Genomic DNA, 91,355 nt, shown 5'->3' on the forward strand with positions numbered 1-91,355 from the left:
TAGTCATGTGTACAATAGTTTCTTGAATCGTCAATATGCAATAACTCGTTAACCAGCTCTTTGAACTTGATCTTATGAAAAAATTCAAAGAGTAAAAGGAGACCGGAATCATTGGATAATTGACCGCCATCGTTTGACATAACCAAATGGGGATTGAATTGTAGTTGCTTTTCTTGTAAAGTTGACATTGAGCACACCTCTTGTTTTTGTTGTTTTCGTCGACTTTACAATAACATAGAGCGTGCTCTTTTTGTATGTTTTTTTCTTCACCCAACGGGTGAAGAAGGAATAGAGTGATAAACCTTATCAAAGCGGGATAAATGCCTGTTCTGACAAGGTACTATGAATTATTCAGGATATAGGCTGTCGGTGGAGAAAAGTCGAGTCGTTCGGTCTGAAGCATCAGACATTCTTTCAATGAACGTGCCCCTATACCAGCAGGATCGAGCTGCTGAAGCAAGGTAAGAGCATCGACCAGTTCCACAGAAGTGGCTCCAGTTTCTTCTACAGCTTCTTCGACAGAAGCTGTCACATATCCTCGATGGTCAAGCTGATTGATCCACCAGAAAATCAGCTCTCTCAAATAAGTGGGACGATAAAGCATTTCAACCTGTTCTTTTAAGTGATCGTAAAGAGACTGCTTGTGAGCAGCTGTTTCTTCTATAACGGATGAGCTGGTTTTCAGCGCACGTTGGACAAGCTGCTGTTCGGATTCAGGGACATCTATTAGCGGATTGCCTATGACCAGTTCATTCAAAAAGGTCGACAGTTCCAGCCGGTTAAGCTGAAGCAGCTGAACATTCTGGACCAGGTTAGGGATATAGGTCTGCTTCTGTTTCTGTGATAAATCGGGACGCTGCTGATATGCCATAAGGGTCACATCCTTTCACCTATTATTTTATCACAAATGAGGTTTAGTATATAATTTGAGTCCTCTTATGCTATACTAAAGAAAAATTAATAATTGACACAGGAGGCAACCAATGAAATTTCAAGATTATACTTATGAACGTCCGGATTTTGACTTGTACAAAAAAGATTTTCTTCATCTAGTTGACAACCTGAAAGAAGCGGAATCAGCTGACCAGGTCAAGCAGGCCATCGATGAAGTATCTGAGCTGACTGCATCACTCGATACCATGGGTACGCTTGCTTCGATCCGTAATTCAATCGATACAAAAGATGACTTTTATGATCAGGAAGACAAGTACTGGAATGAATATTCTCCGTACTATCAGGAACTGAGCACGACATATTATAAAGCCATCATGGCTTCTCCCTATCTTGATGAGCTGAAGGACACTTATCCGCGTACGTTCTTTCAGAATATGCAGTTTGAACTGGATGCCTTTGATTCCAGTGTCATCGATTTACTCCAAAAAGAAAATCAGTTGAGCAGTGACTATCAGAAACTGATCGCTTCTGCAGAAATAGAATTTGATGGGAAGAAACTGACTTTATCACAGTTCGGTCCTTATCTGGAGTCGACGGATCGTGACATACGAAAAGCAGCGTCCGATGCGCAGTGGAGTTTCTTTGAGGAGAACGAAAGTAAGCTGGATGACTTATATGACGAGCTGGTCAAAGTGAGAGATACCATCGCGAAGAAGCTTGGATATAAAGATTTTGTTGAACTAGGCTACGTCAGAATGAAACGCTTCGATTACGATCGTAGCATGGTGGACGTCTATCGTAAACAGGTTCTTGATTACGTGGTCCCAGTGACTCAGAAACTGTCTAAACGTCAGGCTGAAAGAATTGGAATAGAAGACATGAAACATTATGATGCTTCTCTTCAGTTCCTTGACGGGAATCCGACACCTCAAGGGGATCCGGATTATATCATCGACAACGGACGTAAGATGTACCATGAGCTGAGTGACGAAACAGCTGAATTCATCGATTTTCTTTTCGATAAAGAGCTGGTCGATCTCCTGTCTAAGGAAGGAAAAGCAGGTGGCGGATACTGTACGTATATTCCTGACTATCAGTCGCCGTTCATCTTTGCCAACTTTAATGGCACATCAGGGGATATCGATGTACTGACTCACGAAGCAGGACACGCATTTCAGGTTTATCAGTCAAGATGGATCAAGCAACCTGAAATCGTGTTCCCGACTTTTGAAACCTGCGAAATCCATTCGATGAGCATGGAATTCTTTACTTATCCATGGATGGAGCTGTTCTTTAAAGAACAGACAGATAAGTATAAATTCAATCACTTGAGTGGAGCGGTCAGATTCCTTCCTTATGGTGTTCTGGTCGATCACTTCCAGCACGAAGTCTATGAAAATCCAGAGTGGTCACCTGAGAAACGTAAACAAGTCTGGAGAGAACTGGAAAAACAGTACCTTCCTGAACGAGATTTTTCTGAAAATGACTTCCTTGATAAAGGAACGTTCTGGTTCAGACAAGGACACATTTTCGGCATGCCTTTCTACTACATTGATTACACTCTGGCTCAGATCTGTGCTTTGCAGTTCTGGAAACGGGCTATTGTTGATAAAGATGAAAATGCCTGGAGTGATTACCTGGCTATCTGTAAAGCAGGTGGAACACAGAGTTTCCTTGAAACCGTTGAGACAGCCAATCTGCGTTCACCTTTTGAAGAAGGATCTTTAGAAGGCGTCATACAGACGATCGATCAGGCTTTAGAAGAAGTCGACGACAAAGCTTTATAATTTAAATAACCCACTGATTCAACAGGCTAACAGACAGTTCGGAAATGAACTGCGTCCCTGAGAATCAGTGGGTTTTTTATATGAATGATAAATAAACTAAAGCGTCGAATCCAGGTCGTCAGTCTGTTCACTTAAGGTGTTGATCCTGTCCTGGTTCTTATCAAGCAGATTATTCAAGTCGCTGAGTTCTTTTTCCAGTTCATCCATCAGCTGATTCGCCTCTTTGATAGAATCAGCTTCTTTTTTGAACATCCCGTGAAGCATCCATGGAGAGGGTAAGTCAAAAGGGTGATCCGCAGGCAGAGTGTCAGCTTCTTCCTGAGTCAGATCCATCCAGACAAGGGCTTCAGAATTATCAGCCTTGAGTTCCTGGAAAGACTGATCGACTGTTTCGAACAGGCCAGGCTGCTCGTTGAAGTCGGACCAAGGATACACGACATGCAGGTATTCCGTGCCTTTTACTTCTCGCCACATAAAGAGGACTCTAATGCCGTCATGATTTTTATAGCAGTCCATCTCGTCCAGTTTCTCATCACTGAAAAGTGAAGGTCGTGCAGGAAATGGATAATAGGCTTCATAAGGGAATATAGACTTTTCAAAAGCAGGGTCAAGATAGGTCTGTTCAATCCATTGTCTCTTCTCATTTCTGTCTTCGACTTTTGTCCATTCCTTGTTTCCTGTCGTAAGGGGCTCTAGAGTGGAAGCCTGGGCAGCATAGAAAGTGATGACATGAGGCATACCGATTTTTTCCAGTACTTTCTGAGCTGGTTTATTGTGCTGTTCTGTATTAGCACCTATCCATTTCACTGATGGGGTCTTTCGGGCAGCAGTTAAGATATATTCGGTGATTTTTGTCCCATACCCGTTCTGACGGTGCCTTCTGTCACTTCTCAGACGCCCCAGCATGGCAAACTCACCAGCAAAAAGAGTATAACCGGCCACAGCGACAAGTGTCTCATCTTCAAATAAGCCGAAGAGAGCATTCCTCTTAGTCGTCAGGCGGTCAAACACCTTAAGCATATAGTCGTCTTCTAATCCTGTTTCCATGTTTTTATATAAATCAAAGTCATCGGCAGTTAACTGCCTGAATGATACACTCACTCGTTTTCCTCCTCCAATGTACGTATGGCACCGATTTGAAATCCTTCACAGGTGTAGCCCTGTTTTATATACATATCTTTTACGCTGTCTTCCGCATCAGCAGCCAGAATGACCCTTTTATTCCTCTTGACCCCTTCAGCCATGACTCTAGCCTGAAGCGTACTGGCTACGTTTTGACCTCTATGTTCCGGCAAGGTGAACACATCATCTATTTCAATCGTTTCACTTTGGTCTATAGTGATACAGGACCCAACTGCCTGGTCATCTTTTAGAGCAAGCCACATGGTAACAAGCGGATCAGAGAATATCAGGTCATAAAAACCCTGTTTCTCGTCAGCAAAATATCGGGACGTTTTCATATCCTCAATGTAGTTGAGGGTTTTAAATGTGTCTAGTCGCTCATGAGTAACTTTAGTCACCTGAATATTATCAGCTGTCACTCCTTTAAAGAATGCCGGGTCGATCGAGTAGAGCTCAAGTTTTTCAAGACCATATCCCTGTTCACTCAGGTAGTCGAGCGTTTCTGGAAGAAGGCCCTGGTCTTTTGGCCAAGTAAATTTGACGTGCCCCAAGCCATTATCTTCTGAAAAAAACCAGTGCATGTCTTCTGTCAGCTGAAATTCTTCTTTTGACGGCGAATAAAGCAAATGAAAATAGTTGGAATCGTACCTGAAGAGAGCTGACGGATTGAAATACTGTATAAAGAACTCATTTCTATCCATCTCTGCACTGTAAGGGTAGAGCATTTGAAAATCGATCATGGACACCTTTCCTTTCTCATACCTATTAGAATAGCAAATTGCTATAAGATTGAAAAGAATGAGTTCTTTTAACGGAATAATAAAGAACAGGATGCAGTTAAACAAGCTAGTGTTAAAGTATTCATTGTGGACAGACATTGAAAAAAGGGAAAAGTACAATGTTAGCGAAGGGAGCAGAAGAATAAAAGGCAAATCAGACAAGAATGAACAGAATATAAAGTTAAGGGGTTGTCAATATTTGTCACTTATTGTTCACTGGTTTTTCTTTGAGAAACGCCGAATATTACAGTTCATATAATCCTAAAGCCCATCATACCAATGAGTGAGAGTCTTCCTAATAGTCAAACTTTCGTCAAATAATACAGACGTGTAACAAAATACAGCTTTTTTTGTCATAGGATTTAAAAATTCAGACTTCAAATCCCGTGTTATGATTTCATTAGTGCTTCAGAGAGCGGTGAAACGAAGACGTTCCTCCTTCATTAAGAAAGGGAAGCAATGACTAATATAGAACTTTTTATTTTGAAACTGATTGAATATAAATAGAAATGGGAGTTATCACATTGAATAAAAAACGCATTTTGACAGTAATGGCTGCAGCAATGATGGCTGCACCGACATTCAGCACATTGAACGTAGAAGCTTCATCTCAAAGAATGAGAGATCTTGAACAGCAGCAGCAGGAATTGAATCAGAAGTCCAATGAATTGGATGGCCAGATTTCTGATCGTGAACAGCGCATGCAGTCACTTGAAGAAGAGAAGAAACAGCTTGAAGCTGAAGTAATTGAACTTCAAGGAAACATCGACGAACTAGTTAACAGACTCGATGAGCAAACAAAAGAAATTGAGAAAATTGAAAAAGAAATCGAACGTTTAAATGAAGAAATCGAACAGCTGAAAGATCAGATTGCTCGTAGAAACGAGCAGCTTGAAACTCAGGCTCGTTCAGTTCAGACTCACGCTAACCCAGCTGATATTGTTGACATCATGATGTCAGCAGAAAGCTTATCCGATCTGATCGGTCGAATCGGTGTTGTCAGTCAGCTGGTTTCTGCAAACCAGAACATTGTACAGGCACAATTTGAAGATCAGAAAGCACTAGAAGAAACTGAAGCTCAAGTGGTGGCTGAACAGGAAGAAATGGAAAAAGTTAAGGCTCAGATGGAAATTGACCGTAACAACCTGGTCAATCAGCGTATGGCACTTGAAGATACAATTATGCAGGTCGCTGAGCGTTACGATATGACTGAAGATGAAAGAAATTCTTTCATTAATGAACAGTCAGTTGTCGCTGAGCGTGCAAGTAACTTGAATAAAGAAATGAGAGCAGAGCAGCAGCGTATTATTGAAGCGGAACGTAAGCGTCAGGAAGAAATCCGTCGTGCGGAAGAGAAAGCAAGAAAAGAAGCTGAAGCAAAAGCGAGAGCTGAGGCAGAAGCACAAGCTAAGGCGGAAGCACAGGCAAGAGCAGAAGCAGAAGCTCAGGCTAGAGCTGAAGCAGAGCGTCGTTCACAGGCATCAACGTCATCAAGCAGCTCTTCTTCTAACAACTCGTCAAGCAGTTCTTCTTCATCAAGTTCGTCTAACAGCTCGTCAAACAGCGGATCAAATAATTCTGCTCCAGCTTCAAACAGCGGGTGGGCTAGACCGGCAAGTGGACGTATCACTTCTCCATTCGGATACCGTACACATCCTGTGACAGGTCAGCAAGGATCATTCCACGCAGGTGTGGACATTGCCGGAAGCGGACCGATCAGAGCTTCTCGTGCTGGAACTGTAACTCAGGCTTCTTACTCAGGATCTTACGGATATACAGTTATCATCGATCACGGTAATGGCTACTCAACGTTGTACGCTCACATGCAGCCTAACCTGAGCGTAGCACCTGGACAAAGCGTGTCTCAAGGGCAGCAGCTGGGAATCATGGGAACAACTGGACGTTCAACTGGGGTCCACCTTCACTTTGAAGTACGTAAAAACGGATCTGTAGTTAACCCGATGAACTACATCAACTAATTAATTAATATATATGGCTGAAGAGAGAAGGCATTGGTGCTTTCTCTCTTTTTCTGTGTCATGTATACTGATACAAGAGTATAACTGAAGGAGACATACAGCATGGGAAGAATCGAATCAGTTCAGAACAAGCAAGTCAAGGAATGGAAGAAACTACTTACAAAAAAAGGAAGAAAAAAACAGAACAAATACCTGATAGAAGGATTGCATCTAGTTGAAGAGGCGGTCAGAGCTGGTATAGAGATCGAACACATTCTGATCCGTGAAGATAAGCTTGATCAATACACTATCAAAGTCGATCAGGAACCGGAAAATCTGATTATTATATCAGAGTCTGTTTCTGAATCTTTAAGTGATTCTGTAACTGAACAGGGCATTTTTGCAGTAATCGCTCAGAAGGAAGAAGAGAATGCCATTCATGGGAATAAACCTGTATTAATGCTTGATCAAGTTCAGGATCCCGGCAATCTCGGCACTCTGATTCGAACAGCTGATGCTGCTGGCTTTGAGGCTGTGATCATAGGAGAAGGGTCAGTCGATTTATATAATCCTAAGGCACTGAGATCTGCTCAGGGCAGCCACTTTCACCTGCCAGTCATTCATTCAGATTTAAAAAAATGGATCAGCCAATTTAAAGAGAAGAGTATTCCAGTATATGGAACGGCGCTGGATGAGCGGGCTGTATCGTACCACTCAGTTGAACCTGAACAGCAGTTCGCACTTATAGTAGGGAATGAAGGTAATGGGGTGTCCGATGAACTCTTAAAGGAGACAACGGCCAATCTTTACATCCCGATCAAAGGTCAGGCTGAATCTTTAAATGTAGCTATCGCTGCCAGTATCCTCATGTTTTCTTTACATCAGTGAGTGAAAGTTTGACAAAAATAACACATTTGACATGAAAACGTTTTACGGAAGGCTTTCATCCTTTAAAATCAGGCGTATTAGGAGTAATATAAGTACTGGACAGACAATTAGATCTGTTATTTAAACAAACTCTATTACAATAAACAGCCTGACTAAGATCTGATAAAGGAGAGCTTCCATGGAATTTGTTCGTTCAATTTGGGAAAATGACAAAGACTATATGACTTTAGTCGAAGACCTGCTTGAAAGTGAAGATTTACTTAAACTAGATGATATTACGCACCACCATTATACGACTCGTCTCATTCACTCATTGTTCGTTTCTTATGTGAGCTACAAAATAGCTAAGCGACTGAAACTGAACGTTAGAGCCGTTGCAAGAGCAGGACTGCTTCATGACTTTTTCCATGAATGCAGAGAAGAAATTGCTCTGATGAATGAAGGATCGCATAATTGTGTTCACCCAAAGATAGCCGTCAAAAATGCACAGCGTCTGACGGAATTAAGTGAACTTGAAAAAGATATTATCCTTAAGCACATGTTCCTGACTACTACAGGGGTCGGTATTCCTAAATACAAGGAAAGCATGATCGTTACATGTGTAGACAAATATTGCGCAATCAATGAAGTATCTACACCTATTAGAATGAAAGCTAAAGCCAAACTGGCTGAGTGGAGCCTAAAATTAAGAGTCGTCCACGCCTGATTCTAACTGGCAATCAAATATAACAGTCAAGCCGCTTCCAATTAAGTTCTTACTAGAACTTAGATGGAAACGGCTTTTTTAGTGTATGATGGCGCGATCTGGTTGTTTAACAGGTGAAGGATCCTTAGCCACATTCTGAATCCACGTGAGAAAGGAGCATGTAATGTCTTGAACTGGCATGAGTGCAGAAAAAAACGATGCCGGATAAACTATGCGGCATCGTTTCGAAATAGTTATTCAGTTGGCTGGTCGGAGGTTAGTGAGACTTTCTGAGGCTTTAATTTGTCACGCAGAAGGCCGGCACTGACAGCAGTCAGTGGAATAGAGAGAATCAGACCAACACTACCAGCTAAAGCTCTAATGACTTCCGTCGCAATGACATTCATATTGATAATGCTGATGAACGGTTCCTGATATGCTGTAAACAACAGCAATAGTGGAATCATGGATCCAATGTAAGCCAGGATCAATGTGTTAGCCATCGTTCCCATAATATCTTTTCCGACATTCATACCCGATAGAATCAGGCGTTTCGTAGAAATAGTCGGGTCAGCCATCCGTATTTCTTCCATAGCAGAAGCAATGGACATGCCGACATCCATCACGGCACCTAGCGCACCCATGATGATTCCGGCGAAAAGCAAGCCGCCAAAATTAAAGTCCACATTTTGTGGAATATACATAAGCATCATTGCTTCCTGCCCGGACAGTCCAGTCAAGTTGATCTGGTTCCCGACGATATAGGCAATGAGTCCGGAAATCAGGACGCCGCCCAGCACACCTATGATAGCAGCGATGGATTTGATGTTCCGGCCACCGACTGTCAGAATAGTAACCACCGTAATGATAAGAGAAATCAGGATAGTCATGAGTATCGGGCTGTATCCTGCAAGCAGGCCGGGAATGAGTACTCTTAATAGAAGGAACAAGGTCAAAGCGAGAGTCAGGATCGTCTTCAGTCCTTTAAGCCCGCCAAGCAGGATAAGCAGGACAACGAACAGAGCCAGTACGATATATATTGTTCGATCTCTCTCGTACTCAACGATATGAACCTGAGACTCCCCGCCAATTTCGATGACGCTGACGAGGATTCTGTCTCCAGGCTCCACTTCAAAGTCGGAACCGGGATTTCCAGTAAGGGTATGGATAGCCTCTACTTCCTCGCCTTCCTGGTCACCTGAAAGGATTTCAACGCGAACTGTCTGTATTTCTTCATAGAACCCTTCATCCAGACCAGGACCGTCACCTGGAAGGACATCAATGACTCTGGCTCGTTCTATTTCGTCCGCTGGAACATCCTCAAAATCATTATCGAATTCATCGATCGTTTCAAATTCTTCAAATTCCTCGAAGTCGTCAAACTCTTCGAATTCTTCAAACTCCTCGAAATCTTCACCATCATCGTCCAGTTCCGAAGCAAGCAGCTTGCTTTGTGAGTCGAATGGACTGGGTGCCTCTTCGGCGTGAGCTGAGTAAATAAAGTAGGGGATGATCAGATTCAGCAGCAGTATGATCATCACTAAGCGTTTCTTCATGTGTTCATTCTCCTCATTTTAAATTTTTGTGTCTGCCTGGAGACGGGCTTTATGAACCGGATGGTCTCTCACAGCAAACAAAAAGAGTATCTAATGCTGACTACTTAATGAATCAGCAGGTGCTCTAATGTAATACAAGTATAGCATGAACATACAGGAAGGAAGAGGTCTATTAAGTGACAGTTTATTTAAAACTTTGTGGCAGGAGAGGAGATAAATTGAGTAGTATTTCAAGGTGTACAGAAGTAAGACGGACGACATGTCACGTCAAAAGTGGTAAATTTAGGATCTTTACTAGATGAATGTTCCATATATCGATTTATAGACTATTCACCCAGGGAAAACATTCCTTAATGTGCCATATATTCCTTTATAGGACATTAAGCCCTTTAAGCAAGCGTTCAATAGACTATATATCCATTTATGGTCTGTTCACTGACCTCCTATAATGAAAAACGGTCAGCCTGACCGTTTCATATCTAAAAAAAACAGTAAAGAAAGAGCCATCCTCAGTAGCATGAGGATGGCTCTACCTATTCAATAAACGTTTTTGATGCTGGATAAAAACTATTTTTTCAACTACCATAGTGTTCTGCTGGTTCAGTTCGATTCAGCTAGTCACTTTATCCGTTGACAACCGTTCCGCCATTTACATGTATGGTTTGACCAGTGACATAACTGGAATCACTAGTAGCAAGATAAACGTATGCCGGAGCAAGTTCGTAAGGTTCTCCGGGACGATCGAGTGGGACGCCGCCATGTTCTTCATAGCTGCTTCCGATTGTTGCAGGAATAAGCGGAGTCCAGATCGGTCCGGGGGCAACCGCGTTTACGCGCACTTTTTTCTCTATAACTTCAGTGTTCTGTGCCAGTGAGCGGGTGAAGGAAATGATTGCTCCTTTAGTGGAAGCATAATCCAATAGTCCTGGAGATCCCTTATAAGCAGTGACAGAAGAAGAGTTGACGATCGTTCCACCTTCTGCAAGATAAGGAAATGCTTCTCTGGACCAGTAAATAGTGGAGAAAATATTGGAACGGAAAGTCCTGTCAAGCTGGGCAGCATCAATATCAGAAATGCTTTCCTGAGGATGCTGTTCCGACGCATTGTTCACCAGAGTGTGGAGGTCGCCCCACTCATTATGAACGGCTCCAATAGTCTCTTTTGCAAAGGCCTCTTCACCGACATCTCCTGAGAACGCCAGACATTTCACGCCAAGTTCTTCAATACGCTTCTTGACTGATTTGAGATCGTCATTGTCTTCCAGATCGACGACAGCCACATTTGCCCCTTCTTTTGCAAAAGCAATAGCGACGGCCCGACCGATCCCACTGTCGGCACCTGTCACGATTGTATTGAAGCCCTTCATTTTACCCGCAGGTTTATAGGAATCACTTTCCACTTGAGGAATAGGATCCAGGTTCTCGCGGTCATCATTGATCAGGTAGTCTTTCTTTGGTGCCTGTGTATCGATTTTGTCTTTTTCACTCATCGGTCTCTTCCTTTCAAACTGTTATTTTAAATGCCATTGCACTGATTAAATTGGAGCATTCAGAATGACTTCTGAATTGGGAAGATCAATAATCCTCAGGTTATTATCTTCTTCTATATAAATAGATTTATAGATCTGTTCATCTTCTTCCATAAATACGATTTCTCTTCGGCCGCCTTCATCATGTACTAAATAGGCATCGAACTGATCAGGATCGAATGCATCCTGTCCTTCGAATTCTTCGTATTGAGACAGATCGTCGATAGGTTCAGCTGCATCTAGTTGATCTTCATCATAAGGTTCGAGTTCTTCATCGGATACAACAAATTCTGCAGGGTCATCATCCAGCTCGGCTTCTTCTTCCTGAGTATCGATTTCTTCATCAGTATCTTCCATTTCAGGCTCAGGTACATCTGTATCGTCTGTCTGACAGGCAGCTAATGTTGATCCGACTGCCAGAAGTGCTACAAGTTTTTTTATGTTCATAACGTCTCCTCCTTGAATGATTAACACAGTTTCCTTGTAATTAAGTATAGCTAAACCATTCATTTAGCACAAAAATAACGATTGAGACAAGACTCAACTTATTTATATGAAGGGATAATAACTATTGCTTGAACAAATCATTCACATTCGTTATGATTATGTAGGAAAACGAATGACCTTGTTAGGTGAGGCTCCCATATGGAGACACGCTACTGCCCAGAAATGTCCAAAGACGCCAATGGGTCAGCAGGAATCTTCGGATGAAGGGGATTTTTAATGTAGCTGAGACTGAAACAGACTCTATGCCATATGAAGCTGAAGCTCAACGACAGAGGTGTATGAAGATGAATTCTGTATTCATGTTCTTTACACGCTCTCATTGGCGTGTTTTTTTATTTATAAAGATAGATGACACACAGAGAGGTTATTGACCAGCTAATTTACGGAGGTGAAGCGAAGATGGACCCTGTTCCCTTGTGTATCGGGTATATGTTCAGAAAAATAAAAAAATCAGGTTATTCGCTTAGCCCGATTAAAATAGAAAGGACGATCACCTATGAAGTTGATGAAAAGCAATAAGCAGAAAACATATGACCAGATTTTTCTGGCCGCGAAAAAGGATGACCGCGAGACATTCAGAAAACTGTTCCTGAGACTGCATGACCGGGACCAGCACGAAGTCTTTCATTTGTTATATCCAGAAAAGAAGCGTAAAATTTCGGAATTTTTAAGTCCTGAAGAGTTTGCAGAAATTTTCGAATGGATGGAAACAGAAGACCAGGAAGATGCGGTTCACTATTTACCGGATGAATACATGGCTCAAGTATTCAACTTTATGGCAGCAGATGATGTGGCTCACTTCCTGACTGAAAGTGACGAAACAGATAATCAGACCCTGCTAGCTATGATGGATGACGAAGAAAGCCAGCGCGTTCAGGAACTCCTGTCATATGCGCCGGAAACTGCCGGATCCATTATGACCAAAGAGTTTATTGCTATCCATTACAAGCAAACATTGACAGAAGTCATTGAGCAGCTGAGAGAAATCGGACGGGAAGCCGAAACAATTTACTACTTATATGTTGTGGATGAAAAGGAAAGACTGGTCGGCGTGCTCTCGCTTAGAGACTTGCTGCTGTCTCCTGAGACAGAAACGGTTGAGAATATTATGTTCAATCAAGTCGTTTCAGTCCGCATCGATGAAGACCAGGAACAGGTTGCCCGCATCATTCAGGACTACGACCTGCTGGCTATTCCAGTACTGGACCATGAAGGCATGATGCAGGGGATCGTTACCGTCGATGATGTCATGGATGTCCTGGAAGAAGAGGTAACGGAAGACTTCAACGAATTCGCAGCGATCAAGCGAAGTGATGATGACCGTAAAGCGAAAGTCACGCCCTTCAGTACAGCTAAGTCACGTACACCTTGGATTGTTATTCTGCTTTTCCTTGGAATGATCACGGGTGGACTGATCGGTGCATTTGAAGAGACACTTGAATCCGTCGTTCTTCTAGCAGCATTTATTCCAATGATCATGGATACTGCAGGAAACGTAGGAACTCAGTCACTGGCTGTTGCCGTACGTAATCTGACGATTGATGACGACAGAGATAAAGACAGCTTTTTCCAGACTGTTAAAAATGAGTTAGGTGCAGGCATGCTGATGGGAATCGTGGCTGCTGTCGTACTAGTCGGTATCGTATTTGTCTTCTACGGCAATGCTGTACTGGCCTTCATCATCAGTGTATCCATGTTCATCACGGTTAGTGTATCAACAGTAATTGGTACAGTTATCCCTGTTATCATCAATAAGTTCAAGATCGATCCGGCAGTTGCTTCAGGACCATTTATTACGACAATTAATGATTCACTGGGACTTCTGATCTATTTCTCAATTGCAACGATCCTGCTTGAGCAGCTGTAAACTGTTATAGTACAATTGTGAACAAAATCCTAAACTTCCTAAAAATAAGTATTAGCTTCTACACATTTCTTTGGTATAATGGTATACTGAAAGACGTGAAAGAAGAGGTGACAATATATGATCGAAATGACGCAGACAAAAGAATCTGAAAAGGTGATATGCCCCAGATTCGAGCAGACTTTTTCAATACTTGGGAAAAAATGGACTGGATTAATCATTGATGTATTGTTGGATGGACCTCGTCGGTTTAAAGATCTCTCTCAGGCTATACCAGGAGTCAGTGATCGGGTACTAGTTGAACGGTTGAAAGAACTGGAAAAGGAAGAAATCGTGACGAGAGACTTGGATGACACGTGCGATATCCGTTCAGGCTACCGCCTGACAGCTAAAGGTAAAGCTTTAAGAAATGTCATGAATGAAGTGCAGGAGTGGGCAAATCAGTGGATTTGTGATACTGAATTAAATAACTTAAACGATAGATGAAAAAGAGTAGAGATGACCGATCAGTATCAGAGAACAGTGCCCAGGCTGAAAGCACTGACTGAAGAGTCTCTTGAAGTTCACTTTCATCGTGTGCTCTGCAGAAAGTTGCAGAGTCTGATATGGATCTTTTAGAACAGATCCCGGTATGCGCCGTTATGCAGGAGTGCGGAAGCAATGGCTTCTGAACAAGGGTGGTACCGCGTGTTGACCTCGTCCCTCAATTGGGACGGGGTCTTTTTGTATGCAAATAATTAAATGAAGGAGTATGAATATGGGAATTGAAGAACAGTTAACAGGTGTACTGGCTAAAGCAGTCACCGACATCGATTCAGCTGATTCTGTAAAGGATATAGAAGCGATCCGTGTCAGCTATCTAGGAAAAAAAGGGGAAATTACAAGTATTCTGAAAGGGATGAAAGATGTATCTCCCGATCAGCGTCCAGTTATCGGTAAGAAAGCGAATGAAGTCAGAGATGAACTGACGGCTGTACTTACTCATAAAAAGGAACGTCTTGAAAAAGAAGCATTACAGAATCAGCTTGAATCAGAAACAATCGATGTGACGCTACCAGGTAGACAGGTGAAAAAGGGCCAGACACACGTGCTGACTCAGATCATGGAAGATATAGAGGACCTGTTTCTAGGAATGGGGTACCAGATCATTGAAGGTAATGAAGTGGAGTCTGATTACTATAACTTCGAACGGGTCAACCTGCCACAGAATCACCCGGCTCGAGACATGCAGGATACATTCTATATCACACCTGATGTGCTGATGCGTACACATACTTCACCAATTCAGGCGCGGACACTTGAGAATCACGACTTTTCAAAGGGGCCTCTGAAAATGATCAGCCCTGGTAAAGTGTACCGAAGAGATACAGACGATGCGACACACTCTCATCAGTTCCACCAGATTGAAGGGATGGTCATCGATGAGAATATCACTATGGCTGACCTTAAAGGGACGCTGGAGCTGCTGGCTAAGAAAATGTTCGGCGAAGAACGTGAAATCAGACTGCGTCCGAGCTACTTCCCGTTCACAGAGCCTTCTGTGGAAGTGGATGTAAGCTGCTTTAAATGTGGCGGCGAAGGATGTAATGTCTGCAAGAAAACCGGCTGGATAGAAATCCTGGGAGCCGGTATGACTCACCCGAATGTGCTGGAAATGTCTGGTGTGGATTCATCTAAATACGGTGGCTTTGCCTTTGGGTTAGGACCAGACCGTATAGCGATGCTTAAATATGGGGTGGATGATATTCGTCACTTCTATTTGAACGATCAGCGTTTCTTAACACAATTCAAGAGGAAAGGGTAGAATAACATGAAAGTATCTTATAACTGGTTGAATGAATCACTGGATCTGTCTGGGGTCTCCCCTCGTGATCTGGCTGAACAGATCACTCTAACAGGGATTGAAGTTGACGGTGTAAGTGAACCGGCCAAAGAACTGAAAAATATCGTAGTCGGCCATGTGCTGACTGCTGAACGTATGGCAGATTCCGATCACTTGAATGTGACAGTAGTAGAAGTCGGACAGGAAGAACCGGTACAGATTGTCTGCGGTGCACCAAATGTCAAGGCCGGACAAAAAGTCGTCGTCGCTTTACCGGGTGCACGTCTGGTGAATGGACTTAAAATTAAGAAAAGCAAACTGAGAGGGGTCGTCTCCAATGGGATGATCTGCTCACTTGAAGAACTAGGGTTTTCTGATTCAGTTGTTCCCAAAAATTCTGAGGATGGCATTTATGTGCTTCCGGAAGATGCTCATATTGGTGAAGATGCTCTCACTTACATCGGTCTGAATGATGCATTTATCGAACTGGATATCACACCGAATAGAGCAGATGCCTTGAGTATGAGAGGCGTGGCTTATGAAGCTGGAGCGATTCTTGAACAGACACCCAAGTTTACAGGAGTCAACCTGAGCGAAGATCCGACTGATTCTGTTGATGATTACGTCAATGTATCAGTTGAGAACAGTGAAGACAATCCGATCTATAAAATGCGAGTCATCAAGGACCTCGTTGTGACTGAAAGTCCCTTGTGGCTGCAGCGCAAACTGATGCATGCAGGTATCCGTCCGATTGATGCAGTAGTCGATGTGACAAACTACATCATGCTTGAATATGGACAGCCACTTCATGCTTTCGATTATGATGCACTGAACTCAAAAGACATCCTGGTCAGACGTGCCAAAGATTCTGAAACTCTAATCACATTGGATGGAGTAGAGAGAAAGTTAACAGCAGACAACCTCGTCATTACTAATGGAGCTGATCCGGTTGCTCTTGCAGGTGTCATGGGTGGAGAAAATACACATGTCACTGGAGAAACAAAAACTGTAGCACTTGAATCAGCCGTATTCGAATCCAGCCTGATCCGTAAGACTGCTCAGTCACTGAATTTAAGAAGTGAATCGAGTTCACGGTTTGAAAAAGGCCTGAACAAAGAAACAGTGCAGGATGCACTGGATCATGCAGCAGCTCTGATTGCCTCATTAGGTAATGGTCAGGTAGTGTCAGGCACGGCAGAAGTTGTCTCGGAAGAACCTGTCTATCAGACTGTAACGACTACTCTAAATAAAATAAACGGATCTCTTGGGACTGATTTGACAATTGATGAAGTTGAAAAAATCTTTAGCCGACTGGGCTTCGAAAACAGTGTGACCGTGGATGAAATCAGTGTAACGGTTCCTCCAAGACGCTGGGATATCAGCATTGAAGCAGATCTTCTTGAAGAAGTGGCCCGTATTTACGGCTACAATCAGATCCCTTCTACCTTGCCTCATAGTGAATCTGTACCGGGAGAACTGACTCATGCCCAGAAGCTGACTCGTTTCACCCGACACTTCATGGAAAGCTGCGGACTGGGGCAGGCAATCAGCTATGCACTGACAACTTCAGAAAAAGCTGCAGCCTTCTCACTAGATGAGAGCGAGCTTGTGCATCTGGACTGGCCGATGAGTGAAGAGCACAAAGCCTTGAGACAAAGTCTGTTGAGTGGCCTGCTCGACAATGTTCAGTATAATGTCGCCCGTCAGACAAAGAATGTGGCCTTGTTCGAAATTGGGCGTATTTTTACCCGACAGGAAAATGACTTGCCTAAAGAAACGACTCATGTGGCAGGCGTCATGACAGGAACATTAGTGGATAACAGCTGGCAGGAAACTGAAACACGTGTCGATTACTTTGCGGTCAAAGGCATCGTGGAAGAGTGGCTCGATACTCTCGGCGTTCTTGAAGGCATTTCCTTCGTCCCTTCTAAAGAATTACCTGAACTGCACCCAGGGCGTACGGCTAAAGTATTATGGAACGGTCAGTACATCGGAGTTATTGGACAGCTGCATCCTCAGCTTGCTCAGGACCGTGATTTGAATGATACTGTTGTTTTTGAATTGAACATGGAACCATTCCTTGCGAATGAACAAGACACATTATCTTTTGAATCCATTCCTAAATATCCTGGGACATCCAGAGATATTGCTTTCGTCGTGGATGAATCCGTTCTTCACGAAGAAGTCATGGATGTGATGACAGAGGTAGGCGGCAAATGGCTGCGTTCAATCCGCCTGTTCGATCTATATCAGGGAGACAATATTGAAGCAGGGAAGAAATCTCTAGCGTATACCTTGTCTTACCTGAATCCGGATGCGACCTTGAAAGAAGAAGAAGTCAACTCAGACTTTGAAAAAGTGAAACAGGCGCTTGTCGAGCGAGTCCAGGCTGACATTCGTTAACTCAATATTGATAACTGATCACTAAACAGGCATATGCTGCCGACCTCCATTCATACTAAAGATGCAATATCTTTAAAAGAGACGGGAGCGGCAGCATTTGTGTGTCATGAGAAGAAGATGGCCTCGAAATTTCAGAAATGCCGGTCGATATAATGCATAAATGATGGATTCATGTTATTATAAGTAAGAATTTGCGAAGCGAGGAGGCTTTTTCATGCCGGAGGGAAAGCGACGTTATAAAGCAACCATTGACGGAGAGAGCTACACTATCGTTGGACCTAAATCACAGGAACACATGAAAACAGTAGCTGAAACAGTGGATGAACAGATGAAGCAATTAAAAGAACTCACTAAGGGTTTGAGTAATGAAAAGCGTGCGATCCTGCTTGCTATCAATGCTGTTTCTGATCAGCTGACTATGCGCAAAGAACTGGAAGACATCAAGAAGAAACTGGAACACTTAGAGTAAAAGCAGAATCGGCTTCTGTTGTTTCAGACAAGGAGACAATTATGATATTAACGGTAATTATTTTATTTATACTACTGCTGTCCTTGTACAGTGGGGCCAGAAGAGGACTTGTCCTTCAGCTGGTACTGACTATCGGATATGCTTTATCATTCTGGTTTGCATTGACCTACTATCAGCAGCTGAGTGACTTTGCTGAAATGATGATTCCCTATCCGACACCTACGTCAACATCAGCCAATCCATTCGTTCTCTACAGTATGGATTTCCTGTTCAATCTTGACGGGGCTTTCTATAAGGGGATTTCATTTATCCTCATCCTGTTTGCAGGCTGGCTGGTAACGAGACTGATCGGCGGATTATTCAATTTCCTGGCGGACATCCCAGTAGTCAGAACCCTCAACGCTATTGGAGGAGCACTGATCAGTTTTGTGGTCCACTACATCGGACTGTTTCTAGTACTGTTCGTTCTATCGACTGTACCACTACCGATCATTCAGGATCAGTTTGAAGCAAGCAATGTGGCACGAAATATTGTGACGACGACACCTGAATTATCCGGACAGTTTTACGAATGGTGGGTCATAGAAGGACTTGAAGAATAGATTAGTATAAAGGGAGGATGGATCGAAGGAGACAGTATGAGGCTCTGGAGGCCATCCTTTTTTGTTAGAATACCCAAAAGACAATTAGTAAGGCTCCCGCTACAAGTGGGAACAATAAGGAGAGTAATTTGAATGAAGACATTTCAGGCATCCTTTAAAAAACTGGAATTTGAAAAAGTCATACAGCAGTTATCAGAACATACCGTTTCTTCATTAGGAAGAGAACGGTCGCGTCAGCTGCATCCAATAACAGACAGTAAGGAAATCGCTGAAAAGCTTGAAGAAACGGAAGACGCCGTCCTGCTTCTGAGACTAAAAGGAGGCATGCCGCTTGCAGCCTACGAAGATATCCGTCCTCACCTCAACCGGGTACGGATACAGGGAACACTCAATGGAGTAGAACTGGCTCAAATCGGCCGAATCCTTAAAACGATCCGAGAAATAAAAACGTTCTTTTCTAAAGCACAGGAAGAAGCTGTCCCGCTGAAACAGCTGTATGAGAAAGTCAACGGGCTGGATACCTTTGCTAAACTTGAGCGGACTATATTTTCTGTGGTCGATGAAGGGGGATATGTTCTGGATGATGCCAGTTCCAAGCTTAAAGGACTCAGACAAGGCATCAAGCAGACTGAAAGCCGTACACGACAGAAGCTGGAAAGCATAGTCAGAGGGCCTCAAGCCCGTTTTCTGACTGACGCTATAATTACGATGAGAAACGACCGATATGTAATTCCGGTCAAACAGGAAAACAGAAATACATTTGGAGGAGTTGTCCACGACCAGAGTTCAACTGGACAGACACTCTTTATCGAACCTCAGAGCGTAGTCGATCTGAACAATCAGTTAAGGCAGTATCAGGTGGCTGAAAAGAATGAAATCGACCGCATTCTTAAAGAAGTGACAGAAGAAATCGAACCATATCGTGAAGCTATTTCTGCCCAATTGAACAGTCTGGTCGAACTTGACGTCATTCAGGCTAAAGGACGCTATGCTCAGGCTATCAAAGCAGTTAAACCTGATGTGTCAGAAGAGAATCAGGTTGCATTGTTAAAGGCTCGTCATCCTCTACTGAATGAAGGGGAAGTTGTAGCGAATGATATTATAATCGGTGAAGACTACAAAACGATGATCGTAACTGGACCGAATACCGGCGGGAAAACGGTGGTTCTTAAAACACTCGGTCTCCTGCAGCTTATGGGACAATCTGGCTTGTTTCTCCCAGTCGAAGAAGACAGTACAATGGGGATTTTCTCCAGTGTGCTTGCAGATATCGGAGATGAACAGTCGATTGAACAAAGTTTGTCAACTTTCTCATCACATCTAACTAATATCGTATCGATTCTTGAACAAATCGATGAGAAAAGTCTGGTCCTTCTGGATGAACTTGGGGCGGGGACCGATCCTCAGGAAGGGGCGGCACTCGCTATTGCCCTTCTTGATGCCATTGCTCAGAGAGGCAGTTATGTTATGATCACCTCCCATTATCCTGAGCTGAAAGCATATGGATACAATCGCCCGGAAACAATTAATGCCAGCATGGAGTTTGATGTAGACACACTCAGCCCGACCTATCGTCTGCTTATAGGAATACCTGGGCGTAGTAATGCCTTTGAAATTGCCAAACGTCTGGGACTGGATGACATGGTCATTGCTTCTGCCAGACAGCTGATGAGTGGAGAAAGCCAGAGTGTCGACCAGATGATTCAGGATCTGGAGACAAGGAGAAATGAAGCTGAACAGCAGGCTGACAAAGCAAAAGACGATTTGAAACAGGCACAGGCTCTGCATCGGGAGCTGAAAAAAGCTTTCGAAGACTACCAGAACGAAAAAGAGAGATTAAAGAAAAAGGCAGAAAAAGAAGCGAATGCAATAGTAGATAAAGCGAGAGAAGAGTCTGAACGAATTATCAAGGAGCTTAGACAACGTCAGCTTGACAGTGGTCAGCAGGGAAACTTGAAAGAACACGAACTGATCGATGCCAAGTCAAGGTTGTCTGGACTAAGAAAAGAAGAAGAAACGCTTAAGAAAAATAAAGTTCTTCAGAAGCAGAAGCAGAAAAAGACACTTAAAGTAGGCGATGCAGTCTCCGTCCAGTCTTTCGGACAGAAAGGGACTATCGTAGAAAAAGCTGACGGTAAGCAATGGGTCGTGCAGATGGGGATGCTTAAAATGAAATTACCTGAAGCCGATCTTATTCAGATCGAAGAAGAGAAGGAAGCGGACCGTCGGGTGTCAGTCAAACGGACCTCATCATCCGGTGTGTCGACTGAAATCGATGTACGCGGCGAACGTGTGGAAGAAGCAGTCAATCGCGTGGATCAGTACATTGACCAGGCTCTGCTTGCCAACTATCCTAAAGTGACAGTTATTCATGGTATGGGAACAGGAGCAGTCAGAAAAGGTGTGCATCAGTACCTTAAAAAGCACTCTCAAGTTAAAACTTACGAGGATGCTCCGGCAAATCAGGGTGGAATCGGGGCCACGATCGTGACCTTTAAATAATCAGATTCAAAAGCTAGACATGGGTACTAAATTTTGCTATACTGACAATGGATCAAGTGACTTACTTTTAATAAGTAAGTTCAGTAAACTTATAGGAGGTTCAATAATGGTTAGAGAATTAACAGATCAGAACTTTGAACAGGAAACAAATTCAGGATTGGCTTTAGTCGACTTCTGGGCAACATGGTGTGGCCCTTGCCGTATGCAGTCACCGGTCATCGACGAGCTGAACGAAGAGTCCGACGGTAGTGTGGACTACTTCAAAATGGACGTTGATGCCAACCAGGCGACACCAAGCAAGTTTGGTATCATGAGTATTCCAACACTTCTTGTAACCAAAGACGGAGAAGTCGTAGATAAGCTGATCGGTTACCACAGCAAAGAACAGATCGAAGAAACGCTGGCTAAACACAAATAATCATCACTTTGACAGATATTCCGCTTCCTTATCATAAGGTGGCGGAATTTTTCTGTTCAGACCCTGAAAAGTGGAATAGAATAGTTACAATACCATTCAATTATGCACTACACTGGTAATTTATGAATAAAATACAATCTTGTCATACAATCTTAATGTAATTATGTTTAAATAGTTAAAAGTGTTCTCTTGAAAGATATCAAAAGATAGTCCAGAATAGTAGACAGAATCTGTAATGATTTAAGTGTATAAATGTGAATGCTTTATGACATTTCAATGGATATAATCGGTAATAGACCGAAAGAGCCTATCATTCTAATGAAGACTATTATAGAATGGTGGTGTAACAGGATTAAATAACAATCCTAACCTGAACATTCAATCTTTTTACAATCCTTGTGGGTCGTTTATACATATTTTTCAGTTTGGAGAGTGGTCACATGTCACAGAATGAACAATGTCAGACTTTGCTGACAACAACGATTCAGTACAAGTATATAATTGAATGTAAAGATAAATCAGTAGAACTAGAGGTCGAGACTCGGGATGTATTTTATAATGCAGACGATGAACTTGACTGTCCATTGGATGTTGTTCTTCGAAAAAACGATTACTCTTTCAATGACCTGATGAGCTGGGATGCCCGTGAGATACGATTTATTAAAATGGTTGATAATGAAACGATGGTTATCAACAGTGTGCCTTTAAATGTCAATTTATAACAGTAAAGTGTTTATCTTTTCTTTTAAGTAAGAATAGGTGGCACTTTTTTTATGCCTAGAAACTAGATTATCTGTTAAAATGAAGGGAGTACGATTAGGTTTTAGGAGGACAAGAATGAAAGTAGCTATCGTAGGAATGGGCGTAGCAGGTATCAGCATTATAAGAGAAATGAATAGGCAGTTTTCGTCAGAAGAACGAGCTGGTCTGGAACTTCTTCTCTATACCCGGCCTGATCAGTTCGGAACAGGCTTTCCTTACCGGTCAGATGATGAAAGTCTGCTGATCAATCAGTACACAGAAACGATGACGATTGATCCGAATAATCCGGACGATTTTTTGGACTGGATTAAAGAAAATAAATCAGCCGATTCGGTTTACCATTCTTATCTTCCGCGGAGCTGGTTCGGAGAGTATTTAAAAGAGAAGATGAACATCTGGCTTGAGACTTTGAATTACACGGTCATTTATGAAGACGTACAGAATATTGAACAGCTGCATGAAAATACTTACTTAATCATGACAGATAAAACCAGTCAGCAGGTTGATATGGTACATCTGACAACGGGGCATTTAGCTTATAAGGACCCGTATCAGCTGATTGGAACACCAGGGTACATCTATGATCCTTATCCCGCCCGTAAGCAATTAGAGTTGTCGGAAGAACAAGAGAAGATCGCACTGATCGGGACAGGGCTGACTGCGCTGGATGCCTTACTGTTTTTGAAAAAAGAATACCCCTTTTCAGACATTACGTTTTACTCACGAGATGGTCTTTTTTCATCTGTTAGGGGAAATGAATCGTCAGTAACGATGCATTACTTCTGTCAGGACAAAGTGAGCGAGTTGATTGCCAGTGGACAGCAGATCACACTTTCTCTTGTAAAAGACTGGTTTTTAAAGGAAATGGATGAGCATGGCATCAATACAGAATGGATATGGAAGAATTTAGGCGAAGGAACGATGCGGGGAATGGCCATGGACCTGACGTATACAGATGCATTGGGTGAATTCCAGTCGCTGATCCGACACATGAGAAAATGTTACCCTATCATCTGGATCAATCTGCCGGACAAAGATAAAGATGAATTTATACAGACTTACGGAAAGCAGTGGCAGCGATTCAAAGCGCCATTGCCTCAGAAAACGGCTACTTATCTGATCAAGCAACTTTACAAAAAGGATATTAAGGTAGTTAAAGACTTGAAGACAATCACGAAGAAGAATGCGGGATTTGAACTGGAAACGACTCAAGGGGAGGTCAGTCAGGCTGACTTTGTAGTCAACTGTACGGGACAAGATACTGACTTGAAACGGTCATTAAGTTTGCAGCAGCCGCTGATCAGGAATCTTGTATCCAGCGGAATAGTTGACCCGTATCAATATGGCGGTATCAAAATTGATTATCCGAGCATGAGTGTAATAGACGACTCTGGAGTGTGCCATGAAAGGTTCAAAGCCTATGGTCAGATCGTTTCGGGAGTGCAGTTTGGCAATAATAATGTTGAGCTGATCAGTATGAGCGCCGTAAATGGGGTAAGTACAATGAAAAAAAGTTTGCAGAAAAAGGCAGATACATAAGCAATCGTGAGCAACAGTTCGCTAAACTGTCGGTCAAATACGATTGCTAGACTATCTGCCTTCTTACACTTTTAGTCCACAGATTCTTTTCTGTCAGCTTGAAGAATAATTTCTACAACCTTCTTCTTTCTTACGACATTAAAGGATCCTTCAGTATAGGTTTCTGTATACGCCTGTATGGCTTGAGCCAGAAAACCTGTTTCCAGGGCAAAATCAGCATCAGGATGCTCACTCAGTCTTGAATGAACGACCTCACCGTGAAGCTGGAAAAGATAGGATGATTTCTTCTGTTCCAGAAGAGTCAAAGTTCCAAAAGAAGCCGTCTTTAAAATGGAGATGATGTCATCCAGACTGGAAAAGGTAAAACTTCTGGCCAGTTCTTTTCCTGCCCAGTATAATATGTCAGACTGGTCTTCTTTCAGAAGATCAGGAAGCAACGAATCTCTAAGAAGTATAATGCCTTGAAACGGGGGATGCTGGTTTGTGTTACTAGTCATTCTTTCACCTCGATCGGATTGTAGATGGATTTGGAGAATAAATCGATTTGTGTCTATCCATTCTCTTGACTTCTGTCATAAAAGCGACAAGTCTTTATATTTATAGCCGGATTCTTTATAATTAAATAGAGACCGGGCACATCTGTTACTATTTTACAGTGTTTGTGTCCTGGATTCTAGTCAGATCGATAAAGTCTGTCAATTATTAACTAAATTTATGGCATCAGTGTTTGTGATGTCTGAAAGCAAAGGTTGTTATGTATGTCAAATAGACCCATAGGTTTACTGGATTCTGGAATTGGAGGTCTGACCGTTTTAAAAGCTGTCAAGCATCTGCTTCCTGATGAATCATTTATCTACATTGGAGACAGTGCCAGAAATCCTTACGGTAACCGCACAGAAAAAGAAATCATTCAGTATACTGAAGAATTGGTAAATTTTTTACTGCTTCATGATGTGAAAATGATCGTTATCGCCTGCAACACAGCTACAGCATTAACATTGACTCTCCTGAAAGAAAAGCTCAGCATTCCGGTCATTGGTGTCATCAGCGCCGGAAGTAGAGAAGCAGCGAGACTGTCTGAAACAGGGAAAATAGGCGTACTTGCAACACAAAGTACAGTAGACTCACAATTTTATACAGAATCGATTGCACAAGAGAGATCAGATGTCGATGTTACCAGTCTGGCCTGTCCTGAATTTGTAGATTTAGTTGAAGCAAATCGGCATACTGGACCAGATGCTGAACAGGTCGTAGCTGAAAAGTTAGCGCCTCTGAAGAAACAGGCTATCGACACTCTAATATTAGGCTGTACGCATTTCCCCCTTCTGGCAGATTATATTCAGAAAGAGATGGGCGAAGAGGTCCTGCTGATTGATTCTGGCGCACTTACCGCTGAATCGATCAAATATGTACTTGGAGAAGAAAACCTCGCAGCGGAAGCAGGACAAGACTCTCCGACCATGAGAATTTTTACAACTGGAAATGAAGAACTGTTCAGAGAAATCGCAGCTGAATGGATGGAGAACGATTCACTGGAAATAGCTCATATATCATTAAAAGGATTGATTTAAGTGACTGAACTGAGGAAGACAATAGTGATTGCGACAAGAAACAAGGGTAAAGCTAAAGAGTTTGAAGCCTTGTTCAACAAGAAAGGCTATGCGATACAAACACTTCTGGACTACCCTGAGGTGCCGGATGTGGAAGAAACTGGAGTGACCTTTCAGGAAAATGCCTTGCTGAAGGCAGAAACAATTGCTGAACAGTTTGAAACACTAGTGCTGGCGGACGATTCCGGCTTGAAAGTGAAAGCTCTCTATGGCCAGCCCGGTGTCTATTCAGCACGTTACGCTGGAGAAGAGAAGAACGATGCAAAAAACAATGCTAAACTGCTGAACGAGCTGGCAGATGTCAAAGGCGAAGACAGAGCAGCCGTCTTCCACTGTTCACTTGCCCTAGCGATGCCAGGCAAACCCTCTCTTGTAGTCGATGGAGAAGTAGCTGGTCAAATAATGGGTGTCCCGCGAGGAGAAAACGGATTCGGTTATGATCCGTTGTTTTATCTGGAAGACAAAGAAAAGACGATGGCGGAACTAACTGAGGAAGAAAAGAATGATATCAGTCACCGGGCAGTAGCACTGAAAAATCTGGAAGATGTACTCGACGACTGGCTTCAAGACTAAAGAGGAGGAGAAACAGCGATGAAGATAATTTGTGTCAGTGATAATCATGGCAATACCTATTATATGGAAGAACTGCTCTCAATCTACGAAGAAGCATCAGATGAATGGATTCACTGTGGGGATTCAGAACTCCTGGAAACACATCCGTTATGGCAGAATTTCAAAACAGTTGAAGGGAATATGGATATAGCAGATGGATTTAAAAACGAGCGAGTGGTAGAACTGGAAGGGGAGCGTTTTCTGATCGTCCACGGACATCGGCATGGGGTAAAGCGGTCCTATAAAGAACTAATGTCACGTGCGAAAGAAGAAAACTGTCAGTTTGCCTTTTATGGGCATACACATATTCCAAAAGTTGAAGAAGAAGACGGCATCTTTTTCATTAATCCCGGTAGCATTGCCCAGCCAAGAGACCGTCAGATCGGCACCTATCTGGTCATGGATCTAAACAGAAACAATCATCAAGTGTCCTTTACATTTTTTGACCGGGACCATAATGAAGTAAAAGAACTGACTCAGTCTTTTAATCTCACCGATTGATCAGCCTTCTCATCATATTGCCATTATTATAATGACTTAATCCCTATGAATGTAGCTCAAGGTAAACACGTGCAAATATTTTCTAAGAAAATTCACCTTAAACTACTTTTTATTTGGGATAATACGTCCAAAAGGGTAAAATAGAAGTGAAGACTGGATACGAGGAGTGAATAAATTGATAGGTGAGAAAATCAAGTCATTACTTATCTCGAGTGAAAGGTCCCTAGTCAAACCTGCTGAAGAAGTAGCAGTCGTAGGCTTGAAGAACAGACTGAATCACGCCTTACTTATATTAACATCTGATAAATATGCAGTTGTCCCTGTTCTTGATGACGAGTCGAAAATGCATGGGTTGATATCCATGCCGACAATATTTCAGGCTATCATGAATATTGAAGACGTCGAATTTGAGAAACTGGGAGAAATTGAAGTAAGAGAAGTAATGGACACAGACTACCCTGTGGTAAAAGAAGATTTCGAACTGGAAGAAGTACTTCATGCATTAGTGAATCATGCGTTTATTACTGTAGTTGACGATGAGAACTATTTCAAAGGCATTATCACCCGTAGTGAAATCCTTAAAGGAACTAACCGCATCGCTCACGAGTTTGAAAAAATTTATGATGTCAGTGAAAAAACTCAGGACAAGCTAAGTCGTGATGAAGAAGTGAAGAAAGAGTCAGTTCTAAAATGATTTATGGGAAAGCAGCCGTCCAATCGGCTGCTTTATTCTTATGGAAAAGAACAATAATTGAAGGAGTAATGTAGTCTAATGATAAGTCCTGATTCGAATGGGGTTCTGAACTATAGTTTGGAGAGAGACGAGTGGAGTTTACCATCCTTTTCTGAGCTAAAATGTAACTATGTGGTGTTTAAGAGGATTATCGAAGGAGAATGTGTGACTGAGCTGTAACTAGAGGCCATCTAACGGCATTTAAGACAGCCGTCATTTCACGAACTATAACTAGAAGCCATCTAACGGCATTTAAGACAGCCATAATTTTACGAACTGTAACTAGAGGCCATCTAACGGCATTTAAGACTGCCATCATTTCACGAGCTTTAACTAGAAGCCATCTAACGGCATTTAAGACAGCCATAATTTCACGAACTATAACTAGAAGCCATATAACGGCACTAATAAGCCAAAGAAACTTATGAACTTTAACTATAAGGCGTTTAGCGAAGACTTCTATTCGATCACTCTGCCTGAACTGAAATTAGAATGGTTCTAACGGTAAGTTTCCCCCTTCGCTTCAGCAGAAACTGCACTAATGAGAGCTCAAGTAGGCTGAGAGAAAGCAGAACGTGACAGAACGTGACCCAGAGGAGGGTGATCTGAAAACGTAACTCTTTAGCCAGCTGACTGCCGATTTACTCAATCAACATCTATCGGGATACCGAAGAAGAGAGTAAAGAATTTCTTTTTAATAAGGAAACGAATCGCAGAGCGCTTCGTGTAAATAAAGGTAATTGAAACTAATTGACAAAATAAAAACCAGTCAGACGGGATTGGACCTGTCTGACCGGCAAGAGTGTTTACCTATTATATTTCTGATTACGGTGCCTGAATATCCAAATTGACTTTAGGCAGTTCAATACCTGCTTCTCTTAAAGCATCGACATATTTCTCATAGAAAAGATTACGCATAGCGAATTCAGTACCGGACTTGGTGTACATTATGACCTGAGCGGCAATCTGACCGGCACCTATTGGAACAAAAGAAATTTCTGATGGCTCTATAGTGATCTCCTCACGTCGTGGAATCCATTCACGATTGACCTGTTCCAGAACTGCTCTGACCTTATTGAGATCCGTTTCAGGAAACAGTCTGACGTGAAGCATGACACGCATATCAGCCCGCGACCGGTTACTGATGACTGTGATCGATCGGTTAGGGATAAAATGCGTAGTCCCGTCGAAATCTCTGACTTTGGTTGTTTTAAGATTGACATCTTCAACGGTCCCCAAGATTCCGCTCAGTTCGACGACATCGCCAACATCCAGCTGTTTTTCCAGTAAAATCATAAAGCCGTTGACTATATCTGATACAAATCCCTGAGCACCGAGAGAAAGTGCCAGCCCTACGACACCGGCACTGGCGACTAATGTGCCAACCGGTACGCCCATGAGTTCAAGAATTGCATAGACGAGGAAGAAATAAATGATGGCATGGAAGCTGTTTTTACTTAGCTTATACAAAGTATTGAGACGATTGGGTACTGTCTGTTTTTCTTTCATATAACGTTTAAAAACCAGTTCGATAGCGTAATTGCCCAGCTTTTTTAGTATGAAAAAGATAATCAGTGTCAGGATAAGCTGCATGAGAAATAAAATGATTGAAGAGAAGATGCCTTCCCAGTCAATATCATTCCAGTATTCGATGAAAAAGTTTATTCCTTCTTCTGGAGTTGTAGGTCCTTCCTGATTTTCAGTTCCGTTAGTCCCTGCAAAATACATAATTGATTCGATCCTTTCAGAGAGTCATAGTGTACCTATATTCTACCAGTTTTTGTAAATACTTCAATCTTGTCAATTCAAGGGCTTCAAGACCTTCTTGTTTGCAATATTCAGTCCTATAATGGTAATCTAAGTTTATACAGAATAGAAGAAAGAGGGATTAATATGACAGGTGGAGAAATAGCTGCATTAATTGCAGCAGGTGCTTTTGCAGTTCTAGTTCTGGGTTTATGTTTTGTACTATTTAAAGTGGCAGGCATTGTGTCGGAACTGAATACAACTATAGAAGAAGCGAACAAGAGCTTGAGCACGATCACTAAGGATGCGGATCATTTACTTATCGAAGTCGAAGGACTTCTTAATAAATCCAATACGACTTTAGATGACGTGAACGGCAAACTGGGTATGACTGATCCATTGTTCCAGGCTGTAGGAGACTTGGGTGAATCAGTATCAAGCCTGAACGAATCAACAAGAAATCTGACTTCTCATCTAGCCAGCGCATCCAAGAAAGGTGCAACGGTTGGAATCGCCAAAAAAGTAGGCAGTAAAGTCAGAGGGTAAGTAAGATAATAAAATATAAGGAGAGAATAATCAGCATGAAAAAACATTCTAATACTGAGAGTTTTGTACTGGGAACATTCGTCGGGGCAGCTGTAGCGGGACTGACTGCGCTTCTGCTTGCACCAAAATCAGGTAAAGAAATGCGTGGAAACATTGCTGATCAAGCTGACAAAACGAAGCAGCAGGCAAAAGAGTATATGTCACTTGCTAAAGAAAAAGGAACTGATCTGAAAGATACAGTAGAAGAAGCGGGTTCAGAATATCTGAAAAATGCTTCTGTGACATATGACCAGCTGTCTAATCAAGTTGGTTCAAATATGGACGAAACTGAGAAAAATCTTGATAAAATTAAAGAAGAAGCAAAAGAAACAGCTGAAGGTGTTAAAGAAGCCCTTAAAGAAGGGACAGAACGCGACGTAGAAATTACTAAAGATGCTGCTGAAGATGCTCAGGGAACAGTTGAGGAAGGTATTGAAGAAGGAAAAGATCTGTCAGATACCGATGCATCCAAGCCTTAATCTTGCAACATCTGTCAAAGCTATCTTAAAATTATAATCAATAAAAGGATGCGTGGTGTTCGCATCCTTTTTATACATATTACCGAGTATTTAAAGATGGAAAGGAGAAAATTATGGGCTTAAAACATGCATTGCTTGTTCTTGCTGCACCAGCTCTCCTGCTGACTGCGTGTGGTGAAGATACCGGTGTGGAGAACGGGACCACTGAAGTTGGTGTCACACATGGCACATTCGAAGACGGCAACTACGAACTGGTCGAAACTAACTATGATGATAACGGTTGGCGGGCTGAATTCACTATCGATGTTGAAGATGGAGAAATTGTCTCGTCAAATTACAATGAATACAATGAACAGGGGACAGCCAAAACTGAAGATGAGAGTTATCAGGAAGCGATGGCTGAACAGACAGGTATTGGTCCTCAGGAGTATATGGATGATTTGAATGGACAGCTTGTTGAAACACAGGATGCCGGTCAAATCGATACTGTGTCAGGAGCTACTTCCTCATCAGAAAAGTTCCAAGAATATGCAGCCATGCTTCTGAATGCAGCTGAAAATGGAGAAACTGATACTATTGAAGTAGATAATGAAGTTGATTAAGCGAAAAAAAGCATAGCAATATGCTTTTTTTTAGGAGGATACCCATGAACACTGGACAATTTGGACGAATAACCGTCGTCTCCTTTTTCTGCTACCTCGTGATTTTATTTGTTCTGAGGCTGTCAGGAAAACGAACACTGCTGAAGATGAATGCTTTTGATTTTATTATTACGGTCTCTTTAGGAACGGTTTTCGGGAATATCCTTATCAATCAGGATGAAGTATTATGGGAAGGCCTGTATATCTTCTGTCTGCTACTTATTTTTCAATTTCTTTCAAGTTATTTGTCTTCGAGATCTGCACTCTTCAGTCGTATTCTAAAGGCTCATCCATCTCTTCTTTTCTATGACGGAACTTATTACGAGGATAAAATGAAAAAAGAACGGATTCCAAAATCTGAAGTGCTTCAGGCAATAAGAGAACAGGGAATAGGAAAGGTTGAAGAAGTCGCTGCAGTCATCTTAGAGACAGACGGGACAATATCTGTTTTACCTAAGAAGAATAACGAACTCAGGGACTTGAATACATTAGTCGATCTGGATGAGAATCAGGAAAACCAGAAAAATGATATAGAATGATATTAATTGTATCGAGGAATATAAATACTGGAAATCAAAAATAGAAAGAAGACGAAATTATGACTCTAGAAAATTTTATTAGAATGATTATTGTAGCATTTGGAAGTTATGCCGTGATCGTTTTAGTACTCAGAATATCAGGTAAGCGGACCTTGTCCAAAATGAATGCTTTTGATTTTATTGTCACTGTTGCTTTAGGTTCGGTCCTAGCCAATATACTGGTCAATCACGAAACGCTCTTATGGGAAGGGCTTTTTGCATTCTGCCTGCTCGTCCTGTTGCAATATATCTCTACCTGGCTTTCCGTACGGTCTTCTGCAGTACGGTCACTATTGAAATCAGAGCCATCGCTCATTTATTATGACGATCACTATGATAACAAGAAAATGAAAAAAGAAAGAATAACCGAAAGAGAAGTTATTCAGGCGATCCGCAAAGATGGTTATATCTCACTGGATGAAATAGCCGCAGTGATTCTTGAATCTGACGGAACGCTGACCGTTATGGAAAAATCAAAACAGAAGCACTTGGAGCAAGATGATTTCTTCCTATAGAAAACGTCCCTTATAGTTGATACGACTCACAGTCAGGTTATGCTCTGAAGTCGATACCTACTATAAGGGAGTTTTTTTTAATCTTTAACTGGAAGAATAATTAGTTCTTTAGTAGTTTGGGTAAAAGGGTCAGCGCCCTCTTCAGTTACAACCAGACAGTCTTCGATTCGAATGCCTGCCTTCCCTTCTATATATATACCCGGTTCGATAGAAAAGCACATGCCGGTCTGAATTGGAACAGTGACTCCCGGGGCGATATTAGGGTATTCATGCACAGATCGTCCTAGTCCGTGACCTAATCGGTGAGTGAAATAGTCACCGTAGCCTGATTCTGTAATGAGCTGTCTTGCAGCACTATCTAATTCACCGGCTGTAATGCCCGGTTTGACAGCTGCTTGAGCCTTTTTCTGAGCACTAAGCACAATCGAATAAAGTTCTTTTTGCTCAGGTGACGGATCGCCATAACTGACCGTACGTGTCACGTCACTAGTATACCCGTTATAGACGACACCTAGATCAAAGAGCACAAATTCACCGGATTGGAGCAGTCGTTCTCCGGGAGTACCATGGGGGCTGGCAGCGTGATCGCCAAACAACACCATCGTATCGAAGCTCATCTCTTTTACACCCAGTTTTTTCATCTCAAATTCTATGACAGCCACGACTTCCTGCTCAGATATGCCTGTAGACAAGGCGTCCATACCAACACGCAGGGCTTCATCTGCCAGACGGCCCGCCTCTTTCATTTTAATAATCTCTTCACTAGTTTTAATTACTTTCATGTCCTGAAGGTATGATGTGAGGGACGTGAATGAAGCATCAGGGAAGAGTGACGTCAGCTGATGATAGCGATCGACTACAAGGTAATCCGATTCGATACCGATTGAGCTAAATAAGCCATCATATTTTACAATCTCTTTCAGAATAGTCCAAGGGTTTTCCTCATCCTTATAGCCAGTCACTTTATCGATGGCGTCATAGGAACTGGCTTCAGTTTCTTCGAGTTTTGGAACGAGTAACTGAGTAAAGTCAGATGTAATCAGTAGAGCCAGCACACGCTCATGGGGAGTGCTGTGGAAACCAGTCAGATAGGCAATGGTATCGGGATTGTCAATATATACAAAAGACAGCGCCTCATCCGTCATATATTTTTTTAATGTGTCAAGCGGGGTCATAATTATCCATCCTTTAAAATTAATCGTGGTAATAGTGTACCAAAAACTTCTCTTTTAGAATAGAAAATGATAGAATGATTATGAAGAAAGCCCTTTCTGAAAAAGTTTTAGAAAATTTCATGAAAATTTATCGATTTAATTGAAAAAGGTTACATTTCCTGTTATCCTGTTAAAGGAAGTATGCGCTCACAAGACTTTTATTCTATATATGTTAAAGGAGATTAGATAATGGATAAGCAAACAATTACGATTTATGATGTGGCACGTGAAGCCGGAGTATCCATGGCTACTGTGTCACGCGTAGTCAACGGTAACCCGAATGTAAAACCCACAACTCGAAAGAAAGTTCTGGATGTCATTGACAGACTTGATTACCGTCCTAATGCTGTAGCAAGAGGGCTGGCAAGCAAGAAGACGACAACTGTCGGAGTCATCATTCCAGATGTGACCAACTTGTACTTCTCCTCACTTGCACGAGGAATCGATGATATTGCAACAATGTACAAGTACAACATCATTCTTGCAAACTCAGATGAAAATGAGCAGAAAGAAGTTCAGGTGCTCAACACGCTGCTGGCTAAACAAGTAGACGGTGTGATCTTCATGGGGAACAAAATTACAGAAGAACTGAGAGCTGAGTTTTCACGTTCCCGCACACCAGTCGTACTGGCAGGGACTGTCGACCCGGATGAACAAGTAGGTAGTGTCAATATCGATTACGAAACTGCTACTGAAGATAGCGTAGATATCCTGGTAGGAAACGGACACAGGAAGATTGCATTTGTTTCCGAAAGCCACGATGAACCAATAAACGGCCAATATCGTCTGAATGGATATAAAAAAGCTCTTGAAAAAGCGGCCATCTCATATGACGACGACTTAGTTCTTCAATCTGAATATACCTATAAAGTAGGCGAAGCAGTATTTGAACAACTTAAAAAAGCGGGTGCTACCGCAGCAGTAGTCGCTGATGACGAACTGGCAGTCGGAATTCTGAATGCTGCCCTTGATAGAGGCGTATCAATTCCTGAAGATTTTGAGCTTATCACATCTAACAACTCAAAACTGACAGCGATGACTCGTCCGCAGATGAGTACCGTCGTTCAGCCATTGTATGACATTGGAGCCGTAGCGATGCGTCTATTGACTAAATTGATGAATAAAGAAGAGATTGACGAAAAAACGGTCAAACTTCCATATACTATAGATGCAAAAGGAACAACTAAATAATAGATCTGAAAAAGGACAGCTATGACGGCTGTCCTTTTTTATATGAGCAAAATGATTACTGAAGTAAGGGCCACATTAATCATGTGTCACGAGTAAATAAAAAAACAGCTGCTGACCAATTAAGGTGAGCAGCTGTTTCGTTTAGTATATTAGTCTTCTTCATCATCTGTATCATTATCATCATCATCATTTTCGTCAGATGGCGGGGTGGCTTCAGAATTACCGTTGCCATTTCCGTTACCGTTAGATGATCCATTACCATTACCGTTGCCATTGCCATTGCCGTTACCATTACCATTGGATGAGCCATTGCCATTTGATTCGTCAGTGTCATCCGAGGAGCCATTTCCATTGTCAGATCCATTATTTCCGTTAGATGATCCGTTGCCGTTTCCATTGGAAGACTCATCTTCCTCGTCATCATCATCTTCAGGTTCCGGCTCAGGTTCTGGTTCAGGTGCTTCAGATGCCTCGTCGTCATTGGACTGGTCATCATCATCAGCATCGTCTTCAGTTTCTTCTTCCTCGTCATCGTCCTCGTCATCTTCTTCATCATCGTCGTCGGAAGATGATGCACGACCCCAGAATTCTTCCAGTTCTTCATCAGTAGCTCCGATAGCAAAGTCATAAACTGTTGTTCCAGGAACGTTATCTGATTTGAACAGCTCAGTATGTGTATTACCAGAGTAGTTGAATGTAGATCCGTCAGGGGCTTCAACTTCACCAGCTTTCATACCAGTATCTACAATGACAGAATCTTCAGTTACACCATCAGGTCGAGCATGGTTTTCACCCACACCAAGGATATCCGGATTAACTGCATGTACAGCGTTCATAATACGCGCCCACATGTCCCGGTTCCTTCTACTTGGATGCAGACCGAAGTCATCCCGCAATGAGAGTTCATTTGTCCCATATCCCATCCATGTACCGAAAGAAACACGGGGGGTGCTTCCAATATACCACACATCGTTACGGTCTTGAGTAGTTCCAGTTTTTGATACCCAGTCAGATGAAAAATTCAACTGATCAATGGTTCCTTCAGCAGTTCCGTCTGTATGAACACCTCGTAGCATATCAGCTAATACGTAATTGGATGCAGGACTCCAGACTTCAGTTTGCTCAACTTCGTGCTCATAAATGACCTCACCTGCACTATTTTCTATGCGTTCAATTAGGTAAGCATCAGCGTGCTGACCATTGTTTCCGATTGTTGAGAAAGCACTGGTCAATCCAACTGGGGAAGGTCCATCTGTTCCTCCAATAGAAAAAGATGGCAGGTTAACTGTTTCAGTAGGAACATCCTCTTCAGTAATTCCCATGCGACGTATATATCCGGCAAGATCGACTTCTTCCTCCAGCAGTTCAGCATGTACTTTAAAAGCAGCAATATTTTTAGAATCTTCGAGAGATTCCCGGGCTGTAATCCATTCATTTGTAGTAGCCCCCACATTAGTCGGAGTATAGTAATTCCATTCTCCTGTGGCAGGGTTCCAATCATTTCTTATTTCAACTTCTGTATCCGGTATGATCGTAGCGGGAGTAAGAAGGTTAGCATCAATAGCCGGTCCGTATACTGCAAGTGGCTTGATAGCCGAACCTGGAGTCCTTCTCATTTGGAAAGCATTGTTAAACTGGCTCAGTTCATAATCTCTTCCGCCAATAAAGCCAATAATTCGTCCGGTTTCATTGTCGATTAGAGATCCGCCATATTGAACGGGAAGGGTAGTAGATTGAGTATTGCCATCATTATCTTCCCAAGTGTAAGTCTGTTCCGCTCCAAGCTGATCCTGATATTCTCTCACTGTTTCTTCCATTGCGTGGTGGACATCACGATCTATCGTGGTATGGATCTGATATCCTCCGTTACGAATTTCAGAACGAATCTGTTCTTCATATTCTCCTAAAAGGTCCGGATTTTCCTCCAGATCTTCATTAGTAATGCCGTCACGTTCAAGTGCCTGAATAACTAAAATACGACGAGCTTCAAATTCTCCTCGGTCATAGACATAAGACAAATCTTCGTAGTCTATTTCTTCACTATTCAGGAAGTCCTGTGTCAGATCATATTCAACAGCTTCCTGGTATTCATCGTAAGTGATAAGGCCTTCACGGTGCATCCTGAACAATACTTCACGTTGTCTGCGCAGACCCAGCTCCTGATCTTCCTTAATGGCACCCGTATTAGTATAAGGGCTGAAAATGTTCGGACGCTGAGGCAGACCAGCGATAAATGCAGCCTGAGGAAGCGTCACTTCTGAAGCGGGAACACCAAATATCCCTTGAGCGGCTTCTTCAACTCCAGCAATGTTCTGGCCTTTGTTGTTTCTACCGAATGGTGACACATTAAGATAAGCTTCCAGAATTTCTTCTTTATCCATGTAATTCTCGATACGCATAGCAAGTAAGATTTCGTTAGCTTTACGTTCATGCGACACTTCGCCGCCAATGATCTGCTGTTTGATCAGCTGCTGAGTAAGAGTGGATCCACCGGTAGAAGCACCAGATTCAGTCAAATCCTGAACAAGGGCACGGGCGACAGCTTTAGGCACGATTCCTTCGTGATCGAAGAAATATTCATCTTCTGTGGCTATTATCGCATCTACCAGAAGAGGAGACATCTGTTCCAGTTCAACTGGCGTCCTCATTAGGTCCGCTCTCAGGTCGCTGATGACTTCTCCACCTGCATAATACATTGTAGAGGTTTCATTATAATCATAAATCTGCTGGACCATCACTTCATGGTCGGGAATATCATTTCCATTGACCAGTGAAACGAAGTAACCGACAGCTGCTCCTGCTCCTAGAGACCCCCCTACAAGAAGGATGACAACTAACATAATAACGAGGGCCTTGACGACCCGATAAAAAATATCAAAATAATAGACAACATTCTCGAAACGTGAGGGTTCATTCGTTTCTTCTGTCTGTCTTTGCTTCTTTTCTTCAGAACGCTTCATTATGAACTCCTTTAAGTTTGATTTAATAGTCATGTAGCTTGTTATATTATAGCAAAATAAGGGGAGAAATAAAATAATTGCGGAGCTAAAGCAAATTAAAAAAGCCGGACTGTGACAGAATTGTTAAGTGCTTGCATGAAAAAATCCTTTACGAAAATAGGAATTAGTTTTCGTAAAGGATTGATGGTCAGACTGTCTCAGGCAGTGTTTCTCCGATTTTTTCTAATCGCTCGGCTACTTCTTCTCTGCTGAGGTGATGCTCTTTAACATAACGGTTTTCTGATGAGACACGGCAGTCATGAGAACAGCCTCTTAAATACTTGTGCTCATTCTCCTCTGAAGTGATGAACTGACGGTTGCAGAATGGATTTCCGCAGTTGACGTAACGTTCACATGGTGTGCCGTCAAACCAGTCTTTGGCTATGACTGTATGTTCCTTGCGGTTGATGTCCACACTGATTCGTCCATCGAAGACATACATTTTGCCATCCCATAGCTCACCTTGAGTTTCAGGATGAGTACCGTAATTATGAATCCCTCCATGAAGCTGAGCTACGTCTTCGAACCCCTCTTTAAGAAGCCAGCCACTCAGTTTTTCACAACGGACCCCACCAGTACAATAGGTAACGACGCGTTTGTCCATGAACTTCTCTTTGTTCTCCCTGATCCATTCCGGAAGTTCTCTGAAGGATCGAATATCAGGACGTACAGCACCTCGGAAATGACCCAGATCGTACTCATAATCATTTCTTGCATCAAGAACAATTGTGTTTTCATCTTCGAGAGCTTCCCGGAATTCAGTCGGTTCAAGATACTGTCCAGTGATCTCGTTTGGATCAAGGTCATCTTCACCTAAACTTAGAGAAACGATTTCCGGACGGTAACGAACATGCATTTTCTTGAATGCATGGCCCTCCGCAGGATCCATTTTAAAGAACAGGTCACTGAAGCGCTCGTCAGATTTTACAGCTTCCATATAAGCATCAGTCTGCTCGATCGTACCGGAGACAGTTCCGTTAATTCCTTCTTCCGAAACAAGAATACGCCCTTTTAGCCCGATATCTTTACATAAAGCAAGGTGCTCAGTTCTGAATTGTTCAGGGTTGTCTATTTTTACATATTTATAATATAGCAATACACGATAATCACTCATCTAATTTCCTCCTGTTGCTGGATATGATCTAGTCCATTCTCATGGAATCACTAAAAAGTATAGTCGTTTCGCTTACAAAATGCAAGTAATCTCAAGCAGTAAAGCCATTTCGAGATGTAAAAGTGACATCTAAGTGTAATATAGTTGCAATTTAATTATCTCGATATAATGGTATACTTTATCCAATAAATCAAACGCTGACATTTTAATAATGTGGAATTACACCAATGGAGGGGCTTTTGTTGATCAAGAAACTTATACTGTCAACTTTATCAAGTGCACTATTACTTAGTACATTTTCTGCTGTACCACTAGCATCAGCAGACGATTTCGACAATGCAATTGATGAACATAGATCGATCATAGAAGAGACCGACAATCAAGTACATAACCTTGAAGAAACTATCAGCTCTCTTCAGGAACAGGTACGCAGCGCAGAAGAAGAGTTAAAGGCTCTCGATCGTGATATCACTGCAAATGAAGACAAAATCAATGAAGTAGTTGAACGTCTGGAGGCAGCTCATGCCGAAATGAAACAGCTTCAGGACGAAATTGCTGAGCTAGAAGGAATCATTGCAAAGCGAACTGAACAGCTTGAAAATCAGGCCAGAAAAATCCAGGTCGACGGACAGACGACCAGCTATATCGAATTTATCATAGAGGCTGAGTCATTAACGGATATTATCGGTCGGGTAGATATTGTAACTAATCTTGTGTCATCAAACCGTAAACTGGTCAGAGCTCAGGTCAGAGACATGGAAGCAGTTGCCGAAAAGCAGGAACGAACTGAACAGACGATCGTTCAGCAGAATGCACTGGGCGCTGAACTTGAAGTTATCTCTCAGGACCTAGAACAACAGAGACTTGAAAAAGAAGTGCTCGTTGCACAGATTGCAGCAGAACGGGCAACAGCACAGTCAGATAGAGATCGGTATCTTTCACAAAGAGCTGAAGCAGAACAAGCTGTTTCACAACTGATTGTAGCACGCGAAGAAGCTGCACAGGCCGCTCGTGAAGCTGAAGAACAGAGACGAGCAGAAGCAGAACAGCGTGAACAGGAAGAAAGGGAAGCAGCAGCACGTGCTGAAGAGCAGGCAGCTGAAGAAGAGGCTCAAGTCTCATTATCATCTTCTCAAACTTCTGAGCCTGAATCATCCAGCTCAGAAACTCCTGCACCATCTAATTCAGATAGAAACCAAGCATCTTCTGGAAATAACGGTGGATCTGCATCAAATACTGAATCATCCAGTAACAATAATTCTGGAAACCAAGGCGATAGCAGTACTCCAAATAATTCCGGAAATACAGTTGGATCAAACAACAGCACTCCTGCAGAATCAGGAAACAATTCTGGGGGTAATTCCGGAAATGGAAACAACTCTGGAAATAATTCTGGTAACAACTCTGGTAATAACTCAGGCAGTAATTCAGGTAACAATGGTGGAGGAAATGGATCAGGTGGAAGTTCGAACGAATCATCCAACAAGCCTGCACCAGCACCACAACCTGCACCGGCTCCGGCTCCAAGCGGAGGAACAAGCTGGGCAACCCTTCAGCCACATGCAACGAAACTGTTAGGTACGCCTTATCTGTATGGTGGAAGTACGGCAAGTGCACTTGACTGCTCCGGCTTTACTTCTCTTGTCTTCAGACAAGTAGGGATCTCACTGCCACGTTCTGCAGCTGGACAGTATGCCTCTTCAAGAAAGATATCCAGAAGTGACGCGCAGCCTGGCGATCTGATTTTCTTCTCTGAAAATGGATCAACAGTTTCCCATGTAGGGATATATGTTGGCGGTGGACGCTTTATCGGTTCTCAGACCAGCACGGGTGTCGCGTATACCAGCGCTCATACTGGCTACTGGGGTGCACGATTTGTAGGATACGGAAGATACTAAAATCAAATTAGGAAAGGACATGCCTGATCGGGCATGTCCTTTTTTAAGTTTAGAGCCAGATTTTTTTCTCAAGTAGTGAACAAGCAGCTGATATCGATCCAAGTTTCAGCTCTCAATATACTCTATATTCTTTTATGGACGGGCATTCTTTAGTTATTTGGTTAGGACAGACTGGAGTGGTGATGCTGACCCGAGTGTGTTCTAAGACGCGTCTTGCGACCAGGTGGGGTGGAGATTGTGCAATGAGTATGTTCCAAGACGCGTCTTGCGACCAGGTGGGGTGGAGATTGTGCAATGAGTGGGTTCCAAAATGGATCTTGCAACCAAGTGGGGTGGAGATTGTGCAATGAGTGTGTTCCAAGACGCATCTTGCGACCAAGTGGAGTGGAGATTGTGCAATGAGTGGGTTACAAGATGGATCTTGCAACCAAGTGGGGTGGAGATTGTGCAATGAGTGGGTTCCAAGACGCGCCTTGCAACCAAGTGGGGTGGAGATTGTGCAATGAGTGGGTTCCAAGACGCACCCTACGACCAAGTGAGGTGGCGATAAAATGCGAGTTGGGTCCAAAACGCCTCTCATAACAAACTGAAGCGGACCCAGGACTCTGTGTTTGTCTCAAGAGTCGAATCACACGTCACTCCTCAGCCTGCAAGCCTCCAACTCTCCAATTCATCATTTTACATAAAAAAAGCAATGAGCGACCGCCGAAATACTAACGGTGACTCATTGCTTTTACTACTCCCAGATTTTCAAATCCCAGAAGTCTTTCCTGATTTATACGCTAGACTACAGCCATTCTGACTTCAATAGAAATTGACCATTAACTTAAATATAAGCATCTGTCAGTGTCATGTACTCATCGATATCTGACAACACTTCATCGATTGCTGCCTGCCAGAAATCAGGTTGTGTCAGGTCGACGTTCAAGTGTTTTTCAGCCAGATCTTCAGTTGTCATGCTGGCAGTGTCTCTAAGCAGCTCACGGTAGTCATCTTCAAAGGCAGATTCCTGATTCTTCGCATGAGAATAGATCCCCAGGCTGAACAGGAAACCGAATGTATACGGGAAGTTATAGAACGGCACACCAGTAATATGGAAATGCAGTTTACTTGCCCAGAACATTGGATGATACGTATCAAGCGAATGCTGGAATGCTTCTTTTTGCGCATCTTCCATCAGCTGGCTCAGTTCCTTCTCGTCAAGAAGACCCCGTTGTCTCTGTTCATAAAAACGTGTTTCAAACAGATAGCGGCTATGGATATTCATGAACATGACAGCTGCACGTGAGATCTTACTGTCCAGAAGAGCAATTTTTTCTTCAATAGATTCAGCTGCATCGACTGTCGCACTTGAGATAACCATTTCACAGAATGTGGATGCAGTTTCAGCAACATTCATTGCATAACGACGGTTCAGATGAGGCAGATCTCTCATAACATGACTGTGATAGGCGTGGCCCAGTTCGTGAGCAAGTGTGGAAACATTGTTTGCAGAGCCGGAAAAAGTCATGAACACGCGGGATTCACCACTTTTAGGCAAGTTGGAACAGTAGGCACCAGGGCGTTTACCATCTCGATCTTCTGCTTCCACCCAGTTTTGTTCAAATGCAGTTTCAGCCAGTTCTTTCATCTCCTGACTGAAAGAAGCGAAGTGATCGACGACGAAAGACTGAGCTTCTTCAAATGAATAGGTTTTAGGCTCGATGTCACCTAAAGAAATAGGTGCAGTCACATCTGCCCAATTGAGCTTATCTTTGTCCATCAGTTTGGCTTTGCGATTAAGGAAGCCTACCACTTTAGGTTTGTTTTCGGTAATCGTATCCCACATCATATCCAAGGTGTCTTTCTTCAGACGATTATATTCCAGTGCTGGATCCAGGAAATGGTCTTCACCTCTTAGTTCATAGGTCTGTAGTCGGAACCCAGCCAGATGGTTCAACGTATCGGCAAATAGCGGAGCTTTAGCGTGCCAGGTCAGTTCCCAGTTATCCAGCAGAGATTCACGGACAGCAGGATCCGGATCCCCCGATAATGTATTGGCTGCCTGACCGGCCGATAGTGTAGTCAGTTCACCATCTTTTTTAAACGGCACACGAATACTGTTCACCAGAGACTGATAGACGTTCCCAAAGCCTTCCAGACCATCGAGTGACAGCTGCTGTATAATGCGTTCTTCTTTTTCAGATAAAAGTTTTTTACCTTTTTCACGCTTTTCATCTAAATTAAATGCACTTTGCTTAAGTTCCTCATGAGCAATCAGTTCATTCCATTGATCATCCGGAACAGCTTTCAGTTTTTTCATAAATAAAGTCTCTACATCGCTCATCTCACTACCGAGACGGCTGAGTTCATTAACGCGTTTGGCCGCTTTGGAATCATTCACGTTGGCAGAAAGGATGCCTCTAGAAAATGTTGATGCTTCTGATAAGTTGTCATAAGCAGTCTGACGTTTGTTTAGAAATTCAATCAGTTCAGTCATTTGAGCATTGGCCTGGTCAGCCGGCCAATCTCCGATCAGTTTTTTAGCTTCTGATATCGTGTCGCGGATGCCGCCAATAAACTGACTCAGTTCCTCAGAATCGCTTCCCCCTTTAAAAATTCGTTCCATATCCCAGTTCAATTGTGTTTGCATATAGTCTCCCCCTTAGTTGATTGGTATCATTGTATCGTTTTTTCCTTTCCATATAAAGGGACATCAGTTAGAATAATAGTATTGACTAATGAGGTGTGAAAAAATATGAGAAAAAAAGCAAGTACTGCAGATAATATCTATCTCCTTTCTGCCTTTGCTGTAATGGCTATTTTGTATTATAGTTCCTCGATGAGCTATCAGGAGCAGACGGTCCAGCCTCTTCTGAATCAATGGCTTGAAAATGAACCGTTCAGAGGACTGCTGGAGCGTGTGGCATTCATGTATGCAGGCAGTGAAGTAAGTATCGAAGCAAGTGGTTATGTCGGATTCATAGAGTTTTTCCTTAGAAAAGGGGCCCATTTCATTTCCTATTTCTTTTTAGGCCTGTTCTGGTACTTAGGATTAAGAAATAGAGTGGACAATCCGTACTTAACTGTACTGCTCGCTGTGATGCTGTCGATAGGCTATGCGTCATTTGATGAATTAAGACAGTCCTTTCATCCAAACCGGACAGCGTTGATGGAAGATGTCATTTTGGATACTGCAGGAGCAGTGACAGGAATCATTTCCGGCCTGCTGTCGACTAAACCACGCAGAAGACGCTCGCGGGTCAAAGTTTAATAGATTGAACCTAAAAAAGGCCACAATGAAAGCGTAACCTGACCGCCTTGAATGACGGAAGATTTTTGGTATAATAACTAAGGACAAACACTAAGATCAGGAAAGAGGAAATAGAATGGCAGGACATTCCAAGTGGAAAAATATTCAGCATCGTAAAGGTGCGCAAGATGCAAAAAAAGGAAAGATTTTCCAGAAATTGTCAAAAGAAATCTATCAGGCAGCAAAAGACGGCGGAACTGATCCCGATACGAATGCTGCACTTAGACTGGCCGTGGACAAAGCTAAGGCAAACAACATGCCTAACGACAACGTCGACCGCGCAATCAAGCGTGCTACTGATTCAGGTCAGGGAGCTGACTATAAAGAAGTGCTGTACGAAGGATATGGACCAAGCGGAATTGCTGTTCTGGTTTATGCCCTGACTGATAATCTTAACCGTTCGAGCACTAATATCCGAGTGGCTTTCGACCGTAATGGCGGGTCAATGGGAGAAAAAGGAACGGTCAACTACATGTTCGACCGTAAAGGCTATATTGCGATCAGCCGAGAAAATCTCGATCTTGATGAAGACGATATGCTGATGCAGGTACTGGAAGCTGGCGGAGAAGATCTGGAAACGTCTGATGAAGTCTTTGAGATCTATACCGAAGCAACGGATTTTGCTAAGGTAAGGGATGCATTGAAAGAAGCAGGTTTTGAACTGGATCAGTCGGAACTGACAATGATTCCACAGACAACTGTTCCTGTTCCTGAGGATAAAGTCAGTGTGTTTGAAAAACTGATCGATGCTCTTGAAGATGATGATGACGTCAGCGACGTTTATCATAATGCAGACATTTAAATAAACACTCTTAATAGGCACTGGACAGAAAATTTGTCCAATGTCTATTTTTTTTCGTCACTTTTGAGATAAAAGAACAATATATATAGTAGACAGAAATATATTGTGGAGGGGTGGTAAAAACTGGATACCGAATTATTTGCACAGCATCTTCTGACAGTCGCTGATTCCTACCGAACGAGTGATATACATGTCCTGCCCGAACAGAAACACTATGATATCTATTTCCGGTTGAATGGACAGATGGACAAACAGTTTTATCTGGATAGAGAAGAAGGGGGACGACTCATATCGTTCTTTAAATACCTGTCTAATATGGATGTGGGGGAGAAAAGACGGCCTCAGAGTGGGTCGATGACGTTTCAGCTCGAAAAGAAAGCGATTGACCTGAGGTTTTCAACGATCAGTAATTATCAGAGTCAGGAGTCTTTAGTGATCAGGCTTTTAAAGCAGAAAGAATCGGATGTGTCAGATATCGGGACATTCTTTCAGTATGAATGGCAGCAGCTGAAAAAACTGGCCGATGCCAAATCGGGTCTCCTTCTTTTTTCAGGGCCAGTCGATTCAGGTAAAACGACTACGATGTATCATCTGGTTAAAAATAGAATAAGAGGAGAAAAACAGCAGGTAATTACAGTAGAAGATCCCGTTGAAATCGAAGAAGTCTCCTTTCTTCAGACACAGGTCAATGAGACTGCCGGCGTATCATATGAACATCTGCTGAAAAGTTCTCTCAGACATCACCCGGATGTGATCATTGTTGGAGAAATAAGGGATGAAGAAACGGCACGAATGGTCATTCGAGGCGCGCTGACTGGGCACCTGATCGTAGCATCAATCCACGCCAAGAACTGCACGGGGGTCATATCCCGGCTGATGGAACTGGGAATCAGTCGGCCATTGCTGCAGCAGACACTAATAGGCATATCTTTTCAGACTCTGCTTCCCCTTTACTGTCCATTGTGTGAATCAAACTGTCGAACCTTCTGTACCCATTATCCCAGAGATCAGAAACGTGCCGCTTTATTTGAAGTTAGAACGGGGGAAGAACTCAAACGGTGTCTGGGGGAGTCGGGAGAACAGAAAACCCGTGAAGATGCTCAACGTTCATTTAATCATTTACTGGAAAAGGTGACTGCATATGGCTATATTTCGAAACAGACCTGCGACCGCTACCTCATTCCTGAGCACTAGAGTCCTTTACCTACAGGGTCGCTTTCTGTCACGACTTGGAAGACTTCTGGGAGAAGGGTTTTCAATGAAAGAGGCACTGGATTTCCTGAGAACACTTGAAAAAAAGGAAGGTGCCGGATGGGCAGACAAGATCAGACAGGAAATTCTTGAAGGAGGAGAACTGTCAGCTGGAGTCAGACGATGCGGATTTCCCGAATCGGTAAGCACGCAGATTCACTTTGCTTTGTATCATGGGCACTTGCATGAATCCATAACGCATGCGGGTCAGCAGCTGATGAAACGGGCAGAACGCAAACGAAAGCTCCTTGGCATTATTCAGTACCCGCTGATGCTGACAGGCTTTATTGTAGTCATGCTGTTTATGATGCGTTACATTCTCATCCCTCATATTGAACAGATTATTTCGTTTCAGTCTGGTGTCATGCCGTTGAGTACCCGCCTGATCGTCATGCTGGTCTACCGGACACCAGAAGGACTGGCACTATCGGCTTGTCTGATCACAACAACATTTCTTATTTTAAAGAAAGCGAACAGCAGGAAAAGTGAAGTCGAGAAACTGAATACACTCACCAGATGGAGCCGTTCCACATTATTTGAGCTTTACTGGAGCCAGTATTTTGCTTACGAATGGGGCCAGCTGATCAAGGGAAGCTGCAGTCTCCTGGAAGTCATCACAATTATGAAAGGAGAGCAGAGCTCAAAGCTAGTTAAAGATATAGGAAGGAGGATCGAGGGTGAGATGCTCAAGGGTTTGTCCTTTTCTCAAGCTTTGACTCCCTATCTTTTTATGAATGAAGAACTGAAGGAAGTGATCCGTCAGGGAGAACTTTCCGGGAAACTGGGTCACGAACTGACAATGTTTGCTCACAGCTGTGAAGAGGATTTTGACCGGAAGACAGAACAGCTGATGGCTCTGATCCAGCCAATTGTTTTTGTAGGTGTCGCATTAGTTATCGTCGCGATTTATGCCGCGCTGCTGCTGCCGACATTTACTGTTATGGATACTTTTTAAAGGAGGAAAAATAAATGATAAACAGATTACGTAGTAGCTTAAAGAAGGAAAATGGCTTCACACTGATTGAAATGACTCTGGTCCTGCTGATCATATCAGTGCTCCTGCTGTTGTTCGTCCCTAACCTGTCCAAAAGACAAGAGTCAGCAAACGATACTGGAACTGATGCGATCGAAACAGTCCTGCAGAGCCAGGTGGATTTGTATAAAATAGAAGAAAAGAAGAATCCTGAAGATTTCGATGTAATGAAAAATGAAAAGTATCTGACACCCAATCAGGCAGATCGGGCCAATAAAGAATTTCAGTTGAATGGCGGCATTGTGACGAAAAAAGCCAAGTGACAGGTGAATCATGATCAGCTCAATGACTAGGGATGAAGGCATGACTATCATCGAAACACTACTGGTGCTCGCTGTTCTTTCCATTATCATCTCAATACCTGCTGTTCAGTTCAGTCGACTCAAAGAAAGATCTGAAACAGCACTGTTCTTTGAAACCTTTCAGTCGAGTGTTACCCTCATGCAGAACTATGCAATACTTAATGATAAATGGACAGTCATCGAATTCAGGCGTCCACTGAATGATATTTCATTCAGAGTAGCGAGTGAACGGGGGCATCCTATCGAACACAAACTGCCATTGCCTGATCATATTTCATTGTTAAATGACTTGACTGAATTCAGGTTTTCAAGAGGGACGGGACATATAAGCGGACATGAGGTCATCAGGTTCCGCACACCGGAAGGAATTGTAGAGTTTGCCTTCCAGCTGGGAAGTGGCAGATATGAAATCAGGTAAATGGAAAAAAAGTGGGGGGTTCATTCTTTTAGAAGCCCTGATCAGTTTAAGCCTGGTTACGCTTGCCGTCTGCAGCATGCTTCCGTTTCTTGTCGATACTTTCGTGATCAGAGAAGAAGCAAAACTAAATGTGGAAACCAGTCGATTTCTTTACGAAACAGCCCAGTTCTGGGATAGAACAGACCAGTCGGTTGCGATGATGGTGGACGGCAAGCTGGTCGTGATTGTTGAAGGAGACAACGGAATCACAGTCAAAGGAGAGAAAATCAGTGATCAGATGGTGGAAATATTGTCAGTCCAGTGGAAAAAATGATCAGGGACTGACTTTGATCGAATGCCTTATTTCTATACAGGTCATCAGCTCCATGGTCCTGCTTTTTTCTTTCGCTCTCAGCCAGTTTGCAGCGCTTGAAAGACAGGTAAACGATGACAGACAGATAGAGTGGCACCTCTTTTTGAACTATCTTGAACAGGATTTGAGAGACAAGGTGGTCACGGATGTGAAGGGAGAGACCATTACTTTCAAGAAGGTGGTGGATGGTGTAGTGCTTGATGAGCCGATGACCTACAACCGCTATAAAAATCTATATAGAAGAAGTGTACGGGGACTGGGGCATCACCCTGTCCTCATGAAAGTCAGTCAGCTGTCAGTCGAAAAGAAAAGTGACCAGCTGATCCTAAAGGTCACTTTCGACAACCAGGAATCATACAAAGGAATGTTGAAGGTGGTGGACCATGTTCCGGAGTAAGCACCTTTCAGGATCTATAAGAGATGACGGGGGGAGCGGTCTGCTGTCTGCACTCATCATGCTCATGTTTACATCATTTCTGATGCTGTCATGTATCACTGTCCTCAAGCATCAGATGATGCAGTACAGGCAGACGACTCTCAGTTATGAAGCCAGAACAATGATTGAAATGACAGAAGTTATTTTGAAAGATGATTATGAGGTTGGTCAATATTATCCCAGTGAAGTAAAATTCACAACAGGCCGCACAAAAGTAAGCAAGGTGAGTGATACACGATTTCTTATCAAAGCTGAACTGAACAATCAGTATACTAGTCAGAAAACAGTTGATCTGGTATTGAAGCCTGTTGAACCGAATAAGGCCCGAGAAGAAGACGAGCAGATTACTCATGAATCGTTCAGTGACGAGGCCCAGCCAATATCAGAAGAGCAGGATATAAAAAACCAGTAGAGTAAATGAACAAGGATACTCCAGCATAAAATCGATTTGAGCATCAGTGGGCCGGACTGAACAGAGCCTGCTGATGCTTTTATCCGTTTACAGGCCTATACCTATATGCCGGGAACCAGATCTGATGGCGACCCATTCATTTCTTTTTCAATTCAGCTTTGCTATAATAAAACAGATGAACGAAGAGCTGTACGATAAACTTTAGAATAGGGTGTTGAAATGTCACGAGTAAAAGCCATTCAAACAGAACTGAAGAAACAGGAACTTGATGCACTGCTGGTTACGAGTCCGTTTAACCTCCGTTATGTCTCCAACTTTACCGGATCAACTGGACTGGGTGTCATCACTCACGATAAAGCCTACTTTGTCACCGACTTCCGCTATACTGAACAGGCTGCTGAGCAGGCAGAAGGGTACGAAATCATCCAGAACACTGGACCAATTTTTGATGAAGTCAAAGCACTAGTTGAAAAAGAATCGATTGCTAACCTTGGATTCGAAACAAACTTCATGACATTTTCGAATTACGAGCTGCTTGATTCACTTGTAAAATGCAAACTCACTCCTGTAAGCGGGCTTATCGAGTCCTTAAGAGAAATCAAGGAAGAAAACGAAATTGAAACAATACAGGAAGCAATTAAAATAACTGAATATGCCTTCGAAGAAATCCTTCATTTCATTAAACCAGGTGTAACAGAAATTGAAGTAGCCAATAAACTGGATTTTCTGATGAGAGAAAAAGGAGCCAGCGGTGTATCGTTTGATACGATCGTTGCCAGCGGAAAGCGTTCTGCTATGCCTCACGGAGTAGCAAGCAGCAAGTCTATCGAGCAGGGAGACATGATTACGATCGATTTCGGCTGCTACTATAATGGATACGTATCAGATATGACCCGTACATTTGCCTTAGGTGACCCTGGAGAAGAGCTGAAGAAGATTCATCAGATCGTACTCGATGCCAATCTGAAAGTAACAGAGCAGATCAAGGCTGGAATCACAGGTAAGGATCTGGATGCAGTAGCCAGAGATTATATTACAGAAAAAGGGTACGGTAAAGCTTTCGGTCATTCAACTGGCCATGGCATCGGACTTGAAGTGCACGAAGGACCTGGAATCAATTTCAAGAACGAAAATGAACTGGTCAGCGGAAATGTCATCACAAACGAACCTGGGATCTATATTCCTGGACTTGGCGGCGTCAGAATCGAAGATGATCTGGTCGTCACTGATAGTGGCAGCAGAAACCTTATGACCGTATCAAAAGAACTGATTCAGCTTTAAGGAAAGCCTTGTGAATAGTAGTGATTTCAAATAGGTTTTCGCTTTAAATCATGTTACAATAAAGAGAGAATTAAAATACGTTTTGTTTATGCCGTATTTTAAATTAGGAGGAAAACAGGTAATGATTTCAACAAGTGAATTTAAAACAGGTCTGACGATCGAATATGATGGAAGCATCTGGAGAATCATGGACTTTCAGCACGTAAAACCAGGAAAAGGTGCGGCATTTGTCCGTTCTAAACTTAAAAACCTGAGAACCGGTGCGATCCAGGATAAAACTTTCCGTGCAGGTGAAAAAATGGAAACCGCTCATATCGAAACGAAAGGCATGCAGTACCTTTATGAGAATGGTGGAAACCACGTATTTATGGATACTCAAACATATGAACAACTTGAAATTCCTGGCGAGCGTATTGAAGATGAACTGAAATTCATGAAAGAAAATATGGAAGTCGAAATCATGATGTACGGACATGAAGTCCTTGGTGTCGATCTTCCCAAAAAAGTCGAGCTGAAAGTAGTAGAAACAGAGCCTGGAATCAGAGGCGACACAACAGGCGGAGGATCCAAGTCTGCAACACTTGAGACTGGGGCAGTTGTAACTGTGCCTTTATTCGTCAATGTCGATGACATGCTGGTCATCAACACATCTGAAGGCAGCTACGTTTCGCGAGCTTAATCATGAGATCGATTCAGTAAAAGGAGGAAGAGTGATGGGTGAAAGAATAGTCGATACAAATAGAACAAATCTACTAGGTGAAATCGAAGTGGCTCCTGAAGTGCTGGAAGTCATTGCCGGTATTGCTGCCAATGAAGTGGATGGCGTCTATGCCATGCAAGGCCGCTTCTCTAAAAAAATGAAAAATGTTTTCGGCAAAGCCAATCATAAAAAAGGTGTTCATTTGAATACAGATGAAGACGGGCTGAAAGTAGACATATATTGCTACTTCAAATTTGGCGTGAATGTGCCTGTCGTAGCTCAGACCATTCAACAGCGTGTACGCGAACAAGTGCTGCATATGACCGATATTTCACTTGCCGAAGTAAATATTCATATTGCAGATATTGTACCTGAAAAAACTACAATCCAGGAATTGTTCGATCTGGATACGGAAGAAGATGAAAAATAGTGACTACTGTAAGGCGTGTGATAAGGGAAAAAGCCTTTCAGTCTCTTTTCCAGTTATCCACACATGATGAACTGACTGCTGACCAGGCCATTCGACTGGCATTGGAAAGTACCTTGTCTTTTGATGAGGGACGAACGATCGAAGAGGCGATGAAAGATGCGTTGCCTGAGGAAAAGAATACTCAGCAGATCGTGACGGATGCATTGCACTATCTCAGACGACTCGTTGTCGGTACAAGAGATAACAAAGAAGTGATCGATGAGACAATCACGAGACATCTGAAAAACTGGTCTTTGAATCGTCTTGAACGTACAAACAGGCTGCTGCTTGAGCTGGCTGCATATGAACTGCTTTTTGAAGCAGAAACAGATAAACGGATCGTGATGAACGAAGCGATCGAGCTGGCTAAGACATTCAATGATGAAAAGGCAAGTAAATTCATAAACGGTGTGCTGCAGAGCATAGTAGATGAGAATAAAGTTTGAGCACTTTTTTCTGTCAGGTATCCGGCAGTTCCGGATAATAAGAAATGAAATGTGACGCAGACAGCAAGAGAGGGCGGGAAAATAGAGTGTAGACCACATTCTATTTTTTTGCTCTTTTTATTTTCATCCAGCATCAGAATTTAGAAAGGAGTTTGCTATGAGTGAAGACTACCTTACTGTCTCTCAGCTGACGACGTATGTAAAAAGAAAGTTTGACTACGATCCTTATCTTGAACGTGTTTTTGTCAAAGGAGAGATTTCGAATTACAATCCTCACCGTAGAAATTCTCATCAGTATTTCAGTATTAAAGATAAAGATGCCAAGCTTTCCGTAGTTCTGTTTCAGCGGGAAGGCAGGAAACTGAATGTCGAGCTGGAAGAGGGCATGAGCGTGATGGCTGTAGGTCGCCTGTCTGTCTATGAAAAGAACGGGACTTACCAGCTTTATATAGAACACATTGAACCTGAAGGACTCGGACAGCTCTATGCAGCATACGAAAAGACTAAAAAGAAACTGACAGAAGAAGGCTGGTTCGATGCCTCGCGCAAACAGCCTCTGATCCGTTTTCCCAAGAGAATTGCAGTGGTCACCAGTCCGAGCGGGGCAGTGATCAGAGATATTCAGACCACTATAGAGAGACGGTTTCCTATTGTTGAACTCACTCTCTACCCTACTCTAGTTCAGGGAGATAAAGCTGCCGATTCAATTGTAAAAAGCATTAAGAAGGCGGACAAGTCAGGTGATTTCGATACAATCATTGTCGCCCGTGGAGGCGGATCGTTTGAGGATCTGTTTCCTTTTAATGAAGAAAAAGTGGCACTGGCAATTGCTCATGCCAAGACACCGGTCATATCGTCAGTTGGACATGAAACAGATACGACCCTTGCAGATCTTGCCGCAGATGTCAGAGCTGCGACGCCTACAGCAGCAGCTGAACTGGCAGTACCTGTGCTAACGGAAGAAATAGGTAAGATCGATCTGACAAGACAAAGACTTGTTCAGGCGATGCAGACACTTATTCGACAGGAAAAAGAACGCGTGAAACGAATGGAGCAGTCGTATATATTCAGGCAGCCCGAGCGGTTGTATGATGGATACAGCCAGAATCTTGACCAGCTCACGGATAAGCTGATCAGAAGCACGGATCAGAGAATCCAGTCAGCACGTCAGAAGAGGGATATGCTGAATCAACAAGTGCGTTCCTACAATCCTATGTCCCGAATCAGGCAGGCCAAAATTGATAATGAGAGACTGAAAAAACAGCTGTTTACAGTATCAAGGCAGGCTGTCGAAAACAAGTCAAGACAGGTGGATCATCTTATTCAGTCGCTGGATCTTCTTTCCCCATTGAATATTCTCGGTAGAGGATTCGCAGTCGCCAGACAAAATCAGACCATTATCAAGTCTACGGAACAACTTAATATAAATGATACACTTGACGTCACCATTTCAGATGGAACAGTTAAAGCGAATATAACAGAGATCAGCAAAGATACTCTTATAAATAAAAGCAGCGAGGAGTAGAAGCAGTGGATAAAGAAAAAACGTTTGATGAAGCAATGAAAGATCTTGAAGGCATTGTGCAGAAGCTGGAGCAGGGGGATGTCCCACTTGAAGAAGCGCTCGATCAGTTTCAGGAGGGGATCAGCTTGAGCCGATACTGCAAACGGATCATTGAGGATGCAGAAAAAACAGTCACACGTATGGTCAATGAAGACAACAGTGAAGAGGCTGCTGATAACTAGCAGTCAGACTGGGATACCAGATGATATAAACCCAGCATAGTTATGAGTAAACGACATGATGAGTCGTGATTTGTCGATCACAAAAGATTAAAGGAGTATCTAATGAATTTTCAGACATTCGTCAAAGAATTTAAACAACCATTCGAACAGTACATGATGGAAGCTGTTCCGGACAGCAGCAGAACTCAGCTGGAAGCATCCATGCGCTACTCCCTTGAAGCTGGAGGTAAACGCCTGAGGCCACTGATTCTTTTTGCGGTTTTAAAAGCATTCAACAAACCGGTCGAGCAGGCTTTCCCTTATGGAGCGGCACTTGAGATGATCCATACCTACTCTCTGATCCATGATGATCTTCCAGCAATGGATGATGATGACCTTAGAAGAGGGAAACCGACAAACCATATAGAATACTCCGAAGCGACTGCTATCCTGGCAGGAGATGCGCTGCTGACCAAGGCCTTTGAACTGATGACTCAGGGAGATGCGGAAGATGCCATCAAGCTCAAGCTGATCAGAGCTCTTTCCCAGGACTCAGGTCACGAGGGAATGGTGGGCGGCCAGCAGGCGGATATGAATGGGGAGCATACATCCTTGACGCTTAAAGAACTTGAGGCGATTCATGCGAGAAAGACAGGTAAGCTGATCCGTTTTGCTTTTTATGCCGGAGGACTTCTTGCAGATGTCGAAAAAGAAACAGTTATTGACCTTGAAGAAATGGCCTATACCTTAGGACTGGCTTATCAGGTGAGAGATGATATCCTTGATGTTCAAGGCGATGAAAAAAGCTTAGGAAAGCGTACAGGAGCAGATGCCAAACTAGGGAAGAGTACTTACCCGGCATTGCTGGGGCTTGAAGAAGCGAATGAGTTCTTCAAGGAAAAACTTGAAAAAGCACTGACATTGAACAGTCAGATAAAAGACCGTGAAGCTGTTTATGATGACGAACTGCTGGCATCCTTCATTCGTTCATTAGAAATAGAAGCAGCGTCTTGAGGTGAAGAAATGAAAAAGGAACGTGCAGATGATCTGCTGATCCGTCAGGGCTGGGCAGATGACCGGGAAAAAGCGAAACGACTCATCATGTCCGGTAAAGTGTACACGAGCAGAGAAGAGCAGATTTTTACTTCAGGTGAGAAGTGGCCCGGAGATACACTTGTTTACGTCAAAGGTGCTGAACAGATGTATGTCAGCAGAGGGGGCAGGAAACTTGAACGGGCTCTGGACCACTTTAAAGTTGACCTCACTGATCAGATTGTTCTGGATATCGGTGCTTCAACTGGAGGCTTTACTGATGTGTCTCTACAGAACGGTGCCCGGCTGGTCTATGCTCTGGATGTAGGGACGAATCAGCTTGCCTGGAAACTGAGGATCGATGAGCGTGTCAGTGTAATGGAACAGACTAATTTCAGAACCTGCAGACCTGAAGATTTTACCCAGGGACAACCTACTGCTGCAACAATTGATGTCTCCTTCATCTCCTTGGAGAAAATTTTTCCCGTATTGAAAGATATTCTTTCTGAAGATGGAACAGTCATAGCTCTGATAAAACCTCAGTTTGAAGCAAGAAGAGAAGATGTGGGGGAACGCGGAATCATTACTGACCCGGAAGTCCACAAGTATGTTATTCAAAATATTATTTCGTTTCTGTATGATTTAGGGATGACTACAGAAGGCATCATACCTTCACCTATCAAAGGTGGTAAAGGAAACAAAGAATATTTAGCGTATATAAAGAATCGGTCTGCCAAAGATAAATCACTCGATTACTGGGTGCAGAATCTTATTAGTGAGTCATTGTTTTCCTGAACAATTAAAAAGTATGCATTTAAATTAATAAAAGATGAGAAGTTCTTTTGTTGGCACTCGGTAAGAAATGAAGTATACTTAAACTGAATATACTGTATAAATATACCGTGTTATTTAGTTTCGCAAGGGCATAGGAGTGAATCAAGTGAAGAAAAAAGAGAGACATCAACTATTACGTCAACTGGTGCAGCAGGAGGTCATTCAAAAACAGGAAGACTTTGTCGATATTCTGCAGAAACGTGGAATCGACATTACGCAGGCGACGATTTCCAGAGATATAAAGGAACTTCAACTTATCAAAGTACCTGCTCAAGAAGGCGGCTATCAGTACAATCTGCCTCCGGAAATGAATTACAACATTTCCAAGAAACTGGCTAGACTGATGAAGGATGCCTTTGTGTCAATTGATACTCAAAAAGAATTTGTTCTGATCAAAACGCTGCCTGGCAATGCATTTGCTTTAGGTACATTGATCGAAACAGCGAAATACCAGGAAGTGTTCGGATGCATATCTGGGGATGATACTGTCCTGATTATTTGTCGGGATGAAGACAGTGCTGAACGTTTCCAGAGAAGAATTATTTCCTTCATTTAAATCATTTGATGAACAGGAGGTTTATCTTTGCTAGAATCGCTAAAAATTAGAGATTTTGCTATCATTCAGGATCTGTCATTGGACTTCAGAAATGGCATGACTGTGTTAACAGGAGAAACGGGTGCAGGAAAATCGATCATTATCGATGCAGTCGGTCTGCTGGCAGGAGGAAGAGGATCCAGTGAATTCGTCCGTTACGGATCAAAAAAATGTGTGCTGGAAGGCCAGTTCTCCTATCAGAAAACTGAAGCGTTGACTGCGCTTCTTGAAGAAAACGCGATTGATGAAGAAGAAGCCACGTTGCTGATCCAAAGAGAAATTTTTGCTACCGGGCGCAATGTCTGCCGAATAAACGGCAGTATTGTAACCATCGCTGTACTGAAAGAGGTAGGCTCTCAGCTGATTGATATCCATGGTCAGAATGAACACCAGGAGCTGATGGTGGCTGATAACCATATTCATCTGCTGGATTATTACGGACCGAGTGAACTTGATCGGCTGAAAAAGGAATACCAGTCAGTATTCAGTGAATACAGACACCTTGAAAAAGAACGTAGAGAATGGGAAATCAACGAGCAGGAACTTGTCCAGCGTATCGATATTCTGAAATATCAGGTAGAAGAAATCAAAGCTGCCGATCTTCATCTCAACGAAGAAGAAGAGCTTAAAGAAGAGGAGCAGAAACTGGCGAACCATCAGTCAATCGTAGAAGCCCTTTCCTCAAGTTATACCATTCTCCAAGGAGAAGAGATAAGTGGACTGGATCTCGTTGGACAGGCCATGGAGAAAATGGAAAGCATTTCGGATATGGATGATAAATTCAGGCAGATATCTGAAACACTCTCTGCGGCATTCTTTCAGCTTCAGGAAGTATCCAGCGACTTGTATTCTGAAATGGATCATCTTGAGTATGACGAAGAACGCCTTAACGAGATCGAAGAACGTCTCAACCTCATTCAACAGCTGAAACGGAAATACGGCCATACTGTTGAATCGATTCTGAACCATTACGAAGAAGCTGTCAGTGAACTGGAAAAGCTGGAAAACCGTGAAGAACAAGTGGATATTCTCAGCAAGAAGACTACTCAGTTGAGGGAACGGGCCGTGAGTCTGGCTAAAGAATTGACGAAAATCAGAAAAGAGACTGCTGAACGACTTGAGGTGGCCATCCTTGAACAGCTGAAAGAACTGTACATGGAAAAAGTTCAGTTTTCAGTGAATTTCAAAGAAGGATCAAACCAGGGAACTGCTGATTCCGGCTTATCCGCACAAGGCCAGGACAAGATCGAATTTTTTGTAGCAACTAACCCAGGGGAACCTTTGAAACCTCTTGCGCGTGTCGCATCTGGAGGGGAACTGTCTCGGATGATGCTGGCAATGAAAACGATCTTCTCCAGATCGCAAGGCGTTACAAGCATTATTTTTGACGAAGTGGATACTGGAGTCAGCGGAAGAGTAGCTCAGGCAATAGCCGACAAGATTTACTCGGTTGCCTACCATTCTCAGGTTTTGTGTATCACTCATCTGCCTCAAGTCGCAGCACGGGCAGATCAGCACTTGTATATACGCAAAGAAGTGGAGAATGACCGGACGACCACCTATGTCGAACAGCTGGCCGAAAAAGAGCGGACAGAAGAAATTGCCCGTATGCTTTCAGGCGAGGAACTGACTCAGCTGACGATCGAAACGGCTCAGGAATTACTGAAGCTGGCTGATAAAAAGAAAAAGCAGGCATAAAAAAATCCTCTTTGCACCACTGAATAAGGGGCCAAGAGGATTTTGTCCATTGTATTATAGAATCACACTTAAAATCGAAGCAAATGCGGGAATAGCCATTGACAGGACCAGCACCCAGATAATGATTTTAGAAGCAGTGCTTGTTGATCCTTTTTCTCTTTGTTTCTTAGGCATAAGTGTACACCAACTTTCCTGAGAACTTTCAGCTATTAGTGTACTTAAAGTGCTGTCATAATGCAAGTCATTATTAGAGAGTTTCAAAAGTGTTCAAATTTTGTTACTATAATTACGAGTAAGATATGCAGATCTGACTATTTTTTAAGCTGTCGACTGCATCAAAAATGAGAGGAGATTTACAATGAGTAAACAGCAAGTCGGTGTTATCGGAATGGCTGTAATGGGTAAGAATCTGGCTTTGAATATTGAAAGCAGAGGCTACTCCGTGTCAATTTATAACCGTACAGGATCAAAAACAGATGGGGTCATCGAAGAGAACCCTGGCAAGAATCTGACAGCAACATATGAATTGGAAGAGTTTGTCGACTCTCTTGAAGTACCAAGAAAAATCGTATTAATGGTACAGGCCGGTAAAGGGACAGATGCTGTCATCAAGCAGCTTCTACCTCACTTGGATAAAGGAGATATTCTGATCGATGGAGGAAACACCTTCTATCAGGATACGATTCGACGCAGTAAGGAACTCGCAGATTCAGGCATCAACTTTATCGGAACCGGCGTGTCAGGTGGAGAAGAGGGTGCTTTGAAAGGGCCAGCAATCATGCCTGGTGGTCAGAAAGAAGCTTATGATCTTGTGGCGCCGATCCTTGAACAGATTGCTGCCAAAGCACCTGCTGATGGAGAGCCATGTGTCACATACATTGGTCCAGATGGAGCGGGACACTACGTCAAAATGGTTCATAACGGGATTGAATACGGCGACATGCAGCTGATTGCTGAGTCTTATCACATTTTGAAAGACGTTGTTGGCCTGTCAAATGAAGAAATTGCTGATGTATTCAAGGAGTGGAATACTGGCGAACTGGACAGTTTCCTGATCGAAATCACTGCAGATGCGTTAACTAAAAAAGATCCGGAAACAGGCAAGCACATGATCGATATCATTCTTGACCGTGCCGGAAATAAAGGAACAGGAAAATGGACGTCTCAGAGTGCTCTTGACCTGGGGTTGCCTCTTCCACTGATTACAGAATCAGTTTTTGCCCGCTACATCTCTGCACTTAAAGATGAGCGTGTAGCAGCGAGCAAGGTTCTGCCTAAGCCGGAGATGAAGGCATTCGAAGGTGATAAAAAAGAAGTCATTGAAAAAATTAGAGAAGCCCTGTACTTCAGTAAAATCATGAGTTACGCTCAAGGGTTTGCTCAAATGGGCACTGCTTCAAAAGAATACAACTGGAACCTTAAATACGGTGACATTGCAAAGATATTCAGAGCTGGATGTATCATCAGAGCACGTTTCCTGCAGAAAATCACTGAAGCATATGAGCGTGAGCCACAGCTGAAAAACCTTGTGCTGGATGACTACTTCATGGATATTACTGAGCGTTATCAGCAATCGGTAAGAGATCTGGTCGGACTTTCTGTTCAGGCAGGCGTTCCTGTACCGGCATTCTCATCAGCGATTGCTTATTACGATTCTTACCGTTCAGAACGGTTGCCTGCGAACATCATTCAGGCACAACGTGATTACTTTGGTGCGCATACCTACGAACGCGTCGATAAAGAAGGCACGTTCCACTTCGACTGGTATGGAAATGAAGGAGAAGAAAGCTGGGATTAAGCTTTTAATGTCAATAATTAAAAAATAGTATGAAGATAGTGGGTTTTCGATTAGAAAACCTGCTATTTTACTGTTACAATAGCTTTAACAGACATTTTCTTTCGTTCCCTTAAATGAGAAACTGTGTTACACTAAAGAAGCCTTGTGACAGGGGAACTGAAGGGGATCACCCGTAAACAAAATGAAACAGGTAAATTAAGCTAGGAGTGAAAACATTGGCAAATATTTTGATCATTGAGGACGAGAAGAATCTGGCCCGATTCGTCGAACTTGAACTGAACCATGAAGGGTTCAGAACAGAAGTACGATTTGATGGACGTTCCGGACTGGAAGCGGCACTGGATGAAGAGGAAAGCTGGGATATCATTCTTCTTGACCTGATGCTTCCTGAATTGAACGGCATAGACGTGGCTCGTCGCATCAGACAAGTCAGCAATGTGCCGATCATCATGATGACTGCTCGCGATTCAGTTATTGACCGCGTATCAGGATTCGATCACGGCGCAGATGACTATGTCGTCAAACCGTTTGCGATCGAAGAACTGCTTGCGCGCATGCGTGCACTGCTTCGTCGAATCGAAATTGAAACAGAAGAAAACGTCAGCCGTCAGACTACGATTACTTACAAAGACATTACTGTCGAGAAGGAAAACCGTGTCGTCAAACGTGGCGATGAAGTCATCGAGCTGACTAAGAGAGAGTACGAACTGCTTGTAGAACTTATGGAGAATGTCAATGTCGTTCTGTCTCGTGAAGTCCTGCTTAACAAAGTATGGGGATACGAAACAGAAGTCGAAACAAATGTTGTCGATGTCTACATCAGATATCTTCGCAATAAGATCGATGTAGCCGGCAAGGAAAGTTACATTCAGACTGTAAGAGGAACAGGATACGTGATGCGCACGTGAAACAACAGGCAGCCATCGATACGACAGCAGTAAACCAGCAGAAGCGTATTTCTCTGAGATGGAAATGGACGATCGGGGCTGCAATTGCACTATTTCTTACCTATACGATTTTTTCAACGATTCTGTTCATAACGTTTCAGCAGATCATGATCGGAAATGAACAGCAGGCTGTCAGGAATGTGGTATTTAACCTTACCGAACGTTTCGGGCAGCATTTTTATGAGTTGACTGAAGAAGATGTAGAAGAAACTCTGGATCAGCAGGAGCTGTACCTTACCCCCGAGATGCCGATAATGGAAGAAACCCAGAATCAGAGAAGTACTCCGCTGAGAGCAAGTCAGGGCAGCATCGTCATTCGTGTGTTCAGCCCAGATGAAGAACTTTTGTATGAAACAAATTCGGTAGATATCGGATTTGAACCTCTTGAGACCTTACAGATACAGACAATTCCTGAAGGACCTCATGGAGAAGCGCTGTCAGCTGTGACCCCGGTCTATTCATTTCTGAATAATGACCGGATTGGGTACGTCCAGGTGATCAACACCTTGTCATCCTATCATCAGCTGTTCAGGAGCGTTCTCGGAGCGATCCTGCTGACAGGAATCATTGCCCTGCTGTTCAGTGGGGTAATAGGCTATATTATAGCAATTTCCTTTCTTCAGCCGATTCGTCGACTGACCGAAGCGATGCACATCATTGAAAAGGATCCGGAATCCGAAGAACGCATCGATGTTGGAGATGGAAATGATGAACTGACTGAACTGGCTAACGCGTATAACGCCATGCTGGATAGAATGCAGCGAAATATTGAGCACCAGAAGCAGTTTGTGGAGGATGTCTCTCATGAATTGAGAACGCCTGTCGCTGTTGTGGAAGGGCACATGAAACTGCTCAACCGTTGGGGGAAAGATGACCCAGTTGTTCTTGAAGAATCACTGGACGCATCCCTGCAGGAAATCGGCCGGATGAAGAGTCTCGTTCAGGAAATGCTGGACTTGTCCCGCGCAGAGCAGGTGGAAATTCATTATAAAAATGAACGGACACCGATCAGGGAAATCATCAATCAGACATTCAACAACTTTAAACTGGTCCATCCTGACTTCTATTTTATTCTTGATGATGATCTTGAAAAAGAGGTCCATGTCAACATCTACCGTAATCATCTGGAACAGATTCTAATCATTCTTCTAGACAATGCAGTCAAGTATTCGACTGACCGTCATGAAGTGCATTTAAGTGTATCGGAACACGGCAGAAATGTTCAGATTGCCATTCAGGATTATGGTGAAGGGATGACTCAGGAAGATACCGTTAAAATCTTCAACCGATTCTATCGGGTAGACAAGGCCCGCAGCCGTCATAAAGGTGGAAACGGACTGGGACTCTCTATCGCAAAACAGCTGATCGAAGGCTATCACGGTAAAATCTGGGCAGAAAGTGTACTCGAACACGGGTCCATTTTCAGAATAGAGCTACCTAAGCTGGAAGATAAGCAGCTGGATAGTGACCAAGAAAAATAATTGATTATAGGGAAAGGCCCGGCATTCAGCCGGGCCTTTTTTCTGTGACAAAAATGTGTGACTGGTACTTTACTGCTCCTTAATTTCGTGAGTTTTTCGCTGAAAGGATAATAGTATAAGTAGAGGAGGAATCACATGCTAGTTATAAAATCGAGAGAAAAGTCAGCACAGTTAAAGGGCTATGAGTCACTAAACAGCCGATCATCATTAAGTAAAGACGAACAGGCGATATATAGCCATTTAAAAAGTGGCTTCGAAGGTGAAATACTATTTGACTCATATGTAGAGTCGATTCTTGGTGGCGATATGTTTGTTCTTCATGATTTGTTGCTGTCAGTAAACGGGTCGTCCATTCAAATTGATGCACTTATTCTTTTGAACAACAGGGTCTATCTGTTTGAAATAAAGAATTACAAAGGGGAGTATAGCTATGAATCCGGAAAATACATCAGTAAAACAGGATACACTATCGTAAGTCCTAATAATCAGCTCGAAAGAACGACTACCTTGTTTAATCAATTGATGAAGCAATGGAACTATTCAGTCAACGTCAATGAAAAATTGGTCTTTATCAACAAGGAATTCACTTTATTCGGAGCACCACCCGATGACAGGGTGTGTCTCCCGACCCAAGTTCATACATTTCTAAGAAATTTGAATGGTCAGGAGACCGCTCTGAATCCGAAAATGCGCCAGCTGGCCAACAGATTACTCGACAATCATAAGCAGAGCGTACCTTTTCAGTTGAAGCTGCCCGACTATGATTGGGAAGGCCTGCAAAAGGGTCCCACCTGCGAGCAATGCAGAAGTTTTAACCTGGTATATACGCAACGCTCCTGCACCTGTAAATCCTGTGGTTTCAATACTTCTAGAATTGACAATATCGTCGGGAACATCGACGAGATCAGACTCCTTTTTCCGGATATGATTCTGAGGACTCATATCGTCCACGAATGGGTGGGTGGGGAAGTCTCCATCAGAACGATCAGGAGGCTACTGAACAGCCAGTATAAGCGGATGGGCCACAGCCACAATGCTCATTATGTTTGAGAATAAAGAATTCTGCGAACTTTCTAGCAATCAAGTTGATTCGTATAGAGAAGTATGGAATTGGTAAGGCGATTAAGACCAACTGGGGATGAAGAATAGTGCCGAGTTGGTTCCAAGACGGATCTTGCGACCAACTGACGATGAAGAATGGTATCGAGCTGGTTCCAAGATGGATCTTGCGACCAACTGGCGATGAAGGATGATGCCGAGCTGGTTCCAAGATGATTCTTACGACCAACTGGCGATGAAGAATAGTGCCGAGCTGGTTCCAAAACGCATCTTACGACCAACTGACGATGAAAAACGGTGCCGAGCTGGTTCCAAGACGGATCTTGCGACCAACTGGCGTTGAAGAATGGTACCGAGCTGGTTCCAAGACGGATCTTGCGACCAACTGACGAGGAAGAATAGTGCCGAGCTGGTTCCAAGACGGATCTTGCGACCAACTGGCGTTGAAGAATGGTGCCGAGCTGGTTCCAAGATGGATCTTGCGACCAACTGGGGATGAAGGATGATGCCGAGCTGGTTCCAAAACGCATCTTGCGACCAACTGGCGATGAAGAATAGTACCGAGCTGGTTCCAAAACGCATCTTACGACCAACTGGCGATGAAAAACGGTGCCGAGCTGGTTCCAAGATGGATCTTAAGACCAACTGACGAGGAAAGATGATACCGAGCTGGTTCCAAAACGCATCTTGCGACCAACTGACGTTAAAGAATGATGCCGAGCTGGTTCCAAGATGGATCATACGACAAACTGAAAGGAAAGAACCAAGCCGAGCTGGTCCCAAAACGCACCTTACGACAAACTGAAAAAAACAGCACCCCCAGTTTGCTATAAGAAGGAAATAAAGCCAGTACTTAGCGTTCCTTCAGTCGGCCCCCGCACACCGTTACACCCACCGTATCCGTAATTACTAAGTCTAACAACCAATCAAGCATTTCAAGCATTGACAAAGTAGGGTTACTAAACCCTTAAATCCCTATAGAATAAAGGAAGCCCGGCACTCGCCGGGCTTTTCATCTCTATAACAAAAGAAAAGAAGAGAGCCGAGGCTCTCTTCTACATCATTTTAAAAGTCTAATTGTTTCTCTGCTGCTTGCCTGAGTTACGACGGCCTTTCTGTTCAAAAGGACTTTGATTACGTCGCTTGTCTTTAGCAGAAGGTGCAGGGGAGACTTGCTTCCCATGTTTAGTTGTGACTTCTTCAGCCTGAATTTTTCTGCGGGAAGGCTTCTTACGTTCAACGACCTGTTTGTCGCCATGTTTTTCTTTCATTTCTTTTTCCAGTTTAGGCTTGTAATAATGATTGGTCAGTAAGGACTGTCCGATTGCAACAAATCCACCAGCAAACCAGTAAAGTGTCAAACCAGCTGGTCCGGTAATAGAAAACATAAGGATCATAATCGGGTTCATCAGCATCATTGAGCTGGATTGTTTGCGCTGCTCTTCAGGCATACCAGCCTGCATGACTCGAGTCTGTACATAGTAGATAGCTCCGGTCAGCAAAGCAAGAATGATACTGCGTTGTCCAAGTTCAATACCTAACCAAGTTGCATTCTGGATCGATTCAGACATGCGGATCGCCTGGAACATTGCTGTAAATACTGGCATTTGAATCAGAAGGGGAAGACACCCGGACAATCCGCCAAGCATGTTGACATTGTTCTCACGGTAAACTTCCATCAGTTCCTGTTGAAGTTCCTGTTTTTCCTGAGCATCATCTGTTTCTTTCATTTCAGCCTGAATCTCATCTGTCACTGGTTTGACAACGGCCATTTTTGTCTGCTGTTCCATAGACGTACGCTGTTGCTTGATTGACAACGGAAGGATAATGATACGGACGATAATAGTTATCGCAATAATTGCCAGCCCATAGTTTCCACCGAATAAATCTGCAAGAATTTCGATGACAGACTGGGTAGGCAGCACCAGATAATCATATAAAAATTGAGAAAAGCCACTTGTCGGGTTTCCAGCCTGATCGACTCTCATACATCCCGAAAGGAATAGGACGATCGACAGCATCCCACCGGATAATAGCCATCTTTTTGTTCTGTTTTTCAAATCAGTTCAATCCTTTAAAGTAAGTTAGTCACGTGGACTTAATATCTGACACGCTATTGAACACTATACAATAAAGGAAGCAAGAATTCAATTAGCTTGGGAAAAATTAGTTTTTTCTTCAACATTTTCGTCATAAGTGACAACAACTTTATCCACATTTGCCGATGGACTTGGTCCTTTTCGCAACGCTTCAACGAATCGGGACAGCTGTTCTTCACTGCCTTGTGCTTCTACATAGACGGTTCCATCAGATTCATTACGGACGATACCTGTTACACCAAGTTCATCTGCAGCCTGCTTGGTGGTGAAACGGAAGCCGACCCCTTGTACACGACCGGAAATTTCGGCTCTCAGTTTCTGTGTATCTGTTCCCTCGAGAGGATCGTTTGTATAAATCACCTCTCCGCTGGACTCATTGTCTTTTCCTTTGTTGAAAAAATCCTTAAATAGTGAACTCATAGTGTTTCCTCCTTATAAATATAGATGAAATACAATCAGTTAATGGATAAATCTTTAGTTGCCAAAATAGTCTGGCCGGCGCATCGGGTTAAATACCCTACTTATAGTTTACTTGTTCAGATAGAAAAAGGTCAATGAATAGCCGTCAAGGGTGGGAGTCATTTTCAACTAATGAAAGAAGCCTTACGATCATGAGTGATTTATCCCTTGAGACACGCCTACCTTAGCCAGCTGATTCATGCTATAATGACACAGATATGAAAGAAAGGAGAACTGGAATGGCACGAACGAAAAAAAGAGGCAGACCAAAGAAAAAGACGCACAAGGTAGCACCTGAACTTATTGGATTTATTCTATTTTTCACCAGCCTGCTGGCGCTTGGATCCTTTGGATTTGTCGGACGATTTATAACTAATGTATTCAGATTATTTGTAGGAGAAACCTATGCTTTTATGGCCATTATATTACTGGCTACTGGGCTGTATCTGCTGCTTAAAGGTGAGTGGCCGAGTTTCAAGGGCCCACGTACAAGAGGAGCAGCCTTACTCTATGTAGCCTGGCTAGTTTTCAATCATTCGAGATGGGTCCTGCCTGTCATCACTGATTCCACAAATAGTGTAACAGCTACTTGGCAGGCGATATGGCCACAGGTCACAAGCAACAGCATAGGTGGGTCAGTCGGAGGCGGAATGATCGGAGCAGTATTCTTTGGAGCCAGCCATTTCCTATTTGCAATGGCGGGAACCTATATCATGATTGTTGCTCTAGTATTCGTAGGAATTATGACCTTTTTCCAGTTCTCATATAAAGCACTTTTTGAACGGATCAGAAAAGGCTTGAGAGCATTGTTTAATGGAATGAAAAATAGTGTGGCATCAGCTGTTTCTCATGTGGGTGAGAGCCGGAAGAAGCGCAGCAAGAAACCGAAAACTGCCAAAAAAACTAAGAAGTCAAGGCAGAAGAAGGAAGAATCCAAGGATCAGCCTGACAGTGCAGACAATTTAGATGAAACGACTCCAGTCAATGAATCAGCTGCATCAGAACACGAACAGACTACCCTTGAAATTGAAGGTTATCAGGAAATACAGGAGAAACTGCAAAATAAAGGCTCAGATCCCAAACCTTCGTCAGAACCTGAAGCAGACGGACAGGACGACGGCCCTGTGGAGTTTGAAATTGGAGAAGAGGAAAATGAATCCTACAAGCTGCCTCCGGTTACCTTACTTAACCAGATAGAAGCGATCGATCAGTCGGATGAATACACGATCATTCAGAAAAATGTCAAGAAGCTGGAAGAGACCTTTGAAAGTTTCGGAGTTAAGGCTAAAGTTACTAAAGCGAACCTTGGTCCGGCAGTAACGAAATATGAAATTCAGCCGGCAACGGGTGTGAAAGTAAGCAAGATTGTCGGGCTGTCAGATGACCTTGCGCTGGCGCTTGCTGCTAAGGACATACGGATGGAAGCACCGATTCCGGGGAAAGCGGTCATTGGTATTGAAGTCCCGAACTCCGAAGTCAGCACTGTTTCATTTAGAGACATTATAGAAGGACAAGTCAAGAATAAGGATAAATTGCTTGAGGTGCCGTTGGGTAGAGATATAGCTGGAAACGTAGCTATGGCCGATCTGGCTAAAATGCCGCACCTTCTGGTAGCTGGAGCAACGGGATCAGGTAAGTCGGTTGCAATCAACGGAGTAATTACGAGTCTCCTGCTTAAAGCTAAACCAAATGAACTTAAACTGATGATGATCGACCCGAAAATGGTTGAACTGAATGTCTACAATGGCATTCCGCATCTTCTGACACCCGTCGTCACCAATCCTAAAAAGGCTGCAGTTGCCCTGCAGAAAGTCGTTCAGGAAATGGAAAGACGATACGAATTATTTGCCGCGAGCGGGTCAAGAAACATGGAAGGCTACAATGCTTTTGTGAAACGTAAGAATGAGGAAAATGACGAAGGGTTGCTGCCGCTGCCTTTTATCGTTGTAATCGTAGACGAGCTTGCAGACTTGATGATGGTGGCTTCAAATGAAGTTGAGGATTCAATAATTAGATTGGCTCAGATGGCACGTGCTGCTGGGATTCACATGATCCTGGCGACTCAGCGCCCAAGTGTGGACGTTATAACCGGTATAATCAAGGCCAATGTCCCGTCAAGAATTGCCTTTGCTGTCTCAAGTGGTACGGATTCCCGGACGATTCTAGACAGCAACGGGGCTGAAAAACTTCTGGGACGAGGAGATATGCTCTTCCAGCCGATGGGTGCCAACAAGGCAAACAGGGTTCAGGGAGCCTTCATATCCGATGAGGAAGTTGAAGCTGTTGTGAATTTCGTCAAGGACCAGCAGGAAGCAAATTATGTAGAAGAAATGATTCCGAAAGATGAACCGCAGAAAAATGCGACTGACTCTGAAGATGATTTATATGACGAAGCTGTGTCGCTTGTAATAGAAATGCAAACTGCAAGTATATCATTGCTTCAAAGAAGGTTTAGAATTGGATATAACAGAGCGGCACGTATGGTGGACGAGATGGAAATGAATGGAATCGTCGGGCCTTCCGAAGGATCGAAACCCAGAGAAGTACTGGTATCAGCTGAACCTGCTGAAACACCTTCAGAAACTGCTGACCAGATAAGTTAAATGAAACATCAATATGAAAGCTTTTTAATTATATTAGACATCAAATTCTAACTTTCTTTTTTGTTACGGGAGTGTTACTATAACCTTGAAAGGACAGAGTGTTAGCGTAATCATTTGAAATGCCTATTAGATTCAAATGAGAACCTGGTGCTCTTTTCTGAGGTAAAAAAATATTAGGGGGAATAATTGTGACAATGCTTAAATTGAGAACATTGCTGGCTTTAGGTACATCTGCTTTCGTACTGGCTGCCTGCCAGGGTCAGGATGCTGGTGACACAACTGATACGATTCAGGATGATACTGAGGATACTACTGAAGACACTGGTGAAGAAACTGCGGATAACGGAGAAGATACTGAAGATATCGACTTCCGCATCGCTATGATCACCGATGAAGGTGGAGTTGACGACCGTTCATTCAACCAGTCCGCTTGGGAAGGTATGAACGAATGGGCTGACAATCTTGGATTAAGTGATGATCACTTTGCTTACTACCAGTCAAACGACTCTTCAGACTTCGTTCCTAACTTGAACCAGGCTAATGCTGATGGTTACGACATTATTTACGGAATCGGATTTATGCTTCTTGACGCTGTCAACGATGTAGCTGATCAGAACCCTGACCAGAACTTCGGAATTGTCGATGACATTTCTGATCGTGACAACGTTGTATCTCTAACTTTCCGTGACCATGAAGCGGCTTTCCTTGCAGGAGTTGCAGCTGCGCAGACAACTGAAACAGGACGCGTCGGATTCATCGGGGGAATTGCTTCTCCAGTTATCGACCGTTTCGAAACAGGATTTACTGAAGGTGTTGCTTATGTAGATGAGAGCATTGAAGTTGATGTACAGTACGCTGAATCATTCTCAGATGCCGGTGTAGGACAGCAGATCGCTGCTGGTATGTTTGCCAGTGGAGCAGACGTTGTCTACCACGCTGCAGGAGCAGTTGGTAACGGCGTATTCACAGAAGCACGTAACCGTCTTGAATCAGATCCTGATTCTGAAATCTGGGTAATCGGTGTAGACCGTGACCAGGAAGAAGAAGGAAACTGGGATGGTGGAAACTTCACTTTGACATCAACACTTAAAGGTGTAGGTTCTGCAATCGAAATGTCTGCTAACCAGACAATTGAAGAAGGATTCCCTGGTGGAGAAACAATCGCTTACGGTTTAGAAGAAGAAGGTGTTGACGTGACACGCGGAAACATGTCAGATGATGCATGGGCTGCTGTTGAAGAGGCACGTCAGGCTATCCTTGATGGAGAAATCGAAGTAACTGAATTCTCTTATTCTGAATAACAAATTAACAATTTTCGAACGAACTTGAATAGGCACAAGTGAATAGATAAAGCGCTAGTCAACAGGCTGGCGCTTTTTCTCTTCATTACCGAGTCCGATAGTTCATTATTTAGTTAAGAAAATTATTACTAATTGTTTATCTGTGTGCAATTTACGAGGGTGTAAAAGTAAGGTATAATAAATAACTGTTAATATTAATAGAATGGAAGCGAAGGAGGGATCGGTTATGTCACAGACTAATAAGGTCATTGAAATGAAAGGCATTACAAAAGAGTTTGGAAATTTCAGAGCAAATGACAATATTCATTTAGACCTTAACAAAGGGGAAATTCACGCACTGTTAGGAGAAAATGGTGCCGGGAAGTCAACTTTGATGAACATCTTGTCTGGGTTACTGGAACCGACGGAAGGTGAAATATGGGTGAACGGAAATAAAGTAAATATTTCCTCACCAGATACGGCGAATCAGCTGGGTATTGGAATGGTGCATCAGCACTTTATGCTTGTAGATAAATTCACGGTTACTGAAAACATCATGCTCGGTAAAGAAAAGCATCGCTATGGATTTATGGATCAGGATTCTGCAGAAAAGGACGTGCAGGAACTGTCCGACCGCTATGGTTTAAGGGTAGATCCTAAGGCGCGCATCTCGGATATATCAGTGGGGATGCAGCAGCGTGCGGAAATCCTCAAAACTTTATATCGTGGTGCAGACATCCTGATTTTCGATGAACCGACAGGAGTACTGACACCGCAGGAAATCGAAGAACTTATGGAAATCATGCAGTCGTTGGTTAATGAAGGCAAGTCGATCATTCTGATCACACACAAGCTGGACGAAATCAAACAGGTAGCTGACCGCTGTACAGTTATCAGACGCGGAAAGAGTATCGATACAGTTGATGTAGCCACAACTTCACAGCAGGAACTGGCTGATATGATGGTTGGTCGTTCTGTTTCATTCAAAGTAGACAAGAAACCGGCTACGCCTAAAGATCCGGTACTTGAAATCAAGAACTTGACGGTCAAAGAAGCACGTGGATATGATGCAGTTAAAGCTATCGATCTGGAAGTTAGAGCCGGTGAAGTACTAGGTATTGCCGGAGTCGATGGAAATGGACAGTCACAGCTGATTCAGGCTATTACCGGATTGACAAAAGTCGATTCAGGCACGATCAAGCTGGCTGGTAAAGACATCACAAACAAAAAACCACGTCAGATCACTGAAACAGGTCTGGGTCACATTCCTGAAGACAGACAACGTTACGGACTTGTTCTTCCAATGAAGCTGGAAGAGAACATGGCGCTGCAGACTTATTACCAGAAACCATTCAGCAAGCATGGGTTCCTGAATCATAAAGAAATCAAAGAACATGCTAAGCGTCTGATTGAAGAATTTGACGTACGTACGCCAAGTGAAGAGCATTCTGCTGCATCTCTTTCCGGAGGTAACCAGCAGAAAGCCATCATCGCCCGTGAAATCTACCGTGATCCTGCCCTGCTTATTGCAGCTCAGCCGACTCGGGGTCTAGACGTAGGAGCGATCGAGTATATTCATAAACGTCTGATCGAACAGCGTGATAACGGCAAAGGGGTTCTGCTCATGAGTTACGAGCTGGACGAGGTCATGAATGTCTCTGACCGAATCGCCGTCATGTACGATGGTAATGTCATCGCCGTCGTCAATGCAGATGAAACAAACGAAAAAGAACTGGGTCTCTTAATGGCAGGTGTCTCTTTAGAGAAGGCGCATGAACAAGTGGCTGAGTCAAAGGGAAAGGAGAAGGAGACCGTTGCTGACACAAAATAATAATCGCTTGAATAACTTAATGGTTCCGATCCTGTCCATCATCCTGGGATTTGTTTTTGGGGCATTATTGATGCTTTTATTCGGCTATAATCCAATAACTGCTTATCAGGCTATGCTGGACGGTGTGTTTACAAGTCCTTATTTCTTCGGAGAGGCACTAAGACAAGCTACCGTTCTGACCTTTACTGGTCTTGGGTTTGCTATTGCATTTAAAGCCGGATTCTTCAACATCGGAATTGCAGGACAGCTGCTTGTCGGTTGGGTAAGTGCCATCTGGGTAGCATTAGCTTTTCCTGATCTTCCAAGAATCGTTTTAGTAACATTAAGTTTAGTAGTGGGTATTGTTGCCGGAGCAGTCTGGGCTGGTATCGCCGGCGCCTTACGTGCATATTTCGGGACAAGTGAAGTTATCGTGACAATCATGCTTAACTATACTGCGCTTCATTTCACAAACTACTTGATCAGAAATGTTCTTTCTACAGGAAATACAACTGAACGTGTAGGTGAAAACGCAAGCCTGCGTATAGACTGGCTTACAAACTTGACAGCCGGATCTCGTCTCAATGTCGGATTCTTTATCGCTATCATAGTTGTTGCGCTTTACTGGGTATTCATGACTCAGACAACTGCTGGGTTTGAGGTGAGAGCCGTTGGTCTTAACCCTCATGCATCAAGCTATGCCGGAATGAGTGCTGCAAAAAACATTATCCTGTCCATGGTCCTGAGTGGGGCATTGGCTGGACTTGGTGGAGCTATTCACGGACTGGGTACCTTCGGGAATATCTTTACACAAAGCGGACTGCCGAATGTAGGGTTTAACGGAATCGCTGTAGCCTTGCTAGGTCTGGGTAATCCGATCGGAATTTTCTTCTCATCCATTCTATTTGGTGTACTGGATGTTGGAGCTGGGTTCCTGCCAAACCGCGCAGGTGTTCCAGATGAAATGGCAAGCATTGTGATTGCCGCAATCATATTCTTTGTAGGGGCTAACTACCTGATCCGTCTGATCATGGGTAAACTGAAGTCCAATAAACAAGCGACAGAAGGAGGAGAATAGGCATGGGTTTTATGCAGTTAATGCAATTGATCGTATCCAGTTCCTTAATGTATGCCGCTCCCTTGATTTTAACAGCACTTGGAGGGACCTTCTCTGAGCGTGGTGGAGTTGTAAACATTGGACTTGAAGGCATCATGGTTATGGGTGCGTTCATGTCAGCTATTTTTAATATTCAGTTTTTCGGTACATTTGGAGCAATGACTCCTTGGATCGGATTGGTTGCCGGTGGGGTAATCGGTCTGCTATTCTCAGTTCTTCATGCTGTAGCAACAATCAACTTAAGAGCTGATCACATTGTTTCAGGTACAGTCATCAACTTAGCTGCGCCAGCACTTGCTGTGTTTCTTACGCGTGCTATTTTCGGTGCTGCACAGACTGGACCGCTTCCGAGAGCTTTCGGACGTTCCAATATCTTTTTACTGCATCGCATACCAGTTATCGGACCGATTTTTTTCCGTAATACTTCCGGACCGGCTTACCTTGGAATAATCATTGCAATCATTGCATGGTTCATCTTATTCAAGACTCGTTTCGGTCTGCGTCTACGCTCAGTAGGTGAGCACCCTCACGCGGCTGAAACACTGGGAATCAAAGTGTACACCATGAAATATGCGGGCGTACTGATTTCAGGTTTCCTAGGAGGAATGGGAGGAGCAATTCAGGCACAGGCGATCCATAATGAATTTGGTATCTTAACTGTTGCCGGTCAAGGATTTATCGCGATGGCAGCTATGATCTTCGGTAAGTGGAATCCACTTGGAGCCATGGGTGCAGCTATATTCTTCGGTTTTGCTCAGAGTCTGGCTCGTATCGGAAACTATATCCCGATCATTCAGGATATTCCTAACATCTGGCTGCAAGTTCTTCCGTACCTTCTGACTATTCTAGTCCTTGTAGGAGTTATCGGACGTGCAGAAGCACCAGCAGCAATTGGTAAAACATACATTAAATCTAAATAATTGCTTAAACTTAAAAGCCCGGATTTCTCAGTTTACATACTGAGGACTCCGGGCTTTTATTATTTCTTTTCAATTGCCAGCAGGAATGGGGGGGAGTTCTTCTGATTGATGAAAGCATACTGCAGCACATCATAGGACTTCTGCGGAAGTGATTGAGCAAAAGACAGGACAGCTTCTTTCTCTTCAGCACCGCCCTCATGCCCATAGTAGACCATGATCAGTACAAGACCGCCCGTTTTTAGAAGGGGCAGCACTTTTTGAAGTGATTCAATCGTTGTATCAGGTGAAGTGACGATCGATTTGTCGCCTTTAGGCAGATAACCGAGATTGTAGACAACCGCAGCAATCGATGAATCTTCTATTGAATATGAGTCGACCTGTTCGTGACCGGTCGCCAGCAACTGAACACGTTTATCCAGATGAGCCTCGCTTAACCTTTTCTGTGTAGCAGAAATCGCTTCTCTCTGAATATCAAAACCGATCACTTTGCCTTCTGGACCGACAATATCTGCCAGCAGAAGCGTATCGTTGCCGTTACCAACTGTGGCATCTATAACCTTTTCACCTTCTTTAACCGATTGGGAGAGTAAGGTATGAGTGAATTTTAACGCTGATTGTAGCATGAAACAAACCTCCGAAAGTACAAATTTTAATGTGAGACCAGTGAACAGTGAATCTAAAAATGCACGTCTGATCGTTGATGCAAGCAACTTATCTATTATATTACAATAGTGTAACAAAGTAAAAATCGTCATAGATATTATTTCTCTTCTGACAGACTAACTGTATAATATAGGGACAATACCTTATTTGAAAAGAGGAGGAATTTTAATGACAAAACACTACTCACTACCTCTTGCCCCTGAAAATGAAAAGGGGATCAGAAAATCAGTTGCTTTTTCGTCAAGTCTATTAGCAGGCGTCGTAGCCATAAGTTCCTTCACACAGTCAGTTGAAGCTCAGGAACTAGATCAGGATCAGGCATTTCTTCAAAGTCTGTATGAACAGTATACCGCTTTAGAGCTTTCAAAAGAAGACACTCCCAAATCTTCTTTAGAAGAGGACGATGAGTTAGATATCGACTCTTCAGAAGTAAGCCCCGTATCAGACGAAGAAACAGATTACATAAAGGCCCAGCTGACAAGAATGATTGAACTGGCTGGAGGAGAAAGTGTTCTGGAACAAGTGGATTCAGAACATCTGTCTATTGAACAGCTGGACTCAATTTTCAATGCACTGATCGAAAAACAGCTCAATGATATTCAGGAAAGTGGAGAGACCGGTTTAGAAAATGAGTCTGACTTAACTGAAGCAGTCTCTTTAGTGGCAGAATCCTTAACAGAAAACAATGATTCGGTGGCTGATACTGCTGAAGAGCCAGCTCTGCTGGCTGCTGCAGTTGCAGCTGATGTAACAGAACAGGATGACGAACCTGCTGAAAGTACTGAAGAAGCGGGTGAAATTCTTTCTGCTGAAGGTGTATCTGAAAATACCAGTCAGGACCAGAATGTTGAATCTCCAACTGAACCAGTAGTAGAAGAGGCAGAAGCAGAAATACCGGCAGTAGAGACTCCGGGAACTGAGACAGCAGAGCCCGAAATACCTAAAACAGAAACACCTAAAACAGAAACACCTAAAACAGAAACTCCAAAAGCAGAAGCACCGAAGACTGATTCAAAAGAAACAGCTTCTGCACCTAAAGTCGAGGAACCAAAAGCAGCAGCACCTAAAACAGAAACGAAGCAGGCCGCTCCTGCACCTGAAAAGGCGATCGTATATGTCGTCAAGTCCGGAGATACGCTGAACCGTATTGCTCAGACGTATAATACGACAACTGCCAAGCTCGCCAGTTTAAATAATCTGACTAACATTAACCGTATATCTGTTGGACAAGTTCTTGCTATCAACGAAGCAGGGGTTTCCCAGGCGAAGAACAGTCAGCCGACAAACCCATCTACTCCTGGTAATCTGAATCAGGCAAACACACCTGCAGCATTCATCAATCAGATTGCCGGATTTGCACAGGACATTGCATCCAAAAACGGATTATATGCGTCTGTCATGATTGCTCAGGCAAGTCTTGAATCAGGTTATGGACGCAGCAGCCTGTCTGCGCCGCCAAATCACAACTTATTCGGGATCAAGGGAAGCTACAATGGTCAGTCTGTCGCTATGCAGACAAGAGAATACTATTCACATACTGGATGGATCACGATAACCGATCATTTCAAAAAGTATCCGAGTTATGAAGAATCACTGCAGGACAATGCAAGGCTGCTTAGAAACGGAACAAGCTGGAACCCACAGTTCTACTCAGGAACCTGGGTAGAAAAAACAACGAGCTACCGTGATGCAACGGCCTGGCTGCAGGGAAGATATGCAACAGATCCGACTTATGCGAATAAGCTGAACAACCTGATCCAGCTATATGATCTGACGCGTTTTGACGTGCCAGTTTCAGGAGGCAGCAGACCTACACCAGTACCAGATCCTGCACCATCGAACCCGGCTCCGTCCAATCCTTCAAATCCATTTAAGGAAACGACGACTTATACCGTCGTAAGCGGAGATACGTTAAGCAAAATTGCACGTGAATATAAAACGACGGTTCAGGCTTTAAAGACGGCAAATAATCTGAGCAGCGACTTAATATTCGTCAATCAGAAACTGACTGTACCTAAACTTGAAACAGCGTCACCTGCACCTGAACAGCCTAAAGAAGACACTAAACCAGATACTTCCAAACCAGAAGACTCCGGAAATCAGAACGAAACACCTGCTCCAGATGCGAGTAGACCGGAGACAGGAAGTGGCACCTATACGGTTGTAAGAGGAGATACATTAACTAAGATTGCCAGAGAATTCAGTACGACTGTTCAGGCGATCAGAGAAGCAAACAAATTGAGTGGAGATCTCATCTTCGTCAATCAACGCTTGACGATACCGGCTAAAGCAGCAGAAACTGTGCCAGTGACTCCTCCGGTCAGCCAGCCTGACAATCAGAGCAAGTCTGTTACGGTACAAAGAGGAGACACGCTTTCTCAACTGGCCCGTACACATAATACAACTATCGCTGCTTTGAAATCTGCGAACAAGCTCCTGTCAGATACCATTTATGTCGGTCAGGTTCTGCTTGTTCCTGGCACATCAGGACAGGGAAACAGCACCGTACCTGCTCCTGCACCAAACACCGATAAAGAGACGGCGCCTGTAAAAGGAACTGCCTCATATACGGTTAAATCTGGAGATACACTATCAGGAATAGCCAGAACATACAAGACAACTGTCGCTCAACTTAGAACGTTGAATAAGCTGAACAGTGATCTGATCAGAATAGGTCAACAGCTGCTGGTTCCATCCGATGAAACACCGACTGTGCCCGCACCTCAGCAGCCTGAGAAACCGACTGCCGCGACTACTTATACAGTCGTAAGCGGTGATACATTGAGTAGAATCGCAAGAGATCACCAGACAACTGTCTCACGCCTGATGTCTGACAACAAGCTGACCAGTGACCGTATTTTTGTCGGCCAGCGTCTGACTGTCAACGGCACAGCTCAAAATCAGAATACTCGTCCAGAAAACCAGACCAGTCCTTCACCTGCTGTAAGTGACTATGTCGTCAAGGCAGGAGATACGTTAAGTCAGATTGCCCGCACACACGGCACTACGGTGAGTGCTCTAAGCCAGCTTAACAGTCTGACTGATACTAACCGTCTGTCAGTTGGTCAGGTCCTCAAGGTAAGTGGCGTACAGCAATCACAACCTGTGACTCAGACGCCTACTGCTCCTGTTCAGGATAATGATAAGACAGTCAGCACAAGTTATACGGTAAAATCGGGAGATACCTTAAGTGGCATTGCCCGTCAGTTCAAGACGACCGTTGCTCAGTTAAGAGAATGGAATGCGATTGAAAACGCAGACCACCTATCTGTCGGTCAGAAACTGACGATTAAAGGCTCAACTGACTCTACTGTACCAAGTGCACCTGCGCCAACCGCGCCTGCTGGAAATCAGAATCAGGGAGGCACGTACACGGTAAAAGCTGGAGATACACTCTCACACATTGCTCGAGAGTTCCAGACCACAGTGACTCAGTTACGTGAGCTGAACAATCTGACTAATGCGGACCGCATCTTTGTCGGCCAGACCTTGCGTACAGGAGGATCAACTTCTGTCAGCACACCGACTGCTCCGACACCGGCGCCAGCAAATGATCAGTCCAGACCTAATGACCGCTCCTATGTGATCAAGGCTGGTGACACCCTTTCAGCTATAGCGAGAGCTCAGAACGTGACGATCAGTCAGCTTAGAGAGTGGAATAACCTGACGAGTGACATCATTTTCGTCGGCCAGACATTAGTAGTGCGCGGTGAGCAGACAACTGAGACGGCTCCTCAGCCCAATCAGTTAGTCCATACTGTTTCAGCTGGTGAAACGCTGTCCCATATTGCGAGACAGTATAAGCTGACCGTAAGAGAACTGAAAGAACTGAACAATTTGAGTACAGATCTGATTTTCGTCAATCAGAAACTGCTCACGGCCAGATAAAAAGATACCCATTTTCACAGGAAGCATCATTGCCTGTGAAAATGGTTTTTTTTGCGTTAGAAAATCAGTTGACAGTAGCTAAATGGTAGCGCTTACTATATAATGAAGGCGACATCTTCTTTAATCATTTCTGCAGCATTTATCATCCCTTTAAAGAAGGTGATCATGGTAAAAGGAGTGGGACAAATGAAGTATTTACAACGAATAGGCCGATCCTTGATGCTGCCTGTAGCGGTATTACCTGCAGCAGCTATTCTGATGGGTATCGGGTATTGGATCGATCCGAGCGGTTGGGGTGGAGAAAGCCAGATTGCGGCTTTCCTGATCAGTGCAGGAGCATCACTTATCAATAACATGGGTATACTGTTTGCGATAGGGGTAGCCTTAGGCATGTCCAGAGACAAGAACGGGGCGGCTGCTCTGAGTGGTCTGGTCGGCTGGCTAGTGACAACGACCATGCTGAGTCCGGATACGGTTGCCCAGCTGCAGCAGATTGACGTGGAAGAAGTGAACTTGGCTTTTGACAGTATCGAAACGCAGTTTATCGGTATCCTTGTCGGTATTATTGCAGCGGTCATTTATAATAAATTCAGTGGAGTCAAGCTTCCTCAAGCTCTGGCATTTTTCAGTGGAAGACGTCTTCCGCCGATTATCACTGCAGTAGCCTCACTAGTCTTGTCAGGTATACTGATGTTTGTCTGGCCACCAGTCTTCGGTCTGCTCGTTGACTTTGGAACATTCATCAGTGGTCTGGGAGCCTTTGGAGCCGGGTTATATGGGTTCTTTAACAGGCTGCTGATTCCGACGGGTCTTCACCATGCTTTAAATGCAGTATTCTGGTTCGATCTGATTGGAATTAATGACATTCAGAATTTCTGGGAAGGAACAGGAGTAGTGGGGGTGACAGGCATGTACCAGGCCGGTTATTTCCCTGTCATGATGTTCGGACTGCCTGCAGGTGGTCTGGCTATGTATCAGATGGCTGATTCAGACCAGAAGAAACGGGTCGGCTCATTGATGCTGGCCGCAGGATTTGCAACGTTCTTTACAGGCGTGACAGAACCGTTGGAGTTTGCCTTCATGTTCGTCGCACCTTTGTTATTTGTAATACATGCCCTGCTGACAGGTCTTTCTATGTTTATTGCGGCGACATTTAACTGGACAGCTGGCTTCGGTTTCAGTGCAGGGTTTGTCGATGGCGTACTCAGCTTCAGGCTGCCGATGGCCAATCAGCCGTATATGCTGATCGTTCAGGGACTAGTATTTGCGGTCATCTATTATTTCGCTTTCCTTTGGGCCATAAAAACATTCAATCTGAAAACCCCAGGTAGAGGAGAAGAAGTGGCACTTGATGAAGGAGAAGTATCAGAAGGACCGACACCTCCTGCCGCGCCGACAGCAAACCAGGGGAGAGACAGAGATCCTGCCTTGTCTGCTGATGACAATCAGTATCGGAGAAAGGCGGAAATCATTCTCGACGGCCTGGGTGGTCAGGATAATATTGCCTCTCTGGACTATTGTGCTACACGCCTGAGGCTGGAGATAAACGACATGAACAAGGTAAACGAAAATAGAATCAAGCAGGCAAACGTGCCTGGACTAAGAAAAACAGGTCGGAACACCATGCAGGTCGTCGTCGGGACGGAAGTGGAATTCGTAGCGAACGAAATGGAAAAATTAAAATAAGATTGCGCAATACCCCAGCCTTTGGTAGAATAAGTGGAAAGATAAGAAAAACAGTGCACAGGAGTAGTAAGTGTCTCTTTCTTCCAGAGAGTGTATGGGTGGTGAAAATACACAGAAAGACAGCTGAACTCGCCTGACAAGTTGCTTCGGGGAATCAAGTACCTGATGCCGTTTTCCGCGTTAAGGACTGGAGGCTGTTTTGCATCATGTAAAACAGTAAATATAGGTGGTACCGCGATCATTAACGCCCTATGAGTAACAGCTCGTCTGTTGCTCGTAGGGCATTTTTTAATTTAAAGGAGAGAGCTGTATGTCATTCAACCATCAGACGATCGAACAGAAGTGGCAGGATATCTGGGAAAAGAACCAGACGTTCAGAACCACTGAAGATAAGAACAAGGAGAACTTTTATGCTCTGGATATGTTCCCGTATCCATCAGGTCAGGGGCTTCATGTCGGGCATCCTGAAGGCTACACGGCAACAGATATTATTTCACGTATGAAGCGCGCGCAGGGCTTCAATGTGCTTCATCCTATGGGATGGGATGCCTTCGGTCTTCCGGCTGAGCAGTATGCATTGGATACCGGAAACGATCCAGCAGAGTTTACTGAACAGAACATCCAGACTTTCAAGCGTCAGATCAAGGCGCTTGGTTTCAGTTATGACTGGGACCGCGAAATCAACACGACAGATCCTGATTACTATAAATGGACGCAGTGGATCTTTACGAAACTGGTGGAAAAAGACTTGGCTTATGAAGCGGAAGTCCCTGTCAACTGGTGCCCGGCACTTGGTACTGTTCTGGCTAATGAGGAAGTTATTGACGGAAAATCTGAACGTGGGGGACATCCAGTTTACCGTAAACCGATGAAGCAGTGGATGCTGAAGATTACGGCGTATGCTGATCGTCTGCTCGATGATCTGGAAGAAGTGGACTGGCCAGAACACATTAAAGACATGCAGCGTAACTGGATCGGCAAGTCTGAAGGAGCTGAAATCACTTTCGGCATCAAGGATTCTGCGGAATCATTCACTGTCTTCACTACGCGCCCAGATACGATTTACGGAGCGACCTATGCTGTTCTTGCACCGGAATCAGATCTGGTCGACAAGATCACCTCAGCTGAACAGAAAGAAGCGGTTGATACTTACCGCACTGAGGCAAATAAGAAATCTGATCTTGAGCGTACGGATCTGAATAAAAATAAAACAGGGGTCTTCACAGGAGCTTATGCAGTCAACCCTGTAACAAACGAGGAGATGCCGATCTGGATCGCTGATTACGTTTTGGCTTCTTATGGAACAGGTGCGATCATGGCCGTCCCTGCTCATGACGAACGAGACTATGAATTCGCAGAAAAATACAATCTGACAATCCGCCCAGTCATTAAAGGCGGAGATACAGACAAGGAAGCCTATACTGGTGACGGCGAGCATATCAATTCTGATATACTGAACGGATTGAATCAGGAAGAGGCAATTGCGACAATCATCGCTTATCTAAAAGATAATAATATCGGAGAGTCTAAGACAACTTACCGTCTGAGAGACTGGCTGTTTGCCCGCCAGCGTTACTGGGGTGAACCGATTCCTGTGATCCATTGGGAAGATGGCACAACAACCACTGTTCCTGAAGAAGAACTGCCGGTTACTTTGCCTAAAACGGATGAAATCAAGCCGTCCGGTACGGGTGAATCTCCGTTAGCTGTCATTGAAGACTGGGTCAACGTAGTGGACGAAAAAACAGGGATGAAAGGTAAACGTGATACGAACACGATGCCGCAGTGGGCAGGAAGCTCATGGTATTTCCTGCGATTCATTGATCCTGAAAACCCTGACCAGCTGGCTGATCCTGAAAAACTGAAACAGTGGCTGCCTGTCGATCTTTATATTGGCGGAGCGGAGCATGCTGTGCTTCACTTGCTTTATGCTCGCTTCTGGCACAAATTCCTCTATGATCTGGGTCTGGTTCCGACAAAAGAGCCATTCCAGAAACTATACAACCAGGGAATGATCCTGGGAGAAAATAACGAGAAAATGTCCAAGTCCAAAGGCAATGTCGTCAATCCCGACGTCGTAGTGGAAGAATACGGTGCAGATACACTGCGTCTATATGAAATGTTCATGGGACCTCTGGATGCGGCGATCGCCTGGAGTGAAGATGGACTGGAGGGCGCGCGTAAATTTCTGGACCGCGTCTGGCGACTGTTCATCGATGAAGACGGCAAAGTCAGAGACCGCATCACCACTTATGACGACAAATCTCTAGAAGTTGTATTCCATCAGACAGTTAAAAAAGTGACTGAAGATTATGAAAATCTCCAGTTCAATACAGGAATTTCACAACTGATGGTCTTCATCAATGCCGCTTATAAAGCAGATGGTCTGCCGCTTGACTATGTCAAAGGATTCATAAAAATGCTGGCACCGATCGCACCGCACGTGTCGGAAGAACTGTGGGCAAAAGTGACCGGAGCATCCGATAGTATTTCCTATGAAGAGTGGCCGTCATATGATGAAACTAAACTGGTTACAGATGAAGTAACAGTCGTTTTCCAGATCAATGGAAAGGTTCGTTCAAAAGCTCAAGTATCGAAATCGATCACGAAAGATGCACTTGAAGAACTGGCGCTTGCAGATAGCAGAATCCAGGAGATGCTTGAAGGACAGACCGTACGAAAAGTTATAGTTGTCCCAGGGAAACTGGTCAACATCGTAGCTAATTAATAGTCAAAGGATAAGAGGGAAGGGAGGGTCCTTCCCTTTTTATCTGTAGAATAAAGTGAGGAAAGCTTATGCAAAAATCATCCGAATTGAAAACTCCAACAAAAAATGACCTGAAGAAATTTACTCAGCTGATTTGGTCAACGAACATTTCAAAAGGGCTGATCGCAATTGGTCTCGCAGGAAGCCTGCTGACGACCTTCACACAATTGATGATTCCGCTCGCCACTCAGCAGTTCATAGATGGCATCGAATTCGATCAGTTTGGGCCGTGGCTGGCTGCTTTGATTGTAGGTATTTTTATTTTTCAGGTTATTTTCAATGGGTTTTCAAACTATGTGCTGCACAAGATCGGTCAACGGGTAGTGGCCAGTCTGCGTTCTTTTTTGTGGAATAAAGTGATTAAGCTGCCCGTTTCCTATTTTGATCAGTATGCATCAGGAGAAGTAGTCAGTCGGATAACGAATGATACAACCATTGTTCAAAATCTGATTTCGTCTTTTTTTCCACAGTTTATCAACGGTATTCTGTCACTGTTCGGTATCTTTATTATCCTGGTACTCATGGACTGGCAGATGACCCTGGTCATGCTGACGGCAGTTCCACTGGCACTGATGCTGACACGTCCTCTCGGTAAAAAAATAGCGAAGGTATCCAGAGAGATGCAGGATGAAACGGCATCCTTTTCCGGAAAGATTCAGCAGACAATTGCTGAAATCAGACTGATGAAGTCATCAACAGCAGAGGGTTATGAACAGTTAAAAGGTGAAAAGGACATCGAGAAGTTATACACCATTGGCTTAAAAGAAGGAAAATACATGGCCATCATCAGTCCGCTCATTTATACGCTCATGATGGGGGTCATGGTGTTCGTCATCGGTTACGGAGGCGTACGCGTAGCCAGAGGACAGATGACTACGGGGCAGCTGGTAGCATTTCTGCTTTATCTGTTCCAGATCATTTTTCCGATCATCACCTTCATGAACTTCTTCATGCAGATGCAGAAAGCTGCCGGTGCAACGGACCGCATCTCATCTATTTTAGAAGAAAAAGAGGAAGCTGAAGAACAGGGAGAAGACAGATCCATTGCCGACTTGCCTATTATTTTTGATCAGGTCAGCTTTTCCTATGAACCTGAGAAAGAAGTGCTCAAGTCCATCTCATTTGAAGCACTCCCTGGAGAAAAAGTTGCGTTTGCTGGTCCAAGTGGTGGAGGAAAATCTACGTTGTTTGCACTCCTGGAGCGGTTCTACACACCAGACAGCGGAGAGATTCGAGCAGGAGAGGTGTCTATAGAGATAATCTCGCTCAATTCATGGCGCAGCCAGATCGGATACGTTTCTCAGGAAAATGCGATGATGTCTGGAACCATCCGTTCAAATGTCTGTTACGGGCTCCCTGATGCTGACAAGATATCTGATGAGCGCTTGTGGGAAGTTCTTGAAATGGCGTATGCTAAAGAATTTGTCGAGCAGTTTCCTGGTAAGCTTGATGAACCGGTTGGCGAACGGGGATTGAAATTGTCTGGAGGACAGAGGCAGCGAATCAATATTGCCCGAGCCTTTTTAAGAGATCCGAATATCCTGATGATGGATGAGGCGACAGCCAGCTTGGATAGTCAGTCTGAGGAAAAAGTATCCAGTGCATTGAAAAACCTGATGAAAGGCCGAACTACTTTTGTTATTGCTCACCGGTTGAGTACAATAGTAGATGCCGATAAGATTCTGTTTATAGAAAATGGTCAGCTCACAGGTATAGGAAAACATGAGGAGCTGATGAAAACGCACCCTCTTTACAAATCCTTTGCCCATCAGCAGCTGGCAGATGAATGATGTGACAGTTTAACGAAAAAGAGATGAAAAAGATTAATCTTTCGCTCAAAAGATTGCACGGAACCAAGTAAAGCAGTAAAATAGAATCTGTTACAAAGGAGCACCTTGCTCCTTTTTTCTATGACTAGCGATAATCTACTAATGAATCCAGCACGCCCACTGAAGTGACTGCCTGCTGGTAACGATTGAAAAGAGGGTTCTATAATGAGTTCTGAAGCAACAAAAGGATTAACTAAAGAAATGTCTCATGATGAGAGAATGATAAGCGGCACAGCCTGGATGACTGCCGGGAGCATGATTTCCCGAATATTGGGTGCATTGTATATCATTCCATGGTATGCCTGGATGGGTGGACAGGGTCCGGGGGATGCAGCCAATGCATTATACCAGATGGGCTACACGCCATACGGCTTCTTTCTTGCCCTGGCGACGGCTGGAGTACCGAGTGCCATATCCAAACAGGTCAGTTATTATAATGCTTTGGGGGAATACGAAGTATCTAAAGCTATTTACAAGCAGGGCCTTAAAATCATGGCCATCACTGGAGTCATTTCAGCCCTGGTCATGTATGTTATCGCACCCATGCTTGCGGAAGCCAGCCCATCAGCCAGCGCCTCTGAAGCTGTCCTGGTCATGCGCTCTCTGACGCCTGCTTTGTTAATTATTCCTGCTCAAAGTGTTACACGAGGATTTATTCAAGGACATAATACGATGAAGCCGTCTGCAGTGTCACAGATACTGGAGCAAGTGTCCCGGATCATTTTCCTGTTGTCGACTGTGTATGTCATCAGACAGGTCAACTCTGGTGAAGTCGTGACAGCCGTTGCATTTTCTACTTTTGCAGCCTTTATCGGAGCAGTCTTTTCATTAGGCTATCTTGGATTCGTGTTGAAGCGTATGAATACAGCCTTTAATTATGAGCCTGAAGAAAGTAAAGGCGAGGTATCTGTCTCACCGAACGATCTGATCATCAATATTATCAAAACATCGATTCCTTTCATCATCATTGCGACTGGAATCATCGTCTTTCAAATCGTCGACCAGGTCACATATGGCCCGATCATGTCCACTTTTTCAAATATGAGTGAGAGCATGATTGAACAGACATACGGCATCACACAGGCCAATGCACACAAACTGATCATGGTACTCACTTCTTTCGGGACGGCCATGTCGATCGCTTCAGTTCCTCTTATTAGTGATCTGATTGCGAAAAGCAATATGAATGAAGTACGTAGACAATTTTCAAAAGGGATCCAGCTCCTGCTCTTTGCCATGTTCCCTGCAGCAATCGGGATGGCTGTCGTCGCTGAACCGTTGTATACCATTTTTTACGGAAACAATGCTCTTGGAACTGGGATCACACAAGTGTCAGCTATCATGAGTATATTCGTAGCATTGTATGCAGTTTTGGGGAATATGCTTCAAGCTGCCAATCTGACGCGTCCGGCGATCAAAGCTCTAATGACCGGACTAGTAGTAAAAATCGTCACCCAGGTTCTTTTCGTATCATGGCTCGGTCCATACGGCATGCTGCTTTCAGCTATCGCCGGTTTCGGAATCAGCTGCTGGCTGATGATGCGCATCATGCATGAACACACTCATTATTCAGCAAGCAGACTATTCAGACGTTCCCTGCTGATCCTGATTTTATCTGTCGTTATGGGGATCGGAACACTTATTGTGAAATGGGGACTTGGATTCGTCCTTAATTATGAAATTAAAATGCACGCATTGATTGCTCTGGCAATAATAGCATTTGTCGGTATTCTGATTTATGGTTATCTTGTGCTGAAAACGAGATTAGCTGACCGACTGATCGGTGCTAAAGCTGAACGTGCACGAGCAAAATTTAGAATGAAATAGACTAGTCATTGCACACTCAAGAGTTTAAGAAAAAACGAAAGGAGAGCATATGAGACTTGATAAACTGCTGGCCCATAGTGGCTTAGGCACACGAAAAGAAGTAAAGAAACTGTTGAAAACCAAAATAGTCGAGGTCAATGAAAAAACCGTGACGGACCCGAAGACTCATGTCGATCCTGAAACGGACAAAGTGACGGTCGGTGGAGAAAAACTGGATTATCAGGAGTTCGTCTACTTTATGATGAACAAACCTCAAGGCGTTATCAGTGCGACTGAAGATTTGATGCACGAAACCGTCCTTGATCTTCTGGAAATGCAGGACAGTCTGCAGGAGCCTCACCCGGTCGGTCGGCTGGATATCGACACAGAAGGACTGCTGATTCTAACAAACGATGGCAAGCTGACGCATCGGCTGCTTTCACCGAAGCATCATGTAGACAAGCGGTATTATGCAGAAATAGACGGCATAGTCACTGAAGAGGATATCACCCGTTTCAAAGAGGGGGTAACTCTGGACGACGATTATGAGACACTTCCTGCCGATCTAAAGATTCTGTCTACAGACGAAGACGCTGGAACTTCCGTCGTTGAGCTGGTTATTCGAGAAGGGAAATTTCATCAGGTCAAGCGCATGATGCAGGCTGTCGGAAAAGAAGTGACCTACCTGAAACGCCTTGAAATGGGTCCAATCAGCCTCGATAACACACTTGAACTTGGTGCTTACAGAGAACTGACGTCAGAAGAAATTGACTTACTGAAAAAATCCTGAATATAAAAGACATGACCCTGAATCCGTCCGGCATTTGCTGGAAACTTAGATTGAAGGTCATGTTTTTTTTGGCCAATCAAGTGAAGTCAATTAGTTGAGATTGCTTAAATTGCCTTAGGTTTGGCATGCTCAGGTGCCTTAATACGTGAAGCTGTCGAAGTGTAGGGGGGCATAGCTCATAGCTAATTTAATGGTAAAATTATCTGAGTGTATCTAAACTCAAAGTAGTACCTTAACTGGATCGATAAATGCCCTCGAGTACTGAAGCAATCTTTATAGCACCGGAACTCAAACGGGAATAATACCCGAGTACCGTAGCAATTGCGATAGCACCGGAACTCAAACGAAAAAAACTCGAGTACCGTAGCAATAGACGACGGCCCCTTAGCCTACTCTGATTTTTCTTCTAAATTCTCGCTATCATACAGTAAAACGAGAGACTCTATACAGCAGACAAATTTTCTGCAGATTTAAAACAAAACAATCATATATAGTATGAAAAAAAGCCGCCAAAGCGGCTTTTAACTACTTAAATAGACTATCACTATCTCTTATTTAGAAGACAGTAAAATAGCCAGCTATAGCTATTTTTCAAGCAACCGCTGGTCATTTACTTATAATACGAATGTCTGCAGAACAAGTGCTAAGAAACCGGCACCCACATATGAGAATGCCAGAGCCATCGTCCATTTCATTTTTCTCTTATCCTGTTCGTGCTCTTCTTCTGTTACATATTCACTAGCCTGAGGTGTGGACCACAGGGCGAACACGAAAAAGCCGGCAATACCGAAAAAGTAAAGAAGGTCCAGATTCATCATCATCAGGAGAAAGCCGAGCAGAAAGACCCAGATGCAATTGATCAGCATCTTATTTTTTTTCATCATTAATACATCCCTCAATTCAAAAAACTCTATCTGCATAATTGTATCGTTTTTCATGTGCATTGACAATATATCCTTACACAGACAGAAGAGAATTAGAAAAGTCTTCACAGGTATGAACAATTCTGATATACAGTGCGCAGTGAAAATCAATACATCCGGCATCTCCATCTGGATTTAGAATCAGTCAAACGAACCGTTTCCCGCTGTCGTATTTTGCAAAAGTTTTCATTGTTTCAGGAATCTGCTCAATAATATGTGTTGGCAAGGTAACGTACTGGTGTCTGGCTAGTTCATCACCAATGTAGCTGTGCAGGTATACAGATGCCAGAACAGCGTGTTTCTTATGCTCAAACTGTGCGACAAAACCGGCAATCATTCCAGCCAGAGTATCACCCATGCCACCAGTAGCCATTGCAGGATTCCCGGCAGTATTTTCCCAGACTTCATCCTCGTAATAGACCTCCGTCCGACTTTTTTTCAAAACCACTACCGCATTCAGTTCCTTCACTTTCTGATGGTTCAGTTCAACGTCATGATCATCGATCGGGACACCAGTCAGTGTACGCCACTCGCCTAAATGAGGCGTCACGATCAGTTCTGCTTTCAGAGGAGGGAGATTTTCATTGACATGCAGATGAATAGCATCCCCATCCAGAACTAGAATTTGCTCCTCGTCAATTGTTTCATAAACGGTTTTCATTACATCAGCCGCCCTCTGATCACGACCCAGACCCGGTCCGATGACGATCACATCCATCCCATCAATCATGGATTTCAGCTGCTGGAGATCATACAACGGCAGACACATCGCTTCAGGAAGTCTGGAGTGAAGGGCAGCGTGATTACTTGGATCTGTAGCTACTGTCACCAGACCTGCACCGCTGTGAACACAGGCTGAAGCAGATAAAATAATCGCTCCACCCATATTTTCGTTACCTCCAACTAACAGTACCCGACCGTACGTACCTTTATAACTGTCTTTTTTTCGTTCAGTAATAAAAGATTCTACTTTTCTTTTAGTTATTTTATTCATCTAACATGCCTCCTTTCCTTTAGTTTACTCTTCAAATACTATCCAGTCGAGTAAAACCAGTCGGCATATTTAGCTCACTGGATAAAGTGGTGAGAAGTGTTTGTGTCATCTTTAATTGGAGTTTGATGAAATAAATGATAAAATAGAAAAAGAGAAACGAAATATTTAGGAGGAATATAAGAATGACTGAACACTCAATTGACTGGAAAGCTGAAGCGGCGAAACGTAAAGATGCGTTTCTGGAAGACTTGTTTGACCTGCTTCGTATCGATAGTGTACGTGATGATGATAAAGCAACAGAGGAAGCGCCTGTTGGACCTGGTCCCAAAGAAGCACTTGAGGCATTTCTGGCTTTAGGTGACCGTGACGGCTTCACAACAAAAAATGTAGATAACTGGGCTGGCCACATCGAATACGGTGACGGAGACGAACTCATGGGCGTACTGGCTCACGTCGACGTTGTCCCTACAGGAACGGGATGGGAAACAGATCCGTTTGAACCCGTGATCAAAGATGGCCGTCTCTATGCACGTGGATCAAGCGATGACAAAGGTCCTGGTATGGCGGCTTATTATGCGATCAAGATGATCAAGGACCTTGATCTTCCAGTATCCAAAAAAGTCCGTTTCATCATCGGAACTGATGAAGAAAGTGAATGGAAAGGCATCAAGCATTACCTTGAAACTGAGCCTGAGCCTGACTTTGGCTTTTCACCAGATGCAACATTCCCGATCATTAATGGTGAAAAAGGGAATACAACTGTATTCATCGAAACAAAAGGAGACGGGTCCGGAGCATCAAATGAATTAGTTCAGTTTGAATCAGGCCTGCGTCCGAATATGGTTCCTCAAGATGCGGTAGCCGTCGTTAAAAGTGACGACCCTCAAGCTATCGAATCTGGACTGACTGACTTCCTTAATGGACTACCAGTCAAAGGGACAGCGGCTGTGGACGGAAACAAAGTAACGCTGGAATTCACCGGTAAGGCGGCTCACGGAAGCAAGCCGGCCAGTGGAGTCAATGCAGCGACTTACCTGGCACGTTATTTATTAGACTTTAATTTTGGAAAAGATGCAAAAACTTTCTTGGAAGTCATCACACTTTATCTGCACGATGATCCTGAAGGGAAAAAACTGGGTATCGATCATACGGACTCCGTAATGGGCGAGCTGACTTCCAATCCGGGTGTCTTCTCCTATAAAGCCGAAGAAGGCGGAAAAATCACGGTCAATATGCGTTACCCTCAAGGGACCACGGAAGATAAGATATTAGATACTTTCAAAGACAAGCTGTCTCAGTATGATGTGGAGCTTTCAAACAGTGAAGGGAAGGAACCTCACTATGTTCCTGCCAACGATCCGCTTGTGACAACACTGCTGGACGTTTACCATCGTCAGACTGGGCTTGAAGCTCACGAAATGGTTATTGGTGGCGGAACATACGGCCGTCTGATGGAACGCGGAGTCGCATACGGCGCAATGTTCCCGGACAGTGTCGATACTATGCACCAGGCCAATGAATTCATGGCTGTAGATGATCTTATGAATGCAATGGCGATTTACGCAGAAGCAATTTATGAACTGATCAAATAAAGAAAAGCTGAATGACTGAAGGAAGAGCAGCGGCTCTTCCTTTTTTCTGTCTAATATGCTCAAAGTGAACTACCCACCACTTAAATCCTTTGGATTTTGAAGTGGGGGCTTCCTACGAACTCCATTCTTGTCTGCACAGACTTCATACAGACAGAGGAATCGGATAGGGGTAGGCTCAAAAGGCAGTCCCTGCCTCATTGATTTTCTTTTACTTGGCCAATGCCAAGAGGTTTTTGCTGGCATTGATATCTCTGTCAAGGTATTCCCCGCATGTCGGGCAGTCCCACTCCCGGATATTGAGCGGCTTCTTGCCGTCTCGGTGTCCGCAACTCGAACAAACCTGACTAGACGGATAGAATCGGTCTGCTTTGATAAGTGTCCGTCCTTTTTGCTTGGATTTATATTCTAATTGGCGGACGAATTCATACCATCCTGCATCACCAATGCTTTTTGCCAGTTTATGATTGTTCATCAGGTTCTTACTCGACAGAGTTTCTATTACAATGACTTGGTTTTCGTCTGTAATCTTTTTGGATAGTTTGTGCAAGAAATCTTTGCGCTGATTGGCAATCTTCTCGTGCTTTTTGGCCACTTGAATGCGTGCTTTATTGCGGTTCTTACCGCCTTTTTGTTTGAGGGATAACGACCGTTGCGCTTTCTTCAGCTTCTTTTCGGACTTGTAAAGAGGTTTTGGATTTTTGTGCTTCTCAGTCTCCCCTAAATCATTGGTGGTGACCGCAAAATCCGAAATACCCAAATCAATCCCGATCTTCCGTTCAACTAATTGGGGCGTTTCGTCCGCTGATTCCACAAGAATGGATATAAAATATTTTCCCGATTTATTCATTGATATCGTACATGATTTAATCTTGCCTTGAAAAGTACGATGCTGGACAAGCTTTACACATCCGATTTTAGGCAGTTTGATCTTACCATCTTCAATTCGGATATTTCCCCCTTGATTGTTGGTGGTATAACTCGCTTTTGAACGGTGTTTGGATTTGAATTTTGGAAATCCAATGGATTTATCCCGGAAGAAATTTTTGTAGGCTCGTTCCAAATTCTGCTGAGCGTTCGCCAAAGCCAGACTATCAACCGCTTTCATAAAAGGAAACGCTTCTTTGTACTGAGCGGGCGTATTGTTGAGCATTTGTTTCGTCAATTTATAGTGGTCGATCTTGTCGCTAAGCATTTGGTTATAAATGAAGCGGGCACAACCAAAACAGTTCGCAAAATAGTTTTTTTGTTCTTCATTTGGGTAGAG

77 protein-coding genes, 2 pseudogenes, 1 riboswitch and 1 other annotated feature are annotated in these 91,355 nt (G+C 43.5%); of the genes and pseudogenes, 60 read left to right on the forward strand and 19 right to left on the reverse strand.

Going from position 1 to position 91,355, the window contains the following annotated elements:
• Both BMX79_RS09965 and BMX79_RS09970 read right to left on the reverse strand, forming a co-directional pair.
• Positions 1-188: pseudogene (locus tag BMX79_RS09965) on the reverse strand (IS1380 family transposase); the annotation flags it as partial.
• Between the two features lie 152 nt (positions 189-340).
• Positions 341-871, reverse strand: a complete 531-nt coding sequence (locus BMX79_RS09970; protein WP_091482229.1) for an RNA polymerase factor sigma-54 — start codon at positions 869-871, stop codon at positions 341-343.
• A 112-nt stretch (positions 872-983) separates the two neighbouring features.
• Between BMX79_RS09970 and BMX79_RS09975 the strand changes: the two genes are divergently transcribed.
• Complete coding sequence (locus BMX79_RS09975; RefSeq protein WP_091482231.1) at positions 984-2,681, forward strand: M3 family oligoendopeptidase; 1,698 nt, start codon at positions 984-986, stop codon at positions 2,679-2,681.
• 96 nt (positions 2,682-2,777) lie between these two features.
• On the opposite strand, the gene BMX79_RS09980 is transcribed toward BMX79_RS09975, so the two are convergent.
• Entirely contained in the window at positions 2,778-3,782 is a 1,005-nt protein-coding gene (locus tag BMX79_RS09980) for a GNAT family N-acetyltransferase (protein WP_091482234.1), read from the reverse strand.
• Positions 3,779-4,543: a GNAT family N-acetyltransferase gene (locus tag BMX79_RS09985; RefSeq protein ID WP_170231025.1), complete on the reverse strand. Its 765-nt coding sequence runs from the start codon at positions 4,541-4,543 to the stop codon at positions 3,779-3,781. Before BMX79_RS09985 ends, BMX79_RS09980 begins: the two co-directional genes overlap by 4 nt.
• Positions 4,544-5,106: 563 nt before the next feature.
• On the opposite strand from BMX79_RS09985, the gene BMX79_RS09990 reads away from it, so the two are divergent.
• The 3 genes from BMX79_RS09990 to BMX79_RS10000 all read left to right on the forward strand — a co-directional run bounded on the left by BMX79_RS09990 (position 5,107) and on the right by BMX79_RS10000 (position 8,134).
• On the forward strand, positions 5,107-6,561 hold the full coding sequence (locus BMX79_RS09990) for a M23 family metallopeptidase (protein WP_246117685.1): 1,455 nt from the start codon (positions 5,107-5,109) through the stop codon (positions 6,559-6,561).
• A gap of 102 nt (positions 6,562-6,663) precedes the next feature.
• Positions 6,664-7,428, forward strand: coding sequence for a TrmH family RNA methyltransferase (locus BMX79_RS09995; protein WP_091482240.1), 765 nt, complete (start codon positions 6,664-6,666; stop codon positions 7,426-7,428).
• A 178-nt stretch (positions 7,429-7,606) separates the two neighbouring features.
• The gene (locus BMX79_RS10000) at positions 7,607-8,134 is read left to right on the forward strand and encodes an HD domain-containing protein (RefSeq protein ID WP_091482242.1); all 528 of its coding nucleotides are present in this window, start codon (positions 7,607-7,609) and stop codon (positions 8,132-8,134) included.
• Between the two features lie 233 nt (positions 8,135-8,367).
• Here the strand turns inward: BMX79_RS10000 and BMX79_RS10005 are convergent, their stop codons facing one another.
• From BMX79_RS10005 to BMX79_RS10015, 3 genes are all read right to left on the reverse strand, one after another.
• The gene (locus BMX79_RS10005) at positions 8,368-9,669 is read right to left on the reverse strand and encodes a YibE/F family protein (RefSeq protein ID WP_218025381.1); all 1,302 of its coding nucleotides are present in this window, start codon (positions 9,667-9,669) and stop codon (positions 8,368-8,370) included.
• Between the two features lie 623 nt (positions 9,670-10,292).
• Complete coding sequence (locus BMX79_RS10010; RefSeq protein ID WP_091482243.1) at positions 10,293-11,159, reverse strand: SDR family oxidoreductase; 867 nt, start codon at positions 11,157-11,159, stop codon at positions 10,293-10,295.
• 45 nt (positions 11,160-11,204) lie between these two features.
• A complete protein-coding gene (locus BMX79_RS10015) occupies positions 11,205-11,645 on the reverse strand; it encodes a hypothetical protein (protein WP_091482245.1) in 441 nt (146 codons plus the stop codon).
• 170 nt (positions 11,646-11,815) lie between these two features.
• A riboswitch (M-box (ykoK) riboswitch) is annotated at positions 11,816-11,986 on the forward strand.
• A 215-nt stretch (positions 11,987-12,201) separates the two neighbouring features.
• Between BMX79_RS10015 and mgtE the strand changes: the two genes are divergently transcribed.
• The 10 genes from mgtE (at position 12,202) to BMX79_RS10065 (ending at position 24,086) form a co-directional block, all read left to right on the forward strand.
• Positions 12,202-13,572, forward strand: coding sequence for a magnesium transporter (gene mgtE / locus BMX79_RS10020; RefSeq protein WP_091482250.1), 1,371 nt, complete (start codon positions 12,202-12,204; stop codon positions 13,570-13,572).
• A gap of 120 nt (positions 13,573-13,692) precedes the next feature.
• Entirely contained in the window at positions 13,693-14,055 is a 363-nt protein-coding gene (locus tag BMX79_RS10025) for a winged helix-turn-helix transcriptional regulator (protein WP_281282348.1), read from the forward strand.
• Between the two features lie 271 nt (positions 14,056-14,326).
• The gene (pheS, locus tag BMX79_RS10030) at positions 14,327-15,373 is read left to right on the forward strand and encodes a phenylalanine--tRNA ligase subunit alpha (protein WP_091482254.1); all 1,047 of its coding nucleotides are present in this window, start codon (positions 14,327-14,329) and stop codon (positions 15,371-15,373) included.
• 6 nt (positions 15,374-15,379) lie between these two features.
• Positions 15,380-17,794 carry a phenylalanine--tRNA ligase subunit beta gene (gene pheT / locus BMX79_RS10035; RefSeq protein WP_091482256.1) on the forward strand — a complete coding sequence of 805 codons (2,415 nt, stop codon included), beginning with the start codon at positions 15,380-15,382 and terminating at the stop codon, positions 17,792-17,794.
• A gap of 214 nt (positions 17,795-18,008) precedes the next feature.
• Positions 18,009-18,263 carry a cell division protein ZapA gene (locus tag BMX79_RS10040; protein WP_091482258.1) on the forward strand — a complete coding sequence of 85 codons (255 nt, stop codon included), beginning with the start codon at positions 18,009-18,011 and terminating at the stop codon, positions 18,261-18,263.
• A gap of 41 nt (positions 18,264-18,304) precedes the next feature.
• Positions 18,305-18,865, forward strand: coding sequence for a CvpA family protein (locus tag BMX79_RS10045; protein ID WP_091482260.1), 561 nt, complete (start codon positions 18,305-18,307; stop codon positions 18,863-18,865).
• Between the two features lie 132 nt (positions 18,866-18,997).
• On the forward strand, positions 18,998-21,367 hold the full coding sequence (locus tag BMX79_RS10050; protein WP_091482262.1) for an endonuclease MutS2: 2,370 nt from the start codon (positions 18,998-19,000) through the stop codon (positions 21,365-21,367).
• A 106-nt stretch (positions 21,368-21,473) separates the two neighbouring features.
• Positions 21,474-21,785 carry a thioredoxin gene (gene trxA / locus BMX79_RS10055; RefSeq protein ID WP_091482264.1) on the forward strand — a complete coding sequence of 104 codons (312 nt, stop codon included), beginning with the start codon at positions 21,474-21,476 and terminating at the stop codon, positions 21,783-21,785.
• Between the two features lie 440 nt (positions 21,786-22,225).
• Positions 22,226-22,507 carry a hypothetical protein gene (locus tag BMX79_RS10060; protein WP_091482266.1) on the forward strand — a complete coding sequence of 94 codons (282 nt, stop codon included), beginning with the start codon at positions 22,226-22,228 and terminating at the stop codon, positions 22,505-22,507.
• 115 nt (positions 22,508-22,622) lie between these two features.
• Entirely contained in the window at positions 22,623-24,086 is a 1,464-nt protein-coding gene (locus BMX79_RS10065; protein ID WP_170231026.1) for an FAD/NAD(P)-binding protein, read from the forward strand.
• Positions 24,087-24,157: 71 nt separating this feature from the next.
• Here BMX79_RS10065 and BMX79_RS10070 read toward each other — a convergent pair whose 3' ends face one another.
• The gene (locus tag BMX79_RS10070) at positions 24,158-24,583 is read right to left on the reverse strand and encodes a YslB family protein (RefSeq protein WP_091482270.1); all 426 of its coding nucleotides are present in this window, start codon (positions 24,581-24,583) and stop codon (positions 24,158-24,160) included.
• Positions 24,584-24,844: 261 nt separating this feature from the next.
• Here BMX79_RS10070 and racE point away from each other — a divergent pair, with 261 nt between their 5' ends.
• From racE to cbpB, 4 genes and pseudogenes are all read left to right on the forward strand, one after another.
• Positions 24,845-25,657, forward strand: coding sequence for a glutamate racemase (gene racE / locus BMX79_RS10075; RefSeq protein ID WP_091482272.1), 813 nt, complete (start codon positions 24,845-24,847; stop codon positions 25,655-25,657).
• A 15-nt stretch (positions 25,658-25,672) separates the two neighbouring features.
• Positions 25,673-26,269, forward strand: a pseudogene (locus tag BMX79_RS10080) (XTP/dITP diphosphatase); the annotation flags it as partial.
• A gap of 18 nt (positions 26,270-26,287) precedes the next feature.
• The gene (locus tag BMX79_RS10085; RefSeq protein WP_091482276.1) at positions 26,288-26,809 is read left to right on the forward strand and encodes a metallophosphoesterase; all 522 of its coding nucleotides are present in this window, start codon (positions 26,288-26,290) and stop codon (positions 26,807-26,809) included.
• Between the two features lie 175 nt (positions 26,810-26,984).
• A complete protein-coding gene (gene cbpB / locus BMX79_RS10090) occupies positions 26,985-27,503 on the forward strand; it encodes a cyclic-di-AMP-binding protein CbpB (protein WP_091482278.1) in 519 nt (172 codons plus the stop codon).
• A gap of 864 nt (positions 27,504-28,367) precedes the next feature.
• On the opposite strand, the gene BMX79_RS10095 is transcribed toward cbpB, so the two are convergent.
• Complete coding sequence (locus tag BMX79_RS10095) at positions 28,368-29,270, reverse strand: mechanosensitive ion channel family protein (protein ID WP_091482280.1); 903 nt, start codon at positions 29,268-29,270, stop codon at positions 28,368-28,370.
• A 165-nt stretch (positions 29,271-29,435) separates the two neighbouring features.
• Between BMX79_RS10095 and BMX79_RS10100 the strand changes: the two genes are divergently transcribed.
• The 5 genes from BMX79_RS10100 (at position 29,436) to BMX79_RS10120 (ending at position 32,086) form a co-directional block, all read left to right on the forward strand.
• Positions 29,436-29,834 carry a DUF948 domain-containing protein gene (locus BMX79_RS10100; protein ID WP_091482283.1) on the forward strand — a complete coding sequence of 133 codons (399 nt, stop codon included), beginning with the start codon at positions 29,436-29,438 and terminating at the stop codon, positions 29,832-29,834.
• Positions 29,835-29,869: 35 nt separating this feature from the next.
• The gene (locus BMX79_RS10105) at positions 29,870-30,352 is read left to right on the forward strand and encodes a YtxH domain-containing protein (RefSeq protein ID WP_091482285.1); all 483 of its coding nucleotides are present in this window, start codon (positions 29,870-29,872) and stop codon (positions 30,350-30,352) included.
• Between the two features lie 113 nt (positions 30,353-30,465).
• The gene (locus BMX79_RS10110; protein WP_091482287.1) at positions 30,466-30,954 is read left to right on the forward strand and encodes an FMN-binding protein; all 489 of its coding nucleotides are present in this window, start codon (positions 30,466-30,468) and stop codon (positions 30,952-30,954) included.
• A 44-nt stretch (positions 30,955-30,998) separates the two neighbouring features.
• Positions 30,999-31,532, forward strand: a complete 534-nt coding sequence (locus BMX79_RS10115) for a DUF421 domain-containing protein (RefSeq protein WP_170231027.1) — start codon at positions 30,999-31,001, stop codon at positions 31,530-31,532.
• A gap of 59 nt (positions 31,533-31,591) precedes the next feature.
• Positions 31,592-32,086 (forward strand): DUF421 domain-containing protein, encoded by a 495-nt coding sequence (locus BMX79_RS10120; RefSeq protein ID WP_091482291.1) that lies wholly within the window; start codon positions 31,592-31,594, stop codon positions 32,084-32,086.
• A 77-nt stretch (positions 32,087-32,163) separates the two neighbouring features.
• Here BMX79_RS10120 and BMX79_RS10125 read toward each other — a convergent pair whose 3' ends face one another.
• Positions 32,164-33,261: a M24 family metallopeptidase gene (locus BMX79_RS10125; protein ID WP_091482293.1), complete on the reverse strand. Its 1,098-nt coding sequence runs from the start codon at positions 33,259-33,261 to the stop codon at positions 32,164-32,166.
• 228 nt (positions 33,262-33,489) lie between these two features.
• Here BMX79_RS10125 and ccpA point away from each other — a divergent pair, with 228 nt between their 5' ends.
• Entirely contained in the window at positions 33,490-34,491 is a 1,002-nt protein-coding gene (gene ccpA, locus BMX79_RS10130) for a catabolite control protein A (protein ID WP_091482295.1), read from the forward strand.
• Between the two features lie 149 nt (positions 34,492-34,640).
• Here the strand turns inward: ccpA and BMX79_RS10135 are convergent, their stop codons facing one another.
• Positions 34,641-37,451 carry a transglycosylase domain-containing protein gene (locus tag BMX79_RS10135; protein WP_170231028.1) on the reverse strand — a complete coding sequence of 937 codons (2,811 nt, stop codon included), beginning with the start codon at positions 37,449-37,451 and terminating at the stop codon, positions 34,641-34,643.
• A gap of 187 nt (positions 37,452-37,638) precedes the next feature.
• A complete protein-coding gene (gene trhO, locus BMX79_RS10140) occupies positions 37,639-38,604 on the reverse strand; it encodes an oxygen-dependent tRNA uridine(34) hydroxylase TrhO (RefSeq protein WP_091482298.1) in 966 nt (321 codons plus the stop codon).
• Between the two features lie 242 nt (positions 38,605-38,846).
• Here trhO and BMX79_RS10145 point away from each other — a divergent pair, with 242 nt between their 5' ends.
• On the forward strand, positions 38,847-40,502 hold the full coding sequence (locus tag BMX79_RS10145) for a C40 family peptidase (RefSeq protein ID WP_143059440.1): 1,656 nt from the start codon (positions 38,847-38,849) through the stop codon (positions 40,500-40,502).
• Positions 40,503-41,328: 826 nt separating this feature from the next.
• On the opposite strand, the gene BMX79_RS10150 is transcribed toward BMX79_RS10145, so the two are convergent.
• Positions 41,329-43,134: a M3 family oligoendopeptidase gene (locus BMX79_RS10150; RefSeq protein ID WP_091482302.1), complete on the reverse strand. Its 1,806-nt coding sequence runs from the start codon at positions 43,132-43,134 to the stop codon at positions 41,329-41,331.
• Positions 43,135-43,239: 105 nt separating this feature from the next.
• Here BMX79_RS10150 and BMX79_RS10155 point away from each other — a divergent pair, with 105 nt between their 5' ends.
• The 23 genes from BMX79_RS10155 (at position 43,240) to BMX79_RS10265 (ending at position 62,856) form a co-directional block, all read left to right on the forward strand.
• Positions 43,240-43,755, forward strand: coding sequence for a VanZ family protein (locus BMX79_RS10155; protein WP_091482304.1), 516 nt, complete (start codon positions 43,240-43,242; stop codon positions 43,753-43,755).
• Positions 43,756-43,870: 115 nt separating this feature from the next.
• Positions 43,871-44,596: a YebC/PmpR family DNA-binding transcriptional regulator gene (locus BMX79_RS10160; protein WP_091482306.1), complete on the forward strand. Its 726-nt coding sequence runs from the start codon at positions 43,871-43,873 to the stop codon at positions 44,594-44,596.
• A gap of 153 nt (positions 44,597-44,749) precedes the next feature.
• On the forward strand, positions 44,750-45,790 hold the full coding sequence (comGA, locus tag BMX79_RS10165) for a competence type IV pilus ATPase ComGA (RefSeq protein WP_246117687.1): 1,041 nt from the start codon (positions 44,750-44,752) through the stop codon (positions 45,788-45,790).
• Positions 45,738-46,802 carry a competence type IV pilus assembly protein ComGB gene (gene comGB / locus BMX79_RS10170; RefSeq protein ID WP_091482310.1) on the forward strand — a complete coding sequence of 355 codons (1,065 nt, stop codon included), beginning with the start codon at positions 45,738-45,740 and terminating at the stop codon, positions 46,800-46,802. The genes comGA and comGB overlap by 53 nt, the downstream gene beginning before the upstream one ends.
• Positions 46,803-46,816: 14 nt before the next feature.
• Positions 46,817-47,143, forward strand: a complete 327-nt coding sequence (gene comGC / locus BMX79_RS10175) for a competence type IV pilus major pilin ComGC (protein ID WP_091482312.1) — start codon at positions 46,817-46,819, stop codon at positions 47,141-47,143.
• Between the two features lie 40 nt (positions 47,144-47,183).
• Positions 47,184-47,600: a competence type IV pilus minor pilin ComGD gene (gene comGD, locus BMX79_RS10180; protein WP_177165396.1), complete on the forward strand. Its 417-nt coding sequence runs from the start codon at positions 47,184-47,186 to the stop codon at positions 47,598-47,600.
• Positions 47,587-47,913 (forward strand): hypothetical protein, encoded by a 327-nt coding sequence (locus BMX79_RS10185; RefSeq protein ID WP_091482316.1) that lies wholly within the window; start codon positions 47,587-47,589, stop codon positions 47,911-47,913. Before comGD ends, BMX79_RS10185 begins: the two co-directional genes overlap by 14 nt.
• Positions 47,870-48,349, forward strand: coding sequence for a competence type IV pilus minor pilin ComGF (gene comGF, locus BMX79_RS10190; protein ID WP_091482318.1), 480 nt, complete (start codon positions 47,870-47,872; stop codon positions 48,347-48,349). The genes BMX79_RS10185 and comGF overlap by 44 nt, the downstream gene beginning before the upstream one ends.
• A complete protein-coding gene (locus BMX79_RS10195; protein WP_091482320.1) occupies positions 48,336-48,800 on the forward strand; it encodes a hypothetical protein in 465 nt (154 codons plus the stop codon). The genes comGF and BMX79_RS10195 overlap by 14 nt, the downstream gene beginning before the upstream one ends.
• Positions 48,801-49,019: 219 nt before the next feature.
• The gene (locus BMX79_RS10200; protein ID WP_091482322.1) at positions 49,020-50,081 is read left to right on the forward strand and encodes a M24 family metallopeptidase; all 1,062 of its coding nucleotides are present in this window, start codon (positions 49,020-49,022) and stop codon (positions 50,079-50,081) included.
• Positions 50,082-50,202: 121 nt separating this feature from the next.
• On the forward strand, positions 50,203-50,760 hold the full coding sequence (gene efp / locus BMX79_RS10205) for an elongation factor P (protein WP_091482324.1): 558 nt from the start codon (positions 50,203-50,205) through the stop codon (positions 50,758-50,760).
• Positions 50,761-50,794: 34 nt separating this feature from the next.
• The gene (locus BMX79_RS10210) at positions 50,795-51,211 is read left to right on the forward strand and encodes an Asp23/Gls24 family envelope stress response protein (RefSeq protein ID WP_091482327.1); all 417 of its coding nucleotides are present in this window, start codon (positions 50,795-50,797) and stop codon (positions 51,209-51,211) included.
• Positions 51,211-51,696 (forward strand): transcription antitermination factor NusB, encoded by a 486-nt coding sequence (nusB, locus tag BMX79_RS10215; protein ID WP_174760395.1) that lies wholly within the window; start codon positions 51,211-51,213, stop codon positions 51,694-51,696. Before BMX79_RS10210 ends, nusB begins: the two co-directional genes overlap by 1 nt.
• Before the next feature lie 157 nt (positions 51,697-51,853).
• A complete protein-coding gene (gene xseA / locus BMX79_RS10220) occupies positions 51,854-53,221 on the forward strand; it encodes an exodeoxyribonuclease VII large subunit (protein ID WP_091482328.1) in 1,368 nt (455 codons plus the stop codon).
• 5 nt (positions 53,222-53,226) lie between these two features.
• Complete coding sequence (locus BMX79_RS10225) at positions 53,227-53,442, forward strand: exodeoxyribonuclease VII small subunit (RefSeq protein WP_256212683.1); 216 nt, start codon at positions 53,227-53,229, stop codon at positions 53,440-53,442.
• Positions 53,443-53,544: 102 nt separating this feature from the next.
• Positions 53,545-54,435, forward strand: coding sequence for a polyprenyl synthetase family protein (locus BMX79_RS10230; RefSeq protein ID WP_091482330.1), 891 nt, complete (start codon positions 53,545-53,547; stop codon positions 54,433-54,435).
• A 9-nt stretch (positions 54,436-54,444) separates the two neighbouring features.
• Positions 54,445-55,248 carry a TlyA family RNA methyltransferase gene (locus BMX79_RS10235; protein WP_091482332.1) on the forward strand — a complete coding sequence of 268 codons (804 nt, stop codon included), beginning with the start codon at positions 54,445-54,447 and terminating at the stop codon, positions 55,246-55,248.
• A gap of 145 nt (positions 55,249-55,393) precedes the next feature.
• Positions 55,394-55,843, forward strand: coding sequence for an arginine repressor (gene argR / locus BMX79_RS10240; protein WP_091482335.1), 450 nt, complete (start codon positions 55,394-55,396; stop codon positions 55,841-55,843).
• Between the two features lie 27 nt (positions 55,844-55,870).
• Complete coding sequence (recN, locus tag BMX79_RS10245) at positions 55,871-57,580, forward strand: DNA repair protein RecN (protein WP_091482337.1); 1,710 nt, start codon at positions 55,871-55,873, stop codon at positions 57,578-57,580.
• Positions 57,581-57,938: 358 nt separating this feature from the next.
• On the forward strand, positions 57,939-59,378 hold the full coding sequence (gene gnd, locus BMX79_RS10250) for an NADP-dependent phosphogluconate dehydrogenase (protein WP_091482339.1): 1,440 nt from the start codon (positions 57,939-57,941) through the stop codon (positions 59,376-59,378).
• Positions 59,379-59,593: 215 nt separating this feature from the next.
• A complete protein-coding gene (locus BMX79_RS10255) occupies positions 59,594-60,286 on the forward strand; it encodes a response regulator transcription factor (RefSeq protein ID WP_091482341.1) in 693 nt (230 codons plus the stop codon).
• Complete coding sequence (locus tag BMX79_RS10260) at positions 60,283-61,806, forward strand: HAMP domain-containing sensor histidine kinase (RefSeq protein WP_281282345.1); 1,524 nt, start codon at positions 60,283-60,285, stop codon at positions 61,804-61,806. Before BMX79_RS10255 ends, BMX79_RS10260 begins: the two co-directional genes overlap by 4 nt.
• A gap of 135 nt (positions 61,807-61,941) precedes the next feature.
• Positions 61,942-62,856, forward strand: coding sequence for a nuclease-related domain-containing protein (locus tag BMX79_RS10265; protein WP_091482343.1), 915 nt, complete (start codon positions 61,942-61,944; stop codon positions 62,854-62,856).
• A gap of 1,082 nt (positions 62,857-63,938) precedes the next feature.
• On the opposite strand, the gene yidC is transcribed toward BMX79_RS10265, so the two are convergent.
• Positions 63,939-64,925 (reverse strand): membrane protein insertase YidC, encoded by a 987-nt coding sequence (yidC, locus tag BMX79_RS10270; protein WP_091482345.1) that lies wholly within the window; start codon positions 64,923-64,925, stop codon positions 63,939-63,941.
• 87 nt (positions 64,926-65,012) lie between these two features.
• Positions 65,013-65,384, reverse strand: coding sequence for an acylphosphatase (locus BMX79_RS10275; protein WP_091482347.1), 372 nt, complete (start codon positions 65,382-65,384; stop codon positions 65,013-65,015).
• Between the two features lie 278 nt (positions 65,385-65,662).
• On the opposite strand from BMX79_RS10275, the gene BMX79_RS10280 reads away from it, so the two are divergent.
• The 5 genes from BMX79_RS10280 to BMX79_RS10300 all read left to right on the forward strand — a co-directional run bounded on the left by BMX79_RS10280 (position 65,663) and on the right by BMX79_RS10300 (position 73,153).
• On the forward strand, positions 65,663-68,026 hold the full coding sequence (locus BMX79_RS10280) for a DNA translocase FtsK (protein ID WP_091482349.1): 2,364 nt from the start codon (positions 65,663-65,665) through the stop codon (positions 68,024-68,026).
• A gap of 194 nt (positions 68,027-68,220) precedes the next feature.
• Entirely contained in the window at positions 68,221-69,327 is a 1,107-nt protein-coding gene (locus BMX79_RS10285; RefSeq protein WP_091482389.1) for a BMP family lipoprotein, read from the forward strand.
• Positions 69,328-69,553: 226 nt separating this feature from the next.
• A complete protein-coding gene (locus BMX79_RS10290; protein ID WP_091482351.1) occupies positions 69,554-71,137 on the forward strand; it encodes an ABC transporter ATP-binding protein in 1,584 nt (527 codons plus the stop codon).
• A complete protein-coding gene (locus BMX79_RS10295; protein ID WP_373419240.1) occupies positions 71,124-72,194 on the forward strand; it encodes an ABC transporter permease in 1,071 nt (356 codons plus the stop codon). Before BMX79_RS10290 ends, BMX79_RS10295 begins: the two co-directional genes overlap by 14 nt.
• Positions 72,195-72,196: 2 nt before the next feature.
• Positions 72,197-73,153, forward strand: a complete 957-nt coding sequence (locus tag BMX79_RS10300; protein ID WP_091482356.1) for an ABC transporter permease — start codon at positions 72,197-72,199, stop codon at positions 73,151-73,153.
• Positions 73,154-73,212: 59 nt separating this feature from the next.
• Here the strand turns inward: BMX79_RS10300 and mnmM are convergent, their stop codons facing one another.
• The gene (gene mnmM / locus BMX79_RS10305) at positions 73,213-73,776 is read right to left on the reverse strand and encodes a tRNA 5-(aminomethyl)-2-thiouridylate-methyltransferase MnmM (RefSeq protein WP_091482358.1); all 564 of its coding nucleotides are present in this window, start codon (positions 73,774-73,776) and stop codon (positions 73,213-73,215) included.
• 208 nt (positions 73,777-73,984) lie between these two features.
• Between mnmM and BMX79_RS12780 the strand changes: the two genes are divergently transcribed.
• From BMX79_RS12780 to BMX79_RS10335, 6 genes are all read left to right on the forward strand, one after another.
• On the forward strand, positions 73,985-77,704 hold the full coding sequence (locus BMX79_RS12780) for a LysM peptidoglycan-binding domain-containing protein (protein WP_091482361.1): 3,720 nt from the start codon (positions 73,985-73,987) through the stop codon (positions 77,702-77,704).
• 186 nt (positions 77,705-77,890) lie between these two features.
• Positions 77,891-79,390: an N-acetylglucosamine-specific PTS transporter subunit IIBC gene (nagE, locus tag BMX79_RS10315; RefSeq protein ID WP_091482363.1), complete on the forward strand. Its 1,500-nt coding sequence runs from the start codon at positions 77,891-77,893 to the stop codon at positions 79,388-79,390.
• 44 nt (positions 79,391-79,434) lie between these two features.
• Positions 79,435-79,645: a binding site (T-box leader), on the forward strand.
• Between the two features lie 55 nt (positions 79,646-79,700).
• Positions 79,701-82,118: a leucine--tRNA ligase gene (leuS, locus tag BMX79_RS10320; RefSeq protein WP_091482365.1), complete on the forward strand. Its 2,418-nt coding sequence runs from the start codon at positions 79,701-79,703 to the stop codon at positions 82,116-82,118.
• A gap of 68 nt (positions 82,119-82,186) precedes the next feature.
• Positions 82,187-83,947, forward strand: coding sequence for an ABC transporter ATP-binding protein (locus tag BMX79_RS10325; RefSeq protein WP_091482367.1), 1,761 nt, complete (start codon positions 82,187-82,189; stop codon positions 83,945-83,947).
• A gap of 204 nt (positions 83,948-84,151) precedes the next feature.
• The gene (locus BMX79_RS10330) at positions 84,152-85,813 is read left to right on the forward strand and encodes a putative polysaccharide biosynthesis protein (protein ID WP_091482369.1); all 1,662 of its coding nucleotides are present in this window, start codon (positions 84,152-84,154) and stop codon (positions 85,811-85,813) included.
• A 49-nt stretch (positions 85,814-85,862) separates the two neighbouring features.
• Positions 85,863-86,582: a pseudouridine synthase gene (locus BMX79_RS10335; RefSeq protein WP_091482371.1), complete on the forward strand. Its 720-nt coding sequence runs from the start codon at positions 85,863-85,865 to the stop codon at positions 86,580-86,582.
• A 614-nt stretch (positions 86,583-87,196) separates the two neighbouring features.
• On the opposite strand, the gene BMX79_RS10340 is transcribed toward BMX79_RS10335, so the two are convergent.
• Positions 87,197-87,466 (reverse strand): hypothetical protein, encoded by a 270-nt coding sequence (locus tag BMX79_RS10340; RefSeq protein ID WP_146881525.1) that lies wholly within the window; start codon positions 87,464-87,466, stop codon positions 87,197-87,199.
• 184 nt (positions 87,467-87,650) lie between these two features.
• Positions 87,651-88,499 (reverse strand): NAD(P)H-hydrate dehydratase, encoded by an 849-nt coding sequence (locus BMX79_RS10345; RefSeq protein ID WP_091482375.1) that lies wholly within the window; start codon positions 88,497-88,499, stop codon positions 87,651-87,653.
• A 182-nt stretch (positions 88,500-88,681) separates the two neighbouring features.
• On the opposite strand from BMX79_RS10345, the gene pepV reads away from it, so the two are divergent.
• Positions 88,682-90,091, forward strand: coding sequence for a dipeptidase PepV (pepV, locus tag BMX79_RS10350; protein WP_091482377.1), 1,410 nt, complete (start codon positions 88,682-88,684; stop codon positions 90,089-90,091).
• Positions 90,092-90,299: 208 nt separating this feature from the next.
• On the opposite strand, the gene tnpB is transcribed toward pepV, so the two are convergent.
• A partial coding sequence (tnpB, locus tag BMX79_RS10355) for an IS200/IS605 family element RNA-guided endonuclease TnpB (protein WP_091482379.1) occupies positions 90,300-91,355 on the reverse strand: 1,056 nt, incomplete at its 5' end.

This window comes from Alkalibacterium pelagium, from assembly GCF_900109325.1.
Lineage (GTDB): Bacteria > Bacillota > Bacilli > Lactobacillales > Carnobacteriaceae_A > Alkalibacterium > Alkalibacterium pelagium.

Coding starts and splice junctions, on each gene's coding strand:
- BMX79_RS09970 (WP_091482229.1), bottom strand. CDS start 871: ATGGCATATCAGCAGCGTCCCGATTTATCACAGAAACAGAAGCAGACC.
- BMX79_RS09975 (WP_091482231.1), top strand. CDS start 984: ATGAAATTTCAAGATTATACTTATGAACGTCCGGATTTTGACTTGTAC.
- BMX79_RS09985 (WP_170231025.1), bottom strand. CDS start 4,543: ATGATCGATTTTCAAATGCTCTACCCTTACAGTGCAGAGATGGATAGA.
- BMX79_RS09995 (WP_091482240.1), top strand. CDS start 6,664: ATGGGAAGAATCGAATCAGTTCAGAACAAGCAAGTCAAGGAATGGAAG.
- BMX79_RS10000 (WP_091482242.1), top strand. CDS start 7,607: ATGGAATTTGTTCGTTCAATTTGGGAAAATGACAAAGACTATATGACT.
- BMX79_RS10005 (WP_218025381.1), bottom strand. CDS start 9,669: ATGAAGAAACGCTTAGTGATGATCATACTGCTGCTGAATCTGATCATC.
- BMX79_RS10010 (WP_091482243.1), bottom strand. CDS start 11,159: ATGAGTGAAAAAGACAAAATCGATACACAGGCACCAAAGAAAGACTAC.
- BMX79_RS10015 (WP_091482245.1), bottom strand. CDS start 11,645: ATGAACATAAAAAAACTTGTAGCACTTCTGGCAGTCGGATCAACATTA.
- mgtE (WP_091482250.1), top strand. CDS start 12,202: ATGAAGTTGATGAAAAGCAATAAGCAGAAAACATATGACCAGATTTTT.
- pheS (WP_091482254.1), top strand. CDS start 14,327: ATGGGAATTGAAGAACAGTTAACAGGTGTACTGGCTAAAGCAGTCACC.
- pheT (WP_091482256.1), top strand. CDS start 15,380: ATGAAAGTATCTTATAACTGGTTGAATGAATCACTGGATCTGTCTGGG.
- BMX79_RS10040 (WP_091482258.1), top strand. CDS start 18,009: ATGCCGGAGGGAAAGCGACGTTATAAAGCAACCATTGACGGAGAGAGC.
- BMX79_RS10045 (WP_091482260.1), top strand. CDS start 18,305: ATGATATTAACGGTAATTATTTTATTTATACTACTGCTGTCCTTGTAC.
- BMX79_RS10050 (WP_091482262.1), top strand. CDS start 18,998: ATGAAGACATTTCAGGCATCCTTTAAAAAACTGGAATTTGAAAAAGTC.
- trxA (WP_091482264.1), top strand. CDS start 21,474: ATGGTTAGAGAATTAACAGATCAGAACTTTGAACAGGAAACAAATTCA.
- BMX79_RS10060 (WP_091482266.1), top strand. CDS start 22,226: ATGTCACAGAATGAACAATGTCAGACTTTGCTGACAACAACGATTCAG.
- BMX79_RS10065 (WP_170231026.1), top strand. CDS start 22,623: ATGAAAGTAGCTATCGTAGGAATGGGCGTAGCAGGTATCAGCATTATA.
- BMX79_RS10070 (WP_091482270.1), bottom strand. CDS start 24,583: ATGACTAGTAACACAAACCAGCATCCCCCGTTTCAAGGCATTATACTT.
- racE (WP_091482272.1), top strand. CDS start 24,845: ATGTCAAATAGACCCATAGGTTTACTGGATTCTGGAATTGGAGGTCTG.
- BMX79_RS10085 (WP_091482276.1), top strand. CDS start 26,288: ATGAAGATAATTTGTGTCAGTGATAATCATGGCAATACCTATTATATG.
- BMX79_RS10095 (WP_091482280.1), bottom strand. CDS start 29,270: ATGTATTTTGCAGGGACTAACGGAACTGAAAATCAGGAAGGACCTACA.
- BMX79_RS10100 (WP_091482283.1), top strand. CDS start 29,436: ATGACAGGTGGAGAAATAGCTGCATTAATTGCAGCAGGTGCTTTTGCA.
- BMX79_RS10105 (WP_091482285.1), top strand. CDS start 29,870: ATGAAAAAACATTCTAATACTGAGAGTTTTGTACTGGGAACATTCGTC.
- BMX79_RS10110 (WP_091482287.1), top strand. CDS start 30,466: ATGGGCTTAAAACATGCATTGCTTGTTCTTGCTGCACCAGCTCTCCTG.
- BMX79_RS10115 (WP_170231027.1), top strand. CDS start 30,999: ATGAACACTGGACAATTTGGACGAATAACCGTCGTCTCCTTTTTCTGC.
- BMX79_RS10120 (WP_091482291.1), top strand. CDS start 31,592: ATGACTCTAGAAAATTTTATTAGAATGATTATTGTAGCATTTGGAAGT.
- BMX79_RS10125 (WP_091482293.1), bottom strand. CDS start 33,261: ATGACCCCGCTTGACACATTAAAAAAATATATGACGGATGAGGCGCTG.
- ccpA (WP_091482295.1), top strand. CDS start 33,490: ATGGATAAGCAAACAATTACGATTTATGATGTGGCACGTGAAGCCGGA.
- BMX79_RS10135 (WP_170231028.1), bottom strand. CDS start 37,451: ATGAAGCGTTCTGAAGAAAAGAAGCAAAGACAGACAGAAGAAACGAAT.
- trhO (WP_091482298.1), bottom strand. CDS start 38,604: ATGAGTGATTATCGTGTATTGCTATATTATAAATATGTAAAAATAGAC.
- BMX79_RS10150 (WP_091482302.1), bottom strand. CDS start 43,134: ATGCAAACACAATTGAACTGGGATATGGAACGAATTTTTAAAGGGGGA.
- BMX79_RS10155 (WP_091482304.1), top strand. CDS start 43,240: ATGAGAAAAAAAGCAAGTACTGCAGATAATATCTATCTCCTTTCTGCC.
- BMX79_RS10160 (WP_091482306.1), top strand. CDS start 43,871: ATGGCAGGACATTCCAAGTGGAAAAATATTCAGCATCGTAAAGGTGCG.
- comGB (WP_091482310.1), top strand. CDS start 45,738: ATGGCTATATTTCGAAACAGACCTGCGACCGCTACCTCATTCCTGAGC.
- comGC (WP_091482312.1), top strand. CDS start 46,817: ATGATAAACAGATTACGTAGTAGCTTAAAGAAGGAAAATGGCTTCACA.
- comGD (WP_177165396.1), top strand. CDS start 47,184: ATGACTATCATCGAAACACTACTGGTGCTCGCTGTTCTTTCCATTATC.
- BMX79_RS10185 (WP_091482316.1), top strand. CDS start 47,587: ATGAAATCAGGTAAATGGAAAAAAAGTGGGGGGTTCATTCTTTTAGAA.
- BMX79_RS10195 (WP_091482320.1), top strand. CDS start 48,336: ATGTTCCGGAGTAAGCACCTTTCAGGATCTATAAGAGATGACGGGGGG.
- BMX79_RS10200 (WP_091482322.1), top strand. CDS start 49,020: ATGTCACGAGTAAAAGCCATTCAAACAGAACTGAAGAAACAGGAACTT.
- efp (WP_091482324.1), top strand. CDS start 50,203: ATGATTTCAACAAGTGAATTTAAAACAGGTCTGACGATCGAATATGAT.
- BMX79_RS10210 (WP_091482327.1), top strand. CDS start 50,795: ATGGGTGAAAGAATAGTCGATACAAATAGAACAAATCTACTAGGTGAA.
- xseA (WP_091482328.1), top strand. CDS start 51,854: ATGAGTGAAGACTACCTTACTGTCTCTCAGCTGACGACGTATGTAAAA.
- BMX79_RS10230 (WP_091482330.1), top strand. CDS start 53,545: ATGAATTTTCAGACATTCGTCAAAGAATTTAAACAACCATTCGAACAG.
- BMX79_RS10235 (WP_091482332.1), top strand. CDS start 54,445: ATGAAAAAGGAACGTGCAGATGATCTGCTGATCCGTCAGGGCTGGGCA.
- gnd (WP_091482339.1), top strand. CDS start 57,939: ATGAGTAAACAGCAAGTCGGTGTTATCGGAATGGCTGTAATGGGTAAG.
- BMX79_RS10265 (WP_091482343.1), top strand. CDS start 61,942: ATGCTAGTTATAAAATCGAGAGAAAAGTCAGCACAGTTAAAGGGCTAT.
- BMX79_RS10275 (WP_091482347.1), bottom strand. CDS start 65,384: ATGAGTTCACTATTTAAGGATTTTTTCAACAAAGGAAAAGACAATGAG.
- BMX79_RS10280 (WP_091482349.1), top strand. CDS start 65,663: ATGGCACGAACGAAAAAAAGAGGCAGACCAAAGAAAAAGACGCACAAG.
- BMX79_RS10285 (WP_091482389.1), top strand. CDS start 68,221: ATGCTTAAATTGAGAACATTGCTGGCTTTAGGTACATCTGCTTTCGTA.
- BMX79_RS10290 (WP_091482351.1), top strand. CDS start 69,554: ATGTCACAGACTAATAAGGTCATTGAAATGAAAGGCATTACAAAAGAG.
- BMX79_RS10300 (WP_091482356.1), top strand. CDS start 72,197: ATGGGTTTTATGCAGTTAATGCAATTGATCGTATCCAGTTCCTTAATG.
- mnmM (WP_091482358.1), bottom strand. CDS start 73,776: ATGCTACAATCAGCGTTAAAATTCACTCATACCTTACTCTCCCAATCG.
- BMX79_RS12780 (WP_091482361.1), top strand. CDS start 73,985: ATGACAAAACACTACTCACTACCTCTTGCCCCTGAAAATGAAAAGGGG.
- nagE (WP_091482363.1), top strand. CDS start 77,891: ATGAAGTATTTACAACGAATAGGCCGATCCTTGATGCTGCCTGTAGCG.
- leuS (WP_091482365.1), top strand. CDS start 79,701: ATGTCATTCAACCATCAGACGATCGAACAGAAGTGGCAGGATATCTGG.
- BMX79_RS10325 (WP_091482367.1), top strand. CDS start 82,187: ATGCAAAAATCATCCGAATTGAAAACTCCAACAAAAAATGACCTGAAG.
- BMX79_RS10330 (WP_091482369.1), top strand. CDS start 84,152: ATGAGTTCTGAAGCAACAAAAGGATTAACTAAAGAAATGTCTCATGAT.
- BMX79_RS10335 (WP_091482371.1), top strand. CDS start 85,863: ATGAGACTTGATAAACTGCTGGCCCATAGTGGCTTAGGCACACGAAAA.
- BMX79_RS10340 (WP_146881525.1), bottom strand. CDS start 87,466: ATGATGAAAAAAAATAAGATGCTGATCAATTGCATCTGGGTCTTTCTG.
- BMX79_RS10345 (WP_091482375.1), bottom strand. CDS start 88,499: ATGAATAAAATAACTAAAAGAAAAGTAGAATCTTTTATTACTGAACGA.
- pepV (WP_091482377.1), top strand. CDS start 88,682: ATGACTGAACACTCAATTGACTGGAAAGCTGAAGCGGCGAAACGTAAA.